The sequence below is a fragment of the Streptomyces pacificus genome (assembly GCF_011766325.1).
Lineage (GTDB): Bacteria > Actinomycetota > Actinomycetes > Streptomycetales > Streptomycetaceae > Streptomyces > Streptomyces pacificus.
In genome coordinates, this window is the sequence record NZ_BLLG01000020.1 from 1 (window position 1) to 115343 (window position 115343).

General features: G+C 72.0%; 91 protein-coding genes, 11 tRNA genes, 1 other RNA gene, 5 pseudogenes and 1 riboswitch (1 of these 109 running past the window's edge). Of the genes and pseudogenes, 59 read left to right on the forward strand and 49 right to left on the reverse strand.

Annotated features, from left to right (window positions below):
• Nucleotides 1-500 precede the first annotated feature (500 nt).
• Nucleotides 501-1142 carry a MarR family winged helix-turn-helix transcriptional regulator gene (locus tag SCWH03_RS23925; protein ID WP_371872760.1) on the reverse strand — a complete coding sequence of 214 codons (642 nt, stop codon included), beginning with the start codon at nt 1140-1142 and terminating at the stop codon, nt 501-503.
• Nucleotides 1143-1505: 363 nt separating this feature from the next.
• Here SCWH03_RS23925 and SCWH03_RS23930 point away from each other — a divergent pair, with 363 nt between their 5' ends.
• On the forward strand, nt 1506-2783 hold the full coding sequence (locus SCWH03_RS23930; RefSeq protein WP_173266471.1) for an MFS transporter: 1278 nt from the start codon (nt 1506-1508) through the stop codon (nt 2781-2783).
• A gap of 331 nt (nt 2784-3114) precedes the next feature.
• Here SCWH03_RS23930 and SCWH03_RS23935 read toward each other — a convergent pair whose 3' ends face one another.
• Complete coding sequence (locus SCWH03_RS23935) at nt 3115-4809, reverse strand: ATP-binding SpoIIE family protein phosphatase (protein WP_173266376.1); 1695 nt, start codon at nt 4807-4809, stop codon at nt 3115-3117.
• A gap of 294 nt (nt 4810-5103) precedes the next feature.
• On the reverse strand, nt 5104-6687 hold the full coding sequence (locus SCWH03_RS23940) for an NAD(P)/FAD-dependent oxidoreductase (RefSeq protein WP_173266377.1): 1584 nt from the start codon (nt 6685-6687) through the stop codon (nt 5104-5106).
• A 381-nt stretch (nt 6688-7068) separates the two neighbouring features.
• On the opposite strand from SCWH03_RS23940, the gene SCWH03_RS23945 reads away from it, so the two are divergent.
• Both SCWH03_RS23945 and SCWH03_RS23950 read left to right on the forward strand, forming a co-directional pair.
• A complete protein-coding gene (locus SCWH03_RS23945) occupies nt 7069-7833 on the forward strand; it encodes a TetR/AcrR family transcriptional regulator (RefSeq protein WP_173266378.1) in 765 nt (254 codons plus the stop codon).
• A 395-nt stretch (nt 7834-8228) separates the two neighbouring features.
• Complete coding sequence (locus tag SCWH03_RS23950) at nt 8229-10175, forward strand: sigma-70 family RNA polymerase sigma factor (RefSeq protein ID WP_173266379.1); 1947 nt, start codon at nt 8229-8231, stop codon at nt 10173-10175.
• Between the two features lie 27 nt (nt 10176-10202).
• Here the strand turns inward: SCWH03_RS23950 and SCWH03_RS23955 are convergent, their stop codons facing one another.
• Nucleotides 10203-12407, reverse strand: coding sequence for an asparagine synthase-related protein (locus SCWH03_RS23955; protein WP_173266380.1), 2205 nt, complete (start codon nt 12405-12407; stop codon nt 10203-10205).
• A 710-nt stretch (nt 12408-13117) separates the two neighbouring features.
• Between SCWH03_RS23955 and SCWH03_RS23960 the strand changes: the two genes are divergently transcribed.
• From SCWH03_RS23960 to SCWH03_RS23975, 4 genes are all read left to right on the forward strand, one after another.
• Nucleotides 13118-14563, forward strand: a complete 1446-nt coding sequence (locus SCWH03_RS23960; protein ID WP_173266381.1) for an NsdA family TPR-like regulatory protein — start codon at nt 13118-13120, stop codon at nt 14561-14563.
• A 142-nt stretch (nt 14564-14705) separates the two neighbouring features.
• Nucleotides 14706-15923: an L-2-hydroxyglutarate dehydrogenase gene (gene lhgD / locus SCWH03_RS23965; protein ID WP_173266382.1), complete on the forward strand. Its 1218-nt coding sequence runs from the start codon at nt 14706-14708 to the stop codon at nt 15921-15923.
• A gap of 47 nt (nt 15924-15970) precedes the next feature.
• A complete protein-coding gene (trmB, locus tag SCWH03_RS23970) occupies nt 15971-16783 on the forward strand; it encodes a tRNA (guanosine(46)-N7)-methyltransferase TrmB (protein WP_173266383.1) in 813 nt (270 codons plus the stop codon).
• 148 nt (nt 16784-16931) lie between these two features.
• On the forward strand, nt 16932-18257 hold the full coding sequence (locus tag SCWH03_RS23975; protein ID WP_173266384.1) for a PrsW family intramembrane metalloprotease: 1326 nt from the start codon (nt 16932-16934) through the stop codon (nt 18255-18257).
• Between the two features lie 322 nt (nt 18258-18579).
• Here the strand turns inward: SCWH03_RS23975 and SCWH03_RS23980 are convergent, their stop codons facing one another.
• From SCWH03_RS23980 to SCWH03_RS30105, 6 genes are all read right to left on the reverse strand, one after another.
• Nucleotides 18580-19617: a M23 family metallopeptidase gene (locus SCWH03_RS23980; protein WP_173266385.1), complete on the reverse strand. Its 1038-nt coding sequence runs from the start codon at nt 19615-19617 to the stop codon at nt 18580-18582.
• Nucleotides 19618-19628: 11 nt separating this feature from the next.
• Nucleotides 19629-19765: riboswitch (cyclic di-AMP (ydaO/yuaA leader) on the reverse strand.
• Nucleotides 19766-20086: 321 nt separating this feature from the next.
• The gene (locus SCWH03_RS23985) at nt 20087-21190 is read right to left on the reverse strand and encodes a PP2C family protein-serine/threonine phosphatase (RefSeq protein WP_254076979.1); all 1104 of its coding nucleotides are present in this window, start codon (nt 21188-21190) and stop codon (nt 20087-20089) included.
• A gap of 241 nt (nt 21191-21431) precedes the next feature.
• Nucleotides 21432-22184 (reverse strand): MerR family transcriptional regulator, encoded by a 753-nt coding sequence (locus tag SCWH03_RS23990; RefSeq protein ID WP_173266387.1) that lies wholly within the window; start codon nt 22182-22184, stop codon nt 21432-21434.
• Between the two features lie 253 nt (nt 22185-22437).
• Nucleotides 22438-22511, reverse strand: a tRNA-Met gene (locus tag SCWH03_RS23995).
• Between the two features lie 462 nt (nt 22512-22973).
• On the reverse strand, nt 22974-23174 hold the full coding sequence (locus SCWH03_RS24000; RefSeq protein WP_173266388.1) for a DUF5988 family protein: 201 nt from the start codon (nt 23172-23174) through the stop codon (nt 22974-22976).
• A gap of 313 nt (nt 23175-23487) precedes the next feature.
• A complete protein-coding gene (locus SCWH03_RS30105; protein ID WP_254076980.1) occupies nt 23488-24078 on the reverse strand; it encodes a hypothetical protein in 591 nt (196 codons plus the stop codon).
• A 250-nt stretch (nt 24079-24328) separates the two neighbouring features.
• Here SCWH03_RS30105 and SCWH03_RS24015 point away from each other — a divergent pair, with 250 nt between their 5' ends.
• Both SCWH03_RS24015 and SCWH03_RS24020 read left to right on the forward strand, forming a co-directional pair.
• The gene (locus SCWH03_RS24015; RefSeq protein WP_173266473.1) at nt 24329-25567 is read left to right on the forward strand and encodes an IS701 family transposase; all 1239 of its coding nucleotides are present in this window, start codon (nt 24329-24331) and stop codon (nt 25565-25567) included.
• A gap of 166 nt (nt 25568-25733) precedes the next feature.
• Nucleotides 25734-26297, forward strand: coding sequence for an HD domain-containing protein (locus SCWH03_RS24020; protein WP_173266391.1), 564 nt, complete (start codon nt 25734-25736; stop codon nt 26295-26297).
• Here SCWH03_RS24020 and SCWH03_RS24025 read toward each other — a convergent pair.
• Nucleotides 26285-26752, reverse strand: coding sequence for an NUDIX hydrolase (locus tag SCWH03_RS24025; protein ID WP_173266392.1), 468 nt, complete (start codon nt 26750-26752; stop codon nt 26285-26287). The genes SCWH03_RS24020 and SCWH03_RS24025 overlap by 13 nt on opposite strands.
• Nucleotides 26739-27512 carry a helix-turn-helix domain-containing protein gene (locus SCWH03_RS24030; RefSeq protein ID WP_173266393.1) on the reverse strand — a complete coding sequence of 258 codons (774 nt, stop codon included), beginning with the start codon at nt 27510-27512 and terminating at the stop codon, nt 26739-26741. The genes SCWH03_RS24025 and SCWH03_RS24030 overlap by 14 nt, the downstream gene beginning before the upstream one ends.
• A gap of 95 nt (nt 27513-27607) precedes the next feature.
• On the opposite strand from SCWH03_RS24030, the gene SCWH03_RS24035 reads away from it, so the two are divergent.
• The 6 genes from SCWH03_RS24035 to SCWH03_RS24060 all read left to right on the forward strand — a co-directional run bounded on the left by SCWH03_RS24035 (nt 27608) and on the right by SCWH03_RS24060 (nt 31533).
• Nucleotides 27608-28300: an HAD family hydrolase gene (locus SCWH03_RS24035; RefSeq protein ID WP_173266394.1), complete on the forward strand. Its 693-nt coding sequence runs from the start codon at nt 27608-27610 to the stop codon at nt 28298-28300.
• A 105-nt stretch (nt 28301-28405) separates the two neighbouring features.
• A complete protein-coding gene (locus SCWH03_RS24040; RefSeq protein ID WP_173266395.1) occupies nt 28406-29308 on the forward strand; it encodes a radical SAM protein in 903 nt (300 codons plus the stop codon).
• Nucleotides 29301-29960 carry a P-loop nucleotide/nucleoside kinase family protein gene (locus SCWH03_RS24045; RefSeq protein WP_173266396.1) on the forward strand — a complete coding sequence of 220 codons (660 nt, stop codon included), beginning with the start codon at nt 29301-29303 and terminating at the stop codon, nt 29958-29960. Before SCWH03_RS24040 ends, SCWH03_RS24045 begins: the two co-directional genes overlap by 8 nt.
• On the forward strand, nt 29878-30540 hold the full coding sequence (locus tag SCWH03_RS24050) for a class I SAM-dependent methyltransferase (RefSeq protein ID WP_173266397.1): 663 nt from the start codon (nt 29878-29880) through the stop codon (nt 30538-30540). Before SCWH03_RS24045 ends, SCWH03_RS24050 begins: the two co-directional genes overlap by 83 nt.
• 11 nt (nt 30541-30551) lie before the next feature.
• Complete coding sequence (locus tag SCWH03_RS24055; RefSeq protein WP_173266398.1) at nt 30552-31139, forward strand: class IV adenylate cyclase; 588 nt, start codon at nt 30552-30554, stop codon at nt 31137-31139.
• Nucleotides 31140-31158: 19 nt separating this feature from the next.
• Nucleotides 31159-31533: a hypothetical protein gene (locus tag SCWH03_RS24060; protein ID WP_173266399.1), complete on the forward strand. Its 375-nt coding sequence runs from the start codon at nt 31159-31161 to the stop codon at nt 31531-31533.
• A gap of 978 nt (nt 31534-32511) precedes the next feature.
• Here SCWH03_RS24060 and SCWH03_RS29970 read toward each other — a convergent pair.
• The 5 genes from SCWH03_RS29970 to SCWH03_RS24085 all read right to left on the reverse strand — a co-directional run bounded on the left by SCWH03_RS29970 (nt 32512) and on the right by SCWH03_RS24085 (nt 36969).
• Nucleotides 32512-32736 carry an IS3 family transposase gene (locus tag SCWH03_RS29970; protein WP_173266400.1) on the reverse strand — a complete coding sequence of 75 codons (225 nt, stop codon included), beginning with the start codon at nt 32734-32736 and terminating at the stop codon, nt 32512-32514.
• On the reverse strand, nt 32688-32906 hold the full coding sequence (locus SCWH03_RS29975; RefSeq protein WP_216854792.1) for a hypothetical protein: 219 nt from the start codon (nt 32904-32906) through the stop codon (nt 32688-32690). Before SCWH03_RS29975 ends, SCWH03_RS29970 begins: the two co-directional genes overlap by 49 nt.
• Nucleotides 32907-33123: 217 nt before the next feature.
• Nucleotides 33124-33196 (reverse strand) — tRNA-Lys (locus tag SCWH03_RS24075).
• Nucleotides 33197-33643: 447 nt separating this feature from the next.
• A complete protein-coding gene (locus tag SCWH03_RS24080) occupies nt 33644-35881 on the reverse strand; it encodes a DEAD/DEAH box helicase (protein WP_173266401.1) in 2238 nt (745 codons plus the stop codon).
• 497 nt (nt 35882-36378) lie between these two features.
• On the reverse strand, nt 36379-36969 hold the full coding sequence (locus tag SCWH03_RS24085; protein ID WP_254076981.1) for a hypothetical protein: 591 nt from the start codon (nt 36967-36969) through the stop codon (nt 36379-36381).
• Nucleotides 36970-37442: 473 nt separating this feature from the next.
• Between SCWH03_RS24085 and SCWH03_RS24090 the strand changes: the two genes are divergently transcribed.
• From SCWH03_RS24090 to SCWH03_RS24110, 5 genes are all read left to right on the forward strand, one after another.
• Nucleotides 37443-37793: a metallopeptidase family protein gene (locus SCWH03_RS24090; protein ID WP_173266402.1), complete on the forward strand. Its 351-nt coding sequence runs from the start codon at nt 37443-37445 to the stop codon at nt 37791-37793.
• A gap of 143 nt (nt 37794-37936) precedes the next feature.
• A complete protein-coding gene (locus SCWH03_RS24095) occupies nt 37937-39502 on the forward strand; it encodes a metallophosphoesterase family protein (protein ID WP_173266403.1) in 1566 nt (521 codons plus the stop codon).
• Between the two features lie 81 nt (nt 39503-39583).
• A tRNA-Glu gene (locus SCWH03_RS24100) sits at nt 39584-39656 on the forward strand.
• A gap of 442 nt (nt 39657-40098) precedes the next feature.
• A tRNA-Asp gene (locus SCWH03_RS24105) sits at nt 40099-40173 on the forward strand.
• A gap of 23 nt (nt 40174-40196) precedes the next feature.
• A tRNA-Phe gene (locus SCWH03_RS24110) sits at nt 40197-40270 on the forward strand.
• Nucleotides 40271-40671: 401 nt separating this feature from the next.
• Here SCWH03_RS24110 and eno read toward each other — a convergent pair.
• A complete protein-coding gene (gene eno, locus SCWH03_RS24115) occupies nt 40672-41955 on the reverse strand; it encodes a phosphopyruvate hydratase (RefSeq protein WP_173266404.1) in 1284 nt (427 codons plus the stop codon).
• Between the two features lie 315 nt (nt 41956-42270).
• Between eno and SCWH03_RS24120 the strand changes: the two genes are divergently transcribed.
• Complete coding sequence (locus tag SCWH03_RS24120) at nt 42271-42522, forward strand: hypothetical protein (RefSeq protein WP_173266405.1); 252 nt, start codon at nt 42271-42273, stop codon at nt 42520-42522.
• Nucleotides 42523-42808: 286 nt separating this feature from the next.
• Here SCWH03_RS24120 and SCWH03_RS24125 read toward each other — a convergent pair whose 3' ends face one another.
• The 3 genes from SCWH03_RS24125 to SCWH03_RS24135 all read right to left on the reverse strand — a co-directional run bounded on the left by SCWH03_RS24125 (nt 42809) and on the right by SCWH03_RS24135 (nt 45262).
• Entirely contained in the window at nt 42809-43636 is an 828-nt protein-coding gene (locus SCWH03_RS24125; RefSeq protein ID WP_173266406.1) for a cytochrome c biogenesis CcdA family protein, read from the reverse strand.
• The gene (locus tag SCWH03_RS24130) at nt 43633-44598 is read right to left on the reverse strand and encodes a DsbA family protein (protein WP_173266407.1); all 966 of its coding nucleotides are present in this window, start codon (nt 44596-44598) and stop codon (nt 43633-43635) included. The genes SCWH03_RS24125 and SCWH03_RS24130 overlap by 4 nt, the downstream gene beginning before the upstream one ends.
• A gap of 61 nt (nt 44599-44659) precedes the next feature.
• Nucleotides 44660-45262, reverse strand: coding sequence for a hypothetical protein (locus tag SCWH03_RS24135; RefSeq protein ID WP_173266408.1), 603 nt, complete (start codon nt 45260-45262; stop codon nt 44660-44662).
• Nucleotides 45263-45524: 262 nt separating this feature from the next.
• Between SCWH03_RS24135 and hrpA the strand changes: the two genes are divergently transcribed.
• The 3 genes from hrpA (at nt 45525) to SCWH03_RS29685 (ending at nt 50382) form a co-directional block, all read left to right on the forward strand.
• Nucleotides 45525-49574, forward strand: a complete 4050-nt coding sequence (gene hrpA, locus SCWH03_RS24140) for an ATP-dependent RNA helicase HrpA (protein WP_173266409.1) — start codon at nt 45525-45527, stop codon at nt 49572-49574.
• A 90-nt stretch (nt 49575-49664) separates the two neighbouring features.
• Nucleotides 49665-49739 (forward strand) — tRNA-Asp (locus SCWH03_RS24145).
• Between the two features lie 121 nt (nt 49740-49860).
• Complete coding sequence (locus SCWH03_RS29685) at nt 49861-50382, forward strand: DUF6274 family protein (RefSeq protein WP_173266375.1); 522 nt, start codon at nt 49861-49863, stop codon at nt 50380-50382.
• A gap of 598 nt (nt 50383-50980) precedes the next feature.
• On the opposite strand, the gene bldC is transcribed toward SCWH03_RS29685, so the two are convergent.
• Nucleotides 50981-51187, reverse strand: coding sequence for a developmental transcriptional regulator BldC (gene bldC, locus SCWH03_RS24155; RefSeq protein WP_003949541.1), 207 nt, complete (start codon nt 51185-51187; stop codon nt 50981-50983).
• A 491-nt stretch (nt 51188-51678) separates the two neighbouring features.
• Nucleotides 51679-52524, reverse strand: coding sequence for a DUF8083 family protein (locus tag SCWH03_RS24160; RefSeq protein WP_173266410.1), 846 nt, complete (start codon nt 52522-52524; stop codon nt 51679-51681).
• 155 nt (nt 52525-52679) lie between these two features.
• On the opposite strand from SCWH03_RS24160, the gene SCWH03_RS24165 reads away from it, so the two are divergent.
• Together SCWH03_RS24165 and SCWH03_RS24170 are read left to right on the forward strand one after the other, a co-directional pair.
• On the forward strand, nt 52680-53762 hold the full coding sequence (locus SCWH03_RS24165) for a Leu/Phe/Val dehydrogenase (protein WP_173266411.1): 1083 nt from the start codon (nt 52680-52682) through the stop codon (nt 53760-53762).
• 373 nt (nt 53763-54135) lie between these two features.
• A complete protein-coding gene (locus tag SCWH03_RS24170; RefSeq protein ID WP_173266412.1) occupies nt 54136-54384 on the forward strand; it encodes a DUF3073 domain-containing protein in 249 nt (82 codons plus the stop codon).
• Between the two features lie 57 nt (nt 54385-54441).
• On the opposite strand, the gene purM is transcribed toward SCWH03_RS24170, so the two are convergent.
• The 7 genes from purM to purS all read right to left on the reverse strand — a co-directional run bounded on the left by purM (nt 54442) and on the right by purS (nt 63027).
• Nucleotides 54442-55506 carry a phosphoribosylformylglycinamidine cyclo-ligase gene (gene purM, locus SCWH03_RS24175; protein WP_173266413.1) on the reverse strand — a complete coding sequence of 355 codons (1065 nt, stop codon included), beginning with the start codon at nt 55504-55506 and terminating at the stop codon, nt 54442-54444.
• Between the two features lie 100 nt (nt 55507-55606).
• Nucleotides 55607-57124, reverse strand: a complete 1518-nt coding sequence (purF, locus tag SCWH03_RS24180) for an amidophosphoribosyltransferase (protein ID WP_173266414.1) — start codon at nt 57122-57124, stop codon at nt 55607-55609.
• A gap of 341 nt (nt 57125-57465) precedes the next feature.
• On the reverse strand, nt 57466-58344 hold the full coding sequence (locus SCWH03_RS24185; protein ID WP_173266415.1) for an META domain-containing protein: 879 nt from the start codon (nt 58342-58344) through the stop codon (nt 57466-57468).
• Between the two features lie 212 nt (nt 58345-58556).
• The gene (locus SCWH03_RS24190; protein ID WP_173266416.1) at nt 58557-59372 is read right to left on the reverse strand and encodes a maleylpyruvate isomerase family mycothiol-dependent enzyme; all 816 of its coding nucleotides are present in this window, start codon (nt 59370-59372) and stop codon (nt 58557-58559) included.
• A gap of 219 nt (nt 59373-59591) precedes the next feature.
• Nucleotides 59592-61841, reverse strand: coding sequence for a phosphoribosylformylglycinamidine synthase subunit PurL (gene purL, locus SCWH03_RS24195; RefSeq protein WP_173266417.1), 2250 nt, complete (start codon nt 61839-61841; stop codon nt 59592-59594).
• A gap of 263 nt (nt 61842-62104) precedes the next feature.
• Nucleotides 62105-62785, reverse strand: coding sequence for a phosphoribosylformylglycinamidine synthase subunit PurQ (gene purQ, locus SCWH03_RS24200; protein WP_173266418.1), 681 nt, complete (start codon nt 62783-62785; stop codon nt 62105-62107).
• Nucleotides 62782-63027, reverse strand: coding sequence for a phosphoribosylformylglycinamidine synthase subunit PurS (gene purS / locus SCWH03_RS24205; RefSeq protein WP_017946142.1), 246 nt, complete (start codon nt 63025-63027; stop codon nt 62782-62784). The genes purQ and purS overlap by 4 nt, the downstream gene beginning before the upstream one ends.
• 298 nt (nt 63028-63325) lie before the next feature.
• Between purS and SCWH03_RS24210 the strand changes: the two genes are divergently transcribed.
• The 8 genes from SCWH03_RS24210 to SCWH03_RS24245 all read left to right on the forward strand — a co-directional run bounded on the left by SCWH03_RS24210 (nt 63326) and on the right by SCWH03_RS24245 (nt 68370).
• Nucleotides 63326-63655, forward strand: a complete 330-nt coding sequence (locus SCWH03_RS24210) for a histone-like nucleoid-structuring protein Lsr2 (RefSeq protein WP_173266419.1) — start codon at nt 63326-63328, stop codon at nt 63653-63655.
• Between the two features lie 137 nt (nt 63656-63792).
• Nucleotides 63793-63864, forward strand: a tRNA-Gly gene (locus SCWH03_RS24215).
• Nucleotides 63865-63942: 78 nt separating this feature from the next.
• Nucleotides 63943-64015 (forward strand) — tRNA-Gly (locus SCWH03_RS24220).
• Nucleotides 64016-64263: 248 nt separating this feature from the next.
• On the forward strand, nt 64264-65196 hold the full coding sequence (locus SCWH03_RS24225) for an ABC transporter ATP-binding protein (protein ID WP_173266420.1): 933 nt from the start codon (nt 64264-64266) through the stop codon (nt 65194-65196).
• 218 nt (nt 65197-65414) lie between these two features.
• Nucleotides 65415-66260, forward strand: coding sequence for an ABC transporter permease (locus SCWH03_RS24230; RefSeq protein ID WP_173266421.1), 846 nt, complete (start codon nt 65415-65417; stop codon nt 66258-66260).
• A 28-nt stretch (nt 66261-66288) separates the two neighbouring features.
• A complete protein-coding gene (locus tag SCWH03_RS24235) occupies nt 66289-67641 on the forward strand; it encodes a sensor histidine kinase (protein ID WP_308788884.1) in 1353 nt (450 codons plus the stop codon).
• Between the two features lie 13 nt (nt 67642-67654).
• A complete protein-coding gene (locus SCWH03_RS24240; protein WP_173266423.1) occupies nt 67655-68272 on the forward strand; it encodes a response regulator transcription factor in 618 nt (205 codons plus the stop codon).
• 22 nt (nt 68273-68294) lie between these two features.
• Nucleotides 68295-68370, forward strand: a tRNA-Gly gene (locus SCWH03_RS24245).
• A gap of 39 nt (nt 68371-68409) precedes the next feature.
• Here SCWH03_RS24245 and SCWH03_RS24250 read toward each other — a convergent pair.
• The 6 genes from SCWH03_RS24250 to ffs all read right to left on the reverse strand — a co-directional run bounded on the left by SCWH03_RS24250 (nt 68410) and on the right by ffs (nt 78094).
• Complete coding sequence (locus tag SCWH03_RS24250) at nt 68410-69309, reverse strand: phosphoribosylaminoimidazolesuccinocarboxamide synthase (RefSeq protein ID WP_173266424.1); 900 nt, start codon at nt 69307-69309, stop codon at nt 68410-68412.
• Nucleotides 69310-69498: 189 nt separating this feature from the next.
• Nucleotides 69499-71004 carry a N,N-dimethylformamidase beta subunit family domain-containing protein gene (locus SCWH03_RS24255; protein WP_173266425.1) on the reverse strand — a complete coding sequence of 502 codons (1506 nt, stop codon included), beginning with the start codon at nt 71002-71004 and terminating at the stop codon, nt 69499-69501.
• A 220-nt stretch (nt 71005-71224) separates the two neighbouring features.
• Nucleotides 71225-73060 carry a M48 family metalloprotease gene (locus SCWH03_RS24260; RefSeq protein ID WP_173266426.1) on the reverse strand — a complete coding sequence of 612 codons (1836 nt, stop codon included), beginning with the start codon at nt 73058-73060 and terminating at the stop codon, nt 71225-71227.
• Nucleotides 73061-73937: 877 nt separating this feature from the next.
• Nucleotides 73938-75191 (reverse strand): phosphoribosylamine--glycine ligase, encoded by a 1254-nt coding sequence (gene purD / locus SCWH03_RS24265; protein WP_173266427.1) that lies wholly within the window; start codon nt 75189-75191, stop codon nt 73938-73940.
• 61 nt (nt 75192-75252) lie between these two features.
• Complete coding sequence (locus SCWH03_RS24270; protein WP_173266429.1) at nt 75253-77703, reverse strand: DNA polymerase III subunit gamma and tau; 2451 nt, start codon at nt 77701-77703, stop codon at nt 75253-75255.
• A 292-nt stretch (nt 77704-77995) separates the two neighbouring features.
• Nucleotides 77996-78094, reverse strand: an RNA gene (gene ffs, locus SCWH03_RS24275) — signal recognition particle sRNA small type.
• A 72-nt stretch (nt 78095-78166) separates the two neighbouring features.
• Here ffs and SCWH03_RS24280 point away from each other — a divergent pair.
• Nucleotides 78167-78254: transfer RNA gene (locus SCWH03_RS24280), tRNA-Ser, on the forward strand.
• Nucleotides 78255-78342: 88 nt separating this feature from the next.
• Here the strand turns inward: SCWH03_RS24280 and SCWH03_RS29390 are convergent.
• From SCWH03_RS29390 to SCWH03_RS24300, 4 genes and pseudogenes are all read right to left on the reverse strand, one after another.
• Complete coding sequence (locus tag SCWH03_RS29390; RefSeq protein ID WP_254076982.1) at nt 78343-78531, reverse strand: hypothetical protein; 189 nt, start codon at nt 78529-78531, stop codon at nt 78343-78345.
• A 131-nt stretch (nt 78532-78662) separates the two neighbouring features.
• A pseudogene (locus SCWH03_RS24290) lies at nt 78663-79193 on the reverse strand (FAD-dependent oxidoreductase); the annotation flags it as partial.
• A gap of 19 nt (nt 79194-79212) precedes the next feature.
• The gene (locus SCWH03_RS24295) at nt 79213-79626 is read right to left on the reverse strand and encodes an NUDIX hydrolase (RefSeq protein ID WP_173266431.1); all 414 of its coding nucleotides are present in this window, start codon (nt 79624-79626) and stop codon (nt 79213-79215) included.
• Nucleotides 79623-80282: an NUDIX hydrolase gene (locus tag SCWH03_RS24300; RefSeq protein ID WP_173266433.1), complete on the reverse strand. Its 660-nt coding sequence runs from the start codon at nt 80280-80282 to the stop codon at nt 79623-79625. The genes SCWH03_RS24295 and SCWH03_RS24300 overlap by 4 nt, the downstream gene beginning before the upstream one ends.
• A gap of 408 nt (nt 80283-80690) precedes the next feature.
• Between SCWH03_RS24300 and SCWH03_RS24305 the strand changes: the two are divergent.
• The 8 genes and pseudogenes from SCWH03_RS24305 to SCWH03_RS24335 form a co-directional block, all read left to right on the forward strand.
• A pseudogene (locus SCWH03_RS24305) lies at nt 80691-80912 on the forward strand (nucleoside-diphosphate kinase); the annotation flags it as partial.
• Nucleotides 80906-81094: pseudogene (locus SCWH03_RS24310) on the forward strand (class I SAM-dependent methyltransferase); the annotation flags it as partial. The pseudogenes SCWH03_RS24305 and SCWH03_RS24310, both read left to right, overlap by 7 nt.
• Nucleotides 81095-81241: 147 nt before the next feature.
• Nucleotides 81242-81631 (forward strand): ATP-binding protein, encoded by a 390-nt coding sequence (locus SCWH03_RS29980; RefSeq protein WP_371872767.1) that lies wholly within the window; start codon nt 81242-81244, stop codon nt 81629-81631.
• Complete coding sequence (locus SCWH03_RS24315) at nt 81624-82868, forward strand: plasmid pRiA4b ORF-3 family protein (protein ID WP_173266435.1); 1245 nt, start codon at nt 81624-81626, stop codon at nt 82866-82868. Before SCWH03_RS29980 ends, SCWH03_RS24315 begins: the two co-directional genes overlap by 8 nt.
• A 436-nt stretch (nt 82869-83304) precedes the next feature.
• Nucleotides 83305-85575, forward strand: coding sequence for a helicase-associated domain-containing protein (locus SCWH03_RS24320; protein WP_254076983.1), 2271 nt, complete (start codon nt 83305-83307; stop codon nt 85573-85575).
• Nucleotides 85576-86254: 679 nt separating this feature from the next.
• Nucleotides 86255-87130 carry a CAP domain-containing protein gene (locus SCWH03_RS24325; RefSeq protein WP_173266437.1) on the forward strand — a complete coding sequence of 292 codons (876 nt, stop codon included), beginning with the start codon at nt 86255-86257 and terminating at the stop codon, nt 87128-87130.
• A 415-nt stretch (nt 87131-87545) separates the two neighbouring features.
• Entirely contained in the window at nt 87546-88127 is a 582-nt protein-coding gene (locus SCWH03_RS24330) for an HhH-GPD-type base excision DNA repair protein (protein ID WP_173266438.1), read from the forward strand.
• A 160-nt stretch (nt 88128-88287) separates the two neighbouring features.
• Nucleotides 88288-89829: a M28 family metallopeptidase gene (locus SCWH03_RS24335; protein ID WP_173266477.1), complete on the forward strand. Its 1542-nt coding sequence runs from the start codon at nt 88288-88290 to the stop codon at nt 89827-89829.
• Between the two features lie 279 nt (nt 89830-90108).
• On the opposite strand, the gene SCWH03_RS24340 is transcribed toward SCWH03_RS24335, so the two are convergent.
• A complete protein-coding gene (locus SCWH03_RS24340; protein WP_173266439.1) occupies nt 90109-91755 on the reverse strand; it encodes a helicase HerA-like domain-containing protein in 1647 nt (548 codons plus the stop codon).
• Between the two features lie 109 nt (nt 91756-91864).
• Between SCWH03_RS24340 and SCWH03_RS24345 the strand changes: the two genes are divergently transcribed.
• Nucleotides 91865-92161 carry a type II toxin-antitoxin system VapB family antitoxin gene (locus SCWH03_RS24345; protein WP_003999914.1) on the forward strand — a complete coding sequence of 99 codons (297 nt, stop codon included), beginning with the start codon at nt 91865-91867 and terminating at the stop codon, nt 92159-92161.
• Nucleotides 92162-92403: 242 nt separating this feature from the next.
• Nucleotides 92404-93027, forward strand: a complete 624-nt coding sequence (locus SCWH03_RS24350; RefSeq protein WP_254076984.1) for a LytR C-terminal domain-containing protein — start codon at nt 92404-92406, stop codon at nt 93025-93027.
• A gap of 347 nt (nt 93028-93374) precedes the next feature.
• Here SCWH03_RS24350 and upp read toward each other — a convergent pair whose 3' ends face one another.
• Entirely contained in the window at nt 93375-94010 is a 636-nt protein-coding gene (gene upp / locus SCWH03_RS24355) for a uracil phosphoribosyltransferase (RefSeq protein WP_173266440.1), read from the reverse strand.
• 85 nt (nt 94011-94095) lie between these two features.
• Between upp and SCWH03_RS24360 the strand changes: the two genes are divergently transcribed.
• The 7 genes and pseudogenes from SCWH03_RS24360 to SCWH03_RS24390 all read left to right on the forward strand — a co-directional run bounded on the left by SCWH03_RS24360 (nt 94096) and on the right by SCWH03_RS24390 (nt 98541).
• Nucleotides 94096-94341 carry a hypothetical protein gene (locus tag SCWH03_RS24360; protein ID WP_173266441.1) on the forward strand — a complete coding sequence of 82 codons (246 nt, stop codon included), beginning with the start codon at nt 94096-94098 and terminating at the stop codon, nt 94339-94341.
• 182 nt (nt 94342-94523) lie between these two features.
• Nucleotides 94524-95048 (forward strand): tRNA adenosine deaminase-associated protein, encoded by a 525-nt coding sequence (locus SCWH03_RS24365; RefSeq protein ID WP_173266442.1) that lies wholly within the window; start codon nt 94524-94526, stop codon nt 95046-95048.
• Nucleotides 95049-95083: 35 nt separating this feature from the next.
• Nucleotides 95084-95506 (forward strand): annotated as a pseudogene (gene tadA, locus SCWH03_RS24370) (tRNA adenosine(34) deaminase TadA); the annotation flags it as partial.
• Nucleotides 95507-95710: 204 nt separating this feature from the next.
• Nucleotides 95711-95795: transfer RNA gene (locus tag SCWH03_RS24375), tRNA-Ser, on the forward strand.
• A gap of 190 nt (nt 95796-95985) precedes the next feature.
• Nucleotides 95986-96150, forward strand: coding sequence for a hypothetical protein (locus SCWH03_RS24380; protein WP_173266445.1), 165 nt, complete (start codon nt 95986-95988; stop codon nt 96148-96150).
• Nucleotides 96151-96531: 381 nt separating this feature from the next.
• The gene (locus SCWH03_RS24385) at nt 96532-97359 is read left to right on the forward strand and encodes an RNA polymerase sigma factor SigF (protein ID WP_371872764.1); all 828 of its coding nucleotides are present in this window, start codon (nt 96532-96534) and stop codon (nt 97357-97359) included.
• 234 nt (nt 97360-97593) lie between these two features.
• Nucleotides 97594-98541, forward strand: a complete 948-nt coding sequence (locus SCWH03_RS24390; RefSeq protein ID WP_173266449.1) for an RNA polymerase sigma factor SigF — start codon at nt 97594-97596, stop codon at nt 98539-98541.
• A gap of 623 nt (nt 98542-99164) precedes the next feature.
• Here SCWH03_RS24390 and SCWH03_RS24395 read toward each other — a convergent pair.
• Nucleotides 99165-99380: a hypothetical protein gene (locus SCWH03_RS24395; RefSeq protein ID WP_173266451.1), complete on the reverse strand. Its 216-nt coding sequence runs from the start codon at nt 99378-99380 to the stop codon at nt 99165-99167.
• A 237-nt stretch (nt 99381-99617) separates the two neighbouring features.
• Between SCWH03_RS24395 and SCWH03_RS24400 the strand changes: the two genes are divergently transcribed.
• Both SCWH03_RS24400 and SCWH03_RS24405 read left to right on the forward strand, forming a co-directional pair.
• On the forward strand, nt 99618-100160 hold the full coding sequence (locus SCWH03_RS24400; RefSeq protein ID WP_173266453.1) for a MarR family winged helix-turn-helix transcriptional regulator: 543 nt from the start codon (nt 99618-99620) through the stop codon (nt 100158-100160).
• A 112-nt stretch (nt 100161-100272) separates the two neighbouring features.
• Nucleotides 100273-101805: pseudogene (locus tag SCWH03_RS24405) on the forward strand (MFS transporter); the annotation flags it as partial.
• Between the two features lie 196 nt (nt 101806-102001).
• On the opposite strand, the gene SCWH03_RS24410 reads toward SCWH03_RS24405, so the two are convergent.
• From SCWH03_RS24410 to SCWH03_RS24430, 5 genes are all read right to left on the reverse strand, one after another.
• On the reverse strand, nt 102002-104311 hold the full coding sequence (locus tag SCWH03_RS24410; protein ID WP_173266457.1) for an ArnT family glycosyltransferase: 2310 nt from the start codon (nt 104309-104311) through the stop codon (nt 102002-102004).
• Nucleotides 104308-105978 (reverse strand): bifunctional glycosyltransferase family 2/GtrA family protein, encoded by a 1671-nt coding sequence (locus SCWH03_RS24415; protein WP_254076986.1) that lies wholly within the window; start codon nt 105976-105978, stop codon nt 104308-104310. Before SCWH03_RS24415 ends, SCWH03_RS24410 begins: the two co-directional genes overlap by 4 nt.
• Before the next feature lie 25 nt (nt 105979-106003).
• Entirely contained in the window at nt 106004-107524 is a 1521-nt protein-coding gene (locus SCWH03_RS24420; protein ID WP_216854793.1) for a sensor histidine kinase, read from the reverse strand.
• A 162-nt stretch (nt 107525-107686) separates the two neighbouring features.
• Entirely contained in the window at nt 107687-108427 is a 741-nt protein-coding gene (locus SCWH03_RS24425; protein ID WP_254076987.1) for a response regulator transcription factor, read from the reverse strand.
• A gap of 92 nt (nt 108428-108519) precedes the next feature.
• Nucleotides 108520-109512, reverse strand: coding sequence for an amidohydrolase family protein (locus tag SCWH03_RS24430; protein WP_173266484.1), 993 nt, complete (start codon nt 109510-109512; stop codon nt 108520-108522).
• Nucleotides 109513-110477: 965 nt separating this feature from the next.
• On the opposite strand from SCWH03_RS24430, the gene SCWH03_RS24440 reads away from it, so the two are divergent.
• Nucleotides 110478-111011 carry an NUDIX hydrolase gene (locus SCWH03_RS24440; RefSeq protein WP_173266459.1) on the forward strand — a complete coding sequence of 178 codons (534 nt, stop codon included), beginning with the start codon at nt 110478-110480 and terminating at the stop codon, nt 111009-111011.
• Here the strand turns inward: SCWH03_RS24440 and SCWH03_RS24445 are convergent.
• Nucleotides 110989-112335: an NsdA family TPR-like regulatory protein gene (locus tag SCWH03_RS24445; RefSeq protein WP_173266461.1), complete on the reverse strand. Its 1347-nt coding sequence runs from the start codon at nt 112333-112335 to the stop codon at nt 110989-110991. The genes SCWH03_RS24440 and SCWH03_RS24445 overlap by 23 nt on opposite strands.
• Before the next feature lie 323 nt (nt 112336-112658).
• Here SCWH03_RS24445 and SCWH03_RS24450 point away from each other — a divergent pair, with 323 nt between their 5' ends.
• The 4 genes from SCWH03_RS24450 to SCWH03_RS24465 form a co-directional block, all read left to right on the forward strand.
• Nucleotides 112659-112988 carry a hypothetical protein gene (locus tag SCWH03_RS24450; protein WP_173266462.1) on the forward strand — a complete coding sequence of 110 codons (330 nt, stop codon included), beginning with the start codon at nt 112659-112661 and terminating at the stop codon, nt 112986-112988.
• 193 nt (nt 112989-113181) lie between these two features.
• Entirely contained in the window at nt 113182-114306 is a 1125-nt protein-coding gene (locus SCWH03_RS24455) for a radical SAM protein (RefSeq protein ID WP_173266464.1), read from the forward strand.
• Nucleotides 114303-114467 carry a hypothetical protein gene (locus SCWH03_RS24460; RefSeq protein ID WP_173266466.1) on the forward strand — a complete coding sequence of 55 codons (165 nt, stop codon included), beginning with the start codon at nt 114303-114305 and terminating at the stop codon, nt 114465-114467. The genes SCWH03_RS24455 and SCWH03_RS24460 overlap by 4 nt, the downstream gene beginning before the upstream one ends.
• A gap of 88 nt (nt 114468-114555) precedes the next feature.
• Nucleotides 114556-115343, forward strand: the 5' portion of a protein-coding gene (locus SCWH03_RS24465) for a GNAT family N-acetyltransferase (RefSeq protein ID WP_173266467.1). The gene runs 79 nt beyond the window's last position; 788 of the gene's 867 nt are visible here — the first part of the coding sequence; its start codon is at nt 114556-114558; its stop codon lies beyond the right edge, outside the window.

The window sequence follows — 115343 nt, forward strand, 5'->3', positions numbered from 1 at the left end:
GTATCAACATATCTGGCGTTGACTTTTGGCACGCTGTTGAGTTCTCAAGGAACGGACGCTTCCTTCGTACTCACCCACGGAACACTCTCCGAGGCTTTCCTCCGGGCGCTTCCCTTCGGTGTTTCCAGCTTAGCAGATCCGATTTCCTTCTCCGCCACCCGCTGGAGCGGGCTGCCAGAGCGTTCATCCGCTTCCGCGAATTCCCTTTCCGGCGGTTCCGACTCTATCAGATCCTTTCGGGCCCGATTCCCCGTCAGAGGAGGGTTGCCTTTCCGGCCGCCAGGCCGTTCCGACGACCAAACTCTAGCTTGTTTCCCAGGCGTCTCATAATCGAGTCCATCGAAATGAATTCCGGCATGGCGAAAATCATCCCGGCTGGGAGTCCGTGCTGAGTTGGGTTGCCGCGTCCGCGGCGGGATCGGTTACCGAAGAACCGTTCCGGCTCCGCGACAACTCGAAGAACCTTACGGGTCGGCGTGGCCCGTGTCAACCCTTGCGGTTCACGTCCCCGCTGCCGGCCTGTCCGGCCCCTGGTCCAGGTCGGTGAGGCGCCCTCCCGCGTCGGGCTGTGTCTGCTCCACCCGGCGCAGAACCCGGAGGAGCATCTCGCCCAGCTCTCCCCGTTCCTCGCCACTGAGGTCCTGGAGCAGTTCCTCCTCGAAGTCCGTCGCCATGCGCATCGCCTCCCTCCACTTCGCGCGGCCCTCGTCGGTGAGTTCCACGATCACGCGGACCCGGTTGGACTCGTCCCGGTCCCTGGTGACCAGGCCCTCCGCCGCCATCCGGTCGATGCGGTGGGTCATGGCCGCAGGAGTGAGACCCAGACGCCTGGCGAGGTCCCCGGGCCCCAGGCGGTACGGGGCGCCCGAGAGGACCAGCGTCTTGAGGACCTCCCATTCGGTGTTGCTGATGCCGAGGGCGGCGACCTGTCGGCCGTACGCCACGTTCATCCGGCGGTTGAGCCGGCCCAGAGCCGAGACGACCTGCTCCACCTGGGGGTCCAGATCGCGGAACTCGCGCTGGTACGCGGCGATCTGCTCGTCGAGGCTCGGCTCCTGCGACGACCGGCGGTCCGCTGGGGTTCCCTGGGCGGCGGACGGCGAAGGCGTGGAGGCAGAGAGCGCAGAGGGCGCAGAGGTCACGGAAGGCCGGGCGGATCCGGCAGTTCCCGAAGAGCCCGAAGCACCCCGGGAGACGGAAGGCGAGGAGCGGGACGGAGAGGCGGCGGCCGCGGTGGTCCGGAGGTTCCGCGCCGACCGCCCGTCCTCTGCACCCGACGTGTCGGACGATCCGGTGGGGGGTGGGTGCCCGGTCGGCACCGGGGGGCCGGGCCTCTGCTCGGGATTGGCGGACATGCGCCTCACTATCCCATGCCGCTGGTTTGGTTCTAAGTCCTTCGATGTGTACAGTTCAGCTTCGAACTTTAGGTTCTAAGTCTTCATCTCTCAGTCCTCCGGGCTGACCGACCAAGGCAGGTGAGTGTGAGCAAGGCGAAGGGCGCGACGATGCGCCGGATCCAGGCGGGAAACGCGCTGAGCGCGTTCGGGCTCGGGTTCACCGTTCCGTATCTCTATGTCTATGTGGCACAGGTGCGGGAGCTGGGAGCGAGCACGGCCGGCGCCGTACTCGCCGTCTTCGCCCTGACCGCGCTCGTCGTGCTCCCCTTCACCGGGCGGGTCATCGACCGCCGCGGGCCGCTGCCCGTGCTGGCGGTGGCCTCGCTGCTGGCCTCCGGGGGCGCGCTGGCCATGGGGCAGGCCGTCGGCGTGCCCGCCGTCGTGCTGTCGGCGGCGCTGCTGGGCGCGGGTACGGCCGTGATGCAGCCGGCACTCGCCACAATGATCGTCTGGTGCTCCACCCCGTCCACCCGGACCAGGGCGTTCGCCACGCAGTTCTTCCTGCAGAACCTGGGCCTGGGCGTCGGTGGCCTCATCGGCGGGCAGATCGTCGACGGGAGCCGTCCCGGCAGCTTCACACTGCTGTTCTCGATCGAGGCCGCGATGTTCGTCGTCCTGGCCGTCGTCGCCGCGACCGTGCGGATGCCACGAGCCCCCTCGATCCCCGGCGCGATGCCGGAGAACACCGACGGCCGGGCCAGGGGCGGACTGCGGACACTGCTCGGCCACCGCGCCATGGTGCAGCTGTGCGTGCTCGGGTTCGTGCTCTTCTTCGCCTGCTACGGCCAGTTCGAGTCCGGCCTCGCGGCCTACGGCACCGAGGCCGCGGGGATCGAGCCGGCGACGCTCGGCTACGCCCTGGCCGCCAACACCGCGGTGATCGTGCTCGCGCAGTTCCTGGTGCTGCGCTTCGTCGAGCGCCGGCGCCGTTCGCGCATGATCGCCGGGGTGGGACTGATCTGGGCCGCGGCCTGGCTCGTCGCCGGATACGCGGGGCTCGGCCATGGCGGTCAGGCGATGGCGGCTGCCGCGTTCATCGCGACGTACGCCCTGTTCGGGCTCGGAGAGGCCATGCTGTCACCGACCGTGGCACCGCTCGTCGCCGATCTCGCGCCCGAGTCGATGATCGGCCGGTACAACTCGGCGTTCGCCGTGGTCAAACAACTGGCCCTGGCGGTCGGTCCGGCGGTGGGCGGTCCGATGGGGGCCACCCTGCACGGTCCCTACATCGTGACGTTCGTCCTCTTCTCCCTGGGCATCAGCGTGCTGGCCCTGAGGCTGGGGCGGAACCTCACAGCCGTCCAGGACCAGCCCTCGCTCGCGTCCGCGTCGCGGATCGTCGTCCGGCACCGGCCCGAACGGGGCAGGGCCCGGGCCGGAGTCTGACCGTCCGGGGCCCGGCGCCACCCGGCCCTGCGGCATCCGCGCGGCCACAGGCGGCGGCCGCATCCCGGCGACACCCCACCGCCCTCCTGGCGGGTCCCTTCGGGCCGGATGGTGAAGCAACTCCGTCCTGTCCGCAGGGACGGGCCTGCGGCGTCCGGTGCATGCCATCGCGGGACGGAGGGCCGTCCTCGTACCGCCGGACGTACCCGGATGAACCCCGCACCGCAGCCTGACCCGGCACCGCAGCCCGGGGGCACCTCCCGTGCCCGAAGGGCGACGGGGGAGCGTGTACCCCGGGCGGCGCGGGCCGGGAGGGACTTCCGCCGCCCGCCTAGGCGCCGTCGGGGAGCGCGAACTCGCACCACACCGCCTTGCCGCCGCCGGGGGTGCGGCGGCACCCCCAGGACGAGGCGATCGTCGCGACGATGGAGATCCCGCGGCCCGCCTCGTCCTCCGTTTCCGCGCGGCGGCGGCGCGGAAGGTGATCGTCGCCGTCCGTGACCTCGATGATCAGCCGGCGGTCGGTCCGCCGCAGACGCAGGCGCATGGGGGGTGTGCCGTGCAGGAGCGAGTTCGCCACCAGTTCGCTCACGGCGAGCACACCGAGATCGCGCAGTTCCACGGGGAACCGCCACGAGGCCAGCACTCCGGAGGCGAACGCCCGCGCGCGGGGCGCGGCCTCCACGCCGCCGAGCAGTTCCAGCGCGGCGTTGTGGAAGAGCTCCGCGTCCCCGCCCGAACGGGCCGGATGCTGCAGTACGAGCACGGCGACATCGTCGTCGTGGTCCGCGGTGACGCCCAGGGAGCGGATGAGCCGGTCGCACACGACCTGGGGGGAACCGGTCGCCCCGGCCAGCGCACGCTCCAGAGCGGCGACTCCCTCGTCGATGTCCTCGCCGCGCCGTTCCACCAGTCCGTCGGTGTAGAGGACCGCGGTGGAGCCGGGCCGCAGCGGGACCGTGCCGGAGGAGTGGAGCCAGCCGCCGGTGCCGAGGGGAGGTCCGGTCGGCTCCTCGGCCCGGTGGACCGTACCGTCGGCGTCGCGCACGAGGACGGGCAGATGTCCCGCGGACGCGTACTCGAGCCGGCCCTCGTTCGGGTCGTGCACCGCGTACACACAGGTGGCGATCTGGGTGGGGTCGATCTCGGACGCCAGTCCGTCGAGGAGCTGGAGCACTTCGTGCGGGGGCAGGTCGAGCCGGGCGTATGCGCGGACGGCCGTGCGCAACTGGCCCATGACGGCGGCCGCGCGCACACCGCGTCCCATGACGTCGCCGATGACGAGGGCGGTCCGGCCGGCTCCGAGCGTGATCACGTCGTACCAGTCGCCGCCGACCGCGGCATCCGTGCCGCCGGGGCGGTACTCGGCGGCGACACGGAGGTCGTCCGGCTGTTCGAGTTCCTGCGGGAGCAGTGACCGCTGCAGCGTCACGGCGGCCTCCCGGTGCCTGCTCTCACTGGCCCGCAGCCGCTCGGCGGCCTCGGCGTGGGCCGTGACGTCGGCGGCGAACACCAGGACGCCCCCGACGGACTCGCCCTCCCGGTGCGGGTCGGGCGCGTCGGCGGGCAGGCAGGTGACGGTGTACGAACCGCCGCCCCGGACCCGGCGCGACTTCACCGTGCGCGGTCGGCCGCTGCGCAGCACCTGGTCGAGCAGGGGAAGCAGTCCCAGCTCGGCGAGTTCGGGGCAGGCGGCGGCCGCCGTTCCGGTGGCGCGGGCGCCGAAGGCCGTCTCATACGCCTGGTTGACGTAGGAGACCTGGTGCCCGGGGCCGTGGACGAGGACGACCAGTGCGGGCAGCCCGTCGAGCAGCCCGCGCACGGGGAAGTGCTCGAGCGCGGGAACGGAGGACTCCGGAGGGTCCTGCGCACCGCGCGGGTCGGTGACGACGCCGGTGGCGTCGGGCCGCAGCTCCGGCCGCCGGTCCAACTCGCCGCGGGCGGCGGGGACGGAACGGCGGTCCGTCCGCGCTGCGGCGCGGCGCTGCGTACCGGGGAGCCGGGCGCTCCAGCGCGTGAAGTTCACGGAATTTCAAGCCTCGTGGTGTCGTTGCCTTGTCGTGCGCGGTTGCGCCCGCGTGTCCCACCGGGACCGATGCGATCCCGGATCCGGTTTCCGTACCGGCTTCCGGTTTCCGTACCGGCTTCCGGTTCCGGTTTCCGTGCCGGGGCCGATCCCCATGGGAGCGGCCACGTCTGCTCGTCCTGTCGCCGATCGGGCGCGGCGCGGGCGGCCGACGCCTGTACATGTCACTCTGCGCTGTCCGCACGTCCACCTATCGTCACACGCCCAGTGTGACCCACCGCGCCGACAGCCGGGTCAGCCGTCCCCGGTTGCGGGTCCTGCTCCGGGTCCGTTCGGGTCCTTTCTCCGCAGGTCCTCCCCCGGTGTCCCGCCCGGTGTGCCGTCCGGGAGCACCCCCGGACCATCGTCTCCGGGCGCGGGCGCCGCGGACGGCCCGGCCGGGGGCGGCGGAGCCTGGCGCCGCTTCCGCTCCCGTGCGCTCAGGGGCGGATCCTCATGGTGGCGTGCGAGCGGCCTGGACGGGACTCCGCCCGCGGCGAGTTCGAACTCGGCCCGCGGATGCTCCAGCGACCCGAGGGAGACGATCTCACGTGTGAAGAGCCCGGAGAGGATCCACTCGGCGAGGACGCGGGCCTTCCGGTTGAACGTGGGCATGCGGCTCAGATGGTACGCGCGGTGCATCAGCCAGGCCGGATAGCCTTTCAGCTTGCGGCCGTACACATGCGCCACGCCCTTGTGCAGCCCCAGGGAAGCCACGGAGCCGACGTACTTGTGGGCGTAGGTCTTCAGGGGCTGCCCGCGCAGCGAGGCGACGATGTTCTCGGCGAGCACCTTCGTCTGGCGGACCGCGTGCTGCGCGTTCGGCGCGCACACCGTGCCGGGCTCATCGGCGGTGACGTCGGGCACGGCCGCGGCGTCGCCGGCCGACCAGGCGTGCTCGGACCCCTCGACGGTGAGTCTGGCGGTGCACCTGAGCCGACCGTGCTCGTTCAGCGGCAGATCCGTGGCCGCCAGCACGGGGGCGGGTCTCACGCCGGCGGTCCACACGACGGTGCGGGTCGGCAGCCGGGATCCGTCGCTGAGCACCGCGACACGGTTCTCGCAGGAGTCCAGTCGGGTACCGAGCCGTACATCGATGTTGCGGGCGCGCAGTTCCCGGATCGTGTACGTTCCCATGGCCGCGCCGACCTCGGGGAGGATCCGGTCGCTCGCCTCGACGAGGACCCACCTCAGGTCCTCCGGCCTGAGGTTGTGGTAGTAGCGCGTGGCGTAGCGGGCCATGTCCTCGAGTTCGGCGAGCGCTTCGACGCCCGCGTAGCCTCCGCCCACGACGACGAAGGTGAGTGCCGCGTCGCGCAGGGCGGGTTCACGGGTGGAGGAGGCGATGTCCATCTGCTCGATGACGTGGTTGCGCAGGCCGATGGCCTCCTCCACCGTCTTGAAACCGATGGCGTACTCGGCGAGTCCGGGGACGGGCAGGGTGCGGGAGACGGACCCGGGGGCGAGCACCAGTTCGTGGTAGCCGATCGGGATCGCCCCGGTGCCCTCCTCGTCGGAGGCGAGGGTGGTGAAGGCGGCGGTGCGCCGGGCGTGGTCCACCGACCGGACCTCGCCGACGACGATCTTGCATCCGTGCAGGACCCGGCGGAGCGGTACGACCACGTGCCGGGGCGAGATGGAGCCCGCGGCCGCCTCGGGGAGGAAGGGCTGGTAGGTCATGTAGGGCGTGGGCGACACGACCACGATCTCGGCCTCGCCGCGCTGCAGCTCCCGCCGGAGCTGCTGCTGGAGGCGGATCGCGGTGTACATCCCCACATAGCCCCCGCCGGCGACGAGGATGCGTGTGCGCGACGGGGTGCAGGGGATCGTGCCTGGCATCGTGCCGGGTGCCGTGTCCCGGGAGTGTGCAGCCTTCACCACCCCATGACGCAACGCTGCTCGGAGTTTGTCCACAGCCTCGGCGGATTGTGTGACCGGAGGTTCCTGCTGGACCCCGGCGGAACCGATGCGCATGTCGAGGGAAGGTCCGCAGGTCAGCAGGGCGGAAGGAGGTTCGGGACGGGGGTGCGGCCAGGAAAGTTCCGGCCCTTGCTCCGATCGGGGTGCGCACCGGGCGGAACTCCCCCTTCTGAATTGACCTCGACTCAACTATGTTCGTACCTCGTCGGGGTGTTCTGGTCGGTGACTCGCCTGATTCACCCCGGTGTCACGGCGGGGAGGTCTCCGGGGGGAGACGACATCATTTCCGGGGGAACATACATGCACATTCAGGATTCGCATGGGCCGGGCGCCATCGCCACGGAGGCCGTGGGAGACGGGCGCGCGGGGGCGGCTGCGAGCAGCCGTCCGGCACCACTGCGCGTGGACGCGCAGCGCAATCTGGAGCATGTGCTCAAGGCCGCGCGCGAGGTGTTCGGCGAACTCGGCTACGGCGCTCCGATGGAAGACGTGGCACGTCGGGCACGGGTGGGCGTGGGCACGGTCTACCGCCGCTTCCCGAGCAAGGACGTGCTGGTGAGGCGGATAGCCGAGGAGGAGACATCCCGGCTGACGGAGCAGGCGCGTACCGCACTCGGCCAGGAGGAGGAGCCGTGGTCGGCGCTCTCCCGGTTCCTGCGCAGCTCGGTCGCCTCGGGCGCCGGCCGGCTGCTGCCACCCCATGTGCTGCGGGTCGGGGTGGGCGGCGACTCGCCGGTCTCCGAGGGCCCGATCCGGGAGGAGGCGCGGGTGCCGCAGCAGCGCGTGGGCACCGTCGGCCAGCCCGAACTGCGGCTGGTCGCACCGCGGCCGGTGCCCGCGGCGGAGCGGGACGACAGCGGGTCGGATGAGCTTCTCGACATGGTGGGGCAGCTGGTCGACCGGGCGCGCGAGGCCGGTGAACTGCGCGGGGACGTCACCGTCGCGGACGTGCTGCTGGTGATAGCGACCGCGGCGCCGTCCCTCCCGGACACGGCGCAGCAGATGGCCGCCTCGGCACGGCTGCTGGACATCCTGCTGGAGGGTCTGCGCTCGCGGCCCCTGTGACGGGGCCTGCCTGCGGTCCGCTCCGGGTCCCGGCCACACGGCCCGGATATGCGGCGAGGAAGGTCCGCTCCGGACGCCTTGTGACGGGGCTTGGCGACGGGGGACGGGACCTGGCCCATGCGCCTGATCCGCTGGCACACCTCGACGGGGCTTGGCGACGGGGGACGGGACCCTGCCGGGCGGCCTTCCCGGAACAGTTCTCTCGCGGCGGCTCCCGTCACGGTCTGCGCATAGCGGCCTTCCCGTAGCGGACTTCCCATAGCGGCACGGTCTCGTGCTTGGATTCGGACGGTCTCCCGGACGAGTGGTTGCGGTGCGCGGGAGGCTTGACAGCGCCCTCCCTGTGGCACTCTGGCCGGTGTTCGGGTCACTGGGTGGGTACGGGGGCTTCCGCGATGAGCGGTGAGGGGCACAGCGGGCCGCGCGGCGGGGAGAACGGCGAGGAGTCCACCGGGGCCTGCGGCGAACGCGGCGTACGGGTTCCGTCGCAGTGCGGGGGAATCGCGTCGGGACCCGCCGCCGGCGTCCCGCCCTCCCCTCCGGCACCGTCGGACGCCGACCTGGTCCTGCGGATGCGCGGAGGCGACGACACCGCCTACGAGGAGCTGTTCAGGCGGCATGCGGACGCCGTGCGGCGCTATGCCCGCAGCTGCTGCCGCGACGCCCACACGGCGGAGGACCTGACGGCCGAGGTGTTCGCCAGGACACTGCAGGCGGTTCGGGGAGGCGGGGGACCGGAACAGGCGGTGCGGGCCTATCTGCTGACGGCTGTGCGCCGTGTCGCCGCCGCCTGGGCGAGGTCCGCCCGCCGGGAGCACCTGGTCGAGGACTTCGCGGTCTTCAGCGACCAGGCGGCCCCCGCGACCGGGGCACCGCGGGATGCAACGGTCCAACTCGGTGCGGATGTGCGCGCCATGCACCAGGCCGAGCAGTCGATGGCCCTGCAGGCCTTCCGCTCGCTGCCCGAGCGCTGGCAGGCGGTGCTCTGGCACACCGCCGTCGAGCAGGAACCGCCGAGCGAGGTGGCGCCGCTGTTCGGTCTCACCGCCAACGCCACGGCGGTTCTCGCCGGGCGCGCCCGGGAGGGGCTCAGGCAGGCGTATCTGCAGGCCCATGTGAGCTCGGCGCTCACCTCGGGAGGCGACTGCGCCCGGTTCGCCGACCGGCTCGGTGCCTACGCACGGGGCGGACTTCGGATGCGGGCCGAGCGCGGGCTGCGCAAGCACCTGGAGGGGTGTGCCTCGTGCCGGCTCGCCGCGGGCGAGCTGGAGCAGGTGAACTCCGGGATGCCGGCCCTGCTGCCGGTCGCCTTCATCGGGTGGTTCGCCGCGGACTACTCGTTCAAGGCCGCCCGAGCCGTGGTGGCCGGGGCGGCGGGAGCGGGGTCCGGAGCCGGAGCCGGAACCGGAGCCGCCGGGGCGCCCGGGGCGGTTTCCGGCTCGTCGGGCAGCGCGAGCACCGCGGGCAGCGCGAGCACCGCGGGCACCGCGGGCAGCGCGGGCAGCGCCGCCGCGACGGAAGGGCTCACCGCATCCGTGAAGGCGGGGATCGCCGCGGCGGTGGCGGCCGCGGTGGGCGTGGGGCTGGTGTGGGCGCTCTCGGGGCCGGAGCCCGGACCCCGTGCGCGACCGCCGGCGGCGCAGCCCGTACCGGCGAACCCCTCCGCTCCGGGCGAGCCGCAGCCCGCGGCGGCGCCCCGTGCACCGGCGCCCGATCCACGACCTACGACACCGGGTCCCAGCCCGTCCGGGGCGCGTCCGGCACCCGCGCCCGACCAGCCGACGGCGCCCGTGCCCACACCCACGCCCACACCCGCGCCCGCGCCCGCGCCTCCCGGGGCTCCCGGGGCTCCCGGGGCTCCCGGGGAGACACGGTCGCCCTCGTCGGCGGTTTCTCCCCCCACCACCGTCCATCGGCTCGACCGGCTCCGGTACGGCGTGGCCGGCGACCGTGCGTACCCCGAGGTGCGGCTCGCTGCGAGCAGCTGGATGGGAGAGCGCGACGGCATGTCGATCGGCGGCGTTCCCTACGAGCACGGGGTGTCGGTGCACGCCCGCTCGTCCGTGACGATCGATCTGAACCGCACGTGCAGTTCGTACGACGCGCTCGTCGGCGTCGACGACCTGACGCTCGGACGGGGAGCCGTCCGCTTCTCCGTCTACGCGGACGGGGTGCGGCGGTGGCGGTCGCCGCTGCTCCGGGGAGGCGACCCGGCGGTGCCGGTGTCCGTCGGCCTCACCGGCAGCGGGACACTTCGGCTGGTCGTTGCCCCCGACGGAGTGCGGCCGCTCGCGGCGACGGCGATCGCCGACTGGGCGCGGTCGCGGATCACCTGCGTCTGAGCGCCCGCGGCGGGGCACGGCGCGCCGCTATGCGCGGAGCGTCGGGCGGCGCGGTACGCCCGAGGCGACGGCGCGGCGGCGAGGTGCCTCCGTACCCGTCCAGCATGTGCCGCGCCGGGCCAGCAGCCGCCGTAGCCAGAGCTCCGTGGAGACCAGCTCCGCCAGCCCGTCCAGGGGGACCGGTTCGCCCTCGGACGCCGCCCGCAGGGCCTTGCGCACGACTCGTGCCTCCACGATGCCCGCGTCCGCGAGCAGCGGGGTGCCGAACAGGTCCAGCAGGTGCGGCAGCGACATGCGGATCCCCGCCCGCGTCGCCGTGGTCGACGCGGTCTGGGACGGCGCCCCCCAGCCGGGCGGCAGGTCGTGGACGCCCGCGCCGGAGAGGACGGTGCGCAGCACGGCGGTGCGGGCACCGGGCTGGACCCGGAGTGCCTCGGGCAGGTCGCGGGCGGCCCGTACGACCCGGTTGTCCAGGAAGGGCGCGTGCAGCCGCTGGCTGCGCACCTCGGAGGCCTGTTCCATGACGCGGTGGTCCGCAGCGTAGCGGGTGAGCGCGGCGCGGGCGCGGGCCTCGCCGGGGCGTTGCACGGATGTGGGCCGGCTCGCCGCCTCCTGGAGGCGCACGGATACCTCGGCGAGCGCTTCGCCGGTCAGCCAGCGCGCCGCGGGTCCGGGCCGGGACCAGGAGAGGGCCGCGAGGGAGGCGCCGAGCGGTCCGTTGACGTCGGGCACCTTGCGGTTCGCCTCGGGCAGCCGGGCGGCGGCCGTCTCGAGGCCGGTGCGGTAGGGGGTGCGGGCGAGCCGCCGCGCCGCCCGGTACACCGTGAGCGGCACGAGCAGCGAGCCGAAGGTGGGGGCGGAGGCCCGGGCGAGTGCGGAGACGGGGCGCAGCAGCGGCCGTCTCCTGCGGTCCATCAGCAGGTCCGCCAGGCGGGCCGGGTGGGCGTCCAGCACCTGCCGGGCGCCGTGCCCGGTGAAGTGGTCCGCGCTGCCGGACGCGAGGCGCCGCCGGTTGCGTTCGGCCTCGACGAGCGACGGCCCCGGTTCGTCGGTGAGGGGGCCGTCCAGGTCGGCGTAGGGGAGGGCCTCGGCGCCCGCGGCGACCACGACATGGCGCAGCCGCGGGTTCTCGGCGACCGTCCTGGCGCGCTCCAGCTCGGCCTCGCGGCCCTGCGGTGCGGCGAGGTCGTTGAAGGTGACGGCCAGCAGCCGTTCACCGGCACCGGTGCCGTGGCCGAGGATGGTGCCGGGGACGCCGGGCAGTCCGGCGGCGAGCAGGGCGAGGGTGCCGGAGGCGCTGCCTCCGGAGAGGTCGGCGCCGATACCGGGCGCGGGTGCGCCGCGGGCGGCACGCCGGTCCGCCGGTCCCATGCCGGGCACCGGTCCCGGATCGGGTGGCAGGGTCTCGGGGGCGTGCCGGGGTGCGGTGAGTCGTGCGCGTACGGCGTCGACCAGTGCGTCCCGCACGGTCTCCACGGCCCGGTCGGGTTCGAGCTGGGGTGCGGCGACGGCGAGCGAGGCGACCGGCTCGTAGCCGGTGATCTCCCGGGAGCCTTCACGCAGGATCAGTGCGTGTCCCGGGGGGAGGCGCTTCACTCCGGAGTACGGGGTGGAGTCGCGCAGCGCCTCCGGGGACTCGGGGCAGGCGAGCAGCGCTGCGAGGTACCCGATGTCGAGCTGGGCCTCGATGAGATCGGCCAGCGGCAGTGCGGCGGTGGCGTAGGCGGTGCCGTCTGCCCAGGGGGTGTGGAAGACGGGGCGGGCGCCCGCCAGGTCGCCGGTGACGGTGATGCGCCGGCCGACCTGGACGACGGCGGTGTAGCTGCCCGCCCAGGCGGTGAGGTGGCGCAGCGCGCCCCCGCGCGCCGCGAAGAGGCCGACCCGCAGCTCCTCGTCGCTGGCGGCACAGCAGCCCAGCACGGCGAGGCGGACGGCGGGGGCGCCTGTGGTGAGGCCGGGGGGCGGGCCGGCGGTGACGACGCGGACCTCGTCGGGGCGCCAGTCGCCGACGGCCCAGAGGGGATCGGGGTCGCCCCACAGGAGCTGGGCGCCCACGGGGTGGACGGTGCGGCTGTCGTCGCCCGACGGCGACGGCGAGGGCGACGGCGACGGCGACGGATAAGAAGGGGAGGGGGAGGGGGAGGGGGATGGTGGAGGTGAAGGGCGGGACCCGGGGGATCCGGCCGTGCCGAAGCTTGCGGCGGCACTGCTCCACCCCACCAGCCACCGCATCGCGCCTCCACAGCCTGTGGACAACTCTGGGCGCGCCCGATGCGGCACACCCCGATGAGGACATGCTGCCATGCCGGGGGCGCGCCGTAGGGGCTCCGGGTAGCGTGCGCAAAAAGTGAACGCGCCCCTGGCATTGGCCATATGGGGCCGTCCGGCCGCCGGGCGTCCGTGCCTCGGTCAGCGAATCCGTGGAGGGTCAAACACCGGAGGAGGATCGACATTCAGCCAACTTGAAGCCGGCAGGGAGCAGAAGATATCGCACGAAACGGGGCACAGGTGCTCGGTCCGGGAGACGGCAGCCGCCTCCCGGACCGGTCCGCCGCCCGCGGGGAATGAGGCGGCGGTGTCCCCCAGCCCATTGGTTCCCTGGCCAATGGGCCGACCCACGCAGCACTCATGGAAGCCCTCCCACGACGGCCGGAGGAGAGCGCACGGGCGGGCGCACGGCCACACACCGGGAGCACGGCCCGCACGGGGAGTCGCACCCGAACACGCAACAATCTCGCCATCCGGAACACTGCCTCTTAACGGTAGGGATGTGGCGAACTACCCTGTGTGGCACCGCTGTTCTCCTCGGGGGCGCATATTCCCGGGGGCTCGGACACCTGCTCTTGCGTCCGGCTTCCATGGAGTTGTCCCCTTGCGGGGAACGGCGGAGCGAACGCCGGGCGGGGATGCCCGGCGGCCGTCTGTGTGTCGAGGGGTGGCGCATGTCCAGGGAGCAACGCGGGCCGAACGAGAAGCTCGGCACCGTTCTCGCCCTCGCGGGAATCAGCAACGCCGGGCTCGCCCGGCGGGTCAACGACCTCGGGGCGCAGCGCGGTCTGACTCTCCGCTACGACAAGACGTCGGTGGCGCGATGGGTGTCGAAGGGCATGGTGCCGCAGGGCGCCGCGCCCCATCTGATCGCGGCGGCCATCGGCCAGAAGCTGGGCCGCCCGGTGCCGCTGCACGAGATCGGGCTCGCGGACGCCGATCCGGCGCCGGAGGTCGGTCTGGCCTTCCCACGGGACGTGGGCGAGGCGGTGAAGGCCGCCACGGAGCTGTACCGGCTGGACCTCGCGGGCCGCCGCGCGGGCGGCGGGATCTGGCAGTCGCTGGCCGGTTCCTTCTCGGTGAGCGCCTACGCCACGCCCGCATCGCGCTGGCTGATCAACCCGGCCGACTCGTCGGTCGAGCGGACCCTCCGGGGCGCTGAGGGTGCGGGGGCGGCGCCGGAGAGCCCGGACGACGCGTCGGCGCGGGTGGGCCACAGCGATGTGGCCAAGCTGCGCGAGGCGGCCGAGGACGCCCGGCGCTGGGACTCCAAGTACGGCGGCGGGGACTGGCGCTCGTCGATGGTCCCGGAGTGCCTGCGGGTCGACGCGGCGCCGCTGCTGCTCGCTTCGTACTCGGACGAGGTGGGCAGGGCCCTGTTCGGCGCCACGGCGGAGCTGACCCGGCTGGCCGGCTGGATGGCCTTCGACACGGGCCAGCAGGAGGCGGCCCAGCGCTACTACATCCAGGCGCTGCGGCTGGCGCGCGCCGCGGCCGACGTCCCGCTGGGCGGCTATGTGCTGGCGTCCATGTCGCTGCAGGCGACCTACCGGGGCTTCGCCGACGAGGGGGTGGATCTCGCGCAGGCGGCGGTGGAGCGCAACCGCGGCCTGGCGACGGCGCGCACGATGAGCTTCTTCCGGCTGGTGGAGGCGCGGGCCCACGCCAAGGCGAGCGACGCGGCCGCCGCCGGGGCCGCCCTGAAGGCCGCCGAGAGCTGGCTCGAGCGGTCCCGCGAGGGCGACACGGACCCGTCCTGGCTGGGGTTCTACTCGTACGACAGGTTCGCGGCGGACGCCGCCGAGTGCTACCGGGACCTCAAGGCGCCCCGCCAGGTCCGCCGTTTCACCGAGCAGGCCCTGTCCCGGCCCACGGAGGAGTACATCCGCTCGCACGGGCTGCGCCTGGTCGTGAGCGCGGTGGCCGAACTGGAGTCCGGCAACCTGGACGCGGCCTGCGCGGCCGGCACCAGGGCGGTGGAGGTCGCCGGCCGGATCTCCTCCGCGCGTACGACGGAGTACGTACGCGACCTGCTGCACCGGCTGGAGCCGTACGGGGACGAGCCGAGGGTGGCGGAGCTGAGGGAGCGGGCCAGACCGCTGCTGATGGCCCCGGCGTGAGCCGCGCGCTTCCCCGGGCTCGCGTCGCACCCGGCGCGTTCCGGGGCGCGTATGCCACCCGGTTCGACCCGCTCGCTCGCGGGCCGGTGCATCATCAGGGGTGGGGCGGTTTCCCGGGAGGCACCGCCGGGCTGGAAGGTGTGTGGTGAAAGCGGCCGCATTCGACTGCGACGTGCTGGTGATCGGCGGCGGGATCATCGGGCTGTCGACGGCGTACGCCCTGACGCGTGCCGCGCCCGGCACCTCCGTGGTGGTGCTGGAGAAGGAGCCCGGCCCGGCCCGGCACCAGACCGGGCGGAACAGCGGAGTGATCCACAGCGGGATCTACTACCGCCCTGGTTCGCTGAAGGCACGTTTCGCCGTGCGCGGGGCTGCGGAGACCGTGAAGTTCTGCGCCGAATACGGCATCCCCCACCAGGTCACCGGCAAGCTGATCGTCGCCACCGGGCGGGAGGAGCTGCCCCGGCTGCACGCGCTGGCCCAGCGCGGCAGGGAGAACGGCATTCCCGTCCGGGAACTGGGCCCCGCCCAGATGGCGGAGTACGAGCCGGAGGTGGCCGGCGTCGCGGCGATCAGGGTCGGCACCACCGGGGTGTGCGACTTCGCCGCCGTCGCCGCGCAGCTGGCGGAGGCCTCCGCCGCCTCGGGGACGGAGATCCGCTACCGCGAGGAGGTGCGGTCACTGGACCCCCGGCCGTGGGGTGTCGCCGTCGGTACGTCCTCGGGCCTGGTCGTCCGCGCCCGCGCCCTGGTGAACTGCGCCGGTCTGCACGGCGACCGGGTGGCCGCGCTGGCCGGCGAGCGGCCGGACGTGCGGATCGTCCCCTTCCGCGGGGAGTACTACGAACTGACGCGCCCCGAGCTGGTGCGCGGCCTGGTGTACCCGGTGCCCGATCCGGCCTTCCCGTTTCTCGGAGTCCATCTCACCCGCGGTGTCGAGGGCGGTGTCCACGTGGGCCCGAACGCCGTCCCGGCGCCGGCCCGCGAGGGCTACGCCCGGTCCACCGTCCGCCCCGGCGAGCTGGCGGCCACCCTGGCCTGGCCCGGTTTCTGGCGGATCGCCCGGCGCCACTGGCGCTACGGCGCCGGCGAGCTGCACCGGTCCCTCTCCAAGCGCGCCTTCACCGCGGCGGTGCGCCGGCTGCTGCCGGCCGTCACGCAGGAGGATCTGCGGCCGGCGGCAGCAGGGGTCCGGGCGCAGGCGGTACTCCGGGACGGCACCCTGGTGGACGATTTCATGATCATGGAGTCGTCCCGTGCGGTCCACGTCCTGAACGCGCCGTCGCCGGCGGCGACCGCCTCACTGCCGATCGGCCGGGAGGTGGCCCGGCGGGCGCTGGCCCGTCTGGGCCGCCTGTGACACGGGCCGTTCCCGGGCCGCGCCCGCCGCCGTACAATCGGGGCATTGTGTCTGAGTTCGAGAACACCACCGCCGCGAGCCCGCAGGGGGACACCGGCCGTGGCGCCGCCGCTGCCGATACCGGGCCCGAAGGTGCTCCGCGGTTTCCCGGCGGTCCGGCCGCCGATCCCGCGGGCGCCCACCACGAACGGCGGATCCGCAGCTTCCAGCCGCGCCGGAGCCGGGTGACGACCGGGCAGGCCGCCGCGCTGCGACGCCTCTGGCCGGTCTGGGGGCTGGACATCGACGGGCTGCGCACACTCGACCTGGACGCGATGTTCGGCGGGCTGCCGGTCGTCCTGGAGATCGGCTTCGGCATGGGCGAGGCGACCGCGCGGATGGCCGCGGCCGACCAGGGCACGGGCGTCCTCGCCGTGGACGTCCACACCCCCGGCCAGGGCAATCTGCTGGGGCTCGCGGAACGGGCGGGCCTGGACAACGTGCGGGTGGCCAACGGCGACGCGATCATCCTGCTCCGCGAGATGCTGCCGCCGGCCGCCCTCGACGGCATCCGGGTGTACTTCCCGGACCCCTGGCCGAAGAAGCGCCACCACAAGCGGCGACTGCTCCAGCCCGAGTTCCTCACTCTGGCGGCGGGCCGGCTGAAACCGGGCGCGCTGCTGCACTGCGCGACGGACTGGGAGCCCTACGCCGAGCAGATGCTCGAGGTGCTGACCGGCCATCCCGACTTCGAGAACACCCGGGCCGACGGCGGCTACGCGCCCCGGCCGGCCTTCCGCCCCCTGACCCGGTTCGAGGGCCAGGGCCTCGACAAGGGCCATGTCGTGCGCGATCTCCTGTTCCGGCGCCGGAGCGGATGACGCAGCAGCGGCCGCGGTTCGAGTGCCGCAGCGGACCGCGCCGAAGGCACCGCGCACCCGGACCCGCACCCGCACCCGCACCCGCACCCGCACCCGCAGGCATCATGTGCCGTCGCGCGTTGTCCCTGCCTGTCGCTAGGGTCGTGTGGTGTCCGACTGGTCCTCGCAGCCCCATCCCGCCGCCCGCCCCGCCGTCCCGGCGTGCGACGAGCGGCCGCTCTTCGACGCCGTGCCGGAGCGTGCCCGCTGGCGCTACAAGCCGCGCCGCGACTTCTGGCGCAGCGGGGCGGTCCGCGCCGGGGCACTGATCACTCTGCTGGCCCTCTCGGGGCTGATGATCCTCGCGCTGGTGCGCGAACAGACCGGGACACAGGGCTTCATGGTCGGACTCGGTCTCGCCGTGCTGCCGGTGCCGCTGCTGGCCACGGCGTTCCGCTGGCTGGACCGGGTCGAACCGAATCCCTGGCGCAACCTCGTCTTCGCCTTCGCCTGGGGTGCCTGTGCGGCCGCCCTCATCGCCATCATCGCCAACACGTTCGCGACCCGGTGGATAGCCACCGCCACGGCCGACCCGACGCAGGCCGACGCGATCGGCGCGGCCGTCGTCGCGCCCGTGGTGGAGGAGACCGCCAAGGCGGCGGCCGTGCTGCTGCTCTTCCTCTTCCGAAGACAGGACTTCACGGGCCTGGTCGACGGTGTCGTGATCGCCGGTTTCACCGCCACCGGCTTCGCGTTCACGGAGAACATCCTCTACCTCGGCAACGCCTTCGGTGAGGACCAGGAGATCGGCACCTCCGGCTTCGCCTCCGTCACGGCGGCGACGTTCTTCGTCAGGATCGTGATGTCGCCGTTCGCCCATCCGCTGTTCACCGTGCTCACGGGCATCGGCTTCGGTCTGGCGGCGACGGCGCGGCACCGGAGGGTCCGCGGGGTCGTGCTGCCGCTGCTCGGCCTGCTCCTCGCCATGGGCATGCACGCGTTGTGGAACGGGTCGACGATCCTCGGCCCGCTGGGCTTCTACGCGGTGTACGTCGCCTTCATGGTGCCCGCCTTCGGTCTGCTGACCTGGCTGGCGGTGTGGACCCGGCAGCGCGAGCTGCGCACCGTCGCGGCGGAGCTGCCCGCGTACGCCGCGGCAGGCTGGCTGGCCCCGGCCGAACCACTCGCGCTGTCCTCCATGAAGGCCCGCACGATGGCCCGGGATCTGGCGGGCCGCACCCACGGCCCGGCGGCCGCACGCGCGGTCTCCGAGTACGAGGTCTTCGCCACCTCCCTGGCCTTCCTGCGGAACCGGGCCGCGCGGGGCGCGGTCGAGCCGGACTTCGCCGCCCGGGAGCAGGAACTGCTGCATCACCTGTGGCAGCGCAGGGATGTCGCGGGCCCGGCCCTGACGTACGCCGCCCGCGCGACGGGCCGAGCCTGGCAGCCCCCGCCGCATCTGGACTACAGCGGCTTCAACCCCTACCGCGGCTGACCGCTCCCCGTCGGCGGGCGGGTGCGTCTGCCGGGCGCGTGCTCCGGGGAGCCCGGGGCCGGGACACGACACGGCCGGCGCCCCGGGGCGCCGGTGGGACGCACGGCGGGCCCCCTCCGGCGACCGGAACGCGGTGGCGCAGTACGCCGCCGAAGCGCCGCGCGGCCGGAGGCAACGGAGGCAACGGAGGCAACGGAGGGCGCCGGCAGGGCGGAAGCGCCGACGGGGCAGCGGGGACACCGGGCCCGGGCCGGAAGGGTCCGAGGGACCGGCGGCGGAGGGGCACCCGGGAGATCCGCGGGGGCCGAAGGACCGGGCAGGCTCAGACGGAGAGGCCCTTGCCACGCAGCCATGCGGCGGGGTCGACACCGTCGCCGCCGGGCGTGTGCACCTCGAGATGCAGGTGCGGTCCGGTGACATTGCCGGTGGCGCCGACCCGTCCGATGGTCTCGGAGGTGGACACCTTCTGCCCGGCGCTCACGGTCATCGACGACAGATGGCTGTACCAGACCTCGGTGCCGTCCCCGAGTTCCAGAACGATGTGGTAGCCGTACGACCCGGACCAGCCGGCCGACTTGACCGTGCCGCCGTGCACGGCCTTGACCGGGGTACCCGTCGGGGCCGCGAAGTCGAGACCGGTGTGGTAACCGGAGGACCACAGCGCCCCGGCCTGCCCGAAGGTGGAGGTGAGCGTGTACGACGAGGTCGGCAGGGAGTAGCTCGCCGCGAGCTTGGCGAGTCGCGCGGCCTCCGCCTTGCGTGCGGCCTCCGCCGCGGCCTTGCGCTCGGCCTCGGCGGCCGCTGCGGCCGCCTTCGCGGCCTCGGTCTTCTGCTGCTCCGCCTCGGCGGCGGCCTGCTCCGCAGCGGCCTGTTCGGCGGCGGCCCGCGCCTCGGCCTCCGCCTTGGCCTGCTGCTGCTCGGCCTGCTGGAGAATCCGGGCGCGCAGGGCCTCGCCCGCGTCGCCCCCCTGGGCCCCGTCGTCGGCCGAGGTGAGCGGTCCATCGGCGACGGCTCCGCCAGTCGGCTCGTCCGCCACCAAGGAGCCCACGCCGGGCAGTGATTCGGGGTCCGGGAGTTTGTCGGCGATGACGTCGGGAAGGGAGATGGAGACCGCGGGCTTGTCCTGGGCGGTGGCTATGCCGCCCGCGCCGACCGCGGCGATGACGCCGACGCCGAGGACGGTGGAACTCCGCGCGAGCGCGTTGCGCTGCTTGGCGACGCGGTGCCTGCCGCGGACGGGACGGACCGACTCCTCGGTCGGGTTCCACTCCTCCGCCGCCGCGGGGGCGGGAGCCCACTGGTCGCTGGGTACCCACTGCGCCGCGGGGGGCTCTTGGAGGGCAGGCTCGTTGGACGCCACGGAGGCGTACTCCTTTCCTTCCTTCTCGCCTACCGGGTTAGCTGACGGGTTCGGAGCAGGAAGGTCTCCTTCGGGCACCGCGAAGCACCCGATTCACCCCAAAGAGATGGTTCCCCGGTTCCCTCTCGGGATTCGGCGCATGCGCACGGTGCCGCCTCTTGCGACGGCTGGGACGACCGCGCTGCGTTATCGAACGTTAATAGAGACCCAGGCCCGATTCCAAGCCGTTCCCACTGATCGTTAGGGACATTGGCCAGAACTTAAGCGCAACAACCTGAGCGAAAAGGGCAAGTTGCCGCCCCCCATTTTCGGCCGCCATTTCTGATGGTTCGTCAAATGTTATATATGGACGACCCATTGATCACGCTCCGTGACATCACGCCGTCCGGGCAACCCACCCGCCGCCGTAGCCCCGCAGGCACCAGCGGGACCTGCCGCAGGAGGTCGGCCTCGCCGCGTGGCGCGACGGCTACCGCTCCCCGCGCCGGGTGACGGCGAGCAGCGCCATGTCATCCGTCGCCGCACCGCCCGTGTGCCGGCGCACATCGGCGACGACCAGGTCCAGCAGTTCCTCGGGCCCGGAGAAGTCACGGCCGCCCAACCGGCTGCGCGGGTCGTACATCACCCCCCGCGCGTCCCGCGCCTCGGACAGGCCGTCGGTGTAGAGCAGCAGCGTGCCGCCGGGCGGATAGGAGGTCTCGGACACCACGTCCGGCCAGGTACCCAGGCCCATACCCAGGGGCAGCGCCCGCTCGGGCGGGTTCAGCACCAGCGGCGCGCCGCCCGCCGCGAACAGCAGCGGTGGCGGATGCCCCCGGTTGACGATCCTGATCCGGTCCCCGCCCTGCGGGATCTCGGCGAGCACGGCGGTGGTGAAGCCCTCGAAACTCTCGTATCCGGCATCCCGCGTGCCCTCCCGCGCCAGGGCCTGCTCCAGCCGCCGCGCCACCCCGGTCAACGAGACCTCCATCTCGGCGGCCTCACGGAAGGCCCCCAGCACCAGGGCCACCGTCCCGACCGCGTCCAGGCCCTTCCCGCGCACGTCCCCCACGATCAGCCGCACCCCGTGCGGGGTCTCCTGCACGGCGTACAGGTCCCCCCCGATGAACGCGTCCCGCTCGGCCGCCTCGTACCGGGCGGCGACCTGCAAACCGTCGATCAGTTCGTCCGGCGTCGGCAGCACGGCCCGCTGCGCCGCCTCCGCGACCACCCGGGCCGACGCCAACCGCTCCCCGCTGCGGCGCACGATCCGGTTGAGGAAGAGGGCAAGCACGGAGACCGTGATCACGGTCAGCATCTCCGTGACGGCCGGGATCCCCGTGAGTCTGCCGCTGTGCAGGTGCATGCCGATCACTCCCGCACAGGCGGCGACGCCGACGCCCAGCGTGTAGCGCATCGAGCAGAAGGGGGCGGCGATCAGCGGCGCCGCCGTGAAAAGCGGTACGGCCGTGAAGGTGTCGGGTGTCCCCAGGTCGTAGAAGACCGCCCCCACGATCAGCACCCACGGGAGCACCATGAGAAACCGGCGGCCACCGTCCTGCCACCTGTCGCTGCCGCGTTCTCGATCCCGCACCGCTGTCTCCTGCCCGGTCTTCCAGGGCCGCGGACGGTTGCCGCGCCCCGTCCAGGCTGACACCCACCGCGCCGCCCCACGCATCACGGCCGGCCGACCGGCCCTGCCGCACGGGCGCCAGCCGGAGGCGCGCGAGTCACCAGGGGGCCCTCCTGGTGACGAGACCGCGCGGGACGCCGGCCGCCGGGCGGCCACCAGCGCTCGTCAGCGCTCGTCAGTGGCCGGTCGTCCTCCGCACGCGCTACCGGTCCGCACGGAGATGGCGCTCCGCGTAGACCTTCAGCGCGTCCCGCACGAAGGCCGCCGTGCCCTCACCATGCCTGTCGTAGCCGGCCGTGAAGCGCGGATCGGCGACGTACATCTCGCCCAGACCGATCACATACGACCTGGTGGGGGTGGCCGTCACCGAGAGCCACTCGCAGTGGCGCCGAGCGATGGCCTGGGCCTCCTCACTGTCCGGCGCCAGCCCGTCCCTCAGAGCCTGCCCGAAGTCGCGGGCGATCGCGACCTGGCGGTCCCGGAAGTCGCGCTGTTCCCGCTCGCTCAGCGAGCGGTACCAGCGGTCGCCCTCCTGGTACGCCTCCCGGCCCCAGCGCCGGGTCACCTCCTCCTCGTAACGGGTGTGGTCGAAGCCGTCGAGGACCTCGTCCGCCATCAGTTTCTCTCCTTTCTCGGTCCGGTCGAGAGTGGTCCGCACCGAGGCGATCCGCCGCCCGATGCGCTCCCGCTCCTGTTCCAGCAGCCGGAGGTGCGTACGCAGTGCGGCGGCCGTGTCCCGCTGGCCGTCCAGTACCTGCCCGATCGCGGGCAGACCGAGGCCCAGCTCCCGCAGCAGCAGAATGCGCTGGAGCCGGACCAGGGCGTCCTGGTCGTAGTAGCGGTAGCCGTTGCCGCCGACCCGGCTCGGCGGGAGGAGCCCCAGTTCCCCGTAGTGGCGAAGCGTGCGGCTCGTCGTGCCGGCTTTCCTGGCGATTTCCTGGATGGACCACTCCATGCCCGTAACGCTAAATCTTGACGTTGCGTAAAGGTCAAGGCGAGAAGGCCGAAGCCGGGCTCGCCGCTCGGGACCGCGATACACCGCGGCCGGGGGCGAGGGGCCGACGCAGGGGGCGAAGAATGCGGATGCGGCAGAGGCGACCGAGGCGCAGAGGGGCCGCAGGGGCCGACCCGACAGGCCGGGCGGAGACAGAAGACGGCCTACGCACCGAGGGCCCGGAACCATGTGATCCCGGGCCCTCGGCCTTGAGTAGCGGGGACAGGATTTGAACCTGCGACCTCTGGGTTATGAGCCCAGCGAGCTACCGAGCTGCTCCACCCCGCGTCGGTGAACACCACCTTACGCCATGCGGAGCAAGATCAACTCCATTTTCGCCCACGGATGCGCCGACCCCCGGAACGGGCACCCGGAACTCCCGGCGGAGGGGTCCCTGCGCGGTGACCGCCTTCCCCTCTACCGGGGCCGCCGACGCGGCGAAGTCCGTGCCTGTGCACGCACCGCGGGAGATCCCGGAGTCGTACCGGCACCCCGGTGGGAGGGACACCGCCGAACGCCCGCCCCTCGGCCCACCGGACGGTCACACGGCCACGGCCACACGGCCGGGCAGCCGGACCCGGACTGCGCCGGGCCCGCCCCGAGACCGGGGAACACGCCCGCGGCAGCGTCCGGCACCCCGTCCATGCGAGGTGGCGAAACCGCCACCCGGCCCGTGCCGGCCGGCCGGTCCCGTGCAGCCCCGGCCTTTCCAGCCCGCTGGCCCGCGACCACTGCGCGACCACTCCGGGGCTACTCCGCCACCTCGGTGCGCTCCCACCACTCGTAGACGGTCAGCCGCCCCTCGGGGGTGTCCTCGTGGCGGGTCGTGGCCTTGAAGTGCTCATAGCCGCCACGGTGCGGAATCTTCAGCTCCTGCCCCGGAGGGGTGATCGGCACGACCCGTCCGCGCAGGTCGTCCGGCCCGCCCTCGAGGCGTGCCTTGCTAGCCATACCTCCAGTCTTCCCCCACCTGAGAGCTCCCCGCACGCCCGGAGCCACCGAGCCGCCGTCCCGGCGCCCCGGCGCCCCGGCGCCCCGTCTGGCTGCCTCGCACGGCGAACGCCGACGGGAATCGGACGAGCGGCCGGCGGAAAGCTGCTCACTACCGGGCTCCGGACGCGCCTGCGACCAGCGGTTCGCCTCGGCACGAACCGCCTCGGCCCCGTACCGGCTCGTGTCGAAGTCCCAGCGCTGCTGGGTCGGCGGCGACCATGCGGCGGCCGGTGAGGAACTCCAGGGAGTACCTCCCATGAGAGCAATGCGCCTATCGGCGCCGCGTGGCTGCGGTGCGGGCCGCGACGAGAGCGGCGACGGCGTCGGCTGTGGCAGGAGCGCAGGGCCACCACTCGGCGGTGGCGCCGCCGTCCTCGCGGGTGTACGGGTGCCAGCGGTTGTCGGTTCCGAGGCGGATCTGGATGCCCTCGTCGTCGGCGGTGAGGCGGTTGCGCCAGGCGCGCAGCCGAAGGGGGCGGGCGGTGTCGGTCGCACCGCCCGCGTTGTCGGGGTCGGCAAGGGCGGTGCGAGCGGCGGCCATGGCGGCGGGGTCGGGGGTGAGAGGTGCGCGCGCCACGGCGACGCCGACCGTGCCGCCGTGGCGCCGGGCGCGGACCAGGCGTGCGAAGTCGGCCGGTGGCAGACCGGTGGCGAGGACGAGCCCGTGGAACCAGTCCTCGCTGACGCCCGTCGCCGCCAGGCGTACGGCATCGTCGACCGGGTCGCAGGTGAGCAGGGCGGTGACAGTTGCCCGGACGGGAAGCGCAAGCAGCTCCGCAAGGGAGGCTTTCGCACGGCCGACGACGCGGAGGAAGAGCTCACCAAGCTGCTCTGACGTGTCAACGAAGGCAACTACACGCACGACGAAGGCCAGACCCTCGTCACGTGGCTCGGCACTTGGCTGGAGCAGCTGGGGAAGACGAGGCGGCGGTGGCCTCGGCACGAGGGTGGCTAGTACTCCAGCTGTAGTTCGTGATCTTGCTGGTCGGGGCCGGTGCGGAGACGGGTGCGGCCACCGTTGATCATCGTGACTTGTGTGGAGTAACGATGAGACGGTGGCCGCAGGTCACAGCATAGATCCCGTCCGTTGGCGGGAGGCGTTCGAGGTGGCCATGGGCCGGATCGCGGGCCGGTTCACCCGGGTCGAACCCCGGCTGCGGGCCGGGCGGCTGGTACTGGGCCTGCTGTCGGACCTGCCGCGCAAGAACTGCTGGACGATCGCGGAGTGGGCCGGGGAGGCCGCCCCGCACGGCATGCAGCATCTACTGCCCCGGGCCTCCTGGGATGCCGATGGCGTCCGTGACGACGTGCGCGAATACGTCGTCGAGCACCTCCATGACGAGGCCGCGGTCCTGGTGGTCGACGAGACCGGCGACGTGAAGAAGGGCACCCACACGGTCGGGGTCCAGCGCCAGTACACCGGAACGGCCGGACGGATCGAGAACTCCCAGGCAGCGGTCTACCCGGTCTACGCCGGGATGCGCGGGCACGCGGCGGTGGACCGGGAGCTGTACATCCCGCGCTCCTGGACGAGCGACCCGGACCGCTGCCGGGCCGCCGGCCTCGGCGAGGACACCGTCTTCGCGACCAAGCCGGACCTGGCCCGCACGATGATCGAACGGTTCCTGGATGCCGGACACCACGTCGGCTGGGTCACCGGCGACGAGGTCTACGGCGGCAACCCGAAACTCCGTACGGCTGTGCAGGAACGCGGCATCGGCTACGTCCTCGCGGTGGCCTGCTCAGCCGAAGTGCCCACCGGAGCAGGCAAGTTCCGCGCGGATGCCCTGGCGGCGAAGGTGCCGAAGCGGGCCTGGCAGAAGCTCTCGGCCGGGCGCGGCGCGAAGGGGCAGCGGTTCTACGACTGGGCCGTCATCGACCTCGCCGAGCCGGCCCCGGGCCGCCACCAGCTGCTGATCCGCCGCAACCGCAGCACCGGTGAACTCGCCCACTACCGCTGTCACTCCACCACGCCGGCATCCCTGGCCACCCTGGTCAGGGTCGCAGGTTCCAGATGGCGGGTGGAGGAGACCTTCCAGAGTGAGAAGGGACTGGCCGGGCTGGATGAGCACCAGGTCCGCCGCTACCCCTCGTGGGCCCGCTGGGTCACCCTCGCGATGCCGGCCCACGCCTTCCTGGCCGTCGTCCGCGCCGACGAACACGCACACCGACCCACGCCGGACGACTTGATCCCGCTGTCCTGCAACGAGATCTGCCGCCTGTTCATCGCACTCGTCGTCCGGCCCGTCCGCGACGCGGCCCACCGCCTTGCCTGGTCCGACTGGCGCCGCCGCCACCAGGCACGATCACGCACCAGTCACTACCGGCGGCAAGCCGCATCCCAGACATGAAGATCACGATCTACAGCTGGAGTATTAGGACGCAGACGGGCAGAGGGAAGTAGAGAATTGATCTTCTGACCTGTGGTGACACGGGAGGGTTGGCGCTGGTCGGAGCCGAGACGAATCGCATCCTTGGCCAAGCTTGTGCGGGCCACTCCCCGGGCAGACAGCTCGCATGGGTGATCGCATCGAGGAATGGGCAATGCAGGTCGCGGAGGCAGAGCTCTGCAGCACGCTCCCGCGCCGGTGGGCGCACACCAAGGGAGTGGCGCAGCGGGCGGAAGAAGTTGGGCAGGTACTCGGCGAGAATGCGGCTCTGCTCGTTGCCGCCGCCACCCTTCACGACGTCGGGTACGCACCTCGACTGGCCGTAACGGGATTCCATCCGCTGGACGGAGCAAGGTTCCTACGTGACGAGCACGGAGCCGACCAGTCGTTGGCACGGCTCGTCGCGAACCACTCCTTCGCCTTGCTGGAGGCTGAGCAGCGCGGATTGCACGATGAGCTGGCGTCGGAGTTCCCCCTGCTGGACGACCTAATGCTGGTGGACGCCCTCGTGTACTGCGACATGACGACGACGCCCGACGGCGGCCGGACCACCGCGCAGGACCGGGTCGCGGAGATCGTCGGCCGCTACGGCGCGGACAGTGTGGTCGGGCGGTTCATACGGCGGGCGGCGCCGGAGATCTTCTCCTCCGTCGAGAGGATCGAGGCAGCGCTGGCGGCTCAGCCGAGGTAGGGGTAGGTGCCGGCGAGGTAGTCGCCGATCTGCTGGCGCATGCTGGGGTGGATGTCGTACTGGTCGAGGTCGGCCGGCTGGACGAAGCGGACCCCGTCGGCCTCGGCGTTGATCGTGGGTGCTCCGCCGACCGGGCGGCCGATGTAGGTGTTTTCGTACTGCTGGCGGATCTCGCCGTCGGTGTAGGCGACGATGTGGTTCGGGTTGGTGTAGACGCCGAGGAAGCCGGTGATCTCCGCGACGATGCCGGTCTCCTCCAGGCACTCGCGGACAGCACACTCAGCCGCAGTCTCCCCGATGTCCTGGGCTCCGCCGGGGAGGGCCCACTGGCCGGTGTCGCGGCGGCGTTGGAGGAGGATGGCGCCGGTCTCGTCGACGACGAGAAGGTTGCTGGCCGGAATGAGGGTGTTCGCCTTCGGGGCGGTGGGGTCGTTGTAGTACTCAGTCCTGCCCATGGTCGGCGGTCCTCTCCTGGTCAGGTGCCCATGGCCGCGCGGCGGCCCAGACGGCGTCGAAGCTCTGAGCGTAATTGTCGAACCACCCTGTACCGTCCGCCCTCTTGAGGTGGAGGAGGGGGTTGGCGCTGGCCGGTAGTCCCCAGATGTGGGGGTTGACGAGCAGGTTGTCGTCGTAGCGGAACATGGACGTGTAGAGGGTGGTGTCATGGAGCCGTACGGCGCACCCGGCCTCGCCCAGCAGGGGCCGGTAGTACGTCAGCGAGGCGCGGATCTTGGCGGCGAGGGTGTCGCCGATCCCCTCCTCGCGGCCCCGGATGGCGACTGCCTGCCCGTCCGGGTCGCCGAAGCACAGGCGCACCCGCACTCCATCGGCGGCACGTTCGGAGAGCATCTTGGCGACGTGGGGGTTGGACTGGGCGAAGAAAGTGCCGGAGAAGACGAGGACGCCGATCTCGTGCCGAGCCTCTCGCAGCAGCGCGAGCCAGACGTCCCGGGGCACGCTGGCCCTGTTCTGGTAGGTGCCGACCAGCTCGGTGCCTAACCCGTCCCGCAGCCGGCCGGGGCGCTTGGACGGCTCGGGCCAGAGGAAGGTCTCTTCCACGCGCAGGTGTCGCGCGACGCGGAAGCGGTGCCGGGCATGGGGAATGCGCCCGCCCAGCCACCGGCTCACCGTTTTGGGATCTACTTCGCAGATCTCGGCCAGCGAGTCGGGCGAGACGCCGCGTTGGCCGAGCACGGTGCGCAGTCGGTCGTTCACAGCAGATATCGAATCGGTACACCGCGTGATCACGCAAGGACGTTTTGGGACGCGGTGGCTGAAGCGCAGCCCCGCCGACTGCCTACTCTGGCGGCATGGAGCTCTTCGTCCTGTGGGACATCGACCACACTCTCATCGAGAACGCGGGGGTGAGCAAGGAGATCTACGCCGCTGCCTTCTCGGCGCTCTCGGGACGCGAGCCCACGGAGGCGGCGCGTACTGAGGGGCGTACGGATCGACTGATCATGCGCGACATGTTCGTCCGCGAAGGGCTGCCCGTACCTGCCTGGCACTTCATCGAGACCGCGCTCACCCAGGCGGGGGAAGCGCGCCTGGAGGAGCTGCGCAGGCGCGGGACTGCCCTGCCCGGTGTTCATGAGGCGCTGAAGGCCGCTTCTGCTCAGAGCGGTTGGATCTCCTCCGTCCTCACCGGCAACATCGCCGCCAACGCCCGTGTGAAGCTGTCCGCGTTCGGCCTCGAATCGCTGCTAGACCTGACAGTGGGCGCCTACGGAGCGGACGCTGAGCTTCGTCCCCATCTGGTCGCTGTCGCCCGCGAGCGCGCGCAGCGACTTCGCAGTGTTTCGGCCGACGTCACCACCGTCCTCGTGGGGGACACCCCGCTCGACGTGGAAGCGGCTCTGACCACGGGCTCCGGGATCCTCGCCGTCGCCTCCGGTATCCACACTCCGGAGGAACTGACCGCCGCCGGCGCTGCCGACGTCCTGCCCGACCTGTCGGACACGAAGCGCGTCCTCAGCATGGTGGAGTCCTTCGCAGGTCACTGAAAACGTCCCAGAACGTCCTCGGACCGTCCCTGAACGCGGTGACGAGGTCCCCGGGCAGAAGGCCACGATCGGGCTCCCAACAGGCAGCCAGCCGAAGGAGCCGATGTGATCGGGGAAGTCACCGGGATCAGGAAGATCCGAATGCTGTACCTGCAGCTGCTCTACCGCTGCAACTTCACGTGCCTGCACTGCTTCCACGGCAAGCGGCTCCAGTACGCCGACGCGTTCACCGCCGAGGAAGCCGCGAGCCTCCTCACCCTGATGCGGGACGAGTACGGCACGGAGGCCGTGACCCTGCTCGGCGGAGAGCCGTTCGCCCACCGGGATCTCGCGCAGGTCGTCCGCTACGCGAAGGAGGAGCTGGGCCAGCGCGTCGAGATCTGCACCAACGGGTACCGGATCGAGCGCCGCCTGACCGAGATCGCTCCGCACCTGGACCTGCTCAGGGTCTCGCTGGAGGGAGTCGGATCGACCAACGACGGCATCCGCAGGCACGGCAGTTACCAGAGCGCCCTGAACTCGCTCAGTCTGGCGCGGGACCTCGGCGTATCGACGGGCGCGACCATGACCGTCACCTCGCGGAACATCGACGAGGTCCTCCCTCTCGCAGGCGTCTTGGCGCAGCTCGGGGTCCGGCAACTCAAGCTCCACCACCTGCGGGTGGTCGGCAACGCCGCCGACCACCCCGAGCTGCTGGTCACCGCCCCCTCCGCCTACGGCCGGTTGCGCGAAGAGCTCGCGTCGGCCGACCTGCCCTTGGAGGTGATCGTCGACGAGGACCTCTCCGAACACGGCGCCCCGCAGGCGTGCGCGCCGTCAGACGGTCCTCGCGAGATCGACCGCATCGAGGCCGACCCACGTGGTGCGCTGACCATGTCCTGCAAGGCCGTGGGCAAGGACGCGCACGCCTTCTGGTACGAGAAGGCGGCAGGACGCATCGTCCACAAGCCCTCCTCTGCCGACGAGCTCACTCTCGCGGTGCCGGACGTGGTGTACGGCCGTGCCTGATCACCCGCGTTTCGAGAGTCTGGAGGGATTACGCGGCACGGGTAAGTCCACCCTGGCGCCGATGCTCGCCGCCGCCCGACAGGCCGTCCTCGTCGCCACCGTCCCGTCCCTCTACCAGCCGCTCAGACACGCGGTGGACGAGCGGACGAACGTCGAGGCGCGGATGTGCCTCTACCTTTCCGCTCTGTTCACCGCGGCCGAGGAGATCCAGCACCATCTCGACGCCGGCGTCCCGGTCGTCGTCGAGAGCTACTTCGCCCGGTGCCTCGCCACCCATCGGGCCCTGGGCGCCCGGCTCGGTATCACCCTGCCGAGCTGGCTGCCAAAACCCGTCACGTACCACCTCGTCTGCGACGACAACGAACGACAGCGCCGCCTCGCTAGACGGAACAAGCCGGCATCGCGATGGGACGCACTGATCGAGACCGTCACGCACCGGGTGACCGACGCCTACGCCTCGTTCCCGATGCACCGCGTCGACACCACCGGGCGCAGCCCCGACGAGGTCCTCCGCGTGATCACGGACACCGATACGCAAACGGACACCGATACGCTAGGAGCGCACTCCCATGCAGACACAGAGCCTGTGGAAGCACACCCTCACCTTCTTCCCGCAGTTCCTCGCCACGTTGCGGGAGCGCGTCGCCCATGACGCCACCGTCGCGGTTGTCGGCGCGAGCGACGGCAAGTTCGTCCTGCCCCTCGCCGCCGCCGGCTACCACGTCGTCGCCGTCGAACGCGACGCGGTCGCCCTCCACGGGGGCGACGTCCACCTCCCGGGTGACAGCCAGGCACACGCGTTGGGCCTGATCGATCGGCTGAAGCTCGAAGAACTCCACGACCGCGTACAGGTCGTGGAGGACGACTTCCTCGACGGCGAACCCCTGGGCCTGCAGTGCGAGGCGGTCTGGACGAGCTGCTCGTGGCACTACAGTGCCAACCACCACCGCCCGCTCGCCGAGTTCGTCGACCGCATGCAGCGCCTGGTCCGCCCGGGCGGTGTGTTCGGCGCGGAGTTCATGATGCCCGTCGAAAGACGCCACCACATGATCGAGCACTACACCTCTCCCGAGCGCCTTCGCCACCACTTCCTCGGCGACTGGGAGGTCCTGCTCACCCTGCGCACGACCGAGTTCACCGAGCGGCCCCACGTCGGCCAACTGCACGACCACACCCACCGCATGGGCCTGCTCATGGCAGCCCGGACGTCCACCCTCACCGACCACTTCTGAGAGAAGGACCCATGAAGCACGAGTACGAGGCGAAGTTCGTGGCCGTCGACGCCGCCGGCCTCCAGGCCAAGCTGACTGCCCTCGGCGCCGTTCAGGCGTTCCCCCCGACGCTCCTCACCCGCAAGATCTTCGAGAGCGACTCCCTGGATGGCGGGGCCTGGATTCGGCTGCGTAACGAGGGCACCCGCTCGACGCTCACGCTCAAGCAGGTCACCGACGCCACGACGATCGACGGCACCAAGGAGATCGAGACCGAGGTCACCGACCTGCACGCCATGGCCGACATCCTGCGCCGGGTCGGCCTCACCGAGGTGCGGTACCAGGAGAACTACCGCGAGGAGTGGTGCCTGGGCGAGGTCGCCTTCGACTTCGACACCTGGCCCGACCTTCCCACCTTCCTGGAGATCGAGGGACCCGACGAGGCGTCGGTGCGGCAGGCCGCCGCGCTGCTTGACCTCGACTACTCCGAGGCACGATTCGGCAGCGTCGACGAGATCTACAAGAGCGAGGCCGGCCGCGACATCCTCGCGGAACCCACCCTCCTGTTCTCCGACGCCGAGAAGCAGGAGGACGCTTCTCCTACGGCCCAGGGCCGTTGATCGCGGAGGCGGACGAGCAATGCTGACGGAAGTCGCCTTACAGCACAGGGTGATCCCCGGGATCGCCGAGTTCGCCCGCGGAGGACTGCCCGCACCGGCGGCCACCGACGACGGCAACGAATGGGTCGACGGATTCTGCTGGCTCTACTGCGGGCAGCGGTGGACGCGCGTCCTGTGGATCGGCCCCGCCAGAGTCGCCGGCGCCCAGGCGCCGATGTACGCGTGCGGCCCCTGCATCCGCGTACTGCAGGAACGGGTCTGGCAGTCCCTCCTCAACGAGGACCGCCCAGAACGCTCAGCCCGGCCGAGCAAAGCCGCCGCGGTGGGACAGCCGACCTCCGGCAGGAGGACCGGCAAGCACCGGGGCCAGAGCAGGTTCCTCCGCCGAGGTTAAGCCCCCGCCCTGGTCACGCAGGTGCCCGCCGTCCCCCGCGGCGCGAGCCCCATGACCAGGGCGGGTCCTGGCGTGCACCCTTTCGCCAGAGAACTACGCAAGACAAGGGCCCGACGCTTCCCGCTACCTGCGGCGCCAGCGACCCCAGCCAGAGGCAGGCCATGTTCGAGGGAGCGTGGCTGGCACTCGGTCACAACGCCCACGGCGAGAAGGCCATTGGCATTGAGGCGTCCCACACGGCCGACGCCCCACCGGACTGGGCCACCACCCTGCCGAGCTTCCGGCCCTGTGACCCGGCCGGGTTCACCGCGGGGTACCGGTTCACCGTGCCGCTGATCGACATGCCGGTCTACCTGGACTGCCTCCTCCGCCGGCTCCGCGCCGCTGGGGGGCGGTCGAGCAACGGCGCCTCGCCTCGCTCGCCGACGCCGGCCCCGTGTCGGCGATCGTCAACTGCACCGGCCTCAGCGCCCATGGCCTGGTTCCGGATCCCGACCTGCGGCAGATCCGTGGCCAGCACGTCGTCGTCACCAATCTGGGCCTGACCGACTTCTTCTCCGAGGGCACCGGCTCCTCGCCGGACCTACTGTCCGAGTCGAGGCAGAGCAGCGGGAGGACGGCATCTTGGCCGTGCACAACTACGGGCACGGTGGTGCCAGCGACCTGACGTGAACTGACCGGAGACGCGTTTCAGATCGCTTGTTCGGCTCGAAGGCGTTGATTCTCTTCTTCCAGGGCAGCGATGCGCCGTTCCAGCTCCGCTCGGCTGGGCTTCCTCGGCGCCGATGGTGTCGCAGTTTGGGACTGTGGAGGTTCGTTCGCCAGCGAGGCCAACCGGCTCGAACGCAACGATCGCGGATGGGTCCTTGCCACATTCGGGGCACTTCGTAGAGCGAGGCGGCTCGTCGTTCTCCGCGTGACGCGAGGTCGTGACGATGTGCCCACTGAAGTTCCCCCCGGATCGTGGACAGCGGTTGCTTACGCTGCGGGGGTGAAGTCTTGCTGCAGCCTGGCTCGGGTTTCGAGTGGGGTGAGGTACCCGAACTCGGGGTGTTTGCGGAGCCTGGTGCGGTTGTACTCGACCTCGATGAAGCGGAAGACGTCGGCGCGGGCAGCCTCGCGGCTCTCCCAGACAGTGGTGCCGATCTCCGCTTTCAGCAGCCCGAAGAAGCTTCCAGGTCGATGACCGTGGCCAAGTACCACCAGCCCTCGATCGTCGCCAGGTAAGTGATGTCCCCGACGAGCTTCGTGCCAGGCTCGGCGGCGGTGAAATCGCGTCCGACCAGGTCCGGGGCCGGGGCGGCCTTGGCATCCTGCTTCGTCAGGTACCGGCGCTTGCGGCGGGTGACGCCTCGGATGTCGCGTTCCCGCATGATCCGCTCGACCCTGTAGCGGCCATCGAGGAGACTCTAAAAGCACCTTCCGTGCCCGTCGGCCCCGCGCAGTAGCGCTGGATGGGGCTCTGTCTCGGACCGTCCGCTCACGCATCGCTCACGCACGAGGCCGGGAACGACGGAGCGCCCCGACCGGCTGAGACCGATCGGGGCGCTCCGTAGCAGGTCAGAGGGGGTATCCCCTCCCTGCCAGCGGTAGGCCGTGTGGGACTCGAACCCACAACCAACGGATTAAAAGTCCGCTGCTCTGCCAATTGAGCTAACGGCCCTCGGCAAGTCATCCCCGAGCATAGCCGTACGGCGGCGGGCATCCGATCGGGTATCCCTCTCCGGCCGTCGCCGCAGGCGGAAAGCGCGGTCCTGCCGGGCATGCGCGCACTCGTCGGAGCGATACGGGGAACGGATGTGTGCGGGAAGGCGCGGGGGCTCGCAGATGTGTTCCGGACGCGGTGCGCCGGAGGCTCCGAGGCGTACGCCGGTCCGTGCCGGGCGCGGTCGCCGAAGTGGGGACGCCCGATGCGAACGTCCCCCTCTCCCGGCGGAGGACCCGTGGGGCGCCGGTGCCGTGCGGCGCGCCGCCGCACGGACGGTGGCCTCCGGCGCCCTGCACCCTGCCCCGTTGCCCGGGTGCCCGGGTGCCCGTCAACGGGGCAGGGCCCGTGCCCCTGGTGGGGGACACGGGCCCTGCTCGTCGCGTCGGGCGTGAGGCTCAGGCGTCAGCCGTTGCGCTTCCAGCGCGGCTTGTCGTCGCGGCGGCCGCCGCCGAAGGAGCCGGAGCCCGAACCGCGGTGGTCGTCGCGGCGACCGTAGGGGCGGTCGTGGCCACCGGAGCGGAAGCCGCCCGAGGGGCGGTCGTCACGGCGGTCGCGGTTGTACGGACGGTCGTGGCCGCCCCGGTGCTCCCGGCGCTCGAACGAACGGCCGCCGCGGTCGTCACGACGGAACCCACCACGCTCACCCTCACGACGCTCGTCACGACGGAAACCGCCACGCTCACCGTCACCACGGTCGTCGCGACGGAAACCGCCACGCTCACCCTCACGACGCTCGAACGAACGGCCGCCGCGGTCGTCACGACGGAACCCACCGCGCTCACCCTCACGACGGTCGTCACGACGGAAACCGCCACGCTCACCCTCACGACGCTCGAACGAACGCCCACCGCGGTCGCCGTCCCGGCGCTCGAACGAACGGCCGCCGCGGTCGTCACGACGGAACCCACCGCGCTCACCCTCACGACGCTCGTCGCGACGGAAACCGCCACGCTCGTCCCGCCGCTCGCGGCGCTCGAAGTTGCCCCGCTCGTCGCGGCGCTCACGCCGCTCGTAGGAGGGCCGATCGTCGCGGGACGGTGCACGGTCCTCCCGCACGCCCGCCGCACGCGGCTCCGGAACGGACGCCCCGAAGTCCACCGCCTCGGTGACGGCGGCCTCGTCCTCCGCCGTCTGCGCGGCCTCGGCGACCGCGGCCTCCGGGTCCTCGCCCCGCTCTCGCGCCGCCCGCGCGACGAGGCGGTCGGCCTCCTCGCGCAGTTCGGAGGCACGGCGCTGGAGGCGCTCCAGCTGCTTGGTGACCTCGCCGACCTCGCGCTCGGCCTGCTTGGCGGCGTTGCTCGCGGAGTCGGCCTGGACCTCGGTCAGCGAACGGGCGCCGGTGATCTCGGCGACCTCCGGGTCGAACGCGCCGGCACCGCCGACGATGTGGCGCGAGGCGTCGACGCCCGCGTCCTCCATCAGCCGGAAGATCTGGCGGCGCTGGTGCGGGAGCGCCAGGGAGACGACGGTGCCGGACCGGCCGGCCCGGGCGGTGCGGCCCGAACGATGCAGATAGTCCTTGTGGTCACCGGCCGGGTCCACGTTCAGGACCAGGTCGATGCCGTCGACGTGGATGCCTCGGGCGGCGACGTCGGTGGCGACCAGCACGTTCACATAGCCGTCCTTGAAGTCGGCGAGCGTGCGGGTACGGGCGCCCTGCGTCATGCCGCCGTGCAGCGCGTCGGCGCGCACCCCGGCGTCCCGAAGCTGCTCGGCGACACGGTCCGCGCCCAGCTGGGTGCGGACGAAGATGATGGTGCGGCCCTTGCGGGCGGCGATGGCGGCCGTGACCGGGGCCTTGTCCTTGGGCTTCACGACGAGGACGTGGTGGGTCATGGTGGTGACGGCGCCCGCGGACGGGTCGACCTCGTGTGTCACCGGGTCGACCAGGTAGCGCTTGACGAGGCTGTCGATCTCGTTCTCCAGCGTCGCGGAGAACAGCAGCCGCTGGCCGCCCTCGGGGATCTGGTCGAGCAGTTCGGTGACCTCGGGCAGGAAGCCCAGGTCGGCCATCTGGTCGGCCTCGTCGAGTACCGCGACCCGGACGGACTCCAGGGAACAGGCACCGCGGTTGATGACGTCCCGCAGCCGGCCCGGGGTGGCGACGAGGATGTCGACACCGCGCTCCAGGGCGTAGATCTGGTTGCCCATGGACGTGCCGCCGCAGACGACCTTCATCTTGAGGCCGAGGACGTCGCCGTACGGCTGGAGCGCGTCGGCGACCTGCATCGCCAACTCACGGGTCGGGGTGAGGATGACGCCGCGGGGCTTCTTCTTCTCGGTCTGGCCGCCGGCCAGCGTGGCGAGCAGGGGGAGACCGAAGGAGAGGGTCTTGCCGGAGCCGGTACGCCCGCGGCCGAGGATGTCCTTGCCGGCCAGGGCGTCCGGGATGGTCGCCGCCTGGATCGGGAACGGGACGGTGACACCGTTCTGGGCGAGCTTGCGGACGACGCCCTCGGGGAGGCCGAGGTCGCCGAAGGTCACCTCCGGCGCGCCGGGCGTCTCGCCGGCCTCGGCGGCCTCGCCGGTGGCACGGGTGCTGTCGGCGCTGTCGGCGCTCACGGCGGCTGCGGCGTCCGCGGCCTCGACGATCTCGTCGTTCGCGGACAGAACGGCACGGTCAGAACTGGAAATGGACATGCGAAATGCGAAACCTTCCGGAGTCTCGGCACGCGCCCAAACTCCGTGATTCGCAATTCGACCGCCTCGATGCGGTCTGCCACGGCAAGGGAGAGTACGCGCCACACGCGGCGCGCTTCGGTGATGGCGCCGGGCAAATGGGATCAAACGATCTACCACCATACGCACCCTCCCCCACTCAAGGCAAACCGCTTCGGTGCGTCGCTCGTCACACCCCCGGGAACCCACTCGCACCGCCGCCGGACGCCCCGCGCGCCCGGTACGGGTGCGGCGCCAGGCACTGTGCAGCCGCTGTGCGGATCCGCTCCGTGAGGCATGACGTCCCAGCGGCATGATGTCCCAGCGGCCGGGTCACCCCTGCCGCGGCGCCGCCCGGACTCCAGCCGCTCGGCCCCGGTCCGGAGGAACCCGCCGGAGGAACCCGCCGGACGGAGGTGCGTTCCGCACACCGCCGGCGGACGGGGATCCGGCAGCGGACGCCCGTAGGAGACCGGCCGTCAGACGGGTGCTGTCTGCGGTGATGCCTCAGGCTCCGCGCTCGACTCGTCCCCCGGCGAGCCGAAGGCCTCCCGCGTCGCGCCCAGCTGGATCTCCGCGGCCGGTGACTCCGTGGGCGGATCGGTCGGTTCCACGATGGGCCCGGGATCGTGGCTCGACGGCGCCGGCTCGGCCGGCGGCGTCGTGTCGGCCGGGGACGCGGGCCCGGCCGGCGGCATCGACTCGTCCCGCGGCTCGGTCGGCCGCCGGGTGGACGGCGGCTTCGGATCACCGCCCGGCGCCCTGGAGGGCGAGGCCGACGGAACCACGGACGCGCCCGGGCTCGCCGGCTCCTTCGCGGCGCCACTGCTGCTGCCGGCACTGCCGGAGGGCTCCGTACCACCCATGCCGGTACGGCCCCGGCCGCCGGACCCTGCCGGGGCGCCGCCACCGCCGTCCGGTTCGACCGCGGTGCCGCGCCGCTGCGGCGACGTCACCGGTTCCGGCCCGTCGGCGTCGTCGCTCACGCTCATACAGCCGGCTGCGGCCGCGGCCGCCAGGGCCGTGGCGATCCAGACGGCACAACGGCCGGGGGCGGACAACTGGCGCACGGGAGGCACCTCCGGGGCACAGGACGCGGTTTCCCTGCCCAACTCCCCGAGCCCCACGGGGGACACGCCCCACGGGCGGCAGCCCGGCCGTGCCGGGGCGACCCGCCCCGCCGGGCCGGCCCGGCGCTCATCACCACCGGCCCCACCAGCCCCACCGGCCCCGGACCGCCCCAGACTGCCGGCGCATCGGCCAGAAGGCCCCGCCCCCGGTGCACCTCGGCTTCCCGGCGGCATCCGGGCGGCATCCCGTACGCACCGGCCCCATCCCGGACGGGGCCCCCTGCGAGCGGTTCCGCACACCGCCAGGTGCGCTCCCGGGCGCGTCGCCGCATGCGTTCAGGCACGGATGCGGGCGCGTCGCACGCCCCCGCACCCGGCGGCGCGCGGACGCCCGGCGCGGCCCGGGCGAGCGCCGCAGCCTCCACAGGACGGGGCAGCACCGCATACCGGCCGTCGTCCCCGACAATGGGTGTGTGCTGGAGATGTCGCGGGAAGCATTCGAAGAGCTGGTGAGCCAGGCCCTGGACACGATCCCCCCGGAGCTGACCCGGGTCATGGACAACGTGGCCGTGTTCGTCGAGGACGAGCCCGACCCGGCCGACCCGGAACTGCTGGGGTTGTACGAGGGGACTCCGCTCACGGAGCGCGGGGAGTGGTACGCGGGGGTGCTCCCCGACCGCATCTCCCTCTACATGGGCCCGACGCTCCGCTACTGCGAGAGCCCCGACGACGTGGTCCACGAGGTGGCCGTGACCGTGGTGCACGAGATCGCCCACCACTTCGGCATCGACGACGAGCGGCTCCACGAACTGGGCTGGGGCTGACCGCCTCCGGGCGCTCGGCCGACGGCACTCGCGGGGGACCGCGGTGCGCCGGTTCCCGGCGGGCGCCCGGGAGTACGGCCGGGCAGGCCCAAGCGCCCCCCACGGGGTGCATAGCCCGACGCGGGCGCGGGCATACGGGCCCAATGGCCCGCGCCCACGAACTCCTGCAAGCCGGCCTCGTCCGCCTCAGGCGCCACCACCCGTCGAACCGCTCGGCCCCCGTCAGCGCCCTGGGCCACGGCCCGCACCCGTACGGCCGGGCGTTCGGGCTGTTGGCCGTCGTCCTGCTGGGGGCGTGGCTGGGGCTGCTGGTCGTGGGGGCCGTCCGCACCCCGGTGGGCCCCGTGGACACGAGCATGGCACTCCGGCCGTCCGCATCCGGCGGCACGAAGATCAACGTCTCGCCGCTCGGGGCCCTCGAACTCGACTCGCACACCGCGCCGATCCGGCTCGACGTCAACATCGACCGGCTCGACCCGATCCGCTCGCAGGCGCTCGTCCAGCACCCCGAGCGTCTCGCCGGACTCCAGGAGGAGATCGGACGGGACGTCACGGAGGGCACCCGCGACCTCGCCCTGCGCTCCTGTGCCGCCGTGGTCTTCGGGGCCACCGCCCTCGGCCTCGCCGTCTACCGCCGCCCTCGCCGGGCCCTCGCGGCCGGCGGCCTCGCCCTCGCCCTGCTGGCCGCCTCCGGGGTGAGCGCATGGGCCACCTGGAACCCGAAATCGGTCCTGGAGCCCAGGTTCTCGGGGCTGTTGAGCAGCGCTCCCTCGGTGGTCGGCAACGCGCGGGCGATCGTCACCGAGTTCGACGTCTACCAGAAGGAGCTGGCCCGGCTCGTCACCAACGTCACCAAGCTGTACGAGGCGACCTCCACACTGCCGGTGTACCAGCCGGACCCGGGCACCATGCGCGTGCTGCACGTCTCGGACATCCACCTCAACCCGGCCTCGTGGCACATCATCGGCTCGCTCGTGGAGCAGTACGGCATCGATGTGATCATCGACTCGGGCGACACCATGGACCACGGCACCGCGGCGGAGAACCGCTTCCTCGACCCGATCCCCGACCTCGGCGCGCCCTACGTCTGGGTGCGCGGCAACCACGACTCGCTCGTGACCCAGCGGTATCTCCAGCGCCTGAAGAACGTCCACGTCCTCGACGAGGGCCGCGCGGTGAGTGCGGGCGGCCTCAGGGTGGCCGGCATCGGCGACCCCCAGTTCACGCCGGACCGGTCGACGGTGCCCGCGGGCGACCCCGCCGAACGCATGGCCGGGATCCGGCTGGCCTCGGCGCTGCGCGACCAGAGCGCGGCCGGCACCCCCGTCGACATCGCGGTCGCCCACAACCCCGTGGCCGCCCGCGAGGCGGACGGCGAGGTACCGCTGGTCCTGGCGGGCCACGTCCACCGCCGGGCCACCGAGATGCTCCCGCTCGGCACCCGCCTCAAGATCGAGGGCTCCACGGGCGGCGGCGGACTGCGGGCGGTCGAACGCGAGGAGCCGGAGAAGGTCCACGCCTCCGTGCTCTACCTCGACCGCGACAAGCGCATCCTGCAGGCCTGGGACGAGATCACTCTCGGCGGGCTGGGTCTGACGACGGCCGAGGTCAGCCGCCATCTGGCGGAGGCACCTCCCCCGCAGGGCCCGCAAGCGCCCCGGACGCCGTCCCCGGCGGAGTCCCCCGCAGGGCCCGCAGGCGCCCCGTAAACCGTTTTGGCGATAGGTCCCCGCATCCCATATGCTTCTCACGTCCCCGACGCGCTGCGAAGCGCCCAGGTGGGCCCCTTAGCCCTCATCGTCTAGTGGCCCAGGACGCCGCCCTTTCAAGGCGGTAGCACGGGTTCGAATCCCGTTGGGGGCACAGCGCAATAGACCTTCTGACCTGCGGAGACGCTCGTCAGGGGGTCTTTTTTTGCTCTTCTCGTGGGCCCGCAGTGGGCACCGAGCCCCATGTGCAGTCCTGAGCATGGCGCATATCGAGGTCAAGCAACGGCGGGACGGACAGTGCAGCCAGTCGTTCGCCGGCGCACGAGGGTGCCCGCAGCAGCAGAGCGTCCGAGCCGTGAACCCCAACGTGCCGCTTCCCTCGTCCGCTCTCGCCGCTTGAGGGGCCCGGCTCCCTCCTTGCCCGCCCAGTAGGGGCGCGGGAGGGAGCCCACGGAGAGCAGCGCCAGAAGCGGGCGGCAAAGTACTCATTTCAGTCCGCCCGCCTCCATCGGGTATAGTCAGCCTTCGGTTCGAGGCGCCAGCGCAGCGGCCGATCCTCAGCATGACGCGCCCGCAACGGGTTGCAGGATGCACGAGGTCCTGTGGAGCAGTTTGGAGTGCTCGCCACCCTGTCAAGGTGGAGGCCGCGGGTTCAAATCCCGTCAGGACCGCTGAAGTTCTTCCTGAACTTCGCGGCTGGGTAGCTCAGTTGGTACGAGCGATCGCCTGAAAAGCGATAGGTCGCCGGTTCGATCCCGGCCCCAGCCACAGCTGTAAGGCCCCCATCCCTCGGATGGGGGCCTTACGGCTTTCTCACCGCACGGATCGACGGTGCCCTTCCCAGAACGCCGGGTCAGCGCCCATGACGGCGGCGCCGTCGAGGCGTAGCGGGCAACGGTTCAAGCGGCCGCAGCGGACGGACGGGCGTGCGGAGGGTGTACCCGGCCCATGCTCCGCTTGACCGCGAGCTCGATGACGACGCGCTCGGGGTCCGGGGCCGGCGCCCGCCCGTATCGCCCGCGAGAAGGCACCGGTCCCCGTTCTGCTTCGCGTACTCCGCGACTCCCGCCGGGTGACCGCGACGGCCGGCGTTGGATCTGTGGAGTACGGGGATGCTCATTCTCCAGATCCCTTCCTGTGCACGACGGCCGCTGCCGCGGCTCCCGCGCTCAGCCGGCTCCGTTGAAGAACCTCGCCCCGCCGTAGACCGATTCGGATCCCAACTCCTCCTCGATACGGATCAGCTGGTTGTACTTGGCCGTCCGGTCGGAGCGCGACAGCGAACCCGTCTTGATCTGCCCGCAGTTGAGGGCGACCGCGAGATCGGCGATCGTCGTGTCCTCGGTCTCGCCCGAGCGGTGCGACATCACCACGGAGTAGCCGGCGCGGAAGGCCGTGTTCGCGGTGTCCAGCATTTCGGTCAGGGTGCCGATCTGGTTCACCTTCACCAGGATCGAGTTCGCGAGACCCCGGTCGATGCCGTCCTGGAGCAGGCGCACGTTGGTGCAGAAGACGTCGTCGCCGACCAGCTGGCAGGTGGAGCTGATCGCGTCGGTGAGGTAGCGCCAGCCCTCGAAGTCGTCCTGGGCCATACCGTCCTCGATCGAGACGATCGGGAATCGGGACGTCAGGTCGGCGAGGTAGTCAGCGTGCTCGGTGACCGACCGGACGCGCTTCTCGCCCGCGTAGTGGTAGGCCCCGTCGCGGTAGAACTCAGAAGAGGCGGGGTCGAGCAGCAATGCCACGTCGCGGCCGGGCCGGAAACCGCTCTTCTCGATGGCCTTGACGATGAACTCGAGCGCTTCGTCCGCCGTGGCCAGATCGGGTGCAAAACCGCCCTCGTCGCCGACGTTGGTGTTGTGTCCGGCGGCACGGAGCAGGTCCCTCAGCGTGTGGAAGACCTCCGATCCGATACGGACGGCCTCGGCCATCGAGGGCGCACCCACTGGCGCGATCATGAACTCCTGGAAATCAAGTCCGTTGTCGGCGTGCGCGCCACCGTTGATGATATTGATCATCGGAGTAGGGAGAACGTGCGCGAAAGCGCCGCCGACATAGCGGTACAGGGGCAGATTGTGCGACACGGCCGCGGCTTTGGCGACCGCGAGCGACACGCCCAGCGTCGCGTTGGCACCGAGCCGGCTCTTGTTGTCCGTTCCGTCGAGCTCGACCATGAGCCGGTCGACGGTGGATTGCGCTTCGGCCGGAAGTCCCCGCACCGCCTCCGCGATCTCCTCGTTCACTGCGGCAACCGCTCGGGTGACACCCTTGCCACGGTATCGGTCCGGGTCGGCATCGCGGAGTTCGACCGCTTCCCGGGTTCCGGTCGAAGCACCAGAGGGCACGGCGGCCCTGCCCAGGGAGCCATCGGCCAGGCGGACATCTACCTCGACAGTGGGATTGCCACGGCTGTCGACGATCTCGCGTGCGAACACGTTGGCGATCTCAGACATTTCACTCCTACTGTGCAGGCCGTACATTCACGCTCAACGAGTCACCGAAAGGCATTGCCTACCTTGGTGCTCCAGAAGTTATGTGATCAACCACGTCCGCCGCGCGCGGAACCATGAAGAGGTTCCGTCGACCACATTGTCCGCACTGCGGATGGCAGAGCTCCATCCCGATCGATTCACGACGAATCTCAGCGAATCACAAACGGGATCAGATCCGGGCGAGTTTCGGGACCCCCATGCCCGCCCACTGTGGAACTCGAACGATCAGTCGAGCAGGGGCGAGTGCGACCTTCCACACTGAAGAGAGCCACCCCCGTGCTCCACGCGACGGCTTCGCCGGTCGCGCAGCCGCAATCTAACCACACGCTCCCCACCGGGTCAGGATGCGGCGTCGCGGACACCGCCGGGAACGCGGCCCGCTTCGGCCGCTGCGGATCGGGCCCGAAGGCGTCCGCCTTCCCGGCCCACCTGGTCGCCGTCAGCGAATGCGGCACCCACGCCGTCATCGGCGCCCAGGTCGGCTCGATCCGTGAGGGCGAACTCGTCCGTCGGTGTCGCGAGCCGTAGCCCACCCCCCAGGAGAAGGCGGCGGCGCTGCCGCACTCCCTCACCCGCGGCCGCGCGCTGATCCGGCCGGAAGACCTCTGACACGCCGGAGCATGACAGGCAGGATGCGGAGCATGAGCGAGCCCATCGGCACGTACCCGACCAGCATGCCGCGCGACATCGCCGAGGCCGCCAGGGACGGCAGCGGCCGCTCCGGCCGGAACCGATCCGGCTCGGATGGAGAGACATCGAAGCCGGCTCAGCGGCCCGCTCACCCTCCGGAAACCCGCTGCGCGGGGAGGAGCCGTCACACCCGGTCCCGCCCGCGCATCCCGCGAACCGCGAGGACGATCGCCGCGACCGCCACCACCAGGGAGAGCAGCAACCAGTCGGGGACCGCACGCCCCGCGGAGGAAGCCCACTGCTCCGCTGCGAAGGAGTCGTCGACCGACAGCAGACCAGGGAGGGCCGTCGTGCCGTCGAAGACGAGGAAGACCGTGCCGAGGAGGATGAAGAACAGGCCCGACAGGGCCGAGGTGGTGTGCAGCTCGATGCGTCCGGCGATCCGCAGGGTGCGCCCGCGCAGCCAGCGTCGGCGTGACAGCTCGCAGCGTTCCCACAGCAGGGCCAGGGCGAACAGCGGCACGGCCATGCCCAGCGCGTAGACGGCGAGGAGCAGCCCCCCGTACGCGGGGCTTCCGCTCAGGGCCGCCACCGTGAGGACGCTGCCGAGAATCGGCCCCGCGCAGAAGCCCGCGAGTCCGTAGACCGCGCCGAGAGCGTAGACGGAGAGCGCCGTGGTGGGGCGGATCCTTCCGCCGGCCTCGGCCAGGCGGCGGGAGGCGAACCCGAGACCCGCCAGCTGGGCCACCCCGAGCACGATGATCAGCCAGCCGCCCACCGTGACCAGAAGGTCGCGGTGGCCGTAGAAGAGGCGTCCGGCGAACGAGCCCGCGGCACCCAGTGGTACCAGGGTCGTCGCCAGGCCCGTGTAGAAGACGCAGGTACGCGCGATCAGCCGGGACGTGGTGTCGATCGAGTACGCGAAGAACGCGGGCAGCAGCAGGGCGCTGCAGGGGCTGAGCAGAGCGAGCAGGCCGCCCAGGAAGGCGGCCAGATAGCCGATGTCGCTCACTCGCCGCCCACCGCGTCCTGCGCCGGGGTCGCGGGAGCGGTCGCGCCGGGAGGCCGCGCGCCCGAGGCGGTGTGGCCCGAGGCGGTACTACCCGAGGCGGTGTCGCCCGAGGCGGTACTACCCGAGGCGGTGCTGCCGGGCGCCGTCGCGTGGGGAGCCGTCGCGCCGGGAGCCGAGGTCGCCGGTGCCGCCTCCGGTCCCGCGGGCTCCGTGGTCGCGGCCTCCCAGGCCGCCTCGATCGCCTCGACGAAGGTCCGCTCAGGCTGGGCACCCGCGAGGGGACGGCCGTTGACCACGAACGACGGCGTGGACGTGGCACCCAGCCCGTAGCCCTCCTCCCGGTCCCTCGCCACGGCCTCACGCGCCTCCCCGCTCGCCACGTCACGGCTGAAACGCGCCAGGTCCTTCACCCCGGCCGTGGCCGCGAGTTCCCTGAGCCGCTGCTCGCCGAAGCCCTGCTCCTTGGCACCGTCGGCGTACGCGGCCTTGTGGAACTGCCAGAAGCGGCCCTGCTGCCCGGCGGCCCAGGCGGCCCGGGCGGCGGCCTCCGACTCCTCGCCGAAGATCGGGAAGTTGCGCCACTCGATGCGCAGAACGCCCTTCTCCACATACTTCCGGACCAGTTCCGGCTCGGTGTCGCGGGCGAACTTCCCGCAGTAGCCGCAGGCGAAGTCGGCGTACTCGATCATCACCACGGGCGCCTCGGCCCGCCCCAGCGCAAGCGGGTCGCCCGCATCGCGCCGGGCGAGCTTCTCCAGCTCGGGGTAGACCCCGGCGTCCGGTTCGGCGGACACGTCGGCCACGGAGAGCCCGCCCGTCGACGGGTCATCGGGCTTGGTGGCGGTGTAGGAGACGAAGCCGAGCAGAACCGCGGCTGCGGCGACCGCGGCGCCGTAGGCGAACGGCTTGACGGAGCGGGCGGAACGGTTGCCGCTGCGGGCAGGGGTGCGTGACGCGGGCATGACGGTGTTCTCTCTCGTAAGGGCGCAGGGGTGACGGACGGTGCTGAGCGCTGCCGTGGGCCTATACGCGCAGTACGGAGAGGTCTATCGGTCCGGGAGCGGCGAGCACGGGCGGGGCGCGCCCCGGCGCGGGACCGAGCACACCGTCGCCGGCCGCGGGGCCCCCGGCCGCGCCGTGGGCGGCGGCCGGCAGGACGGACAGCAGTTCGTGCGCGGCGGAGCCGCGCGGCGGCACAGCGGGGTCGAGCCCGCCATCGCCGGACCCCTCGCCGCAGCCGGGGGCCCGCTGCTCGTCCGGCGAACCGGTCCCGTCCCGCGGTGCGGTCCCGTCCCGCAGGGCGCCTCCGTCCGGCGCGGCCAGGGCCACGGGCGGAGGCACGGGCAGAGGCAGGGCAGTCCGCGGTGCCAGGGCCGCGAGGGCCGCCGCACCGGCTCGCGGAACCACGGCAGCGGGCGCGCCCCCACCGGTCGGCGGCACCACGAGAACCGACGCGGCCCCACCCGCCGACGGAACGGGGGCGAGCCGCGACCGGCCGTGTTCGGGTGCGCCGCCGGTGGCCGCGGCCATGCTCGTCCCCGCGCAGAGAAGTGCCCCCGTCAGCACCGCGGTGAGCGCCGCGACGACCGCGAGGGCGCGGTGCCAACGGCTGCGGGGGCTGGGCATGGGCGGGGGCTCCTGGGGTCGACGTGCCCGCAATCGTACGGGCCCGCCGGGCGGCGGACCCGTACGCCCTGCTCGGCGGAGCCCTACGCCCCGCACCGCGCCGCACCGGCCGTCCGGAGCCCGCGCCCCCGAGCCCGGGCGGCCACCCGCGGCCACCCGCGGCCGGCCGCGATCCGTTCCTCGTCCGGCGCACGAACCGTGTCGGGGAACACCGGAAATGGGTTCGCCAGTCCGCTCGAGCGGGTGCGATCCTGGATCCCGTATGTCTACTTCCTTCACCGATCTCCAGAAGCAGCTGGCCGAGATCTCGCTGCGCGACGCGCACCGGCTCGGACGGCGCCTCGAGGGCGCCCGCCGCATCCGCAAACCCGAGGCCCGGCAGGCCGTGCTCGACGAGATCGCGGCCGAGGCCGGCAAGGCCGCCGGGCGGACCGCCGAGCGCGCCGCGCGGGTGCCCCGGGTCACGTACCCGGAACTGCTCCCGGTCAGCCAGAAGAAGGACGAGATCCTCGAGGCGGTACGGGACCATCAGGTCGTGATCGTCGCGGGCGAGACCGGCTCGGGCAAGACGACGCAGATCCCCAAGATCTGCCTGGAACTCGGCCGCGGCGTACGCGGCATGATCGGGCACACCCAGCCGCGGCGGATCGCCGCGCGGACGGTCGCCGAGCGCGTGGCCGAGGAGCTGCGCACCCCGCTCGGCGAGGCGGTGGGCTGGAAGGTCCGGTTCACCGACCAGGTGAACCCGGGCGCGACCTTCGTCAAGCTCATGACGGACGGCATCCTCCTCGCGGAGATCCAGACGGACCGCGAGCTGCGCGCCTACGACACGATCATCATCGACGAGGCCCACGAGCGGTCCCTCAACATCGACTTCCTGCTGGGCTACCTCTCCCAGCTGCTGCCCAAGCGACCCGACCTCAAGGTCGTGATCACGTCGGCGACGATCGATCCCGAGCGCTTCTCCCGGCACTTCGGCGACGCGCCGATCGTGGAGGTGAGCGGGCGTACGTATCCGGTCGAAGTGCGCTACCGGCCGCTGCTCGACGAAGCGGCGTCCGGCACCCGCGGGGACCGCGCAGGCGGGACCGACGACTCCGACCGCGACCAGATCACCGCGATCTGCGACGCGGTCGACGAGCTCCAGCGGGAAGGGCCGGGCGACATCCTGGTCTTCCTCTCCGGCGAGCGGGAGATCCGGGACACCGCGGACGCGCTGAACAAGAAGAACCTCCGCCACACCGAGGTCCTCCCCCTCTACGCCAGACTGTCGCACGCCGAGCAGCACCGCGTCTTCCAGCCGCACACCGGCCGCCGGATCGTCCTGGCGACCAACGTGGCCGAGACGTCCCTGACGGTGCCGGGCATCAAGTACGTCGTCGACCCCGGCACCGCCCGTATCTCCCGCTACAGCCACCGCACCAAGGTCCAGCGGCTGCCCATCGAGGCGATCAGCCAGGCCAGCGCCAACCAGCGCAAGGGCCGCTGCGGCCGTACCTCCGACGGCGTCTGCATCCGGCTCTACAGCGAGGACGACTTCCTGTCCCGGCCGGAGTTCACGGACGCCGAGATCCTCCGTACGAACCTCGCCTCGGTCATCCTCCAGATGACCGCGGCCGGGCTCGGCGACATCGAGAAGTTCCCCTTCATCGACCCGCCGGACCACCGGAACATCCGGGACGGCGTGCAACTGCTGCAGGAGCTGGGCGCGGTCGACTCCACCCAGAAGGACCCGGGCAAGCGGCTGACGCAGACGGGCCGCCGACTGGCCCAGCTTCCCGTCGACCCCCGGCTGGCCCGAATGGTCCTGGAGGCGGACAGGAACGGCTGCGTCCGCGAGGTCATGGTCATCGCCGCCGCCCTGTCGATCCAGGACCCTCGTGAGCGCCCCGCCGACAAGCAGGCGGCGGCCGACCAGATGCACGCCCGCTTCAGGGACGAGACGAGCGACTTCCTCTCCTTCCTCAACCTCTGGAGCTATGTCCGCGAGCAGCAGAAGGAGCGCGGCTCGTCCAGTTTCCGCCGGATGTGCAAGCAGGAGTACCTGAACTTCCTGCGCATCCGCGAATGGCAGGACATCTACTCCCAGCTGCGCACGGTAGCCAGGCAGATGGGGCTCCGCGTCGAGGAGCCCTCGGCGGGCACCGGCGCGCCCGAGCAGTCCGTCCATGTCTCCCTCCTCGCCGGCCTGCTGTCGCACATCGGGATGAAGGACGTCAAGGACACCGGGAGGGAGGGCGGGAAGGACACCGGGAGGGAGGGCGGGAAGGGCGCCGCGCGGGACGGCGGGAAGGGCACGGCGAAGAACGAGTACCTGGGCGCCCGGAACGCCAGGTTCGCCGTCTTCCCCGGCTCGGCGCTGTTCAGGAAGCCGCCGCGCTTTGTGATGTCCGCCGAACTGGTCGAGACGTCCCGGCTGTGGGCGCGGGTCAACGCGAGGATCGAGCCCGAGTGGATCGAGCCGCTCGCGGGGCATCTGGTCAAGCGCACCTACAGCGAGCCGCACTGGGAGAAGGACCAGGCGGCGGTGATGGCGTACGAGAAGGTCACCCTGTACGGGGTGCCGATCGTCACCCAGCGCAAGGTGAACTACGGCCGGATCGACCCGGAGACGAGCCGTGAGCTCTTCCTCCGCAACGCCCTGGTCGAGGGCGACTGGCGGACCCACCACAAGTTCTTCGCCGACAACCGCAGGCTGCTCACCGAGGTGGAGGAGCTGGAGCACCGGGCCCGCCGCCGCGACATCCTCGTCGACGACGAGACCCTGTTCGACTTCTACGACCAGCGGGTACCCGAGCACGTGGTGTCCGGCGCCCACTTCGACTCGTGGTGGAAGCACAAGCGCCGCGAGCAGCCGGAGCTGCTCGACTTCGAGCGCGAGATGCTCATCAACGAGAAGGCCGGGGCGGTCACCAAGGACGACTACCCCGACTCGTGGCGGCAGGGGCGGCTGAAGTTCCGCGTCACCTACCAGTTCGAGCCGGGCGCTGACGCCGACGGGGTCACCGTCCACATCCCGCTGCAGGTGCTCAACCAGGTCGCCGAGGAGGGCTTCGACTGGCAGATCCCCGGACTGCGCGCCGAGGTCGTCACCGAGCTGATCCGGTCCCTGCCGAAGCCGGTCCGCCGGAACTACGTGCCGGCGCCGGACTTCGCCAGGGCCTTCCTGGAGCGGGCCGTCCCGCTGCAGGAGCCGCTTGCGGTCACGCTCGCGCGGGAACTCCAGCGCATGGTCGGGGTGCCGGTCACGGCGGATGACTTCGACCTGGCCAGGGTCCCGGAGCATCTGAAGGTCACCTTCCGGATCGTCGACGAGCGGCGCCGCAAGCTGGCCGAGGACAAGGACCTGGAGGCGCTGCGCCTGCGGCTGAAGCCGAAGGCGCGCCGGGCGCTTTCGGAGGCCGCGGCGGCCAGCGCAGGGCGGACCGGTGGCGATGCCGTCGAGCGGACGGGGCTGAAGGACTGGACGATCGGGACGCTGTCGCGGATCTTCGAGACCCGCCGGGCGGGCCAGCCGGTCAAGGCCTATCCCGCGCTGGTGGACGACGGCGACTCGGTCTCCGTGCGCCTGTTCGACACCGAGGCCGAGCAGGCGGAGGCGATGTGGCGGGGCACCCGCCGGCTGATCATGCTGAACGTCCCGGTGAATCCGGCGAAGTTCGCCTCCGACCGGATGTCCAACCAGCAGAAGCTGGCGCTGTCCGCCAATCCGCACGGCTCGGTACAGGCGCTCTTCGACGACTGCGCCTCGGCCTCCGCCGACAAGCTGATCGCGGACCACGGCGGACCCGCCTGGGACGAGGAGTCGTTCCGCAAGCTCCACGACCGGGTCCGCGCGGACCTCGTGGACGCGACCGTGCGGACCGTCGACCGGGTGGGGCAGATCCTGGCGGCCTGGCAGGCCTGTGAGCGCCGCCTGAAGGGCACCACCAGTCCGGCGCTCGCAGGCAACGCGGAGGATGTGCGGGAGCAGCTCGCCCGGCTCGTGCCGCCCGGGTTCGTGACCCGGACCGGTCTTCGGCGGCTGCCGGACCTGATGCGCTACCTGGTCGCGGTGGACCGGCGCCTGCAGCAGATGCCGACCTCCGTCCAGCGCGACACGACGCGTATGGAGAAGGTGCGGGAGATGCAGGACGAGTACGCCTGGCTCCTCGAGCAGCTGCCGGCCGGCCGCCCGGTGCCGCAGGAGGTCCGGGACATTCGCTGGATGATCGAGGAGCTCCGGGTGAGCTACTTCGCCCACGCGCTGGGCACCGCGTACCCCGTCTCCGACAAGCGCATCGTCAAGGCGATCGACGCGGCGGCGCCGTGACGCGGCCGTAGCCTTGAGTGAGTTCGACCGGACCCTCTGACCTGCTGTACAGTCTCTCTCGCAGCCGACGGAAGACAGGCTGCGCAGCCTGGTCCTGTGGAGCAGTTTGGAGTGCTCGCCACCCTGTCAAGGTGGAGGCCGCGGGTTCAAATCCCGTCAGGACCGCAGTTCGGTGAAAGGCCCGCACCCGATGGTGCGGGCCTTTCGGCGTATTGACTGGGGCCTTTGCCGCCGGTACCCAGTCAGGACAGGGGTGCGGGGCCCCAGGATCCGCGGAGGTGGCGCGATGGTGTTGTCCACAGTGAGACACGAGACCAGGGCGCTGCTGCGCGCCCATCTGGCGGCCGTCTCCGGCTATCGGCATCTCACCCGGCACTGTCCGGTCTGCCATCGGCTGCTCCGCCTCGCCATGGACCCGGCGGAGGCGGGGCCGGAAGAGCCCGCCGCGCCGTCGGCAGCGGCCCTGGAGGGCCGTCAGACGCTGTTCTCCGCCCGGGACGTGGGAAGCCGCCAGAGCACGGCGGGCGCCGCGGACACGGCGGACACGGCGGACACGGCGGGCGGCGCGGGCAGTGCCGCGGCGAGTCCCGCAGGCACGGCGGAGCCGGGTGCCACGGCGGAGCCCGGCGCCGAGGGACGTGCCGTCGCGGAGCCCGCAACCACGGAGCTTGCCGCCACGGCGGAAGCGGGCACCGCGGCGGTGAGACCCCCGGCCACGACGGCGTCAGAGGCACGCACCTGGGCGGCGGAACCCGGCAGCTCCCGAAACCCCGCACCACGGCAGCGACGGCGGGAGCCCGCACCATGACGGAGGAGCCACCCGCCACGGGGACGTGCCTGGCGGCCAGGCGGAAGCCGGACACCGCGTCGACTCCCGGGGCGAAGTCCCCTCCCCTTCCTGACCGTTGACCGCCGCGCCGCGCCGGCTTGGCGGGTGGCGCGCCCGCCGAGGAGGCGGTGAGCCGCTGCTGGCAAGACCTCCGGCATGTGACAGGAGTCACCAGGTGAATTCGGGTAGGAGGCGGCTTCTCACCCTCACCTCAGGAGCGAAATCAAATACGTACAATTGCACTACTACTCAGACGGCTCCGCGCCCTTCCGCAGAAGACCGGGAGATGCCCGGGGCGCACCGTCGCCCTCCCCCGAACCGGCCGGCCTCCCACCCGGCGCGCCCCCGAGGCCCCACCCCGCCGAGCCGCCCCGGCGGTCCGCCAGGCCGCCGGCAGGCGGGGCGGCCTGGCCGCGCGGCCGCGTACCCGGGGAGCACCCGCCACACAAGAAGATCGCGCTGGACTCGGCGGAGTCCAGCGCGATCGACGACGAAACCTGTTGGGGCAGGCGCCCGCCGTGTCGAGCTCAGTGCAGGGCTACCGGGTTGGGGGCCCGGAACGCCCTTGAACGGGGCGTCAGGCCTCGCTGCGCTGCTGCGGGATACCCGCCAGCAGCGCACGGACCTCCGCCTCGCGGTACCGGCGGTGTCCACCGAGCGTACGGATGGACGTGAGCTTGCCTGCCTTGGCCCAGCGCGTGACCGTCTTCGGATCCACGCGGAACATGGTGGCGACCTCAGCCGGGGTCAGCAGCGGCTCGGCATCAGGGGTGCGAGCGGTCATGAGCGGCCTCCTCGGGAGAACCGAACCTTCTCGGTTCTTTCCTCTAAATTCTGCACCTTGGCCCGCGTTGCCCGAAATGGCAGACGCGGGCCGAGTCGGTTATAGGACGAACGGCTTGTCCTCGGCACTACAACTACACCATCTGTCCAGCCACGTCGGCCAAACCGATGGAATTGCCCTCTCAGGTGTCCATCAGTGGCGGAAGCCGATGGTTCATGCCATAGCGGACAGTCACGCCACAGTGACGATCAGTCACAGAGCGATCAGGAGTCATCAGACCCCCCATAGAGTGCAACGCTGCGCTTTCCGCCCTCAGGTAGGCGGAAGGAACCCTCCCCGGACTCCTTGTCCTATTTTGGCATGAGGATGGGCAAGGGTGGCAAGCGGCGACTTAGTGCCGTCCATCACGCTTGGACCCAAAGGCCCGGATCAGGGCGTACGTCCCCTAGATGCCCGGTTCGGCTCCGGGAAGCGTACGCGATGTTCGAGCGTCAGTTCGCGAACTGTCGGTCCCGGACCGCCCGCCAGCGGTCCGTGAGCCTGCCGTAGGCCGCGGCCGCGGCCTCGCCGTCGTTCTCCCGGAGCGCCGCGATACCCGCCGCGACATCGGCGGCCGACCGGTCGCCGGCCAGCCGGTCCGGTGGCAGCGCATGGACCAGCCCCCCGTAGTCGAGCTCGACCAGGGAGCGCGGGTGGAAGTCCTCCAGCCAGCGCCCCACGTCCACCAGCCCCTCCGTGAGCGGCCCCTCCTCGACGCTGTCCCGCAGGATCTTCAGGGCCCGCGCCAGCCTGCGCCTGGCCTGCACCATCGGTGTGCGGTAGCGCAGCACGGGCGGCACCCCGGGCACCTCGCCCGGCGCGTACTCGCGCTCGTCGTCCGCGAAGAGGACGAACCAGCGGACCGGCACCTGCCACACCGCCGTCCTGATCCACGGGCGGGCGTCCGGGTTGCCCTCCCGCCACGCCTCGTAGTCGGCCGCCGCCTGGCCGCGCACCACCGGCGGCAGCACCGCGTCGAGCACGGGGGGCGGGAGGAGCTCCGCCAGCTCCTCCAGGGCCAGCCAGCCGCGCAGCCGGGTCCGCCAGGGGCAGACCCTGACGACCCCGTCGCCCTCGGCGACGAAGGCTTCGGCGCTCTCGTGGACCGGGACCGCCACGGGAGGCGTGGGCAGCAGATCGGCCAGCGACCGCCGGAGCTCGTCCTGGGCTGTGGGGGCCCGTCCGGAGCGGGCGTACCGGGACCAGTGGCTCCGCTCGGGCTCGGGGAACGCCGCCAGCGGCTCGTACACCCGCAGGTAGGACGCGTACGGGACGAGCACTGAAGTGACGGCCGGCATGTCGGAGATCCTTCCACGCGCATACTCCGGGAGAGGGTGATCCTGAGCACGGGAGCCGATCTACCCCCGCGTAGGACTTACCCTCTTGCCCATCAGGTCCCTCCCCACCCGCAGGAGGGCCGTCAATCGCCGCTTCGTACTTGGGAGTCACCACCGTGACCGATGTGACCGACGGCGTCCTGCACACCCTGTTCCACTCGGACCAGGGCGGACACGAGCAAGTCGTGCTCTGCCAGGACCGCGGCAGTGGTTTGAAGGCCGTCATCGCCATCCACTCCACCGCTCTGGGGCCCGCCCTCGGCGGCACCCGCTTCCACCCGTACGCGTCCGAGGCAGCGGCCGTCGCCGACGCGCTGAACCTCGCCCGGGGCATGTCGTACAAGAACGCCATGGCCGGTCTCGGCCACGGCGGCGGCAAGGCCGTGATCATCGGGGATCCCGAGCGGGTCAAGTCCGAGGAACTGCTCCTGGCCTACGGCCGGTTCGTGGCATCCCTCGGCGGCCGCTACGTCACGGCCTGCGACGTCGGCACCTATGTGGCCGACATGGACGTGGTGGCCCGCGAGTGCCGCTGGACCACCGGCCGCTCCCCCGAGCACGGCGGCGCCGGCGACTCCTCCGTCCTGACCGCCTACGGCGTGTTCCAGGGCATGCGCGCCTCCGCGCAGACCGAGTGGGGCGACCCCACACTGCGCGGCCGCACCGTCGGTGTCGCGGGTGTCGGCAAGGTCGGCCGGTACCTGGTCGAGCACCTGCTCGAGGACGGCGCCGAGGTCGTCGTCACCGATGTGCGCGAGGAGGCGGTGCGCCGGATCACGGACAGGTTCCCGCAGGTGCGGGTGGCCCGGGACACCGGCGAGCTGATCCGCACGGAGGGCCTGGACGTCTACGCCCCCTGCGCCCTCGGCGGAGCGCTGGACGACGAGACCGTGCCCGCGCTGACCGCCCGGATCGTCTGCGGCGGGGCCAACAACCAGCTCGCGCACCCGGGCGTCGAGAAGGACCTCGCCGACCGCCGCATCCTCTACGCGCCCGACTACGTGGTGAACGCGGGCGGGGTGATCCAGGTCGCCGACGAACTCCACGGCTTCGACTTCGACCGCTGCAAGGCGAAGGCGGCGAAGATCTTCGACACCACGCTCGCAATATTCGCACGTGCGAAGGAAGACGGCATTCCGCCGGCCGCGGCCGCGGACCGCATCGCGGAGCAGCGGATCGCGGAGGCACGCCGCCGCTAGTGTCCGCTCGTGCCGGGTCGTGCACCGGGCCGTGCGCCGGGCCGTGCCGGGGGGGCCGGCCCTCGGGGCGAGCGCCGCCTGCCGCGGCACGGGCATCCCGCATGGCACTCCTCGCCGGCCGGGGGAGACAAGACTCACGCCGGTCGGCGAGCCGCCCGCCCAGAAGAGGTTAAACTCGCGGTTGACCAGCGAGGACGGGGCGCCTCGCGGGTCCTGCGAGGTGGCGCGTGATGCGGGCGGCGTACCGTATGGCCGCGGAAGCAGGTACCGTTGAAGCCCTACGGACGGTCTCTCCACGGAGAGCCCGCTCCGAACCATGAACGCGTGTCAAGACTCTGGGGCCGTCGAGCCCCGTCACCGAGGGGGTCGAGCCATGGGGCGCGGCCGGGCCAAGGCCAAGCAGACGAAGGTCGCCCGCCAGCTGAAGTACAACAGCGGTGGGACGGATCTCTCACGTCTGGCCAGCGAGCTGGGCGCATCGACTTCGAGTCAACCGCCGAACGCGGAGCCGTTCGAGGATGACGAGGAGGACGACCCGTACGCCCGCTACGCGGAGATGTACAACGACGCGGACGACGAGGACGAGGAGTCCGGTCCGTCGTCGCGGCGTCGCGGCGCTTGACGCCCGCGTCCTTCAGACCCGGTCCGGGGCCCGGCCCCGGACCGGGTTCTGTGCTGTTCAGCTCGCGTAGTCGCCCACCATCCCGGCTCCGGTGAGGTGCTCACCGCGCTCGGTGATCTCACCGGCGACCCAGGCGTCCAGGCCGCGGTCGGCGAGCGTCGTCAGGGCGGCGTCCACCGACTCCCCCGGCACCACGGCCATCATGCCGACGCCCATGTTGAGCGTGTTCTCCAGCTCCGCACGCTCGACCCGGCCGGCGGTGCCCACGAGGTCGAACACCGCGCCGGGCGTCCAGGTCGACCGGTCGACGACCGCGTGCAGCCCCCCGGGGATCACCCGCGCGAGATTGGCCGCGAGTCCACCGCCGGTGATGTGGCTGAAGGCGTGCACCTCGGTGGTGCGGGTCAGCGCCAGGCAGTCCAGCGAGTAGATCCTGGTGGGCTCGAGCAGTTCCTCGCCGAGGGCTCGTCCGAACTCCGGGATCTCCCGGTCGAGCGTCCAGCCCGCCCGGTCGAAGACCACGTGCCGCACCAGGGAGTACCCGTTCGAGTGAAGGCCTGAGGAGGCCATCGCGAGCACCGCGTCCCCTGCGCGGATGCGTTCGGCACCCAGCAGCCGGTCCGCCTCCACGACGCCCGTACCGGCACCGGCGACGTCGAAGTCGTCCGGGCCCAGCAGACCGGGGTGTTCCGCGGTCTCACCGCCGACCAGGGCGCAGCCGGCGAGGACGCAGCCCTCGGCGATGCCCTTCACCACGGCGGCCACGCGCTCGGGGTGGACCTTGCCGACACAGAGGTAGTCGGTCATGAAGAGCGGCTCGGCGCCGCAGACGACGATGTCGTCCATGACCATCGCCACCAGGTCGTGCCCGATGGTGTCGTACACGCCCATCCGGCGGGCGAGGTCGACCTTGGTGCCGACGCCGTCGGTGGCGGACGCGAGCAGCGGGCGCCGGTAGCGCTTGAGAGCGGAGGCGTCGAAGAGGCCGGCGAAGCCGCCGATGCCGCCGAGGACCTCGGGGCGGCCGGTCTTCTTCACCCACTCCTTCATCAGCTCGACGGCGCGGTCGCCCGCCTCGATGTCGACGCCCGCCGCAGCGTAGGAAGCACCTGTCTCGGACATTGCCTGGGATCTTTCGCTTGGGATGAGGATGACGAGGTTGATCAGGGTGATTGAAGTTGACGAGGGTGGCGAGAGCGGTGAGGGTGGCGAGAGGACCTGATCACGGACGACGGAGCGCGTCGGCGGCGTCCGCGCCGCCCGCAAGCTCGGTCTCCAGCAGCTGCTTTCCGAGCAGCTCGGGGTCGGGAAGCTCCATCGGGTACTCGCCGTCGAAACAGGCGCGGCACAGGTCCGGCTTGTCGATGGTGGTGGCCTCGATCATGCCGTCGATCGAGATGTACGCCAGCGAGTCGGCGCCCAGCGAGGTGCCGATCTCGTCGATCGCCATACCGTTGGCGATCAGCTCGGCGCGGGTCGCGAAGTCGATGCCGAAGAAGCACGGCCACTTGACGGGCGGCGACGAGATCCGGATGTGGACCTCGGCGGCCCCCGCCTCGCGGAGCATCCTGACCAGGGCGCGCTGGGTGTTGCCGCGGACGATCGAGTCGTCGACCACCACGAGCCGCTTGCCCCTGATCACCTCCCTGAGGGGGTTCAGCTTGAGGCGGATGCCCAGCTGGCGGATCGTCTGGGAGGGCTGGATGAACGTCCGGCCCACGTAGGCGTTCTTGACCAGGCCCGAGCCATAGGGGATGCCGGAGGCCTCCGCGTAGCCGATGGCCGCGGGGGTGCCGGACTCCGGCGTCGCTATGACGAGATCGGCCTCGACGGGTGCCTCCTCCGCCAGGCGGCGGCCCATCTCCACGCGGGAGAGGTAGACGTTCCGGCCGGCGATGTCGGTGTCGGGGCGGGCCAGGTAGACGTACTCGAAGACACAGCCCTTGGGCTTCGCTTCTGCGAATCGAGAGGTGCGGATGCCGTTCTCGTCGATCGCGACGAGCTCGCCCGGCTCGATCTCGCGCACCAGACTCGCACCGCAGATGTCGAGTGCGGCCGACTCGGAGGCCACCACCCAGCCGCGCTCCAGCCGACCGAGGACCAGCGGGCGGATGCCCTGCGGGTCGCGGGCGGCGTAGAGGGTGTGCTCGTCCATGAAGACGAGGGAGAAGGCGCCCCGCACGTCGGGCAGGACCCTCGCGGCCGCCTCCTCGACGGTGAGGGGCTTGCCGTCGTCGTCCGTCTGCCCGGCGAGCAGCGCGGTGACGAGGTCGGTGTCGTTGGTGGCGGCGACCTGGGTGGCGCGGCCGTCCTGGCGGGGGAGGTCGGCGACCATCTCGGCGAGCCGGGCCGTGTTGACCAGGTTGCCGTTGTGGCCGAGCGCGATGGAGCCGTGCGCGGTCGCCCGGAAGGTCGGCTGGGCGTTCTCCCACACGGAGGCGCCGGTGGTCGAGTAGCGGGCGTGGCCGACCGCGATGTGGCCCTGGAGGGAGCCGAGGGAGGTCTCGTCGAAGACCTGGGACACGAGGCCCATGTCCTTGAAGACGAGGATCTGGGAGCCGTTGCTGACCGCGATGCCCGCGGACTCCTGGCCCCGGTGTTGGAGGGCGTAGAGCCCGAAGTACGTGAGCTTGGCGACCTCTTCACCCGGCGCCCAGACACCGAAGACGCCGCAAGCGTCCTGGGGGCCCTTCTCGCCGGGGAGCAGGTCGTGGCTGAGTCGTCCGTCACCACGTGGCACGGCACCGAGTGTAGGCGAGACCGTCCACTGGTCCGAATTGGGGATCCGGCCCAGAACCGTCCCGACGGGATCAGCGGTTCACACAAAAGCCGTGTAAGGAAGCCTTTGGGGGCTCCTACGGGCCGGTAGGGCGCAGGGCGGGGCGTGCCGCACATCACGTCCGCGCCGGCGGACCGGGAGCGGGGCCCGGCCCGGACGGCTGCGGGCCCCGACAGGTACGGGCCGCCGGTCCGGAGCGCGGAGGCGGCGGGACGGGGGCGGGGACATGGCGACATGGCGGGGCGGAGCGGGACCAGCACGGGACGGGTGCGCGACGGGTGCGGGACTCGCCCCTCGCGCCCTCAGTCGGCCACCGCCACCAGTCCCTTGCCGCCGTCCGCAGAGGTGAGGGTCAGGCCCCGGTGCTTCAGCGCGTACGACACCCGGCCGGTGAGAGCGTCGGTCACGGCCTTCTCCAGCGCTCCGGCGGGGCCGGCGCACACCTTGCGGGTACTGGACAGCGGGCCGACGGTGAGCGTCGAAGCGGCGATCTTCACCTCGGCTCGGAAGCCGTTGCAGCCGAGGTTGCCCCTGAGGGTGCCATCCTCGCCGATCGCGAAGTACGCCCTGCCCTCGGCGCCGGGAGGCAGGGAGGCGGCCGTGTCCCCCTGGAGCAGGGAGGTCACGGTCCACTCGGTGCCCGCCAGCGGGGCGGTGGGCTGCGCCGTCAGGGCGATCCGGTCGCCACCGGCGGCTACCAGGGTCAGGCTCTTCTCCGACGCCTTCGCCTTCAGCTCGCCGGAGAGGGCCGCATGCAGCGCCTCCTCGAAGCCGGCGACGGCGGGCGGACAGCCCATCTCGGTCGTCTCCGCAGGCCCGACCGTGATGGTGTCGCCCTTGATCGTCACATCGGCACCGAAGTGGTTGCAGCCGTAGTTGCCCTTGGCGCGGCCCTTCACGCCGTCCTCGCCGTCCTCGCCGTCCTCGCCGTCCCCGCCCTCGTCGCCCGCGTCGCCCGCCGTGAACTCGACGCGGGCTCCCACCGGCGCCGCGGTCGTCTTGCCGTCGACGGTCACCTCCCGGACGGTCCAGAGCACGCCGGCGACGGGGGCCCCGGGGAGCACGGAGCCGCCCGCGTCGTCCCCCGGGCCCTGCCCCCGGCCCTTTTCGGAGCCGCAGGCCGTAAGCGTGATGGCGGCCGCCAGGGCGGCAGCCGCGGGAACCATCGGTCGAATACGCATACCGGTCCGACGGGACGGACATGGCCCCGGTTCCCGGTTCTGACCGATCCTGACCGGTCCGGGGCTGGTCCCGTACAGGGCGATCCGGGGCGGTCCGGGGCGGTCCAGTGCCGGGCGGTCCGCTCCGATCCACTCCGATCAACTCCGATCCACTCCGGTTGCCTTCCGGTTCCGGCGCCGGGACGGACATGGCCCCGGTTCCTCGGGACCCGTCACGCCATCAGGGCGGGTCCTCGGCCCATCAGGGGAAGCAGCGCCGAGAGGTCGGAGCGCTCGCCGCTCGCGCTCACCCTCGCCGCCTCCCGCGCAGCCGCCCAGGCCTGGCGTCCCGTGGCCAGCCGGATCCAGGTCAGCGGATCGGTCTCGACGACGTTCGCAGGCGTGCCGCGGGTGTGCCGCGGCCCCTCGACGCACTGCACCACGGCGTACGGCGGAATCCTCAGCTCCACCGAGCCGCCGGGGGCCTTCACCGCGAACGCGTCCGCGAGCAGGCGAACGGAGGCCGCCAGTGCCTGGCGCTCGTACGGCAGGTCGAGTCCGGTCGCGTCCGCCAGGTCGTCGGTGCGGACCACCAGTTCCACGGCGCGGGTGACAAGGTGGTCAGCGAGCCGCATCCCACCGGCCCGGGTGCGTACCAGCCGCTCGGCGGGGCCCCCGGCCAGCGCGGCTCCCACCGCTTCGGCGGTCCGCCCGTACAGGGCCGGGAGGTCCCGGGAAGCGCACGCCGCGACCGGCGGGCCCTCGTCCGGGGCACCCGCACATCCGTCCGTGGAGAGGGGCCAGTCCAGCAGCGCGGCATCCGCCTTCGCCGGCTCCGGGCCGTCGAGGGCCGCCGCCACGGCACCGAAGGCCAGCGCGATATGCGCCGCGAGTTCGCGGACCGTCCAGTCGCCGATCCGGGTCGGCAGGGCCAGCTGCTCCGCGGTCAGCGTCCCGACGGCCTGCCGGACGTGCCCGAACTGGGCGAGGACGGCGGCGCGGATCCTGACGGGGTCGTAGCTGCGGGTGCGCTTCCTGGCCGGTGGCATACGGCCGAGACTAGCCCGCTCCTCGGACACCGCCGGATCCGCCCGCGCACGTCGGCCCACGGCATTGCCGAATCGACCGGGCAGGCCCGCGAAGCGGAGCCCGCCGCCGCCCTCCCAAGCGCGGCGCCGGGCCCGGCACACGGCCGCGGCCGCGGCCCCCGCCCCGGTGGACTTCCGGACCGGGGACCGCCGGCACCGGCGGCCCGGGTGGACGACGCCTCAGGCGAACAACGCCGGGACGGTCCCCTCGTGCGCGGTGCGCAGTTCGCCCAGCGGGACGGTGAACTCGCCCTGGACCTCCACCGCGTCCCCGTCCACCACACCGATCCGGGTGGCCGGCAGGCCCCGCGCACCGCACATGTCGGTGAAGCGGAGTTCCTCGCTGCGCGGCACCGCGACGACGGCACGGCCCGGTGACTCGGAGAAGAGGAACGTGAAGGCGTCGAGGCCGTCCGGTACGACCAGCCGGGCACCCTTCCCGCCGCGCAGGCAGGACTCGGTGACCGCCTGGACCAGGCCGCCGTCGCTGAGGTCGTGGGCCGCGTCGATCATGCCGTCCCGGGAGCCCGAGATCAGGATCTCGGCGAGCAGCCTCTCCCGGTCCAGGTCGACCTTCGGCGGCAGACCGCCGAGGTGGTCGTGGACCACCTGCGACCAGGCCGACCCGCCGAACTCCTCGCGCGTGTCGCCCAGCAGGTAGAGCAGCAGGCCCTCCTCCGCGAAGGCGATCGGTGTGCGGCGCGCCACGTCGTCGATCACACCGAGTACGGCCACGACGGGGGTCGGGTGGATGGCCGTGTCGCCGGTCTGGTTGTAGAGGGAGACGTTGCCCCCGGTCACCGGGGTGCCCAGGTGCAGGCAGCCGTCCGCCAGACCACGGGTGGCCTCGGCGAACTGCCACATGACTGCCGGGTCCTCGGGCGAGCCGAAGTTCAGGCAGTCGGACACGGCGAGCGGCCTGGCTCCCGAGGCCGCGACGTTGCGGTACGCCTCGGCCAGCGCGAGCTGCGCGCCCGCGTACGGGTCGAGCTTCGCGTACCGGCCGTTGCCGTCCGTCGCGAGGGCCACACCGAGGCCGGTGTCCGGGTCGATACGGACCATCCCGGCGTCCTCGGGCTGCGCGAGCACGGTGTTGCCCTGCACAAAGCGGTCGTACTGGTCCGTGATCCAGGACTTGGCGGCCTGGTTCGGTGACGCGACCAGCTTCAGCACCTGCTCGCGCAGCTCCCCGGACGTGGCCGGGCGGGGCAGCCTGCCCGCGTCGTCGGCCTGGAGCGCGTCCTGCCACTCGGGGCGGGCGTACGGGCGGTGGTACGTCGGGCCCTCGTGCGCGACGGTGCCCGGCGGCACGTCCACGATCTGCTCGCCGTGCCAGAAGATCTCCAGCCGCTCGCCCTCCGTCACCTCGCCGATCACGGTGGCGATGACGTCCCACTTCTCGCAGATCTCCATGAAGCGCTCGACGTGCCGCGGCTCGACGATCGCGCACATGCGCTCCTGCGACTCGCTCATGAGGATCTCCTCGGGCGAGAGGGTCGCGTCGCGCAGCGGCACCGAGTCGAGGTCGACGCGCATACCGCCGGAGCCCGCGGAGGCCAGCTCGGAGGTGGCGCAGGAGAGTCCGGCGCCGCCGAGGTCCTGGATGCCGGCGACCAGCTTCTCCCGGAAGACCTCCAGGGTGCACTCGATGAGCAGCTTCTCCTGGAACGGGTCGCCGACCTGGACCGCGGGGCGCTTGGCGGGCTTGGTGTCGTCGAACGTCTCGGAGGCGAGCACGGACACGCCGCCGATGCCGTCGCCTCCGGTGCGGGCCCCGTACAGGATGACCTTGTTACCCGCGCCTGACGCCTTGGCCAGGTGGATGTCCTCGTGCTTCATGACGCCCACGCAGAGGGCGTTGACCAGCGGGTTGCCCTGGTAGCAGGAGTCGAACACGACCTCGCCGCCGATGTTGGGCAGACCCAGGCAGTTGCCGTAGCCGCCGACGCCCGCCACGACACCGGGCAGCACGCGCTTGGTGTCGGGATGGTCCGCGGCGCCGAACCGCAGCGGGTCCATGACCGCGACCGGCCGGGCTCCCATGGCCAGGATGTCCCGGACGATGCCGCCGACACCGGTGGCCGCGCCCTGGTAGGGCTCGATGTAGCTGGGGTGGTTGTGCGACTCGACCTTGAAGGTGACCGCGTACCCCTGGCCGACGTCGACGACGCCCGCGTTCTCGCCGATGCCGACGAGCAGGGCGTCGTTCTCCGGGGCCTTCTCGCCGAACTGCTTCAGATGGACCTTGCTGCTCTTGTACGAGCAGTGCTCGGACCACATGACGGAGTACATCGCGAGCTCGGCGCCGGTCGGGCGGCGGCCGAGGATCTCTCGGATACGCGCGTACTCGTCCTCCTTGAGTCCGAGCTCCTTCCAGGGCAGCTCGGACTCGGGAGTCTCGGTTGCGTGCTTGACGGTATCCAGGGTCACGCTCGGTCGCTCCTTCGCACGCGATCGACGCAGCAGACGCGAACGAGGCGCTCACACGCTCCCTCGACCGCTCCGGTATCCAGGGTCACGCTCGGTCGCTCCTTCGCACGCGATCGACGCAGCAGACACGGACGAGGCGCCCACACGCTCCCTCGACCGCTCCGGTATCCAGGGTCACGCTCGGTCGCTCCTTCGCACGCGATCGACGCAGCAGACACGGACGAGGCGCCCACACGCTCCCTCGACCGCTCCGGTATCCAGGGTCACGTTGCGACCGTCTTCTTCAGGATCGAGGTGAAGAACCCGAGGCCGTCCGTGCCGCCGGTGCCGATGAGGGGCTCCACGGCGTGCTCCGGATGGGGCATCAGGCCGACGACGTTGCCCTCGGCGTTGGTGATGCCCGCGATGTCGCGCAGCGAGCCGTTGGGGTTCAGGTCCAGGTAGCGGAAGGCGACCCGGCCCTCGGCCTCGAGTTCGTCGAGTACCCGCTCGGCGGCGACGTAGCGGCCGTCCACGTTCTTCAGCGGTACGGAGATCTCCCGGCCCTGCTCGTACTCGGCGGTCCAGGCGGTTTCCGCGTTCTCCACTCGCAGCTTCTGGTCGCGGCAGATGAAGTGCAGGTGGTTGTTCCTGAGCATCGCACCCGGCAGCAGATGGGCCTCGGTGAGGATCTGGAAGCCGTTGCAGATACCCAGGACCGGCATCCCGGACCTCGCCTGGTCGATGACCGTTTCCATCACGGGCGAGAAGCGGGAGATGGCGCCCGCCCGGAGATAGTCGCCGTAGGAGAAGCCGCCCGCGAGGACGACCGCGTCGACCTGCTTCAGGCCCTTGTCGCGGTGCCACAGCGAAACGGGCTCGGCGCCCGCCAGGCGTACGGCGCGCAGTGCGTCCCGGTCGTCGAGCGTTCCGGGGAATGTGACGACACCGATACGAGCCGTCACGACTCCACCTTTACGACGAAGTCCTCGATGACGGTGTTCGCGAGGAACGTCTCCGCCATCTCGTGGATACGGGCGAGAGCGGCCTCGTCGACCGGCCCGTCGACCTCGAGTTCGAAGCGCTTTCCCTGACGTACGTCCGCGATCCCCTCGAAGCCCAGGCGGGGCAGTGCGCGCTGCACCGCCTGGCCCTGCGGGTCGAGGATCTCCGGCTTGAGCATGACGTCGACGACGACGCGTGCCACTGGCACTCCCGGTGGTGTGGTGCTGAAGGCGGTTCCCTCAGCGTACCCGCCCAGAAATTCTACGCGCATAGATATCACGAGAACACCAGGGAAAAAACCAGGGAAAAGCCGCGCGACCTCATTGCGGAGGACACGCGGATACCATTGACTGGGCTTCCCCATATGATGCCGTCCGCTGTACAAAGGAATACAGCGGAATGCAGCATCGCCCCGCGACAGCTGGAATACCGGATTCGCCCCCGCGTCGGCACTGACCTGTGCCGACCCGGCCGGCGAACCGCAGGAAAGGACGATATCCGTGGCGCAGCGCGTAGTAGTGACGCTCTCCGACGACATCGACGGCGGAGCAGCGGCGGAAACGGTTTCGTTCGGCCTGGACGGGAAGTCGTACGAGATCGACCTCAACCCCGCCAACGCGGAGAGACTGCGCACCGCCCTCGCACCCTACGTGGCGGCGGGACGCAAGGCCGCCAAGCACACGGGCAGGGGCCGCAGGGAGTACCGGCGCACCCATCTCGCACCCGACCCGGCGGCGGTCCGCGCCTGGGCGCAGTCGAACAAGATGGACGTGCCGGCGCGCGGCCGGATCCCCAAGCGCGTGTACGAAGCCTTCCGGCAGGCGAGCTGAACACCCGCGCGCACAGCGGGAGAAGACCCCGCGGCCGGGCTCCGGCAAGAAGCCGAGTTGCGCTGCACCCCCGCAGGTGGGCTAGAGTCTGGATCACGCCGAGGGGCGAGGCCGGAAGGCCGGGCCCCACGGAGCGTGCGGGTGTAGTTCAGTAGCAGAACAGCCCTCTTCCAGAGGGAAGGCGCAGTGTGCAATTCCTGTCACCCGCTCCGCACCGCGTACCGACCACCGCAGTGGATCGGGTAGAGTGATGGACGCCCCGCCAGTGAAAGTCGGGCGGCGGCAGTGCGGACGTGGCTCAGTTGGTAGAGCATCACCTTGCCAAGGTGAGGGTCGCGAGTTCGAATCTCGTCGTCCGCTCTGGTGGGAAGGCCCCGGTTCTCAACAACCGGGGCCTTCCTCGTGTTGCCCCTCTTCGCACGCGGACCCGCCCATCGCTCCGAACGCCGGCCTGCCCCGCTGCGCCGGCCCCTCCTCTCCGCGCACCCCCCTCTCCTCCCATGTGCCGCCGCCTCCTCTCACGTGCCACCGCCGTTGCTGACATTTGTCATGCGCGCCGATGACAGCACGCACTGCCGAAGGCCGCGGTCCGGCGGGACGCTGGTGCCATGGACATCGATGGGCATGTGATCGAGGCCGCCGGACTGCGCCGCGGCTACCGCGGCGGGTTCGAGGCCGTGAGCGGAATCACCTTCACCGTGGGGCGCGGCGAGTTGTTCGCCCTGCTCGGGACGAACGGCGCAGGCAAGACCTCCACCGTCGAGCTGCTGGAGGGCCTGGCCGCCCCGAGCGCAGGCACCGTGCGGGTCCTGGGCCGCGACCCGTACCGCGAACGGGCGGCGGTACGGCCCCGGATCGGGGTCATGCTCCAGGAGGGCGGCTTCCCCACCGACCTGACGGCCGTCGAAACGGTCCGGATGTGGGCCGGGTGCACCAGCGGCGCCCGCCCGTCGGAGGAGGCTCTTGAGCTCGTGGGCCTCAGCAGGCGGTCCGGGGTACGGGTCAAGCAGCTGTCCGGCGGCGAGCGGCGCAGGCTCGACCTCGCGCTGGCCCTGCTCGGCCGGCCCGAGGTCCTCTTCCTCGACGAGCCGACGACCGGTCTCGACGCCGAAGGACGGCGCGACACCTGGGAGTTGGTCCGGGACCTGCGGGACGCCGGCACGACCGTGCTCCTGACCACGCACTACCTGGAGGAGGCGGAGAGCCTCGCCGACCGACTGGCGATCATGCACAGCGGCAGGATCGTCGCCACCGGCACCCCCGACGAGGTGACCGCCTCCCGGCCGTCCCGTATCCGCTTCGTCCTCCCGCAGGAGGTGCCGGCCGCACGGCTGCCGCTCACGCTGCGGGCGGCCGCGGACGGGCAGCGTGTCGAGATCCGCACCCGCGAACTGCAGCGCTCGCTCGGTGAACTTCTGCGCTGGGCCGATGGGTCCGGGGTACGGCTCGACCGCCTCGACGCCCGCTCCGCCTCGCTGGAGGAGGCGTTCCTGGAGATCGCCCGCCCGGGCACGGAAACGGAGACGGCAGGGATCTTGTGAAGGCGAGCACGACGGACACGGCCACGGAGCCCACCGCGAACCAGGCAGACCCGGCGGACGCGGCGGACGCAGCGGGCACGGCGAACACGGCGGATACTACGGACACCCGGAACACAGGGGGCATAGTGAATACAGCGGGCACAACCGGCACAGCGGGCGCGTCCGACACGCCGCGCTCAACGGCCGAGCATGCCGCGGACGCGGGGACCTCCGCCTCGGTGGCGCCCCCGGGCGCGGCGACTCCGGGCGCGGCGACTCCGGGCACGGCGCCCCCGGCGGCGTCAGGAACGACGAGGACCGGCACCACGGCCGCCGGACGGCTGGTCGCACTCGGCCGAGCCGAGCTGACCCTGCTCCTGCGGAACCGGACCGCGCTGTTCGTCGCACTGCTGATGCCCGTCGCGATGGTGGTCGCCCTCCGCGGGACGCTCGGCGGGATGGACCTCTCGGGCGCCGGCCTTAGTCTCGGGGAAGCCCTCATGACCGGGGGCATCGGCATGGTGCTGATCCTCGTGGTGTACCTCAACCTCACATCGGCCCTGGTGGCCCGGCGCGAGGAGCTGGTACTCAAGCGGCTGCGGACCGGCGAGCTGTCCGACGTGGAGATCCTCGCCGGGACGGCGCTGCCGGCCGCCGCGCTCGCGCTCGCGCAGATCGCCCTGATGGTTGTGGCCGGCGTCGTGCTCCTCGGTACCGACGCGCCCCGGCGGCCCGAGTTCCTGGTCGCCGGAACGGTGCTGGGCACCGTCGTGATGACGGCCCTGGCCGCCGCGACATCCGCGATCACCCGGACCGTGGAGAGCGCGCAGATCACCACCCTCCCGCTGTTCCTGGTCTCGGCGGGCGGCTCCGGGCTGTTCATCCCGCTCGGCATGCTGCCGGACCGGGTCGCGTCGGTGTGCGAACTGCTGCCGCTGACCGGTGTGATGCGACTCGTGGAGGCAGGTGTGAGCGGTGGTGCGGACACCGCACAGCTCACCGGTGATGCGCTCGGCGCGGTGGCCTGGACCGTGATCTCGGTGTTTGCTGTGCGACGGTGGTTCCGCTGGGAGCCGCGACGCTGACGGCGGGGAGGAACGGGGGGTGTCCGGGATGCGGGTACAGGGCTGGAGCGGGCGCAGCGGGCTCGCCAAGGTGGACCTGTACACACGCGGCACCGTGTACCTCCTCGTCTGGGCCGCCCTGCTCGCGCTGATGCTGCTCATGCTGACCCGGCCCGTCCGCCTCGGCGCGCACCCCGCCATGGCCGTCGGCGCCCCGCTGCTGGCGGTGGCGAACGGTGTGGCGTCCACCCTGCTCGCGGGGCGCGCGATGGACGCCTACCTGGGGCAGGGTCGGGTCCCGCGGAGGCTGGTCGGCGGGGCGGCGGTGATCGCCGCCCTGGCGACCGGGACGGCGCTCTGTCTTTCGGCGACCGCGGGTATGGAGGGGAGGCTGCCCATCGCGCTGTCTGCGGCGCTGGTCCCCTTCCTGACGGCACACTGCCTGATCGTGCGGCGGCGGACGACCGTGCTGATCCACGGGGGCCTGCTGGCCCTGCTGGGCGTGCTGGTGCCGCTGACCGGCCGCAGCACCGTGGAGTCCCTGTTCACCCTCGGGACCGTCGCCTTCTCGATCGGCTGGCTCGCCCTCACCGCCCGGATCTCCATGTGGGTTCTCGCGGTGATGTGGGAGCTGCGCGAGGCCCGCGACGTCGAGGCGCGGCTCGCGGTCGCGGAGGAGCGGCTGCGGTTCGGCCGTGATCTGCACGATGTGCTGGGCCGCAATCTCGCGGTGATCGCGCTGAAGAGCGAACTGGCCGTGCAGGTCGCCCGGCGCGGCGACGAACGCCGGGCGCTGGAGCAGATGGCCGAGGTGCAGCGGATCGCCCGGGAGTCCCAGCGCGAGGTCCGGGACGTCGTACGCGGCTACCGGGGCGCGGACCTGCGGACCGAACTGGACGGCGCCCGGGGGGTACTGGGCGCGGCGGGGATCCACTGCACGATCGAGTCCCCCGGCCACAGGCCGCCGTTCGACGGACCGCCCGGCAACGCGCCGCCGTTCGACGGACCGCCCGTCGACGCCCTGCCGGCGGAGATCCAGTCCGCGCTCGCCTGGGTCGTCCGCGAGGCGACGACGAACGTGCTGCGGCACGGGGAGGCCGTGCACTGCGCCATCGCGCTCAGCACGGCGACCGGTGCGGCGGCGCTGACCGTGGAGAACGACGGTGTACGGGGCCGAACCACCCCAGGGTTGCCGGCCGCCCTGCCGACCGCTCCCGGCACCGGCCTGGCCGGCCTGCGGGAACGGCTGGCGGCCCTCGGCGGCACGTTGGAGGCGGGCCCGGCGCCCGGCGCCCGCTTCCGCCTCACGGCACGGGTGCCGCTGCCGGGCGGGGGTGCGCCCGACGTCCCGGGACGGGAGCCGGGCGCACCCGGCGACCGACGACGATCACTCGAGAGATGAGGACGGACAGGGCGTGACACAGGATCGTGTACGGGTACTGCTGGCCGACGACGAGCATCTGATCCGCGGCGCGCTCGCCGCGCTCCTCGCCCTCGAGGACGACCTGCTCGTGGTGGCCGAGGCCGGCTCCGGTGCGGAGGCGCTGGCGATGGCACGCTCGCACCGGCCGGACGTGGCCGTCCTGGATCTCCAGATGCCGGGCGGGGACGGTGTGAAGGTCGCCACAGCGCTGACGGCCGAGTTGCCCGGCTGCCGGACGATGATCGTGACCGGTCACGGGCGACCCGGCCACCTCAAGCGCGCGCTCGCCGCCGGGGTGCGCGGCTTCGTGCCGAAGACGGTCAGCGCCCAGCGGCTCGCCGAGATCATCCGTACCGTGCACGGGGGAAACCGTTACGTCGACCCCGAATTGGCCGCCGACGCCATCTCCACGGGAGACTCCCCGCTCACCGCGCGCGAGGCCGAGGTGCTGGAGCTCGCCGGCGACGGGGCCCCGATCGCGGAGATCGCCGAGCGGGCATCGCTGTCACCGGGCACGGTCCGCAACTACCTGTCGGCGGCGGCGGCGAAACTGGGTGCGGAGAACCGGCACACCGCGGTGCGCCTCGCGCGGGAGCGGGGTTGGGTATAGTGGGCTCCGCGCCACGGCGCATGCGGACGTAGCTCAGTTGGTAGAGCGCAACCTTGCCAAGGTTGAGGTCGCGAGTTCGAGCCTCGTCGTCCGCTCCAGTCGAGAAGCCCCGGCCCGATGGCCGGGGCTTCTTCGTGTCATGACCAGGCGGTGCCCGTCAGCAGCTCGTACGCCTCCAGGTACCGGGCGCGGGTCGCCGCCACGACGTCCTCCGGCAGGGCCGGCGGGGGCTGCTCGCTCCCGCGGTCCCAGCCGGAGGCGGGCGAGGTCAGCCAGTCCCGCACGTACTGCTTGTCGTACGAAGGCTGGGGGCGTCCCGGCTCCCACTGGTCGGCAGGCCAGAAGCGCGAGGAGTCCGGGGTCAGCACCTCGTCGGCGATGACCAGCCGTTCACCGTCGAAGCCGAACTCGAACTTGGTGTCGGCGAGGATGATGCCGCGCTCGCGGGCGATATCCCGGGCGCGGGTGTAGACGTCCAGCGTCGTCCGGCGGAGCAGTGCGGCCGTCTTCTCCCCGACCCGGCGGACGACCTGCTCGAAGGACACGTTCTCGTCGTGGTCGCCGACGGCGGCCTTGGTGGCGGGGGTGAAGATCGGGGCGGGCAGCTCGGAGCCGTCCACCAGCCCCTCGGGCAGCGCCAGTCCGCAGACCGTACGGCTCGCGTCGTACTCCGCGAGGCCGGAGCCGGTGAGGTAGCCGCGGGCGACACACTCGACCGGGACCATGTCGAGCGGCGTGCAGACGAGGGTGCGGCCCGCCCAGTCGGCGGGCGCGCCCACGGGGAGATCGGTGGAGACCACATGGTGGGGGGCGAGGTCCGCCAGGCGGTCGAACCACCAGAGGGAGAGCCGGGTGAGCACCCGGCCCTTGTCGGGGATCACGGTGGGCAGCACCCAGTCATACGCGGAGATGCGGTCGCTCGCCACCATCACGATGTCTCCCGCCTCGTTCTCGTAGAGATCGCGCACCTTGCCCGTGTGGAGGTGGGTGAGACCCGGAACCTGAATCGGCTCGGGCTTTTCTACGAATCCGGACACGGTTCCTCCGCGTAGGTTGATCCAGGAGCGCTTCCGATTCTCTCGCACCCGAGGACCGCTGCGGGCGGGAGGGTCGGTCCGGGGCCGAGGGAGGATCCGGGGCCGAGGAAGGATCCGGGGCCGAGGAAGGATCCGGGCCCCGGACGCACCGGCTCTCCGGGAACAGCCCTCGACGGACCTCGAAGGACCTCAGTCGCGCTTGCAGATCCGGTCGAGGAGGTTGGCGGTGGCACGTTGGATCCGCTCGTCCACATGGCCCGGACGGTCGAGCGCCGGGGACCAGGCGAACGTGCCGGACGCGAAGACGAGGGCGCCCGAGGGAGCCCGGTAGAGCGAGGTCTCCTGGTGGCGGGTGCCGCCCTCGCTGTCGGTGTACGGGGAGTGGGCCAGCAGGATCCGGCTCTCGTGCCCGGGGAGCGGGGTGCGGGGGAAGTAGCGGTCGGCCTCACCCGCCACCAGGCCGGGAATCTCGTCGCCGTCCCCGGCGCCGGTCGCCTCCCACAGCCAGTGGTCCCCGTTGCGCACCACCATCGGGTGGGGTTCGGGCACCCGGCCCACGTACTGGATGCCCAGGAGTTGCTGCTCGGCGCGGTCGATCTCGCGCCAGAGGGCCGATCGGCCGGGACCGCGGCGCTTGCGGCAGGTCAGCAGCCGGTCGGGGACTCCGGACGGGGAAGGTCCCAGTTCCGCCTGCCAGTACATGGTGTTGGCGGAGAGGAACACCAGCGATGTGCCCTGCTCGCGCGCCAGTTCCACGGTACGGCGCATCGGTGCCGACCAGTACTCGTCGTGGCCGGGGAACACCAGGCCGCGGTAGCGGGTCGGGTCGACCCGACCGGCGTGCAGGTCACGGGCATCGGCGTAGCCCAGGTCGTAGCCGTACCGCTCGGCCCAGCGGATGACGTCGTACGCGTGCCCCACGTGCAGCGGGAGGCCCGCCCCGGCGTAGGGGCGGTCGTAGGAGACGGTGATCGCGGCATCGTCCTCGCCGAGCAGCCGGCCGTTCTCGTCCCAGGCGTGGTAGAGGCTGGCGCCGGTCCGCCCGTCCTCCGGGTAGAGGTTGTACGCCTGCCAGGTCGTGTCGGGCAGGAGCAGCAGCAGGTCGGCCGGGCGGCCGTCGCGGACCGTGAACGGGATGTGCGAGCGGTAGCCGTCCTCGGTGGTCAGGACGGCGACATGCGCCCCGACGGACCAGTAGGACGGCACCTGCAGCCGCCAGGAGAGCCACCAGTGGTGGCAGGAGACCGTGCGGTCGGCTGCGAGGGGCGGCGGCTGGACGATGCCGGCGAGACGGGGACTGGTGATGATCTTGGCAGCGCCGTCACCGCCGTAGTGCCCGATGCGGTACACGTCGACCGAGAACCGCTGGGGCGGATCCACCGTGATGTGGAAGTCGATGGCCTGGCCCGGCGCGACCGCGCCGTCGGAGACGAAACCCTTGATCTGGCGGTGCACGTCGTCGGCGGTACGGAGGCCTCGCGAGCGCCCGCCCCGGCCCGCCGCCGCGTCCGGGTCCGCGTACCAGGGCACGACCTGACCGGTGTCGCCGAAGTACTGCTCGCTGCCCCGCAGCCAGGGGAGCGGGCCCTGCCCGAACGGGTCCGAGACGGCGTGGGCGAGGGCACCCGACTCCCAGCGCCTGATCGGCTCCCTGCGACGGGCCGACTCCCTGCGACGGGCCTCTTCCGCCTCCATACGCGGCCCCTCCCTCGTCCCCCGAGTACCGGTCCTGCCACGCTGACGGCCAGCGCCGGTCCAGCACATCACATAAAGCGCGCGGGCCGTCACCGTTCGTCGTGAATCGATGTGAGCGGAACGCCCTGTTCCGCCCTGAGATGGCGAGAAGCGACCGGGCCCGTCTCACGCGGGCCGGACGGGCTTCCGGCCCTCACGCCGGCCGGACGGACCTCTCGTCTCACACCAGCCGCACGGGCTTCTCAGGACGGACGCCGGCTGTCGTGAGCCAGGCCCTCAGCGGTTCCGGATCTCCGTCCTCGACCAGGCTGAGCACCCTGGCACCCAGGTCCGGGCGGCGCTCACCGTCGATGAACAGCGCAGGACCGTCCAGCCAGTCCATGCCCGGGGCGGCTCCCGCGGTGTCCACGGCCGCGCAGCACACCATGGCCGTCACATGGTCGGCCAGCAGTTCCCGTGCGGTGCGCGGCGGCTGGAGGGGGACGAGCGGCAGCGGTTCGGTGCCCCAGAGGTCCAGGTCGTCACCCGCGCGGGCCCCGGCCCCGTGCGGCGCTGCCGAGCGCTCGCGCGCGGCCTCCTCACGGGCCACGTCGGCGCTGATCCCGGCGGCGAGGGCGGCTCCCGGCCCCTCGGTGCCGGATGCCTCGGGGAAGGGGAGGTCCTCCACCGGGACGTTCGCCGGCTCCTCTGCCTCGGGGAAGGGGAGGTCCTCCACCGGGACGTTCACCGGCTCCTCCACCGGGTCCTGCGCCAGGTCCTGCACCGGATCCCGCGCCGAGTCCTGCACCGGCGGCCCCGCCACCGCCCCCGAGCCCGCCGCGAGGTGCTCCATCACCCGGGCCAGGGTGGGGCCGGCGGGGACACCCGCGACCGGCCGCACACCCATCGCGTCCAGGACCCGGTGCAGCCGGGCGGCCTCGGTGCGCCACTTCCGGTCGACGACCTCCTCCGGATAGTGCTGCCAGTCGACCGGCGACCAGTCCGGCCCGATCGCGGCCGGTCCACCGTGGAACAGACGGGCCGCCAGCAGCGACGCCGCCTCGTCCACGGCCCCCGGCTCCTCCAGCAGATCGCAGGCGGGGCGCTCGCCGAGCCGGGAGGCGAAGCCCTCCGCCAGCCGGTCGCGGCGGGACAGCTCGGTAAGCGCCGAGACCACTCCCGCATCGAGCCGACTCGGCCACCGCCCCATCCGCCAGGCGGGCAGCGCCACCCGGGTCAACAGACGGTCCCAGCCCGCATAGGCGAGGCCGACCTGCTCCTGGGCCACGATCCGCAGCCCGTAGTCCACGGCCTGTGCACGCTCGGATGCGGCCGCGGCGACACCGCGCTCCATCTCCGCCGCATGGCCGCGGCAGCTGCGCAGCAGGGCCCGGGCGACGCCGCCCACGGCCCCGTAGGCCAGCCTTCGCACCGCACCCGGCCCGGGACGGGCCGCCAGGCCTGCGGCGGCGTCCAGTCCACGCACGAAACGGCGGGCCGCGGCTATGTCGGGATGCGCCGAGGGGCCGGTGCCGGCGACGACCGGAGCGAGCACGGCACGCAGCTCCGCGACCCGCATCCACCATAGGAAGGGCGAGCCGATGACCAGGACGGGCGCCTCGTCCCGGGCGGTGGTGCGGGGGCCGTGGTGGGGGCTGTGCGCACGGTGGGTGCGGTCCTCCAGCCAGCTGTCGCAGTCGGGGGTGAGGGCTATGGCCGAGGGCGCCGGTACGTCCATGCGTTCGGCCAGGTCCTCGACCAGCCGGTACAGATCGGGAGCCGTGGTCAGGGCCAGCGGAACCGTCGGGCTGACGGCGGGTCTGGCGCGGGCTATCACGACGGCGACCGCGGCAGCGCCGAGCAGCACGACCACGGCGGCGGAGGTCGCCGCCCAGCGCGCGACGTCCCAGAGCCCGCCGCCGATACGGCCGGTGACCCCGCCGGCGAGGAGCACGACGGCGACGGCGGCGGGCAGCAGGGCCAGGGCCAGTGCCCTGTTGCGCACCCGCAGCACGGCGAGGGCACGGGAACGCGCGGCCAGCGCGCCCGCCTCCTCTCCGACGACGGTTCCGGACACGGCCGGACTCACCCCCTCTGCCCTGCGACGGTGTTGCTCACTCCCCCACTGTGGCACTCGCCGCGGACATCGCAATGCCGGTGGGCCAAGTGCCGGAACGCCTGCGCCGCACCCTAGTTGGGGCTTTCGCGGCCGTCATCCCGATGGGGTAGCCCTCACTCGATGGAATGTCTTTGGGCGAAGCCGCTGACATAGCGGACCGGCGGCCTGCCGAGCCCTGGACCTCACCGAACAGGCCGCGCGGGAGCAGACGGAGACCCTGGGCACCGCCTCCCGGGGGACGGCCGGGCGGCGGTCGGACGCACGCACCGCGAGGGGCTGGTACGCCGGACGGGTCGGACCCGCTTGGTACCCGGGCGGCGGGAGCGGAGCTCGGGGCCCGGGCTGCGGGGAGAGACGGGAAGCGAAGGGAACGGCCGAAACCAGACCGAAACCAGCTGACCGAAACCAGACGCACGGCAGGGGGCCCGAGCCGGAGCCGTACCCCCGTGACGGGGCCGGACCGGCGGAGACGTACGGCGGAGGCATACGGCGGGGCGAGTGGCGGGGAGGGAACCTGCCGAGCCGTACGGCCGGGCCGCGCGGCCGGAACATGACAGCGGCAACCAGACGGCCGAAATCCGACCCCGCAAAGGGGACGGGGGAAACGAAGCGGGCGAGACGAAGGGGCGGGAGGGGCGGGACGCCGGGGCCGATCCGGGAGAGGTTTCCGGAGATCGGTGAGAGGTTCCCGGACCGGTCCGGGGCTGTCGGCCGGAGAGCGACGCCTTCGGGCGCACCGGACCCGGTGGCCCGGTGCGCCCGGTGGAGTCGGTGCACCTGACCCGGCGCCGCCGGGCGCGCGCCCGGCGGTGCGGTCGAGGTCGCCGCAGGACCGTCAGGAGCGGGAAGCGGCCCTGGCTGCGATGTCCGTCCGGTGGTGCGAGCCGTCCAGCCGGATGCGGCCCACCGCGGCATAGGCGCGCTCACGGGCCTCGGCCAGGTCTTCACCGGTCGCGGTCACCGACAGCACCCGGCCGCCCGCGCTGAGGATCGCGTCGCCTTCCCGCCGGGTCCCGGCGTGCAGGACGTATGCGTGCGGCGCGTCCCGCACGGCGACCTCGTCGAGTCCGCCGATCGGGTCGCCGGTGCGGGGAGGGGCCGGGTAGTGGCGGGAGGCGATGACCACGGTCACGGCGGAGTCGCCGCGCCAGTTCAGCGGGGGCTCGTCGGCGAGAGCGCCCCTCGCCGCGTTCAGCAGGACGCTCGCCAGAGGTGTCCTGAGCCTGGCGAGCACCACCTGGGTCTCGGGGTCTCCGAAGCGGGCGTTGAACTCGATCACGCGGACACCGCGGCCGGTGATCGCGAGACCCGCGTACAGCAGGCCCGCGAACGGCGTGCCGCGGCGGCGGAGCTCGTCCACGGTGGGCTGGAGCACCGTCTCCATGACCTCGTCGACCAGCTTCGGGTCGGCCCACGGAAGCGGCGAGTACGCCCCCATGCCTCCCGTGTTCGGCCCCTCGTCACCGTCCAGCGCCCGCTTGAAGTCCTGTGCCGGCTGGAGCGGCAGCACCGTCTCGCCGTCGGTGATGGCGAAGAGCGAGACCTCGGGGCCGTCCAGGTACTCCTCGATGACCACGCGACCGCAGGCCAGCGCGTGCTCCCGGGCCTGCTCCGGATCGGCGGTCACGACGACGCCCTTGCCCGCGGCGAGCCCGTCGTCCTTGACCACATACGGTGCGCCGAACGCGTCCAGGGCCTCGTCGACCTCCTCGGGGGTGGTGCAGACATAGCTGCGCGCGGTGGGAACGTTCGCCGCGGCCATCACTTCCTTGGCGAAGGCCTTGGAGCCCTCGAGCCGGGCCGCCTCGCGGGAGGGGCCGAAGCAGGGGATGCCGGCGGCCCGGACGGCGTCGGCGACACCGGCGACGAGCGGTGCCTCGGGGCCGACGACGACCAGATCGGCCTCCAGCCGGCCGGCCAGCGCGGCGACGGCGGCACCGTCGACGGCGTCCACCGGGTGCAGCTCGGCGACGTCCGCGATGCCGGCGTTGCCGGGGGCGCAGTGCAGGGCTGAGACGTCGGGGTCGAGGGAGAGAGCGCGGCACAGGGCGTGTTCGCGGGCGCCGCCGCCGATGACGAGGACCTTCACGGCAGCCAGGGTAGCCCGCTCGCCGGGGGTGGTTTTGTGCGGGCCACCGAGGCGGCCGCGCCTACTCGTTTGTGTATTCCTCCACAATGGTCGCGCCGAGCTCCCTCACGATCAGGTCGTGACCGGACAGCGCCGAGTCGACGAGGTCCGGATCGTCCTCCTCCGGGATGTCGTCCTCGAGCGCGACGGGGGGCGGCGACGCCGGGGCCTGCCCGGCCCCGTATCCGGCCCCGGGCCCAGCCCCGGACCCGGCTGCTGCTGCGGCGGACGGACCCCGCTGCGGGGCCGCGCCTCCCCCACCGCCCGCGGGGGGCGGGGGAGGGGCCGCCGGGTGCGGGGACGGCCGCGGAGCCGGCGGGGGCTGGGGGGCGGAAGCCGGCGGCGCGGCGGGGGACGGGGCGGGGCGGCCGCTGTATCCCCCCTGGCCGTTGCCGTAGCCGCCGGACGATCCTCCCGGACCGGGCGGGGGCTGGCCTGCCCCACCCGACGGGTCGATGATCGCCTCGATCTTCCACTGCACGTTGAAGTGCTCGGCGAGCGCCTGCCGCAGCACGTCCTCGCTGCCGCTGCTGGCGAAGTTGTCCCGCGCCCCGGCGTTGATGAAGCCCAGCTGGAGGGTGGTGCCGTCGAAGCCCGCCACCTGGGCGTTCTGACTGAGCAGGATCCAGGTGAAGCGACGGCGGTTCTTCACCGCGTCCAGGATCCCCGGCCACATGTTGCGCACCTGGGCGGCTCCCCTGGCCGCGGCGGGGGCGACGGCCGGGGGCTGGTCGGCGGAGGCCGGGACCGTCGGGGCCGTCGGCGCGGGTGCCTGGCCCGCGGGTGCCTGGCCCGCGGGTGCCTGGCCCGCGGGTGCCTGGCCCGCGGGTGCCGCGGACGGCCGGGCGCCCTGGCCGGGTGCGGCGGCCGAGGGCCAGGCACCCGGCCGGGCGCTGGCGGGGGCACCGGAGCCGGGGGGCACCGCTCCCGGCCAGGCGCCGGGCCGCGGGGCGGCAGGGGCCTCCGGGGCGGGTGCCGGCGGCGCGGCCTCGGGGCCCCGGGCCTCGCCCTGGGCCGACTCCACGTCGGCGGTCTGCCGGGGAGCCGCCGAAGGCTGGGGCCAGGTGGACTGGGGCGGTACGGGCTCGCCCGGCTGCGGCCCGACGGGCGGCGACTGGACGGACTGCACCTGAGCGGACTGCACCTGAGCGGACTGCGGCCCGACGGGCGGCGGTTCGGAGCCGGGTGCTCCCCCGCCCCGCACAGCCGCGCGCGCGGCGGCGGGACCACCGCCCGGGACCATCGGAGCATGGGCCTCAGACCCGGGCACATAGCCCATCGCCGGCCCGGAGCCCTGGGCCGTGAACGCCGCGGACGCGCCGCGCTCCAGCCGGTCGAGCCTGGCCTGGAGGGACCGCTCGTCGTCGAAGGCCGCGGGCAGCAGGACCCGGGCGCAGATCAGTTCCAGCTGCAGCCGGGGCGAGGTGGCGCCGCGCATCTCCGTCAGACCGGTGTTGACGAGGTCCGCTGCACGGCTCAACTCGGCGGCGCCGAACACCTGGGCCTGGGCCTGCATCCGCTCGACCACGTCCGCGGGCCCGTCGATGAGCCCCTTCTCGGCCGCGTCCGGCACCGCGGCGAGGATTACCAGGTCCCGCAGCCGCTCCAGCAGATCCGCGACGAAGCGCCGGGGGTCGTTGCCGCCCTCGACGACCCGGTCCACGACCTCGAACGCCGCGGCGCCGTCGCCCGAGGCGAAGGCGTCCACGACCGAGTCCAGCAGCGATCCGTCGGTGTACCCCAGCAGGGCCGTCGCCATGGCGTACGTCACACCGTCGTCCGTCGCACCGGCCAGCAGCTGGTCCATGACCGACATGGAGTCCCGCACCGAACCCGCGCCGGCCCGCACGACCAGCGGAAGGACCCCGTCCTCGACCGGGATCCGCTCCTTGCCGCACACCTCGCCCAGATACTCCCGGAGGGTGCCGGGGGGCACGAGGCGGAACGGGTAGTGGTGCGTACGCGACCGGATCGTCCCGATGACCTTCTCGGGCTCGGTCGTCGCGAAGATGAACTTGAGGTGCTCCGGCGGCTCCTCGACCACCTTCAGCAGGGCGTTGAAGCCCGCGGAGGTGACCATGTGCGCCTCGTCGATGATGTAGATCTTGTACCGGCTCGACGCGGGGCCGAAGAACGCCTTCTCCCGCAGCTCGCGGGCGTCGTCCACGCCACCGTGCGACGCGGCGTCGATCTCGATGACGTCGATCGACCCCCGCCCGTTGCGCGCGAGGTCCCGGCAGGACAGGCACTCGCCGCAGGGGGTGGGAGTGGGGCCCTGCTCGCAGTTCAGACAGCGCGCGAGGATGCGGGCGCTGGTCGTCTTGCCGCACCCGCGGGGCCCGCTGAACAGATACGCGTGATTGACCCGGTTGTTCCGCAGCGCCTGCTGCAGCGGGTCGGTGACATGCTCCTGCCCGATGACCTCGGCGAAGGACTCGGGACGGTAGCGGCGGTACAGCGCGAGGGACGACACGCATACGAGGTTATCGGGGCCCGCCGACAACCACGGCGGCCACCGGGAAACCACCGGTCCGGGAGCGATGGACCACGGACCCGGGAGTCGCAGGCGCCGTCCCGGAACCCCGGGGCGGTGATCGCCGGACCCGCCGGCCCGCCCGCATCGGCCCGCTCCCTACGGCCTGCCCTCTCGGACGCGTCCGCCCGGCTACCCGGATCCGACGGCCGGGACGGACGGCACGACCCCGGAGGCCACAGCGACCGCGGACAGCCCGCACCCGCACCCGCACCCGCACCCGCACCCGCAAAAGCAGAACGCCCCCCACGCACCCGCCAGAGCCGACCTACCCTTGCTGCCTTCCGGCCCTGGGGGAGTTCAGTCAGATAGCGCCACGTGAGGGGCTGCACACACAGTACCCGATAGTGAGGGCGGGGAACGAGTTCGCAAGCACTCCTCCGCGTCATGTAATGTTTCCGGCGGAGGATTCGCCTAGAGGCCTAGGGCGCACGCTTGGAAAGCGTGTTGGGGGCAACCCCTCACGAGTTCGAATCTCGTATCCTCCGCCACGGCTCACCAGCCGAAACGAAGGTCCCGACCGCACAGCGGCCGGGACCTTCGTCGTTCCGTGGTTGCAGTTTTGGTTGCAGTTCCCGTCTACCGCCCGTTGAGGACGGACCGGCACACGTTGCAGTACATGGCGGCGTTCCGCCCGTAGCGCCGCATCAGCTGGCCGCAGCCGGCGCACAGCCCCAGCTCCCACGGCGGGCATCCCAGCGCGGCGGAGGCTGCGGAGCGTTCCACGGCGGTGATCCGCATCGGGTCGCGGGAGCGCTGCACCGGCATCCGGGGAAGCGTGAAGCCGCCGGTCGGCTGGTCGAGATCGCGAACAGGCCGACCGTCGCTGACGAACCAGCCCTCCTCGCCCGCTCGGCAGCTACGGTCGATCTCCTGCTCGGCGAAGGTGATCAGGTCGTCTCCTGGGCACCCAGGCCCGTGCAGTTGACGATCACGGAAGCAGGCGCGGCGTCCGCGACCGAGGCCAGGCGCCGCCGCTCAACCGTTCCTCCAGCAGCGTCGAGCCGGCGCAGGAGGTAGGCGAGGTAGGTGGGCATGTCGATCAGCGGCACCGTGAACCGGTAGCCGGCCGAGAACCCGGCCGGTAGTTCGGCCGTCTCACACGGCCGGAAGCGGGGCAGGGTGGTGGCCCAGTCTGGTGGCGCCTCGGCCGTGCGGGACGCCTCGATGCCGCTGGTAAGCCGGACGCCCGTCGACGGGTCCTCCGCCAGCTTGCGGAAGACCTCCAAGGACCGCTGCCGCCACTGGTCGACCTTGTCCTTCGGCTCCACCAGGTACGGCCCCCACATCGCCCCGGCCGCCAGCGACGTGACGCCTGGCACCCCTTCGGCGATCACGTGCACCGAGGCTCCGGCCTCGGCGAGAACGACGGCGGTGGTGAGCCCTGCCACCCGAGCCCCGACAACGACAACGCCCTCCCCGGCGCTCATGACCGTGGCCCGAGGCCGCTCAGGAAAGCAGGGCCGCGTCCAGGTACTCCTGCACCGGCTCGAACAGTCCGTACGGCACGTACTCCGGGATCTCGCCATGGGCGACCCAGGCCAGTTCGGCCAGCTCCTCGGTGTCGGCGACGTGGGCCGTACCGTCCAGGACCTCGCACGCGGTGTACGACATCAGCCGGCCCGTCTTCGGGTGGACCCGCTCGCCGAGCATCTTCACGGCCGCCACGGTCAGCCCGGTCTCCTCCTGGGTCTCCCGCACGGCGGCGTCTTCGCGGGCCTCGCCGAGCTCGACCTCGCCGGCCGGGAACTGCCAGGAGAGCTGTCCCTCGTCGACCCGGCGGCGCACCATCAGCACGCGGCCCTCGTTCACGACGATGGCGGCGGCGATGCCCGGGCGCTCGTCCGTGTTCTGGTTCGTCACGTCTGCTCCTCCAGGACGGCCAGGATGGGTGGGAAGATCGTATCGACGGGGATGAAGCGGGGCACCGAGTTTCTGGGGACCCACATGACGTCGATGTTCTCGGCCGCGTCGCTGTTCGTGGCCTCGCCGGCCAGGTACTCGCACAGGAAGTAGTCGCACAGCACGCCGGTTACGGGGTGAAGCCGGTTCCCGAGGTGCTGCCGGACCGCGCAGTGGACACCCGTCTCGTCCAAGGTCTCCCGCACGGTGGTGGTCTCCGCCTTGCCTCCCGGTTTGATGACGCCGGCCGGGAACTGCCACGTGATTCCAGCGGCGTCGTCGTCCCGTCGGCACACCAGGAGGACATCGCTGTCGCGGAGGACCACCGCGATGGCCACCCGCAGCGCCTGCGCGCCTGGCGGTGTCGAGTCCGCTGGGGCCTGTTCCTTCGCCAGCAGGAGCGCGAAGCGCTGTCGAGCAGCCGGAGGAGCCTGCTCGTGGGCCGTGTCGAGGAGCTGCTGCATCTCCCTGCGAGGCACGACGGACGCGTCGGCGTGCCATGCGGCCACCGTTCTCACGGCAATACCCAGGTGGGCGGCAAACTGTTCGTTGCCGAGCCGTAGGGCGGACTGCAGCAGGCAGGCGTACCGGCCGCTCCAGCGTTCGATCACGTCCACAAGACTGCCCCCCTCGTCGCCGCCCCGGTACAGGAATCCGCGCGCCGAAAGTGCACTCCCACTGCACTGGCACTTCATGGTCACGCGGGAAGAGCCCCGGAAGAATCGGAGTCACCAGGGGCCAAGGAATCAGCCGCCGAAGGCTCAGTCCCTGGAAAGCGTATGAGAGGCGCGAGAGCGCCAGACGACCACAGGGAGATTCTAGGTGCGTACCCCCAGCGGATAGCGGAGACAGAGAAGTTGGCCGAATCGGGACTCTCGATGGGCTGATCGGCCGCACCTTGGCCGACGTTCGCCCGTCCGGGGCATTGCCCGCACGCCCGAACCGCCCTGCCAGCGCCGGTAACCTCAGCAGATGACGGCTGATTGTCCGTCATGTGTGGTTGCTAGCAAGGCGAAAGGGAGTCAATGGCCGAGGTTCAGGCACACACTGTTGAGCGCACGCTCGTCCTGCTCAAGCCCGATGCGCTGGCGCGTGGCCTGGCAGGAAGGATCATCACGCGGTTCGAGGACGCCGCGCTGAAGATCGTCGGCACCAAGATGAAGTGGATGGACGAGGAGTTCACCCGCAAGCACTACTTCGACCTGGAAGAGCGGTTGGGGTCGGAGGTCTACAGCGTCACGACCTCGCCTTCCGCGACCAGGACGACGACCCCACGTACACCCCGCACCTGTGGGCCTACGACCACGAGAAGCTCGTCCAGCTCTTCACCGAGGCCGGCTTCACCACCGTCGAACCCTGGACCTTCGACCCCACCATGGCCAACCCGAAGCGCCGCTGGAGCAGCGTCTACGTCGTCGCCACGAAGTAGCCCACAAGCAGCCCGCGAGGCCGAGACACCCCGTCCCTAGCCGTCCCGGCCTCGCGGGCCTCCACGCACGCCAAAGCGCCGCACCCGTCCGGCCACGCCGCCGAGGGAGCCACTCGCCTGAACCAGGTCCCCCCGTCCATCAGCGAACTGACCCTCGCCGCCACCCCCAACGCCGTCGCCTGGGCCCGCCGTCACACCGTCGACATCCTCCAGCGCTGGCGCTTCCCCGACGAGGGAATCGAAGTCGCCCGGCTCATCGTCTCGGAGCTGGCTACCAACGCGATCCGGCACGCGCACCCCACGAAGACGTCTGAAGCGGCCGCTGATTCCGCCGGCATCGGCACGATCGTGCTCATGCTCTGGCCCTCCGACGGCGGCATCCATCGTCACGGTCGCAGTCTGGCATCTCCGTGTCGCCCATGTGGAGCAGAGGGTGCGCGGGCGGTGCTGTCATCCTGGGTTCGGATGACGGGACGCATACGGAAACCGGAACGGGAACGGGAACGGGAACGGGAACGGGAAGATCAGCATGGATGAGGCAGAGGGCCGGACCCTCGAGCAGGTGCGAGCACTGGTCGGGTGGGTCGGCACGGGCCGCAAGCTCACCCAGACCGGCCGTGTGACGCTTGCCGATGCGCGAGCGCTGGTGGAGCTCTTGGACACCGGCGACCGGATGGACCCGGTGATCGGGGACCGCACGTTCAAGACGAAGTCGAGCGAGGAGCTGTACCGCCTCACCCTGCTGGTCGAGTGGGCCAAGGCGGCACGGCTGCTGCGGACCGTGGGCGGGCGCCTGCTGCCGGTGAAGAAGAACGCCGGGCTCGTCGGCCGCCCCGGCGAACTGCGTGGCGCGCTGTTCGCCGCACTGCCGCGTATCGGACCGGCCGTGACGATCCCCGGCTGGATGGAGTCCCTGCTGGCGCGCGAGTACGACCGCGGCCTGCGCGCGCTGTCGCACCGCCTGTACGCGGCCGCGGCCCCGGTGCCGCTCGGCGACCTGTACGACGCGGTGTGGCGGGCGGTCAGTCCGCTGTACGTGCTCGACCACCTGTCCCCCGACCGTCTCGGGCATCTGCGTACCGCGGTCGACCAGGACGTTCGACGGGTCCTGCGGGCCCTCGCCTCCCTGGGCACCCTCCATCTCACGGAGGACAGCGCGGAGTTGACGGCGGAGGGCCGTACCCTGACGGCACGGATGCACGGCGGGCCCGAGCCCGGCGACGCGGTGCTGCGGATCCTCGTCGAACTCGCCGACGTGGACGGCCCCCGGGTGTGGCGGCGGCTGCTCGTGCCTGCCGCAATGCGGCTCGAACGGCTTCACTCCGTGGTGCAGGAAGCGATGGGCTGGCAGAACCGTCACATGCACGTGTTCACCATCGACGGAGTCCCGTACGGGCGCCCCGACGGTGCACTCGGATTCCACGACGAGAGCACCGCCGAACTGGGCGCCTTGCTCAAGCCAGGCGCCCGGTTCGGGTACATGTACGACTTCGGGGACTCCTGGGAGCACCTCATCACCGTGGAGCGGTTCCAGACCGCCGAAGCCGGAGGGCACTACCCGCGCTGCGTGGACGGCGCCGGGGCGTGCCCGCCCGAGGACTGCGGCGGCGCCCCCGGCTACAGCGCGCTCAAAGGGGTGCTCGCCGACCCGGCGCACGAGGAACACCACGCCATGCTGGAGTGGCTCGGACTCCGGTCCGCCACGGAATTCGCCCCTGACCGTTTCGCGGTGGACGAGGCCAACGCCCGGCTGCTGGGCCTCACGGCACCCTGAAGGGCATGCGGGACGAGCTGTCCGGCCATGCCGCCTTTCGCGGCACGCACGGACAGGCATGCGCGGACAAGGGGCCGATACCGGGAGTACGGCTGCCGCTGTGGCGACGGGCCGAGAAGGCAGCCGTGCGGATTCCCGAGGATCTTCCGGAGGAGATCCGTGCGGTGACGGCAGAGCGGGGTCCTGTCCGCCTACGCCGCCGGGGCCCTGCGCCTCCATCGCGGCCGGGACCGGGTCCCGGTCCCGGCCGACGCCGATGAGCCTCGGGGCTCGCCACTCACCGCGCACCACTCACCGCGCTCGCCCTGCCTACCCCGCCCACGGGCGATCCCACCCCCCTACCGGCCCTGCGGGGCACCGGAGTAGGCCATCCTGGGAACCCGCCGCGGGTCCGCCCGCCGCCACAGTCCGGACACACCGCGCGAAGGCTTCTGGAATGACCTCACGATCGACGCTCGCCACATGGCTCGGCGGCCTTGAGAGCGACCGCCTGGCACGCATACTCGAGGCGCGCGGGGACGCCGCGGCCGCTCCCGAGCCGCGCTCACCGGGAGAACTCGCCGACCGGCTTCAGCGGCCGGGGTCCGTGGCGCTTGCCCTGCCGCAGCTCACGCTGCCGCAGCTCCAGGTCGCCGAGGCGCTGGCGGCACTGCCCGCCCCCGCGTCGCGCGACGCCCTGGGGGAGCTGCTGGGAGCGGCGGACGGCGAGACCGTCAGCGAACTGGAGGGCGTGCTCGAGGCTCTGGCCGACCGGGCTCTGGTCTGGCCGGACGGCGCGGGGAAGCTCCGCATGGCCGACGCGCTGCGGAAGACCTGGGACGCTCCCCTCGGGCTGGAGGCCCCGCTGCGGCAACTGCTCGCGGGCGCGACCTCCGACGAACTGCACCGCATGCTCGCCGCACTGGGCGTGACGTCGCCGGCCGGCAAGGCGCAGCGGCTGGCCGCGCTGGTGGACCACCACGGCGCCCCGGAGCGGATCGCCGCGGTCGTCGCCGAGGCCCCCGCGGAGACCCGGAAGCTGCTCGAGAGCCGGGCGTGGGCGAGGCGGCCGGGGGCGGTGCGGTTCATCATGTTCGGGAGCCCCGGCATCGATCTCGAACCGGGTGCCGGATGGGCGGTGGAGCGGGGGCTGCTGGTCCAGGACCGCCACCGCTACGGCCCGGCCCGTATGCCTGCCGAGGTGGCGGTCGCGCTGCGCGGGCCCGGCCGGCACGCCCCGTTCCACCCCGTCCCGCCCGCCATGGAGCCGGCGCCCGTCACCCCGCGGGAGGTGGACCGCGAGGCGTCCGCGGCCGCCTCCGCGTTCACCGCCGGTGCCGCTTCGGTCCTGGCGGCCTGTTCGGCGGACCCGCCGGCCCTGCTGAAGTCCGGCGGGATCGGCGCCCGCGAACTGGCCCGTGTCGGCAAGGCCGCACACGCCGGCAACGCGGTCGTGCGCCTCACCCTGGAGACCGCGTATGCCGCCGGACTGCTGGCCCGGGACGGCGGTCGCGTGGCCCCCACCAGCGCCTACGACGCCTGGGCGGAACAGGAACCCCCGGACCGGTTCGCCGTGCTGCTCCGGGCCTGGTGGAACCTGCGGCTCACCCCCACCCGGGCGCGGAACGAGGACGGCAAGGCGCTTCCCGCACTCGCCGGAGCACCGCCCCGCAGTGGCTGTGTGCAGGCCCGCCAGGGGCTGCTGGCCGCGGCCGCTTCGCTCCCGGCGGGGCAGGGCGTGCGGACCGCGTCGGACCTGGGGGCACTGGTCGCCTGGTACCGCCCCCTCGCCGACGCGTCGGCGGAGGAACCGCCGTTCGCCGCCGTGGTGGGCGAGGCCGGGCTTCTGGGCGTGCTCGCGCGCGGCGCCCTGTCCGCCATCGGCGTCCACCTGCGGACCGGCGACACCGAGGGGCTGGACATCGCGTGCCGGCGGCTGTTGCCCCCGGCGACCGCGACGGCCGGGATCGGTGCCGACCTCACCGCGGTCGTCGCCGGCACGCCGTCCGCGCGGACGGCGGCGCTGCTGGACTCCGTCGCGGACCGGGAGAGCGGTGGCACAGCGTCGGTGTGGCGGTTCAGCGCCGGCAGCGTCCGCCGGGCTCTCGACGCCGGCCGCACGTGCGAGGACATCACAGCCGATCTGTCCGCTGTCGCCGCCGGACCGCTGCCGCAGCCGCTGTCGTACCTGATCGCGGACACGGCTCGGGGCCACGGGAGGGTACGCGTCGCCTCCGCCTCCTGCGTCCTCCACGGCGACGAGCCCGCGCTGCTGGCCGAGATCGCCGCCCACCGCGGCCTCGCCGGGCTCGGACTGCGGCAGCTGGCGCCGACGGTGCTGATCAGCCGCCGCCCGCTCCCGGCGACCCTCGCCGCGCTGCGGGCCGAGGGGTACGCCCCCGTGGCCGAGACGGCCGAGGGCACGGTGCGCATCGAGAAGGACCGGCCCCAGCGGGCCGCTGCGGCCGTTCCCGCTCCGCGCGGCTTCCGGGCGGGGGGCAGCGGCCGGATCGCCACGAGTGCGGCGGAGGACTCCTCCCGGTCCGGCCCGGGCACCCTGGCGAGGCGGCTGACGGCGGCCCGAGCTGAGGAACAGGAACCGGCATCACCCGGCGACCCAGTGCCCTTCGCCACGGACACCGAGGAGGTCGTCGCCGGGCGGGCGAAGCCCTGCCGTACAGCGACATCCGCCAGTTCGCCCACGCCGTCGACACCGGTCGGGCCGTGACCGTCGAGTAGTCAACCGCCTCGGGCGACCGAACCGTGCGCACCCTCAGCCGCCTCCACCTCGACCCGCCCTGCCTCGAAGCCTGGTGCCGCCTTCGGGACGCCGAGCGGGTCTTCACCCTCTCCCGCATCCGCATCCGCATCCGCAGCCGCAGCCGCAGCCGCAGCCGCAGCCGCAGCCGCAGCACAACGAGCGCCGCACCGGAATGAGGAAGACCGTGGCCCCGCCGCCTCCACGCACCGACCGGGGCGCCGCGGTTCCCCTGACCGTCGGGCAGTTCCGTGACATCCGTCACGCGGAATTCGGCATTGGGGAGCCTCAATAGTAGAAAGCCCAGCGATGGACAAATGAGACTTGTCCACTTTGAGGAAGACATGTCTCGCAGAAACCGCAGGGGCGCACGGCCGACGAGTCGGCCGTGCGCCCTTGTGCGCATGCAGGGGTTCCTGACGGGTCGACACCCTTGCCCGGCGTTGGGGAACCGGGGGCAGCACGCCCGTAGGCGCTTTTCAAGAGGCCGCCTGCCCTACGAACCGGAATAGTAACCGTGCCCTTTGCTCCGGCCGCTCGGCGCTTCTAAGAATGGCGGCCCGCAAAGGCGTCTCCGCAGCCCGGCACCGGACCAGTGCCGGGTCGACCGTGCCCCGGAGCCGCTCCGCGATACCGAGTGAGGTCATGCATGAGGAAGCACCGCAGGAAGACGCACTACCGAAAGATGACGATCGCCGCTGTCGCCCTCGGCGCCGTGGCTGTGCCCTCCGTAGCCATGGCCTGTCTGGACCCTCGGGAAGGCCGGGAAAGTCAGGGAGGCCGGGAGCATCAGGGAGACTGGGGAACCCAGGCGAACCCGGCACACAAGGAAAGCCGTGACGGCCGGTCCTGGGGGGACTGGCGGAACGCCCCGGACGAGACTGCCCGGCAGCGGGGCGGCTGGGACGGGCAGAGCAAGCAGGGTGGTGAGCCGGCAGGAGAGCAGCCCGGTGCGAATCCGGGCATTGCCGAACCCGACGGCTCGGCCCCGGCCCTGCAGAGCCCCGCGCCCGCCGCACCGAAGACCCCCGCGCCGAAGACTCCCGCGCCGAAGACTCCCGCACCCGCCGCACCGAAGCCCGCCGCCTCCTCGAGCGCGCCCGCCCCCACCGCTCCCGGGTCCTCCGCTCCCGGGTCCGGCGCCGTCGCCGTCGCCGTCGCCCGGGTCGTGCAACTCGTCAACAGCGAGCGCGGCAAGGCCGGATGCTCGCCCCTGACGGTCAACGCCACGCTGGCCAAGGCAGCCCAGGGCCACAGCGAGGACATGGCCGCCCACCGCAACATGTCCCACAGCGGGTCCGACGGCTCGGACCCGGGCACCCGGATCACCCGCGCCGGTTACCGGTGGAGCACCTACGGCGAGAACGTCGCCTACGGCTACGAAACCCCGGAGCAGGTCATGGCGGGCTGGATGTCCAGCCCGGGCCACAAGAAGAACATCCTGAACTGCGAGTTCAAGGAGATCGGCGTCGGCTTGGCGCAGCCTGGGAACTACTGGACCCAGAGCTTCGGCACCGCTCGCTGACCAGGCCCGCCGCCGTTCGCCAGGGCGGCGAACGACCCCCCGTCGAGGTCCTCGACGGCCGCCTCCGGGAGTCCGGGAGTCCGGGAGTCCGGGAGTCCGATCGGGTGGACGCGCTGGCATCCGGACCGGCCGGGAGTCCGGTTCCTCCACCGCCGGCGGCAAACCGCACGAGAACCTCCTCACCTCCTGTGGCGTCCGGCCGGGTCACCGGGATCGACTGCCAGGGCCCCCCTTGATCCACGACCGCGGAACCCCGGTCCCGTCCCGTCCACGACGGCGGACGGCCGGTCCGCGACCACGGGCCCCGGCACCCGCACCCTCACCCGCGCCCCGCCACCTCCGCGGCGGTCCCGCGCAAGCCTCGAAGGGCCGCCGCGGAAGTGCGGCACACCCCGGCGGAAGAGATCATCGGGGAATGAATCCCAAGATCCACCTCGCCCAGCGGCCCGAGGCCGACGAACTCCTCGGCCGCAGCCCCCTCGCCCTGATGATCGGCATGCTGCTGGACCAGCAGGTCCCGATGGAGTGGGCCTTCACGGGCCCCTTCACGATCGCCGAGCGCCTCGGGAAGAACGATCTCGACGCCCATGAGATCGCCGCCCTGGACCCCGAGGGGTTCGCCGCCCTGCTGTCGCAGAAGCCCGCAGTGCACCGCTATCCGGGGTCGATGGCGAAGCGCATCCACCAGCTGTGCCGGTATCTGGTGACCGAGTACGACGGCGACCCGGCCGCCCTGTGGAACGACGGGCCGTCGGGCCCGGAGCTGCTCGGCCGGCTGCTCGACCTGCCCGGCTTCGGCAGGCAGAAGGCCCAGATCTTCCTCGCCCTGCTGGGCAAGCAGTACGGAGTGACGCCCGAGGGGTGGCGGGAGGCCGCGGGGGCGTACGGCGACGAGGGCGCCCACCGTTCGGCCGCGGACATCACGGGCCCGGAGTCGCTGGCCAGGGTCCGGGCGCACAAGCAGGAGCTGAAGCGCGCGGCGAAGGGGGCCAAATGACCCACAAGTACGCCCGAAGACGTACGAGTTGCCGTCATTGGCGGTAAATCTCGCGTGAGTTGCGGCACATGTGTTCACAGAACACTCAGAGATCGCTAGCTTCCCCTCAACCTCGTTCGCACCGGGAAGGACCTCTGTGAACGCAATCCATCGCAGAGCAGTGGCCACCGTGGCCGCAGCCGCACTCGCGACCCCGCTCCTGCTGGCATCCGCATCGCCCGCCACCGCCGACCGGCACGACCCCGCCCGGCAGGCGGCCCAACAAGCGGCCAAGCTCTCCAAGAAGCTGGTCCGCAAGTCGTCCGCCAAGGACGCCTTCAAGCATCTGCAGAAGTTCCAGCAGATAGCCGACAGCACCGGCGGTCACCGCGCCGCCGGTTCGCCGGGGTACGACGCCTCCGCCGCGTACGTGTACCAGCAGCTGAAGAAGGCCGGATACGACGTCTCGTACCAGGACTTCGACTTCAGCTACACCGAGACCCAGGCCGAGCGGCTGTCGGTGGTCTCCCCCGCGCCGCGCGACATCGCGATATCGGCGATGACGTACACCAAGTCGACCCCCGTGGACGGTGTCAGGGCCGAACTGGCCGCCGTCCCGGTGGACGCCGACGGCACCACGGGCTGCGAGCCCGGGGACTTCGCCTCCGGAGCCTTCACCGGCAAGGTGGCGCTGGTCCGGCGCGGCGGCTGCACATTCGCCCTCAAGCAGCAGAACGCGGCCGACGCGGGCGCGATCGGCGCGATCATCTACAACAACACCGAAGGGGCGCTCTCCGGCACCCTCGGCGGCCCCGAGGCCGGAAGGATACCGACCGGCGGCATCACCCAGGCCGAGGGCACCAAGCTGGCAGAGGACCTGGCCAAGGGCCCGGTGAACATCGACTTCGAGATCCGCCAGCTCCAGGAGCAGCGCACCACGCGCAACGTCATCGCGGAGACCCGGCGCGGAAACGCCGCCAACACCGTGATGCTGGGCGCCCACCTCGACTCCGTGACGGCCGGCCCCGGCATCAACGACAACGGCTCCGGCTCGGCCGGTCTGCTCGAAGTCGCCCTGGAGTTCGCCAAGGCGGAGAAGCGGCCCGCGAACAAGGTGCGGTTCGCCTGGTGGGGCGCCGAGGAGAACGGTCTGCTGGGCTCCGAGCACTACGTCGCGAACCTGAGCGACCTGGGCAAGAAGGAGATCAAGCTCTATCTGAACTTCGACATGATCGCGTCGCCGAACTACGGTCTGTTCGTCTACGACGGCGACGACTCCGACGGCGTCGGCGCACCGGCCGGTCCGGAGGGCTCGGCCCAGCTGGAGCGCGACATCAACGAGTTCATGGACCGCGCCGGCGCGCCCCATGAGGGCACGGACTTCACGGGCCGCTCCGACTACGGTCCGTTCGTCGAGGCCGGCATCCCGTCCGGCGGTACGTTCACCGGCGCCGAGGGCATCAAGTCCGCCGCCCAGGCCGAGAAGTTCGGCGGCACGGCGGGAGTCGCCTACGACGCGTGCTACCACGCCGAGTGCGACGACATCGAGAACATCAGCATGAAGGCGTTCGACGTCAACATCGACGTCATCGCCAACGCCACCGGCACCTACGCGCACGACCTGAGCTCGCTGCGCAAGCCGGTCGTCACCGTCCCCACGGACGGCGACACGGGCAGCGGCGGCGGTCTGCACGACGGCCACGACCACGAGGTCACCGAGTAACGGCGGGGACTCCGTCCCCCGGGCCCGCTCCGCACCACCTGCGGGGCGGGCCCTGCTCCCGGCGCCGACGGGCCTGACCGGAGCCGGGCCGGCGCCGGGAGCAGGGCCCGCCCGTGCGGTCCCGTCCCCGCCCGCGCATCACGCCCACCGGGCCGCGTCGGCGCCCCGTCCCCGCCCGCGCATCACGTCTCCGGGGCCGCGTCGGCCCGTGTCGGCCCGGGCCATCCCGTCCCCGCCGCGTGACAGCCGCTACCCGGGCCTCCGGCCCCGCGCCCCTCACTACCGGCGGCGCCTGCGGGCCGTGCCGAAGAGGGAACGGGAGATCTCCCGCCCCAGCTGGGTGCCGACCGAGCGGGCCAGGGACGTGAACAGACCGCTGCCCATCCCCTGTCCGGCCGGGGACCCGGTCCGCCGTGCCCTGCGGGGCGCGGGTTCCGCACGGCGGGCGGCCTCTTCCCCCTCCCGGGCGGCCTCGGCTTCCCGTGCGGCATCCGCCTCCCGCGCGGCACGCAACGCCGACTCCTCGGCCGCCTGCTGCTCCGCCGTCAGCTTCTCGTACGCCGACTCCCGGTCCACGGCCTGCGCGTAGCGCGGGTACAGCACGGAGGACCTCGTCGCGGCGTCCAGCCCGGTGTCGCCGAGCGGGCCCATCAGCGACTGCGGCGCCCGCAGGCGTGTCACCGCGACGGGGGTCGGCGCGCCCGACTCGTTCAGTACCGTGACGACCGCCTCTCCCGTGCCCAGCGAGGTGAGCACCTCCTCCAGGTCGTAGGCGGAGTCCGGAAAGGTCCGCACCGTCGCCTTCAGCGCCTTGGCGTCGTCCGGGGTGAACGCCCTCAGCGCGTGCTGCACCCGGTTGCCCAGCTGCCCGAGCACGTCACCGGGCACGTCGCTGGGGGTCTGCGTCACAAAGAAGACCCCCACGCCCTTCGAGCGGATCAGGCGCACCGTCCGGGTGACCGCCTCCAGGAACGCCCTGGAGGCTCCGCTGAACAGCAGGTGCGCCTCGTCGAAGAAGAACACCAGCTTCGGCCTCCCGAGGTCGCCGACCTCCGGCAGATCCGCGTACAGGTCCGCGAGCAGCCACATCAGGAACGTGGAGAAGAGCTGCGGCCGGTCCTGCACCCCGGGGAGCTCCAGCACGGACACGACCCCGCGTCCGTCGGGCGCCGTCCGCAGCAGCTCGCCCGTGTCGAACTCCGGCTCGCCGAAGAAGTCGCTCGCACCCTGCTGCTCGAACAGCGTGATGGCCCGCAGGATCACCCCGGCCGTGGCGGTGGACAGCCCGCCGATGCCCTTCAGCTCCGGCTTCCCGGGGGCCGACACCAGGAACGCGACCACGGCCCTCAGATCCTTGAGGTCCACCAGTTCCAGGCCCTTGGCGTCGGCGTAGTGGAAGATCAGGGCGAGGGACTGCTCCTGCGTCCGGTTGAGCTGGAGCACCTTGGACAGCAGCACCGGCCCGAAGTCCGTGACGGTGGCGCGGACGGGGATACCGCGGCCGATGCCGCCCAGCGCGTAGAACTCCGCGGGGAATCCCCCGGCATGCCAGTCCTGGCCCACCTGCGCGGCCCGTTCCTCCACCTTCTCCCCGCCCCGGCCGGGTGCGGCGATCCCGGAGAGGTCGCCCTTCATGTCGGCGAGGAAGACGGGGACACCGTTCGACGACAGCTGCTCCGCGAGGAGCTGGAGCGTCTTGGTCTTGCCGGTGCCGGTCGCGCCGGCTACCAGACCGTGGCGGTTGAGCATGCCGAGCGGGATCCTGACGGGAACTCCGGGAAGGCACCGGCCGCCGTCGAGCAGCGCGCCCAACTCGAGGGCGGGCCCGGGGAAGGCATAGCCAGAAGCGATCTGCCGGATCTCGCCGGAGAGATCCGCGGACCCGGACGGGCCCGGAGAAGGCGTCGGCTGCTCGGGCTCAGTCATGGCACGGCCCCAATCTTGCGGGTTTGCGAGGCTTTTGCAGGGTTCCGGCCAGGATCCCATCGGCACTGCCTGGCTGCGCCGAACGCCGCTCGCCCGGTAGGCTTTCCGTGTGATCTTCAAGCGCATCGGCAACGGGCGGCCGTATCCCGACCACGGCCGGGAAAGCACCCGGCAGTGGGCGGATGTCGCGCCGCGCCCGGTCCGCCTCGATCAGCTCGTGACCACCAAGGGGCAATTGGACCTCGAGACCCTCCTCGCCGAGGACTCGACCTTCTACGGCGATCTCTTCGCCCATGTCGTGAAGTGGCAGGGCGACCTCTACCTCGAGGACGGGCTGCACCGCGCCGTGCGCGCAGCACTTCAGCAACGGCAGGTGCTGCACGCCCGCGTACTGGAGCTGGACTGACAGGACCGACCGCGTACCAGAGCCGGACCGACAGGACCGACCGGGCTGTCCGGACAGCCCGCGTACTCGAGCCGGACCGTCCGGGCTGACCGGGCTGACCGCCGCGAGCGACCCGTTCGGGCCCCTCTGCGCCCCCGTAAGGCGCAACCCCGCACCCCCGCGGGCGCAGCTTCGCGCCCATACGGGCGCAAGTAGATGATCGTTAAGTAGGCATAGCCTGCGGACAGCACTACGCTGCGCCCATGAGCATGCTCACTCCCCCAGGCATGGGCGGAAAGTACCGCATCACGGGCAATGCATATCCGCGTATGCGCCGCCCTCGTCGCCGCCGCAAGGTCGTGCTCGCAGCCGTCGCAGCCGTGGCCGTCCTCGGTCTCGGCGGGTGGGGGACGCTGCAGCTCATCAGCGCCTTCTCGGGCGATACCGACAAGGCCGCCGCCAAGAGCAAGGCCGCTGCGTGCAAGCCCGGGCCCACACCGTCCGCCGCGCCCACGCCGCCCCGCCCCGCCCAGATCACCGTCAACGTCTACAACGCCACCCCCCGCAGCGGACTGGCCAAGGCCACCGCCGACGAACTGCAGAAGCGCGGCTTCAATATCGGCAAGGTGGGCAACGCCTCCCCGCAGTACGACAAGAAGGTGCCCGGACCCGGGCTGCTGCTGGGCTCGCCGGACGCCCACGAGGGGCCGTTCGGCGTACTGGGCACCCAGCTCGCCGGCGCCCAGCTCAAGGCCGACGCCCGCACCTCCGCCGACGTCGATCTGATCATCGGAACGGCATTCACGACGCTGACCAGCAAGCCGGTCGCGGACAAGGCGCTGGCCGCGCTTGCGCAGCCCTCGCCGACGCCGGACGAGTGCGGCTGACCTCGGGATACGGCCGGCGAACGCGGTAGGGCGAACACCCCGGACGAGTGCGGCTGGTCCCTCCTCCCGGCTACGGGCAGGTTTTTCGCGGCCGCAGCAGGGCCCTCCGCTCACCTCGCGCAAACCGCGCCGGGGACGGGTGAGGGCTACCGCGCCCGGCGGCAGAAGCCGGCCGGGACACCCGGCCGGTCCGGATCCGAACCACGGCCGGGGTCCGCGCACCGGCCCGGGTCCGAGCCACGGCCGGTGGCCAGGCCGGTCCGGCCGCGGGGCCGGTGTGCAGCCGCGCGTCTGCCGGCTGCCCCGGGCGGACGCTGCTCCGCGGGGCCCACCCCTCGTGCCGGGTGCTACTCCGCGGCGCCGTACATCCGGTCACCCGCGTCACCCAGACCGGGAACGATGTAGCCGTGCTCGTTGAGCCGCTCGTCGACGGAGGCCGTCACCACGGTCACCGGGGTGCCCGCGAGATCGCGCTCCATCACCTCGACGCCCTCCGGCGCCGCCAGGAGCACCACCGCCGTCACATCGTCGGCGCCGCGTCTGATCAGCTCCCGGATCGCGGCGACCAGCGTGCCGCCGGTGGCGAGCATCGGGTCGAGGACGTACACCTGGCGGCCCGAGAGGTCCTCCGGCATGCGCGTCGCGTACGTCGAAGCCTCCAGGGTCTCCTCGTTGCGGATCATGCCGAGGAAGCCCACCTCGGCGGTCGGCAGCAGCCGGACCATACCGTCGAGCATGCCGAGGCCGGCCCGCAGGATCGGCACCACCAGCGGCCGGGGGCGGGAGAGCTTCACGCCCGTGGTCGCGGCCACCGGCGTCTGAATGTCGATCCGCTCGGTGCGCACATCACGCGTGGCCTCGTAGGCGAGCAGGGTCACCAGCTCGTCGGCGAGGCGCCGGAAGGTCGGGGAGTCGGTGCGCCGGTCGCGCAGGGTGGTGAGCTTGTGCGCCACCAGGGGGTGGTCGACGACGTGGATCCGCATGGGCCCAACAGTATCCGGGGCTGGCGTGGGCGCCTCCTCCGGAGGGAAGGTGGGACATAGCCTTCCAGCGCCGAGGTGGTGGCCGATGCAGGAGCGGGATCAGCAGGACCGGGAGCAGCGGGGCCGGGAGCGGGGCCGGGAACAGTCGCAGGAGCAGTGGCAGGAACAGTGGCAGGAACAGGAGGAGACCGACACCGGGCGAAGGCTGCGGCGCGCCCAGTTCCTCCGCGATCTGCACGAGGCGAAAGCCCTGCGTGACCGCGTCCAGCCCAGGCGCGCCCGCGCGGCACGGATGCGCCAGGCGATGCGCATGCGCTCCTTCCGCTGGTGAGCCCCGGTGTCCCCTGGACGGCCCTGTACGGCTCCTCTCGGTGGGCCCTCTCACTGAACGCGTGCACGACGCAAGGCCGGAAGACCTCTCGCTGAGCCGCTGTTTCTGCCACGATTCCGAGTGGGCGGGGCACGAGCAGCGCTCCGTCGGTCGTCACAACTCTGATCAGTGGGAGAGTCACGGTGTACTTCGCCGCACTGCTCGCGCGCACCGAAGACGGGTGGGTAGCGAGCGACACAGAGCTCGACGATGTGGAGTCCCTGTCGGATCTGGCCGACCTGGCCCGCGACGCCTCGGTGAACGAGGACACGGTGCTCGCCTTCATCGAGCAGGAAGACACATGGTTCGGCATCGTCCGGGTGGACGGCGAGGAGGATCCTCGCGTCTTCGTCTCGGATGCCGCCTCGGCAGCGCGCTCCTCCTACGGGGCGATGCTCACGGACGAGCTGCTCGGCAAGGACGAGGAGGATGACGAGCTGGACGCGCTCGACCTCGACGGCACGGAGGACGGCGAGCCGGAGAGCGAGGAGGAGCCCTCCGAGGACTCCGAGGACTCCGAGGCGGTCCCGGCCGGGCCGCTCGGCGACTCGGATCTGCTCGCCGACCTCGGGATGTCCGCGAAGGAGCTCTGCGCGCTCAGCTCCGAGGCACTGACCGAGATCGCCGACACGCTCGGCGCCTCCGAACTCCTTGAGGCCGTCCGCTAGTGGCGGACCCCGTGCGGGCGCCGTGGGAGGCGCCGATGCGGCTCGCGCTGGAGGAGGCCGCACATGCGCCGCTGACCGGGGACGTCCCGGTCGGCGCCGTCGTGCTGGCCGAGGACGGCACGGTCCTGGCCACCGGCCGCAACGAACGCGAACTGACGGGAGACCCCACCGGCCACGCGGAGGTGCTCGCGCTCCGGCGCGCGGCCGCGGCGCGCGGAAGCTGGCGGCTGACCGGCTGCACGCTCGTGGTCACGCTGGAGCCGTGCACGATGTGCGCCGGTGCGCTGGTGCTGTCCCGGGTGGACCGGGTGGTCTACGGCGCGCGCGACGAGAAGGCGGGCGCAGCCGGCTCGCTCTGGGACGTCGTACGGGACCGGCGTCTCAACCACCGGCCGGAGGTGATCCACGGGGTGCTGGAAGCCGAGTGCGCACGGCAGCTCACGGAGTTCTTCCGGGACACTCGCGGGGGTGGCGGGGCGGCGTCCGCGACGGAGCCGCCAGGACCGCAGACACTCGGCCGGGAGTCCTCCGTCCCGCAGACGCCGGGCTCCCCGGCCCCCGGCTCGGGGACCGCCGGTGAGGGGCCGGGCAGCGGCGGCCTTCCGGTGCGCTGACCGATACCGATTTCAGAGCACGGCACCCCTTGGGCTAAGCTCTCTCCCGGTAGCGTGTCCGAGCGGCCGAAGGAGCTCGCCTCGAAAGCGAGTGTGGCGCAAGTCACCGAGGGTTCAAATCCCTCCGCTACCGCTGACAGACGAAAGGGCGGCCCGTCGGGCCGCCCTTTCGTGTTCTCTCGTCTCGTTCTCCGCCGCCTCCGGCACCTGGTGAGGGCGCCTCGCACAGCCGGACGGACGAACCCTGCAACGGGGTCCTCCGCTCCTGACCACTCGGTTAGACTCACGCGTCCGCGGAGGGGCCGCAGGGGAGGCAGAGACCAGTGGTGCAAGCGAAGAAGGTCGCTCTCTATGCGGTCGTCGTCTTCGTGCTGTACACGATCATCAACTCCCCGTCCCGGGCAGCCGACCTCGTCGGGGTGGGCTTCGAGGGCATTTCGAGCGCCGCGCACGGTGTGGGCGAGTTCATGACGGAACTCGTCAACTAGTTCCGGGGTTCCCCGCGGGCCCGGGGTTCCCCCGCGACGCCGGGTTCCCCGGCGGGCCCGGCGACGGAACCGTCGTCACCGGCCCCGCCCCCGCCCCGCCCCCGCGCTCGGACGCCGCCGACCGGCGGTGCGCGGTGCCATCAGGCGGGTGCGACGACCGCGGGCGGCCGCCGAGCCGTCCCCGCCATCCGGCGCTCAGCGCCCGCCGCGGAGGCGAGGGGCTTTTCACTGATGCACCAACTTGCTCTCAACACGACGCCATGGGGTGCTTGATCACAGTGGACCTGTGTTGTGATGCTATGACCGCTTTTGATGGATGAGTTGACCCGGCATTGACCTTTGAGGTTGACGCCGTTCGACCCGTGAAGGGGTGGCGTGACCGTGCCGGCCAGTACTGCGCCTCAAGTGCCACCCCAGAACGAGAGCGAGGGCCGGGCCAAGCAGAGCCGGGGCGCGGACACCAGGGCGCTGACCCAGGTGCTCTTCGCCCAGATGAAGGACCTGGAGCCGGGCACGGCAGAACACACCCGCGTACGGGCCGCGCTGATCGAGGCCAATCTGCCGCTGGTCCGGTACGCGGCGGCACGGTTCCGCAGCCGCAACGAGCCGATGGAGGACGTGGTCCAGGTCGGCACGATCGGCCTCATCAACGCGATCGACCGCTTCGACCCGGAGCGGGGCGTGCAGTTTCCGACGTTCGCGATGCCGACCGTGGTCGGCGAGATCAAACGGTACTTCCGTGACAACGTCCGGACCGTACACGTACCGCGCCGGCTGCACGAGCTGTGGGTGCAGGTCAACGGTGCCACGGAGGACCTGACCACGGCGCACGGGCGGTCGCCCACCACGGCCGAGATCGCCGAGCGCCTGAAGATCTCCGAGGACGAGGTGCTCGCCTGCATCGAGGCGGGCCGGTCGTACCACGCGACATCGCTTGAGGCAGCGCAGGAGGGGGACGGCCTGCCGGGCCTGCTGGACCGGCTGGGCTACGAGGACCCCGCGCTCGCCGGGGTCGAGCACCGCGATCTGGTGCGTCATCTCCTCGTCCAGCTGCCCGAGCGCGAACAGCGGATCCTGCTTCTGCGCTACTACAGCAATCTGACGCAGTCCCAGATCAGCGCCGAGCTGGGAGTGTCGCAGATGCATGTGTCAAGGCTCCTCGCCCGCAGCTTCGCGCGCCTCAGATCCGCAAACAGGATCGAGGCATAACCGAATCGGGTAGACCCCTTTCAGCCCATTTCGGGGGGTGCGAATGCCGCATACCCCCTTTTTCCTGCGCCGATCTGACGCCCTGTTGTCGACATGTCACTACAGCGCGTTGCCGACATGTGTCATTCTGCGGGAACCGCGTTTGCAGCCGCCCCGCCTCCGGTATTCAGGTGGAGGCTGCGTTCCTCCGACGGTCGCGGCCGACGCGACCGTCCGCGACCTCCAGGGGGTGGCATGTCCGCAGAACAGGGCAGCTCGAAGGTGCTCACGCTCACGCAGAGCGCTCCCTCGACCGACGCGCTCCCGGTACCCGATCCGATGTCCGCGACCATGCCCGTGGATGGGTCCGTGGACATGTCCGCGCCGGTCTCCGTGGACGTGCCCATGGATCTGCCGGCCGGCGCCGCCGCGGCCACCGCTGCCCTCGACACCCGCACGCTCTCGCGCTCGCTCTTTCTGCGGCTGGCCGCCCTCGACGCGGACAGCCCCGAGCGTACGTATGTACGCGACACCCTGATCGAGCTCAATCTGCCGCTGGTGCGCTATGCGGCAGCACGGTTCCGCAGCCGCAACGAGCCCATGGAAGACATCGTCCAGGTCGGCACGATCGGCCTCATCAAGGCGATCGACCGCTTCGACTGCGAACGCGGCGTGGAGTTTCCGACGTTCGCGATGCCGACCGTGGTCGGCGAGATCAAGCGCTTCTTCCGGGACACCAGTTGGTCGGTGCGCGTTCCGCGCCGGCTCCAGGAGCTGCGGCTCGCCCTGACGAAGGCCAGCGACGACCTGGCCCAGAAGCTCGACCGCTCCCCGACGGTGCCCGAACTCGCCGCGGTACTGGGCGTGTCGGAGGAGGACGTGGTCGACGGCCTCGCCGTGGGCAACGCCTACACGGCGTCCTCGCTGGACTCCCCGTCACCCGAGGACGACGGGGGCGAGGGCTCCCTCGCAGACCGCCTGGGCTACGAGGACGGCGCCCTGGAGGGTGTCGAGTACCGGGAGTCCCTGAAGCCGCTGCTGGCCAAACTCCCCCCGCGTGAACGCCAGATCATCATGCTGCGCTTCTTCGCGAATATGACGCAGTCTCAGATCGGCGAGGAGGTCGGCATCTCCCAGATGCATGTCTCCCGCCTGCTCACACGGACGTTGGCGCAGCTGCGGGAGGGCCTGATCGCCGACTGACGCGCCGCCCCTGGGGCCGCCGACCCTCTGACCGTGCCGTCTGCCACACGGCCGGCCACGCTCCCCGCCGCGAGGTTCCGCTCCGGCCGACCCGCCCGTCCCGCCCGGCCCCGGAGCAGCCGCCGGACGGAACGCCGCAAGCGCCGCCTTGTCCCGCCCTCGTCGGTGGTCGCCCTCGTCCGTGGTCGCGGAGATCGCGGAGATCGCGGAGGGCACCCGCGGACGAGCGGTGGCGGCGAGAACGTCACCGTGCGACTTCCGCAACGACGGTGCGACGGTGGTGCGTTCGGGCGCCCCGGTGTTCGGCAGGCACCCCGTCGGCGCGTCCGGCGCCGACGGGGCGGCGATCCGTTCCGCCGGGGGCTCCCGGCGTCCGTCACCGCGGGTGCGGTGACGGACGGTGCGTACCGTGGTGCCCGTGGACTCCCGGCAGGGGGCGCCGGGGCATACGTGGTACCGCCGGGCGTGCGTGCGGGACGCCCCGAGGACGGGCCACCACATCACGCCGGAGCACCGGAGCGCCGGAGCGCCGGAGCGCCGGAGACGCCATGGCACCGGACGTGTGCGCGGAGCGTCCGTCCCGACCGGGCGGGGCCCCGCGCAGCGACGGCGATCGCGGAGGCTCAGCCGAGCGCGAGCCAGACCACCGTGCCGAGGATGGCAACGGCGGCCACGATCCCGACGATCAGCCCGATCCTGGGTCCTGCGGGCGCGGGCGCGGCGGCGGCGCGGCCCGCGTGCTGCGGGCCGCCCTCGTCGACGAAGGCGCGGAACATCTGTGTGCTGCCCGACGGGTCGTGGCCCTCGGGACCCTGGGACGCTTGGGGATTGTGTGCCATGGGTCAGGACCCTAGCGAACCCGGGGGAGCCGCCCAAGTCCCGGCAGGCCGCCCCTGCCGCATGCCCGCAGGACCCCCGCACATCCCCCGTGAGACATCCCCCGCAGACATGGGCTGATCATGACCACCCGCCCGCGGGGTCCTGGGGGGCCTTCACCCCGAAGAGCCCCTTTTCATTTGCCTGTAGCAACCAACTGCTTCTATGGTTGCCCCAAGCAACAACAAGAGGGAGTGTCTGTGGCCGGGCGGAGTCACTACGAGGAGCTGGCCCGCCAGCTCAGCGCCATGGGCGCCGTGAAGAGGAGGGTCGCACGTGCGCTGCCCGCGGAGTGCCCGCCCGGCTCCGCCGCCGTGCTGGCCCTCCTCGACCGGTACGGGGAGATGCGGATCAGCCGACTCGCCGAACTGCTCGCGGTCGACATGTCCGTGACCAGCCGCCATGTGGCGCACGTCGCCGGGTGCGGCTGGATAGATCGGTCACCGGACCCGGACGACGGACGCTCGCGCATCCTGCGGCTCACCCCCTCGGGGGTGGCCCGGCTCGACGATCTCAGCCGGCGCACCACCGACCTGTTCGCCGACTGCCTCGAGGACTGGTCCGACGACGAGGTAGGACGGCTGAACACGCTGCTGGCCCGTCTCCGCGCATCGGTCGGGGACTGCCGGACCGCCCACCCACCCGCCCGGGAGACGACGCGCCTGTCCGGGAGACAAGGAGACAAGGAAGTACATGGCTACGACGACACCGGCCGGTGTGCGGGGCGGCCACGCCGGGAGTGAGGGCGCCGCGGCCTCCGAGGGCGCCTCCGCACCTGCGGACCGCGAGGCCTCCGAGGCCGCAATGTCCCCGGCTGCGGACAAGGGCCACCCTGCCTTCGAGGGCGGCTCGCCGATGACGCACCGGCAGATCCTGGAGGCTCTGTCCGGACTGCTGCTCGGCATGTTCGTCGCCATCCTGTCCTCGACGATCGTCTCCAACGCGCTTCCCGAGATCATCAGCGATCTCGGCGGCGGCCAGTCCGCCTACACATGGGTCGTCACGGCGGCCCTGCTCGCGATGACCGCGACCACTCCGCTCTGGGGCAAACTCTCCGACCTCCTCAGCAAGAAGCTGCTGGTCCAGATGGCTTTGATCATCTATGTGGCGGGGTCGGTGGCAGCGGGGTTCGCCCAGAACACCGGCACCCTCATCGCCTGCCGCGTGGTGCAGGGCATCGGCGTGGGCGGTCTCACCGCCCTGGCACAGGTGATCATGGCCGCGATGATCTCCCCGCGGGAGCGCGGCCGCTACAGCGGCTACCTCGGCGCGACGTTCGCCGTCGCCACGGTCGGCGGTCCGCTGCTCGGTGGCGTCATCACCGACACCGAGTGGCTCGGCTGGCGCTGGTGCTTCTACGCCGGTGTGCCGTTCGCGCTCATCGCGCTGCTCGTGCTGCAGAAGACCCTCAAGCTTCCCGTGGTGAAGCGGCAGGTGAAGGTCGACTGGGCGGGCGCCCTCCTCATCAGCGCCGCGGTCTCGCTGCTGCTGGTCTGGGTCACCTTCGCCGGTGACGCCTACGCGTGGCTGTCCTGGCAGACGTACGCCATGACCGGTGGAGCGATAGCCCTGGGACTGCTCTTCCTGGTCGTCGAGACCCGGGCGGCCGAGCCGATCATCCCCCTGCGGCTGTTCCGGAACCGGACCATCACGCTGGCCTCCCTGGCATCGCTCTTCGTGGGTGTCGCGATGTTCGCCGGCACGGTCTTCTTCAGCCAGTACTTCCAGCTGGCACGGGGCGAGTCGCCCACGATGTCCGGCGTCATGACCATTCCCCTGATCGTGGGCCTGTTCGTCTCCTCGACGGTCAGCGGCCTGGTCATCACCAGGACAGGCAAGTGGAAGGCATGGCTGGTCGGCGGCGGCTTCCTGGTCACCGGCGGTCTCGGCCTGCTGGGCACGATCCGCTACGACACCGAGTACTGGCGCATCGCCGTCTTCATGGCCGTCATGGGCCTCGGCCTCGGCATGATGATGCAGAACCTGGTCCTCTGCACCCAGAACCAGGTGGCCCCGCGGGACCTGGGTGCGGCCTCGTCGGTCGTCACCTTCTTCCGGTCGCTGGGCGGTGCCGTGGGTGTCTCCGTGCTGGGCGCGGTGCTCGCCGACCGCGTCACCCGCTATGTCGAGGACGGTCTCGCCGCACTCGGTCCTGGGGGCGCGTCGATGGGCCAGGGCGGCACCGGGGGCGGGGGCATCCCCGACCTGGACGCGCTGCCCGGACCGGTCCGTACCGTTGTGGAGAGCGCATACGGGCACGGAGTCGCCGACGTGTTCCTGTACTCGGCCCCGTTCGCGCTGCTGGCGTTTCTGGTGACCCTGTTCATCAGGGAGGTGGCGCTCAAGGGCGCCCCGTCCGGCGCCCCGGGCACGGCATCGGACACGGCTACGGACACGGCCGGACGGTAGGCCGCCGGCCACGGGGCCGTGGCCGGCGCGACCGCCGTGCACGGTGGGGGGTGGGCCCGGAGGTCGCGAACCATCGGCCGGGGCCTCCTCACACGGGCCTCGCCCGCACGCCGCCGGCTCCGCCCGGTGGCCACGGGAGGCCTCCGGGCGGAGCCGGCGCGGTGCACCGTCAGCGCTACTGCGGTGAAGTGAGGTCGTAGAGGGTGATGCCGTCCACGGTGACCTCCGTGAAGTTCGCCGCGACCCACTCCTGGATCTCCTCGGAGCTTTCACCACCAGGCCCCCGGCCCCCGCCGCCGCCGCCCTCCCTGCCGGCGATGAACCAGTGGATATCCCCGTCGGCCACGTACTGCTGGAACCCGGCGAGGGTCGGAGACGGGTCGCTGCCGTTGAATCCGCCGATCGGCATGACGGGCAGCTCCGTGGCGAGCTGGTAGGAGGCGGCGTTCTGGGAGCCGACGGCCGCGGCCGCCCAGGTGTAGGCGGAGGCATCCTCGGACAGCCTGGAGACGACGGCGGAACCCACCTCCGGCCCGTTGAGCAGTCCCCCTGCCTGGCCTGCACCGGCCGCTCCCTCGCCACCTGCCCGGCGGCCCTGGCCGTCGCCGGGCTGCCCACCCTGACCCTGGCCCTGACCACCCTGGCCCTGACCACCCTGGCCCATGCCCTGGCCCTGACCCTGACCGCCCTGACCCTGACCCTGGCCGTCGCCGGGCTGCCCACCCTGACCCTGGCCCTGACCGCCCTGGCCCTGCCCCTGGCCCATGCCCTGGCCCTGGCCCTGGCCCTGCCCCTGACCGCCCGCTGCCCCGGGCGGCGTCATCGCGCCGCCACCCGCCGCGAGACCGCCACGGGCACCGGCGCCACCACCGGCGCCACCACCGGGACCGCCACCGGGACCGCCGCGCGTCGACGCGGGTCCGGCGACCACCAGCGAGCCCTGGTGCCCGGTGCTCAGCGTGGAGAGGGTGTACGCCACGGGGCCGGCCAGTGATGCCGCGAGTGCGAGGCCCGCCGCGCCCAGCGCGAGCCGGCGCGCGAGTTTCCCGGCGAGCAGCAGCCCCACCGCGGCCGCGAGCCCCCCGACCAGCACCGCCCAGCGCAGCCACGGTACGAAGTCCGGAGTGCGTCCCAGCAGGACCCACGCCCAGCCGGCCGTCACCGCGACCGCACCGGCCAGAACCGCACGGGCCGCGGGGTGCGCACGCTCCTCCCACAGCACGGTGGTGCCCATGCCGATGAGCGCCGCGATGTACGGGGCGAGCGCCACCGTGTAGTACTCGTGGAAGATGCCGGCCATGAAGCTGAAGACCAGCAGTGTCGTGACCAGGGCCCCGCCCCAGACGAGGAACGCCGCCCGGGCGGAGTCGGTCCTGCCGGCGCGCCGGGTCACCACGAGGCCGGCCACGAGCAGGATCAGGGCGGCTGGCAGCAGCCAGGAGATCTGCCCCCCGACGCTGTCGCCGAACATCCTCCCGATCCCGGTCTCACCCCATCGGCCGCCCCCGGCCCCGCCGCCTCCGACGCTTCCGGTCTCGTTGCCGTTGATCCGGCCGAGGCCGTTGTAGCCGAAGGTGAGTTCGAGGAAGCTGTTGGTCTGGGAACCGCCGATGTACGGGCGGGAGGAAGCCGGCCACAGCTCGACGATCGCCACCCACCAGCCTCCGGACACGATCAGCGCCACTCCGGCCAGGGCGAGTTGGCCGACCCTCCGCCGCACCGACGCCGGCGCGCACACCGCGTACACCAGCGCGAGCGGCGGCAGGACGAGGAACGCCTGGAGGGTCTTGGTCAGGAAGGCGAAGCCGATCGCGACGCCCGCCGCCACCAGCCAGCCCGTGCGGGCCCCCTCCAGCGCGCGCAGCACGCAGTACACGGCCAGCACGGTCAGCAGCGCCAGCAGTGCGTCGGGATTGTTGAAGCGGAACATCAGGGCGGCCACCGGCGTCAGCGCCAGCACCGCGCCCGCGATCAGCCCCGCCGCAGCGCCGAAGCGCCTGCGCACTGCCGCGTGGACGACGGCCACCGCCGCCACCCCCATCAGCACCTCGGGCACCAGGATCTGCCAGGACCCCAGCCCGAACAGCCGGACCGACAGCGCCATCGGCCAGAGAGCGGCGGGCGGTTTGTCGACGGTGATGGAGTTCGCGGCGTCGGACGAGCCGAAGAAGAAGGCCTTCCAGCTCTCGCTGCCCGCCTGCACGGCGGCGGAGTAGAAGGAGTTGGCGTAGCCGGAGGCGCTGAGGTTGTACAGGTACAGCGCCCCGGTCAGCACCAGCAAGGCGATCAGGGCGGGCCGCGCCCACGCCGGGTCCGCGCCCCGGGGCCGCCGCGGCCGGGCGGCCCGGCCGCGGCGCGGAGGAGTCCCCGGCGGTCCGGGCGGCTCGGGCGCTCCCGGCGGTCCCGGCTCCGCGTGGCCGGCGGTCGCGTGGCCGGCGGTCGCGTGGCCGGCGGTCGCGTGGTCGTCGTGCGGTGCGGTCGTCATCGTGGGTCCCCCGCGGTCGTGCCGGTCGCGCCGGACGCACCGGTCTCGTCATTCGGATAACTCGTGTAGCTCGTACCGGTCGACCCGGTCGACCCGTACGCACCGGGCACGTACGCCGTACCATCCGCGCCGTTCGTACGGTCATCGGACGTCGTACCGGTCGCACCGGGCGCGTAGCGCGCACCGGTCTCGTCGTCCGGATAGCTCGCGTAACTCGGATAGCTCGTAGTGAGCGTCCCGGTCGACCCGGTCGGCCCGTACGCACCGTACGCACCGGGCACGTCGGTCACACCGGGCGCGGACGCCGTACCGCCCGCGCCCCTCGTGTGCCTCGTCCCGTCCGCGCCACGCGCGCGACCCGCACCGCTCGTACCGGCGTCGGGTGCCGTCCCGGCAGCGGGTCGCGACTGGTCCCGGCGGTCGGGAAAGACCCAGGCGCGGTAGAGCAGGAAGCGCAGCACGGTGGCCGCGAGGTTGGCCACGACCAGGACGGCCAGCTCGGTACCCCGGGAGGGGTTGCCCGCGGCAGCGTCCAGCGCGGCGAGGGAACCGCTGGTGAGGACGAGGCCGACGCCGAAGACCACCAGCCCCTGGGCCTGGTGGCGGACCGCCCGCTCGCGCCCGCGCACCCCGAAGGTCAGTCTGCGGTTCGCGGCCGTGTTGGCGACCGCAGAGAGCAGCAGCGCGCCGGCGTTCGCCGCCTGGGGCCCCACTCCGGTACGGAACACCGAGTAGAGGAGCAGATAGAGAAGCGTCGACAGCGCGCCGACCGCGCAGAAGCCGAGCAGTTGCCGGGCCAGCCCGCCGGGGACTCCGATGATCCGGCCGTCTCTCGGGTCGTCGCCGAACGGCCGCGCCAGCCGGTCCAGGGGCAGGGCCCCGACCGCGAGTGCCCGACCGACCCGCAGCACGCCCTTCAGGTCGTCGACGGCCGTGCGGACGATGTGCACGCTGGAGTCCGGGTCGTCGACCCAGTCCACGGGGACCTCGTGGATCCGCAGCCCGGCGCGCTCGGCCAGCACCAGCAGTTCGGTGTCGAAGAACCAGCCGGTGTCCTCGACCATCGGCAGCAGGCGCTGGGCCACTTCCCGCCGTATCGCCTTGAACCCGCACTGCGCGTCGGAGAAGCGCGCGGCGAGCGAGCCGCGCAGGATCAGGTTGTACGTGCGGGAGACGAACTCCCGCTTCGCCCCGCGCACCACCCGCGACGACCGGGTGAGCCGCGAGCCGATCGCCAGGTCCGAGTGCCCCGAGATCAGCGGTGCGACCAGGGGCAGCAGCGCCTTGAGGTCGGTGGACAGATCCACGTCCATGTACGCCAGCACAGGCGCGTCGGACTCCGCCCACACGGTGCGCAGCGCCCGGCCGCGCCCCTTCTCCTCCAGCCGGCGGACCCGCACCCCCGGCAGCGAGGTCGCGAGCTCGGCCGCCACCCGGGGCGTGCGGTCGGTGCTCGCGTTGTCCGCGACGGTGATCCGGAAGCCGTACGGGAAGGTGCGGGCGAGATGGTCGTGGAGCCGGCGTACGCACGGCTCCAGGTCGTTCTCCTCGTTGAAGACGGGGATGACCACATCGAGCACGGGCGGGCCGGCCGCGCCCACGGGCAGGTGCTCCCGTGCCGGCAGGGTGCCCGTGGCGGTGGTGCCCGCCGGGGTGTCGGTTCGCATGGTCCGACTCTCGACGGGCCCGCTGTCACACCCGTGTGCCGGCGCTGTGCGCCGTCTGTGAGTCTCCGGGCTCCCCCCGCACCAGCGCCAGGCGCACGGAGAAGACCGTGTGCCCCGGCGTACTGGTCACGTCCACCGTCCCCCCGTGCGCCGTGACCACGGCGTGCACGATCGCCAGCCCGAGGCCGGTGCTTCCGGCGTGGCGGGAACGCGAGGCGTCGCCGCGCGCGAAGCGCTCGAAGACATACGGCAGCAGTCCGGGGGGGATGCCGGGACCGTCGTCCCGGACCTCCAGTACGACCCCGCTCCGGCACTGCGACACCCGTACGGCCGCGGTGACGGTGGTGCCCGGCGGAGTGTGGGTGCGGGCGTTCGCCAGCAGGTTGACCAGCACCTGGTGCAGGCGCTCCGGATCGGCCCGCACCACGGCGGGGTCGTCCGGCAGGTCCAGGCGCCAGACGTGGTCCGGGCCCGCGGCCCGGGCGTCGCTCACCGCGTCGACGACCAGCGGGGACAGATCGGTGTTCCGGTAGGCCAGCGGCCGTCCCGCGTCGAGGCGGGCCAGCAGCAGCAGATCCTCCACCAGCCCGGTCATCCGGGTGGCCTCCGACTCGATCCGGTCCAGAGCATGCCGGGTGTCGGGGCCGGGCTGCTCCCGCCCGCGCCGGGTCAGCTCGGCGTAGCCCCGGATGGACGCGAGGGGCGTCCGCAGCTCATGGCCGGCGTCCGCCACGAACTGCCGCACCCTGGTCTCGCTCTCCTGCCGCGCGTGCAGCGCCGAGTGGACGTGGTCGAGCATCCGGTTGAGCGCGGCGCCCACCCGGCCGACCTCGGTGCCGGGGTCGGCCTCGGCCTCCGGAACCCGCTCGTGCAGCGCCACCTCACCGCTGTGCAGGGGGAGTTCGGACACCCGGGTGGCCGTCGCCGCGACCCTCCGCAGCGGACGCAGCGCGACCCCGACGAGGACGCCGCCGGCCAGCCCGGCGGCGGCCAGCCCGGCGGCGGTCACACAGACCTCGACGACGACGAGGGTGCCCAGAGTGCTGTGCACCTCGTCGAGGGGGACCCCGACCAGGAACGCGCCGTTGGCACCCGGCCGGTACTCCACGCGGTAGTCGCCGAGGCCCGGCACCGCCACGGTGTGCGGCTCCAGGTCGCGTGGCACGTCCGCGAGCGCGGCCCGCTCCGCCCCGGTCAGCGGCCGGTCCATGACCCGGGGGCCCAGTGCGTCCGACTCCTGCTGGACCGAGACGGCCCCGTCGCCGAGGGAACCGTCCACCAGGATCTGCACACCGACCGTCCCGAGCGGTGCGCCGCCGCTGGTGACGAACCGCAGCGACCCCGGCGACCGCGGCCCGCCGCCCGGCTCGCCCTGCGGCGGTCCCGCCGCGCGCTGCGCGACGCCCTGCAACTGCTCGTCTTTCTGCCCGTACAGATACGTGCGCAGCGCGAGCGTGGTCACGGTGCCGATGACCGCGGCGACCACCGCGATAAGCGCCACCGCGGACACCACCAGCCTGGTCCGCAGGGACCATCCGCCCCTCACCCGGCACACCTCCCGGCAGGCTCCGGAGCGTCGCCCCGCGCGCCACCGTCCCCGCAGTGCCGGCCGAAGGCCCCGGGCGCCCGATCACCGGGGGCCGCGGCCGCCGTGCCGCCCCGTGTGCCCGACGATGCTCCTCGACGGGCCGACGCCGCCGCTCGCGTCCTACTCACCTGGCTTGATCAGATATCCCGCGCCGCGGCGGGTGTGGATCATCGGAGTGCGCCCGGCGTCGATCTTGCGCCGCAGATAGGAGATGTAGAGCTCGACCACGTTGGCCTGGCCCCCGAAGTCGTACGACCACACCCGGTCCAGGATCTGCGCCTTGCTCAGCACCCGCCGGGGATTGCGCATCAGATAGCGCAGCAGCTCGAACTCCGTCGCCGTGAGGTGGATCGACGTGCCGCCCCTGGTCACCTCGTGGCTGTCCTCGTCCAGCGTCAGGTCACCGACGACCAGAAGCGACTCATCGCGCGCGGCGGCCGCCCGCCCCGAGCGCCGGATCAGCCCGCGCAGCCGGGCCACGACCTCCTCCAGGCTGAACGGCTTGGTGACGTAGTCGTCACCGCCCGCGGTGAGCCCGGCGATCCGGTCCTCTACGGCGTCCCTGGCCGTCAGGAACAGCACCGGCACGTCGGGAAGTTCACGGCGCAGTTTGCCGAGGACCGTCAGCCCGTCCATGTCGGGCAGCATCACATCGAGGATCACGGCGTCCGGCCGGAAGGCGCGCGCCGCTTGCACGGCGCCCGCCCCGTCACCGGCGCTGCGCGCCTCCCAGCCCTCGTAGCGCAGGGCCATCGACAGCAGCTCGGTGAGGGAGGACTCGTCGTCCACGACAAGCACCCGTACGGGGCTGCCGTCGGTCCTGCGCAGTTCGGTCCGTCCCCGGGACGTACGCGTCGTCATGCCGACCACTCTGGGCCGCGGCGGTAAGAGGGACCTTTCGCTTCCCTGTGAATTCGCTGAGAACCGCCACCGGACGGAGAACCCGAGAACCGTCATGGGGCGGAGAACAGCGCGGCCGCGTTGCCGTGGCAGACCGCCCGCAGCCAGTCGTCGCCGAGTTCCAGCCGCTCCAGGGCGCGGAGCTGGTGGAGATACGGGTAGGGGATGTTGGGGAAGTCCGTCCCGAGCAGCACGCGGTCACCGAGGTCCGCCAGGCGTGCCCGCTCGGCCGCCGGGAACGGGCTGAGGCGCTCGCTGAAGTCGGTGAACGCCATCGTGGTGTCCAGGCGGACCTCCTCGTGGCGCTCCGCGAGGTCGAGGAAGTCCGTGTACTCCGGCATCCCCATGTGCGCGACGATCAGCGGCAGCCGGGGATGGCGGGCGAGGATGCGCCCCACCGGTCCCGGCCCCGTGTGCTTGCCCGGCGCAGGCCCGGACCCGCAGTGCATCACGACCGGTACGCGCGCCTCGGCCAGCAGCCCCCACACCGGGTCGAGGAGGGGATCGCCGGGGTCGTACGCACCGACCTGGACATGCGACTTGAGCACCCGGGCGCCGCCCTCGACGGCGGCGCGGACATAGCGCCCGACGCCCTCTTCCGGAAACAGCGTCGCCGTCCGCAGGCAGTCGGGCGTCCGGGCCGCGAAGTCCGCGGCCCAGCCGTTGAGCCACTCCGCCATGCCGGGCTTGTGGGGATACAGCATGGACGTGAAGTTCCTCACCCCGAACCCCCGGAGCAGCGCGACCCGCCGGCCTTCCTCCTCGCGGTAGGTGATGGGCCACTCCAGGCCCGTCAGCGGCCCGGCGGAGTCGAAGTACGCCCACACCTTGTCCAGGACCCGTTGGGGCATGAAGTGGGTGTGCACGTCGATGAGTCCGGGCAGCCCCAGCCGCGTCCAGAACGCGCGTACCGCCTCGGCCTCCGCCCCGGGACGGGGCGGAGGCCCGGAGGGTGCCGCCGTGCCGTCGCGGTCCGCTTGCCCGGCATCCGGTGAGCAACACGGAGCTGCGGGGCGGTTCGGTTCCCTCGCGGGGTGAGCGCTCATGCCCACAGCCTCAGGCGTCCGCCGATGCGCTGTCCAGGCCCCGACGGGTGACTCGGCCGACCGCGGACGCGGGATCGGACGCGGACGGGCCGACAGGGCCGACAGGGCACCGGCACCCGACCGAGGCCGGGTCCGGTCCGGGTCCGGTCCGGGTCCGGTCCGGGTCCTGCTCTGGTCCGGGTCCTGCTCTGGTCCAGCGCCGATACCGGACCAGAGCCGCATCGCATCGAGTCCGCGCCCCGACCGGCACCCGGCGTAGGTGTCGAACATGCCGCCGTCTCCGCTGCGCCGCAGATGCCATACGGGAGCACCGTAGGCGTTCACGCCCCGGACATGGGCATTGACCATCGCCTGGTCATCCGCACGGTAGATCGAGCTGTAGAGCGTGGTGGCATGGGCCCGTACCTCGATGCCAGGTACCCCGGCAAGGGGGCGGTAGTGCATGAGGGCGAGTCGGCAACGGGACTCGATCCCGTGGCCGAACCTCTCCCCCTTGCCGCGCTGTTGAACATCGATGCTGTCCGGGTCGCCGATCGCGATACGGACCGCACACCCGTCGGAACCTCGCTCTTCCAGCAAGTCGTTGAGCCGCGGGTGCGCCTCGTGCAGGAAGACGGCCGCGTACACCAACACGTCGATGCGCTCGCGGGCTTGGGCCAGCATGTCCACGACGGCGGACACGGGGATGTCCGCCCGCTGGTCGTAGAGAGCCACAAGTTCCGGACTGACGGCGCGGGCAGGGCGTGCCTGCCGGAGCGCGGGCCAGTCCCCGTTCGGGGCCGGCCCTCCAAGCCCGGGAGCTGCGGCCACAGAGCGGCGCGAGGCCGAGCTGGATACCGGTTTGCCACCCCTCCTTTAATAGGGACGACCTCCCCTATTCGTCGGATTGACACTAAGTCGCCGAACTCTGCTGTCTTCGAGGCTCGTTCTGCGATGCTGGAGATCGATCGAGAGGGGCCGCAGCGATGCAGTGGAAGATCCACGGGGAACGTCCGATCTACGAGAACAGCTGGGTGAACCTGTGGCTCACCGACGTCGAGACACCGGACGGGAACCGCTGGGAGCACCACGTCGTCAAGCTCCGGCACCTGGCCGTGGCCGCCGTCGTCAACGAGCGACGCGAGGTGCTGATGATGTGGCGGCACCGCTTCATCACGGACGCCTGGGCGTGGGAGCTGCCCATGGGCCTGGTCGAGGAGAGCGAGACGCCGGCCGATGCGGCGGCCCGTGAGGTGCTGGAGGAGACCGGCTGGCGGCCCGGCCCGATCACACCCCTCATCTACGCCGAGCCTGCCAACGGCATCACCGACTCCCAGCACCACGTCTTCCGGGCCGACGGAGCGACGTACGAGGGCCCGCCGACCGAGGAGAACGAATCGGACCGGATCGAGTGGATCCCGCTGGCCGACGTACGAGGCATGATCGACCGGCGCGAGATCGTCAGCAGTGGCTCTCTGGTCGGCCTGCTCTACGTCCTCATGGACGAGGCGATCCGCTGATCTGACGGGGCAGCACCTCCCGGAGCCGGGACTCGAACGCCACCGCGGCCGAGTCCCGACGGAAGGGCTCCAGCTGCTCGTAGAACTCCCGAAGGTGGCCGGCGACTCGTTGAGAGCTGACGGCCGCCGCTGGGGCCAGAGCGTCCATGGCCGTGTGGCACGCCTCGTCGAGTTTGCCGCGCTGGAGCTGCGTACGGGCGAGCCAGAAGGCATGGAAGGCGCGGCCTCGGTGGTTCGTCTGGTGTTCTCTGCGAAGGGCGTCCGCGATGAGGGGTTCGGCGAGGGCGGCTTCGCCCAGGCGGCCGTGTGCGATGCCGGTGTCCACGATCAGCTTCGGTTCGTCGAAGTAGGCGATCCAGGCCGGATCCGGATCGCCGGTGCTGATCCGGCCGAACTGGGTGTGGGCTTCCGAGATCGCGGTGTGGGTCGCGCCGTGGTTGCCGCGGGTGGCATGGGCGAAGGCTTCGCGCATCGCGAGCATGGCCAGCACGCGCGGTGTCGTCCCCACGGCCCCTCGGGCCTGGTCCTGGGCGGCCGTGACGAGTGCGAGGGCGTCGCCGGGCTTGTCCTGGTAGGTGGCCTGGAGGCTCATGCAGGCGAGGACGTTGGCCATGAACTGGCGGTCGTCGACGGCCTTGGCCAGGCCGAGGGATTCGGTGAAGTAGGCACGTGCCTGGTTGTACTGGCGGGCGTCGAAATAGGTCCATCCGGTGAGCCTGGCCAGCTCGGCCGCGATGCTGTGCAGGCCGTCCCGCAAAGGAGCCGGACGCTGCTCCTTGAGGAGGTCGACAACGTAGCGAAGCTGGCCGACGACCGCCGGCCGTAAGGTCTCGCCACCGTGCTCGTCGTCCCGGCGCCAGTAGTCCGCGATCGACGAGTGCAGCGCGTCCAGCATCGAGGCGCTGAGGTCCCGCTCAGTCGCCAGGGCGAGGATGCTGTCGACGTCCGCTCCCGGTAGTCCTGCGACAAGCGGCTCCACAGCTGAGGCCGGCACCCCGGCCGGTTGGCGGGGCGCGACCGTCAGGCTGGGCGGCGTCTCCCAGGAGCGTCGAGCAAGGCCGAGCATGTGTCCGGGGATGCACAGCCCGTCAGAGATCCGTTCGATCACGTCCATGTGCAGCAGCTGTCGCCGTCTGGCGATTACCTCGCCCACGCGGCTCGGGGTCAGGTCGCAGCGGCGCGCGATCATCGACGGATAGATGCCTGCTCGTGCCTTGACCAGCTGAAAGATGCGGCCGAAGTCTCTGGCCTGGCATGCCTCGATCATCACCGGGTCCGTGAGCAGGCTGACCGGGAGTTCCTTCGAGCGAGATGGCTCGGGCATCGGGCACGCTCCGGCATGAGGACTACGGATCGCTGCAGTTGGTCAACCGAGGGTGATGCTACCCAAGTTGGGTAATCCGCTTGGCCTTTCTGGCCGGGCCCGTGGATCGCGATGCTCCTGACTATGGCGAACGGACAGGACGACGTACGGATGACGTTGCGGGTCTCCCGCGACTCCGGCCAGACGTGGGGGCCTCTCACGGAGGTACGCGTGGGCGAGGATCCGATGGTCCCGGAGAACCCGGGCCGCTATCCGCCCTGTGTCTGTCCCCGGTGCTGGCAGCAGGCTCGGAACGCCGTTGCGTCCTTCCGGATGGTGTCGTGATGCGGTGCACGCACTGGCGCCGGGTGCCCCTCGACCTGGCACGGGAAGCACGGCAGAAGTCGGCCGCCAAGTACATCGACAGGGCGGTGCAGTGCCAGCTGTCCGCGCACGACGAGGGTGAGCACTTCGGTCTCCTCACCGACGCCTGCGCGTACGAGACCGCGCTGTGGCTCCACTGGCACGGGACGGACAAGGCGGAACTCGTCGTGCTGCCGGACTGCCCGGTGGCCGCCCCGGGGCCCGACGGTGAGGGCTGCTGTCTGTTCGCCGACCACGCCAAGCAGCACACCTGGGAAGACGCCCTGGAGGAGGTCTCGTGCACCAGCTGATCGCGAGCCCGCACAAGTCACGGCGCCCTCGCTCGCCTCGCAACGAACAGTGCGGGGACTGCGGTGGCAGCGGAGCCAATTCGTCCGGCAGAACCTGCGGCACCTGCAACGGGCTTGGCGAGATCCACTGCCGCGCCGGCCGCCAGGAGTCCTGTGTGCTGTCCCGCTCCGTGATCCGGAAGGAGGGCCACCGATGGCCCACGCTCTGATCGCCTCCCCGTTCCTCGACGGGCACCTTCTCCTCAAGCCGGGAGCAAGGGCCGGCGCCCGAATCTCCGCCGACCACTACGAGGGCCTGCGCCAGGCCGCCACCGACGGTGAGTCGCTTCCCGCCTGGGCAGTGCAGACCGCCGCCGACCTGTGGGACCTGAACTTGGGCAGCCGACCCGTACAGGCCACGGTGCTGGTGCGTGAGCCGTCCCCGTACGGCTACTGCCGGGCGTCCTGGGAGATCAACCTCGGCTGCAACTTCGGCTGCAAGCACTGCTACCTCGGTGAGCGGCCCTTCTCCGGCCTCGGCTGGGAGGACAAGGTGCGGCTGCTCGACATCATGCGCGAGGCCGGCGTCCTCTGGCTCCAGATCACCGGCGGCGAGCCCACCATGGACCCCCACTTCCAGGGCGCCTACCGGTACGCCTGGCAGGCCGGGATGATGCTCACCATCTCCACCAACGGCTCGCTGCTCTGGCGACCTGACCTCCTCGAGCTCTTCCGGAACTGCCCGCCCTACCGCCTGGTGGTCAGCATGTACGGGGCGAGCGAGGAGTCCTTCGACACGCTCACCCAGCACCGCGGGGCGTGGAAGGCGTTCCGGCGCGGCATCGACGCCGCACGCGAGGCGGGATTGCCACTGCGCATCAACGTCGTGGTGACCGAGGACAACGCCTCCGAGGCCGACGAGATGGCCGCCCTTGCCGACGAGTGGAACGTCGAGAACCACGCGTACACGAACATGACGCCCACGATCTACGGCGGCGGAGAGCCGCTGCTCGCCCAGTCCGCCGCCCACCTGCGGCAGCGCAAGCCGTTCGCCGGCTGCAACGCAGGACACACGTTCTTCCACGCCGACCCGCACGCCAAGGTCTCGATCTGCAAGGTCGGCCGCGACGACCAGATCGACCTCATGGCCGAAGGCATCGACGGCCTCACCCGGCTCGGCTCCATCGCCGACCGCCTCATGCTTCGCACCGGAGGGTGCGAGGGCTGCGCCCTGTCCGGCACCTGCCGGGTCTGCCGCCCCCTGGCCAAGCACTACCAGGAGGCCAAGGCGCCGCTGCACAGCTACTGCCAGCACGGAGACAAGGAGAACGCCTCATGACCCCGCCCGTACCGGTGACCATCCTCCCCGGCCCGCCGGCCTCGGCCCGCCGCGCCGCCCCGCCCGTCGCGACCGCGGCGATCACCGCCGTCCAGGACCTCGACGTGATCGTGGAGAGCGCGGAGTGCTCCTGCGACGCCGGTGACGACAACCCCCACTGACCCACCTGATCCGGTCAACTCCGTTCAGGCCCCGGCGTACTCGCGTCGGGGCCTGAGCCCTGCCCGTCCCACCGCTAAGGTGCCGCTCATGTTCTTCCGCTGGGACTGGCTCCGGCCCCAACTGACCGCGCCGATCGTGCCGACTCTCGGTCCCATCCACCCCGATGCCCTGACCGTCAGCGTGTTCGAGGACATCCTGCGAGCGACCGACACGGGTGACTTCCTGACCTACGACAAGGACCGGCGCTGGGGTGGCGAGAAGGACGAGAAATTCCTCCGCGAGGACGTGGTTCACCAGCCTGAGCACACTCTCATCCCCACCCTGAGTCGGCGTGGACGCGGCACTGTGAAGGTCTTCGCCTACGGGCTCTGCGACACCGTCGTGGATGAGGCCGCCGAGCTGGCCGCGAAGCTCGCCTCCACGCACGAAGTGGCGGGCGCCCGGGTGGTACGCCCTCTCGGTCCCGAGACTGCACACCCGCGCGGCACCCGCATCCAGCTGAAGGACTTCACCGCCCTCCCCTGCCCCGCCCCGGATGGCCCGGTTCGGCCCATCACTGCCTGGCCGACCGCCGTGCAGGAGACCTTCGCCCCGTTCGCCGAGGCCATGACGGGCGATGGCCTGGCCTTCCTCCACGCCCAGATGCAGGCCGGCCGGTGCGGCCCGGTTCTCGCCGCCGCCGTCGAGGACCGCATCGTGGGCGCGATCGGCCCCATGGAGATCCAGCCCGACGCCATTGGACGCCGCCAGCTCATGCCCCAGTACTTCGCCGTCCTCCCCGAGGCCCGAGGCCAGGGCCTGGGACGCGTCCTGTGGCGGGCGGCCATGCGCTGGGGCCAGTCCCACGGCGCCGCCTACCAACTCCTTCAGACCGA

Bases quoted from the DNA above. Each gene is read 5' to 3' on its own strand.
- SCWH03_RS23945 (WP_173266378.1), top strand. From the start codon at position 7,069: ATGCACATTCAGGATTCGCATGGGCCGGGCGCCATCGCCACGGAGGCC.
- SCWH03_RS24390 (WP_173266449.1), top strand. From the start codon at position 97,594: ATGTCCGCAGAACAGGGCAGCTCGAAGGTGCTCACGCTCACGCAGAGC.
- SCWH03_RS24455 (WP_173266464.1), top strand. From the start codon at position 113,182: ATGGCCCACGCTCTGATCGCCTCCCCGTTCCTCGACGGGCACCTTCTC.
- SCWH03_RS24395 (WP_173266451.1), bottom strand. From the start codon at position 99,380: ATGGCACACAATCCCCAAGCGTCCCAGGGTCCCGAGGGCCACGACCCG.
- SCWH03_RS24235 (WP_308788884.1), top strand. From the start codon at position 66,289: ATGCGGGTACAGGGCTGGAGCGGGCGCAGCGGGCTCGCCAAGGTGGAC.
- SCWH03_RS24060 (WP_173266399.1), top strand. From the start codon at position 31,159: ATGCTGACGGAAGTCGCCTTACAGCACAGGGTGATCCCCGGGATCGCC.
- SCWH03_RS24440 (WP_173266459.1), top strand. From the start codon at position 110,478: ATGCAGTGGAAGATCCACGGGGAACGTCCGATCTACGAGAACAGCTGG.
- SCWH03_RS24430 (WP_173266484.1), bottom strand. From the start codon at position 109,512: ATGAGCGCTCACCCCGCGAGGGAACCGAACCGCCCCGCAGCTCCGTGT.
- SCWH03_RS24095 (WP_173266403.1), top strand. From the start codon at position 37,937: ATGGCCCGCGCCCACGAACTCCTGCAAGCCGGCCTCGTCCGCCTCAGG.
- SCWH03_RS24020 (WP_173266391.1), top strand. From the start codon at position 25,734: ATGGGTGATCGCATCGAGGAATGGGCAATGCAGGTCGCGGAGGCAGAG.
- upp (WP_173266440.1), bottom strand. From the start codon at position 94,010: ATGCGGATCCACGTCGTCGACCACCCCCTGGTGGCGCACAAGCTCACC.
- SCWH03_RS24340 (WP_173266439.1), bottom strand. From the start codon at position 91,755: ATGACTGAGCCCGAGCAGCCGACGCCTTCTCCGGGCCCGTCCGGGTCC.
- SCWH03_RS24415 (WP_254076986.1), bottom strand. From the start codon at position 105,978: ATGCGAACCGACACCCCGGCGGGCACCACCGCCACGGGCACCCTGCCG.
- SCWH03_RS24000 (WP_173266388.1), bottom strand. From the start codon at position 23,174: ATGGCTAGCAAGGCACGCCTCGAGGGCGGGCCGGACGACCTGCGCGGA.
- SCWH03_RS24015 (WP_173266473.1), top strand. From the start codon at position 24,329: ATGGGCCGGATCGCGGGCCGGTTCACCCGGGTCGAACCCCGGCTGCGG.
- SCWH03_RS24320 (WP_254076983.1), top strand. From the start codon at position 83,305: ATGACCTCACGATCGACGCTCGCCACATGGCTCGGCGGCCTTGAGAGC.
- SCWH03_RS24410 (WP_173266457.1), bottom strand. From the start codon at position 104,311: ATGACGACCGCACCGCACGACGACCACGCGACCGCCGGCCACGCGACC.
- SCWH03_RS23930 (WP_173266471.1), top strand. From the start codon at position 1,506: ATGCGCCGGATCCAGGCGGGAAACGCGCTGAGCGCGTTCGGGCTCGGG.
- SCWH03_RS24190 (WP_173266416.1), bottom strand. From the start codon at position 59,372: ATGCCACCGGCCAGGAAGCGCACCCGCAGCTACGACCCCGTCAGGATC.
- SCWH03_RS24255 (WP_173266425.1), bottom strand. From the start codon at position 71,004: ATGGAGGCGGAAGAGGCCCGTCGCAGGGAGTCGGCCCGTCGCAGGGAG.
- SCWH03_RS24185 (WP_173266415.1), bottom strand. From the start codon at position 58,344: ATGCGTATTCGACCGATGGTTCCCGCGGCTGCCGCCCTGGCGGCCGCC.
- SCWH03_RS24050 (WP_173266397.1), top strand. From the start codon at position 29,878: ATGCAGACACAGAGCCTGTGGAAGCACACCCTCACCTTCTTCCCGCAG.
- purM (WP_173266413.1), bottom strand. From the start codon at position 55,506: ATGTCCGAGACAGGTGCTTCCTACGCTGCGGCGGGCGTCGACATCGAG.
- SCWH03_RS24135 (WP_173266408.1), bottom strand. From the start codon at position 45,262: ATGCCCAGCCCCCGCAGCCGTTGGCACCGCGCCCTCGCGGTCGTCGCG.
- SCWH03_RS24170 (WP_173266412.1), top strand. From the start codon at position 54,136: ATGGGGCGCGGCCGGGCCAAGGCCAAGCAGACGAAGGTCGCCCGCCAG.
- SCWH03_RS29685 (WP_173266375.1), top strand. From the start codon at position 49,861: ATGGTGTTGTCCACAGTGAGACACGAGACCAGGGCGCTGCTGCGCGCC.
- SCWH03_RS24425 (WP_254076987.1), bottom strand. From the start codon at position 108,427: ATGACGACGCGTACGTCCCGGGGACGGACCGAACTGCGCAGGACCGAC.
- SCWH03_RS23955 (WP_173266380.1), bottom strand. From the start codon at position 12,407: ATGCGGTGGCTGGTGGGGTGGAGCAGTGCCGCCGCAAGCTTCGGCACG.
- SCWH03_RS24025 (WP_173266392.1), bottom strand. From the start codon at position 26,752: ATGGGCAGGACTGAGTACTACAACGACCCCACCGCCCCGAAGGCGAAC.
- SCWH03_RS24035 (WP_173266394.1), top strand. From the start codon at position 27,608: ATGGAGCTCTTCGTCCTGTGGGACATCGACCACACTCTCATCGAGAAC.
- SCWH03_RS23940 (WP_173266377.1), bottom strand. From the start codon at position 6,687: ATGCCAGGCACGATCCCCTGCACCCCGTCGCGCACACGCATCCTCGTC.
- SCWH03_RS23950 (WP_173266379.1), top strand. From the start codon at position 8,229: ATGAGCGGTGAGGGGCACAGCGGGCCGCGCGGCGGGGAGAACGGCGAG.
- SCWH03_RS24130 (WP_173266407.1), bottom strand. From the start codon at position 44,598: ATGCCCGCGTCACGCACCCCTGCCCGCAGCGGCAACCGTTCCGCCCGC.
- SCWH03_RS24330 (WP_173266438.1), top strand. From the start codon at position 87,546: ATGAATCCCAAGATCCACCTCGCCCAGCGGCCCGAGGCCGACGAACTC.
- SCWH03_RS24080 (WP_173266401.1), bottom strand. From the start codon at position 35,881: ATGTCCATTTCCAGTTCTGACCGTGCCGTTCTGTCCGCGAACGACGAG.
- bldC (WP_003949541.1), bottom strand. From the start codon at position 51,187: ATGACCGCTCGCACCCCTGATGCCGAGCCGCTGCTGACCCCGGCTGAG.
- SCWH03_RS23960 (WP_173266381.1), top strand. From the start codon at position 13,118: ATGTCCAGGGAGCAACGCGGGCCGAACGAGAAGCTCGGCACCGTTCTC.
- SCWH03_RS24360 (WP_173266441.1), top strand. From the start codon at position 94,096: ATGCAGGAGCGGGATCAGCAGGACCGGGAGCAGCGGGGCCGGGAGCGG.
- SCWH03_RS23990 (WP_173266387.1), bottom strand. From the start codon at position 22,184: ATGGAGTGGTCCATCCAGGAAATCGCCAGGAAAGCCGGCACGACGAGC.
- eno (WP_173266404.1), bottom strand. From the start codon at position 41,955: ATGTCTGAGATCGCCAACGTGTTCGCACGCGAGATCGTCGACAGCCGT.
- SCWH03_RS24325 (WP_173266437.1), top strand. From the start codon at position 86,255: ATGAGGAAGCACCGCAGGAAGACGCACTACCGAAAGATGACGATCGCC.
- SCWH03_RS24055 (WP_173266398.1), top strand. From the start codon at position 30,552: ATGAAGCACGAGTACGAGGCGAAGTTCGTGGCCGTCGACGCCGCCGGC.
- SCWH03_RS24450 (WP_173266462.1), top strand. From the start codon at position 112,659: ATGCGGTGCACGCACTGGCGCCGGGTGCCCCTCGACCTGGCACGGGAA.
- SCWH03_RS24225 (WP_173266420.1), top strand. From the start codon at position 64,264: ATGGACATCGATGGGCATGTGATCGAGGCCGCCGGACTGCGCCGCGGC.
- SCWH03_RS24445 (WP_173266461.1), bottom strand. From the start codon at position 112,335: ATGCCCGAGCCATCTCGCTCGAAGGAACTCCCGGTCAGCCTGCTCACG.
- SCWH03_RS24315 (WP_173266435.1), top strand. From the start codon at position 81,624: ATGGATGAGGCAGAGGGCCGGACCCTCGAGCAGGTGCGAGCACTGGTC.
- SCWH03_RS24160 (WP_173266410.1), bottom strand. From the start codon at position 52,524: ATGCCGGCCGTCACTTCAGTGCTCGTCCCGTACGCGTCCTACCTGCGG.
- SCWH03_RS24460 (WP_173266466.1), top strand. From the start codon at position 114,303: ATGACCCCGCCCGTACCGGTGACCATCCTCCCCGGCCCGCCGGCCTCG.
- hrpA (WP_173266409.1), top strand. From the start codon at position 45,525: ATGTCTACTTCCTTCACCGATCTCCAGAAGCAGCTGGCCGAGATCTCG.
- SCWH03_RS29390 (WP_254076982.1), bottom strand. From the start codon at position 78,531: ATGCCGGTGCAGCGCTCCCGCGACCCGATGCGGATCACCGCCGTGGAA.
- SCWH03_RS29975 (WP_216854792.1), bottom strand. From the start codon at position 32,906: ATGCGGGAACGCGACATCCGAGGCGTCACCCGCCGCAAGCGCCGGTAC.
- SCWH03_RS24350 (WP_254076984.1), top strand. From the start codon at position 92,404: ATGAGCATGCTCACTCCCCCAGGCATGGGCGGAAAGTACCGCATCACG.